At 65.4% G+C, this 113456-nt stretch carries 102 protein-coding genes and 3 rRNA genes (2 of these 105 running past the window's edge); 54 read left to right on the top strand and 51 right to left on the bottom strand.

Annotation, left to right across the window (positions count from 1 at the left end):
- The 3 genes in view from NGK62_RS27280 to kce are tightly spaced (each overlapping or abutting the next) and all read left to right on the top strand, a layout consistent with a single transcriptional unit that may run on beyond the window.
- On the top strand, positions 1-37 hold the final stretch of the coding sequence (locus NGK62_RS27280; RefSeq protein WP_054457818.1) for an SDR family oxidoreductase. 746 nt of this gene lie to the left of the window's left edge; the window shows 37 of its 783 coding nt (coding positions 747-783); its start codon lies beyond the left edge, outside the window; the stop codon is at positions 35-37.
- Complete coding sequence (locus NGK62_RS27285) at positions 37-993, top strand: 3-hydroxyacyl-CoA dehydrogenase (protein ID WP_251881228.1); 957 nt, start codon at positions 37-39, stop codon at positions 991-993. Before NGK62_RS27280 ends, NGK62_RS27285 begins: the two co-directional genes overlap by 1 nt.
- The gene (kce, locus tag NGK62_RS27290) at positions 986-1921 is read left to right on the top strand and encodes a 3,5-dioxohexanoate:acetyl-CoA acetone transferase (protein ID WP_251881230.1); all 936 of its coding nucleotides are present in this window, start codon (positions 986-988) and stop codon (positions 1919-1921) included. The genes NGK62_RS27285 and kce overlap by 8 nt, the downstream gene beginning before the upstream one ends.
- Positions 1922-1960: 39 nt before the next feature.
- Here the strand turns inward: kce and NGK62_RS27295 are convergent, their stop codons facing one another.
- Both NGK62_RS27295 and NGK62_RS27300 read right to left on the bottom strand, forming a co-directional pair.
- Positions 1961-3031, bottom strand: coding sequence for a glycerol dehydrogenase (locus tag NGK62_RS27295; RefSeq protein WP_251881232.1), 1071 nt, complete (start codon positions 3029-3031; stop codon positions 1961-1963).
- A gap of 21 nt (positions 3032-3052) precedes the next feature.
- On the bottom strand, positions 3053-3757 hold the full coding sequence (locus NGK62_RS27300; RefSeq protein WP_059379533.1) for a GntR family transcriptional regulator: 705 nt from the start codon (positions 3755-3757) through the stop codon (positions 3053-3055).
- Between the two features lie 127 nt (positions 3758-3884).
- Here NGK62_RS27300 and NGK62_RS27305 point away from each other — a divergent pair, with 127 nt between their 5' ends.
- The 4 genes from NGK62_RS27305 to NGK62_RS27320 are packed head-to-tail and all read left to right on the top strand — an operon-like array spanning position 3885 to position 8170.
- The gene (locus NGK62_RS27305) at positions 3885-4742 is read left to right on the top strand and encodes a transketolase (RefSeq protein ID WP_118934490.1); all 858 of its coding nucleotides are present in this window, start codon (positions 3885-3887) and stop codon (positions 4740-4742) included.
- Positions 4743-5729 (top strand): transketolase family protein, encoded by a 987-nt coding sequence (locus NGK62_RS27310; RefSeq protein ID WP_059379531.1) that lies wholly within the window; start codon positions 4743-4745, stop codon positions 5727-5729. It begins immediately after the preceding gene.
- A 15-nt stretch (positions 5730-5744) separates the two neighbouring features.
- A complete protein-coding gene (locus NGK62_RS27315) occupies positions 5745-6566 on the top strand; it encodes a shikimate dehydrogenase family protein (RefSeq protein ID WP_251881234.1) in 822 nt (273 codons plus the stop codon).
- Positions 6567-6571: 5 nt separating this feature from the next.
- Positions 6572-8170, top strand: coding sequence for a GMC family oxidoreductase (locus NGK62_RS27320; protein WP_251881235.1), 1599 nt, complete (start codon positions 6572-6574; stop codon positions 8168-8170).
- A 57-nt stretch (positions 8171-8227) separates the two neighbouring features.
- On the opposite strand, the gene NGK62_RS27325 is transcribed toward NGK62_RS27320, so the two are convergent.
- Genes NGK62_RS27325 through NGK62_RS27345 form a run of 5 tightly spaced genes read right to left on the bottom strand, consistent with a single transcriptional unit; the run spans position 8228 to position 13026 of the window.
- A complete protein-coding gene (locus NGK62_RS27325) occupies positions 8228-9241 on the bottom strand; it encodes a proline racemase family protein (RefSeq protein ID WP_059379528.1) in 1014 nt (337 codons plus the stop codon).
- A gap of 36 nt (positions 9242-9277) precedes the next feature.
- Positions 9278-10069: an ABC transporter permease gene (locus tag NGK62_RS27330; RefSeq protein WP_054457808.1), complete on the bottom strand. Its 792-nt coding sequence runs from the start codon at positions 10067-10069 to the stop codon at positions 9278-9280.
- Positions 10066-10914 carry an ABC transporter permease gene (locus NGK62_RS27335; protein ID WP_251881237.1) on the bottom strand — a complete coding sequence of 283 codons (849 nt, stop codon included), beginning with the start codon at positions 10912-10914 and terminating at the stop codon, positions 10066-10068. Before NGK62_RS27335 ends, NGK62_RS27330 begins: the two co-directional genes overlap by 4 nt.
- Positions 10911-11960 carry an ABC transporter ATP-binding protein gene (locus NGK62_RS27340; protein WP_251881239.1) on the bottom strand — a complete coding sequence of 350 codons (1050 nt, stop codon included), beginning with the start codon at positions 11958-11960 and terminating at the stop codon, positions 10911-10913. The genes NGK62_RS27335 and NGK62_RS27340 overlap by 4 nt, the downstream gene beginning before the upstream one ends.
- A 13-nt stretch (positions 11961-11973) precedes the next feature.
- On the bottom strand, positions 11974-13026 hold the full coding sequence (locus NGK62_RS27345) for an ABC transporter substrate-binding protein (protein ID WP_251881241.1): 1053 nt from the start codon (positions 13024-13026) through the stop codon (positions 11974-11976).
- Between the two features lie 140 nt (positions 13027-13166).
- Here NGK62_RS27345 and NGK62_RS27350 point away from each other — a divergent pair, with 140 nt between their 5' ends.
- The 6 genes from NGK62_RS27350 to NGK62_RS27375 all read left to right on the top strand — a co-directional run bounded on the left by NGK62_RS27350 (position 13167) and on the right by NGK62_RS27375 (position 17948).
- Complete coding sequence (locus tag NGK62_RS27350; protein ID WP_118934479.1) at positions 13167-14234, top strand: GlxA family transcriptional regulator; 1068 nt, start codon at positions 13167-13169, stop codon at positions 14232-14234.
- Between the two features lie 62 nt (positions 14235-14296).
- Positions 14297-15007 (top strand): glutathione S-transferase, encoded by a 711-nt coding sequence (locus NGK62_RS27355; protein WP_059379523.1) that lies wholly within the window; start codon positions 14297-14299, stop codon positions 15005-15007.
- Between the two features lie 182 nt (positions 15008-15189).
- Positions 15190-16629 (top strand): methyl-accepting chemotaxis protein, encoded by a 1440-nt coding sequence (locus NGK62_RS27360; RefSeq protein ID WP_251881243.1) that lies wholly within the window; start codon positions 15190-15192, stop codon positions 16627-16629.
- A gap of 104 nt (positions 16630-16733) precedes the next feature.
- Positions 16734-16958 carry a DUF1653 domain-containing protein gene (locus tag NGK62_RS27365; protein ID WP_059379521.1) on the top strand — a complete coding sequence of 75 codons (225 nt, stop codon included), beginning with the start codon at positions 16734-16736 and terminating at the stop codon, positions 16956-16958.
- A gap of 4 nt (positions 16959-16962) precedes the next feature.
- A complete protein-coding gene (locus NGK62_RS27370) occupies positions 16963-17580 on the top strand; it encodes a 3'-5' exonuclease (RefSeq protein WP_118935259.1) in 618 nt (205 codons plus the stop codon).
- Positions 17581-17588: 8 nt separating this feature from the next.
- Positions 17589-17948 carry a nucleotide pyrophosphohydrolase gene (locus NGK62_RS27375; protein WP_251881244.1) on the top strand — a complete coding sequence of 120 codons (360 nt, stop codon included), beginning with the start codon at positions 17589-17591 and terminating at the stop codon, positions 17946-17948.
- Positions 17949-17978: 30 nt separating this feature from the next.
- On the opposite strand, the gene NGK62_RS27380 is transcribed toward NGK62_RS27375, so the two are convergent.
- On the bottom strand, positions 17979-18269 hold the full coding sequence (locus NGK62_RS27380) for an antibiotic biosynthesis monooxygenase family protein (protein ID WP_059379519.1): 291 nt from the start codon (positions 18267-18269) through the stop codon (positions 17979-17981).
- A gap of 454 nt (positions 18270-18723) precedes the next feature.
- Between NGK62_RS27380 and NGK62_RS27385 the strand changes: the two genes are divergently transcribed.
- The gene (locus NGK62_RS27385) at positions 18724-19188 is read left to right on the top strand and encodes a hypothetical protein (RefSeq protein WP_059379518.1); all 465 of its coding nucleotides are present in this window, start codon (positions 18724-18726) and stop codon (positions 19186-19188) included.
- A 44-nt stretch (positions 19189-19232) separates the two neighbouring features.
- The gene (locus NGK62_RS27390; protein WP_059379517.1) at positions 19233-19907 is read left to right on the top strand and encodes a hypothetical protein; all 675 of its coding nucleotides are present in this window, start codon (positions 19233-19235) and stop codon (positions 19905-19907) included.
- Positions 19908-19962: 55 nt separating this feature from the next.
- On the opposite strand, the gene NGK62_RS27395 is transcribed toward NGK62_RS27390, so the two are convergent.
- Positions 19963-22371: a DUF3772 domain-containing protein gene (locus NGK62_RS27395; RefSeq protein ID WP_251881246.1), complete on the bottom strand. Its 2409-nt coding sequence runs from the start codon at positions 22369-22371 to the stop codon at positions 19963-19965.
- Positions 22372-22604: 233 nt separating this feature from the next.
- Positions 22605-23525 (bottom strand): LysR family transcriptional regulator, encoded by a 921-nt coding sequence (locus NGK62_RS27400; RefSeq protein WP_059379515.1) that lies wholly within the window; start codon positions 23523-23525, stop codon positions 22605-22607.
- Between the two features lie 240 nt (positions 23526-23765).
- On the opposite strand from NGK62_RS27400, the gene scpC reads away from it, so the two are divergent.
- Complete coding sequence (scpC, locus tag NGK62_RS27405; RefSeq protein ID WP_125472970.1) at positions 23766-25283, top strand: succinyl-CoA:acetate CoA-transferase ScpC; 1518 nt, start codon at positions 23766-23768, stop codon at positions 25281-25283.
- Between the two features lie 130 nt (positions 25284-25413).
- On the opposite strand, the gene NGK62_RS27410 is transcribed toward scpC, so the two are convergent.
- Positions 25414-26358: a LysR substrate-binding domain-containing protein gene (locus NGK62_RS27410; RefSeq protein ID WP_118935206.1), complete on the bottom strand. Its 945-nt coding sequence runs from the start codon at positions 26356-26358 to the stop codon at positions 25414-25416.
- Between the two features lie 120 nt (positions 26359-26478).
- On the opposite strand from NGK62_RS27410, the gene NGK62_RS27415 reads away from it, so the two are divergent.
- The 4 genes from NGK62_RS27415 to rrf all read left to right on the top strand — a co-directional run bounded on the left by NGK62_RS27415 (position 26479) and on the right by rrf (position 32722).
- Positions 26479-26784: a hypothetical protein gene (locus NGK62_RS27415; protein ID WP_223283520.1), complete on the top strand. Its 306-nt coding sequence runs from the start codon at positions 26479-26481 to the stop codon at positions 26782-26784.
- Positions 26785-27655: 871 nt separating this feature from the next.
- Positions 27656-29186 (top strand): 16S ribosomal RNA (locus NGK62_RS27420).
- Positions 29187-29528: 342 nt separating this feature from the next.
- Positions 29529-32411 (top strand): 23S ribosomal RNA (locus tag NGK62_RS27425).
- Positions 32412-32609: 198 nt separating this feature from the next.
- Positions 32610-32722, top strand: a 5S ribosomal RNA gene (gene rrf / locus NGK62_RS27430).
- Together the 16S, 23S and 5S rRNA genes form the textbook arrangement of a ribosomal RNA operon.
- 155 nt (positions 32723-32877) lie before the next feature.
- Here the strand turns inward: rrf and NGK62_RS27435 are convergent.
- The 4 genes from NGK62_RS27435 to NGK62_RS27450 form a co-directional block, all read right to left on the bottom strand.
- Positions 32878-33618 carry an aldolase gene (locus NGK62_RS27435; protein ID WP_059371735.1) on the bottom strand — a complete coding sequence of 247 codons (741 nt, stop codon included), beginning with the start codon at positions 33616-33618 and terminating at the stop codon, positions 32878-32880.
- 59 nt (positions 33619-33677) lie between these two features.
- Positions 33678-34082: a YchJ family protein gene (locus NGK62_RS27440; protein WP_251881247.1), complete on the bottom strand. Its 405-nt coding sequence runs from the start codon at positions 34080-34082 to the stop codon at positions 33678-33680.
- 21 nt (positions 34083-34103) lie between these two features.
- Positions 34104-34376: a GNAT family N-acetyltransferase gene (locus tag NGK62_RS27445; protein WP_059371737.1), complete on the bottom strand. Its 273-nt coding sequence runs from the start codon at positions 34374-34376 to the stop codon at positions 34104-34106.
- A 95-nt stretch (positions 34377-34471) separates the two neighbouring features.
- The gene (locus tag NGK62_RS27450) at positions 34472-35422 is read right to left on the bottom strand and encodes a 3-hydroxyacyl-CoA dehydrogenase NAD-binding domain-containing protein (RefSeq protein ID WP_251881248.1); all 951 of its coding nucleotides are present in this window, start codon (positions 35420-35422) and stop codon (positions 34472-34474) included.
- 119 nt (positions 35423-35541) lie between these two features.
- On the opposite strand from NGK62_RS27450, the gene NGK62_RS27455 reads away from it, so the two are divergent.
- Entirely contained in the window at positions 35542-36174 is a 633-nt protein-coding gene (locus tag NGK62_RS27455) for a hypothetical protein (protein ID WP_251881249.1), read from the top strand.
- A gap of 46 nt (positions 36175-36220) precedes the next feature.
- On the opposite strand, the gene NGK62_RS27460 is transcribed toward NGK62_RS27455, so the two are convergent.
- Entirely contained in the window at positions 36221-37621 is a 1401-nt protein-coding gene (locus NGK62_RS27460; protein WP_251881250.1) for an MFS transporter, read from the bottom strand.
- A gap of 114 nt (positions 37622-37735) precedes the next feature.
- On the opposite strand from NGK62_RS27460, the gene NGK62_RS27465 reads away from it, so the two are divergent.
- Positions 37736-38605: a LysR family transcriptional regulator gene (locus tag NGK62_RS27465; RefSeq protein WP_059371741.1), complete on the top strand. Its 870-nt coding sequence runs from the start codon at positions 37736-37738 to the stop codon at positions 38603-38605.
- Between the two features lie 90 nt (positions 38606-38695).
- On the top strand, positions 38696-40111 hold the full coding sequence (locus NGK62_RS27470) for an amidase family protein (RefSeq protein WP_251881255.1): 1416 nt from the start codon (positions 38696-38698) through the stop codon (positions 40109-40111).
- Between the two features lie 53 nt (positions 40112-40164).
- Here the strand turns inward: NGK62_RS27470 and NGK62_RS27475 are convergent, their stop codons facing one another.
- The 9 genes from NGK62_RS27475 to NGK62_RS27515 all read right to left on the bottom strand — a co-directional run bounded on the left by NGK62_RS27475 (position 40165) and on the right by NGK62_RS27515 (position 49742).
- Complete coding sequence (locus tag NGK62_RS27475) at positions 40165-40953, bottom strand: 2-keto-4-pentenoate hydratase (RefSeq protein ID WP_251881261.1); 789 nt, start codon at positions 40951-40953, stop codon at positions 40165-40167.
- Between the two features lie 4 nt (positions 40954-40957).
- Positions 40958-41335, bottom strand: coding sequence for a hypothetical protein (locus tag NGK62_RS27480; protein WP_251881262.1), 378 nt, complete (start codon positions 41333-41335; stop codon positions 40958-40960).
- A gap of 139 nt (positions 41336-41474) precedes the next feature.
- Positions 41475-42755 (bottom strand): glutamate-5-semialdehyde dehydrogenase, encoded by a 1281-nt coding sequence (locus tag NGK62_RS27485; RefSeq protein WP_059371744.1) that lies wholly within the window; start codon positions 42753-42755, stop codon positions 41475-41477.
- Positions 42756-42870: 115 nt separating this feature from the next.
- Positions 42871-43926 (bottom strand): DNA polymerase III subunit delta, encoded by a 1056-nt coding sequence (gene holA / locus NGK62_RS27490; protein WP_251881263.1) that lies wholly within the window; start codon positions 43924-43926, stop codon positions 42871-42873.
- Positions 43927-44589, bottom strand: a complete 663-nt coding sequence (locus NGK62_RS27495; protein ID WP_059371746.1) for an LPS-assembly lipoprotein LptE — start codon at positions 44587-44589, stop codon at positions 43927-43929. It lies immediately after the preceding gene.
- A gap of 11 nt (positions 44590-44600) precedes the next feature.
- Positions 44601-47258, bottom strand: a complete 2658-nt coding sequence (gene leuS, locus NGK62_RS27500) for a leucine--tRNA ligase (protein ID WP_251881264.1) — start codon at positions 47256-47258, stop codon at positions 44601-44603.
- A gap of 84 nt (positions 47259-47342) precedes the next feature.
- Positions 47343-48563, bottom strand: a complete 1221-nt coding sequence (locus NGK62_RS27505) for an MFS transporter (RefSeq protein WP_059371748.1) — start codon at positions 48561-48563, stop codon at positions 47343-47345.
- Between the two features lie 41 nt (positions 48564-48604).
- Positions 48605-49117 (bottom strand): MarR family winged helix-turn-helix transcriptional regulator, encoded by a 513-nt coding sequence (locus NGK62_RS27510; RefSeq protein WP_054451205.1) that lies wholly within the window; start codon positions 49115-49117, stop codon positions 48605-48607.
- Between the two features lie 154 nt (positions 49118-49271).
- Entirely contained in the window at positions 49272-49742 is a 471-nt protein-coding gene (locus NGK62_RS27515; protein ID WP_054451206.1) for an HU family DNA-binding protein, read from the bottom strand.
- A 304-nt stretch (positions 49743-50046) separates the two neighbouring features.
- Here NGK62_RS27515 and NGK62_RS27520 point away from each other — a divergent pair, with 304 nt between their 5' ends.
- From NGK62_RS27520 to NGK62_RS27535, 4 genes are all read left to right on the top strand, one after another.
- The gene (locus tag NGK62_RS27520; RefSeq protein WP_118934668.1) at positions 50047-51207 is read left to right on the top strand and encodes a D-alanyl-D-alanine carboxypeptidase family protein; all 1161 of its coding nucleotides are present in this window, start codon (positions 50047-50049) and stop codon (positions 51205-51207) included.
- 12 nt (positions 51208-51219) lie between these two features.
- Positions 51220-51768 carry a hemerythrin domain-containing protein gene (locus tag NGK62_RS27525; RefSeq protein ID WP_118934666.1) on the top strand — a complete coding sequence of 183 codons (549 nt, stop codon included), beginning with the start codon at positions 51220-51222 and terminating at the stop codon, positions 51766-51768.
- A gap of 81 nt (positions 51769-51849) precedes the next feature.
- Positions 51850-52722 (top strand): phosphonopyruvate hydrolase, encoded by an 873-nt coding sequence (locus NGK62_RS27530; protein ID WP_251881266.1) that lies wholly within the window; start codon positions 51850-51852, stop codon positions 52720-52722.
- A gap of 128 nt (positions 52723-52850) precedes the next feature.
- Positions 52851-54608 (top strand): SulP family inorganic anion transporter, encoded by a 1758-nt coding sequence (locus NGK62_RS27535; RefSeq protein WP_059371751.1) that lies wholly within the window; start codon positions 52851-52853, stop codon positions 54606-54608.
- Between the two features lie 19 nt (positions 54609-54627).
- Here the strand turns inward: NGK62_RS27535 and NGK62_RS27540 are convergent, their stop codons facing one another.
- The 6 genes from NGK62_RS27540 to NGK62_RS27565 form a co-directional block, all read right to left on the bottom strand.
- Positions 54628-55392, bottom strand: a complete 765-nt coding sequence (locus NGK62_RS27540; RefSeq protein ID WP_251881268.1) for an ABC transporter ATP-binding protein — start codon at positions 55390-55392, stop codon at positions 54628-54630.
- A complete protein-coding gene (locus NGK62_RS27545) occupies positions 55389-57278 on the bottom strand; it encodes an ABC transporter permease (protein WP_251881269.1) in 1890 nt (629 codons plus the stop codon). The genes NGK62_RS27540 and NGK62_RS27545 overlap by 4 nt, the downstream gene beginning before the upstream one ends.
- Positions 57278-58501 (bottom strand): ABC transporter substrate-binding protein, encoded by a 1224-nt coding sequence (locus NGK62_RS27550; protein WP_251881271.1) that lies wholly within the window; start codon positions 58499-58501, stop codon positions 57278-57280. The genes NGK62_RS27545 and NGK62_RS27550 overlap by 1 nt, the downstream gene beginning before the upstream one ends.
- A 180-nt stretch (positions 58502-58681) precedes the next feature.
- Entirely contained in the window at positions 58682-58849 is a 168-nt protein-coding gene (gene rpmG, locus NGK62_RS27555; protein ID WP_003810296.1) for a 50S ribosomal protein L33, read from the bottom strand.
- A 37-nt stretch (positions 58850-58886) separates the two neighbouring features.
- Positions 58887-59123: a 50S ribosomal protein L28 gene (gene rpmB, locus NGK62_RS27560; RefSeq protein ID WP_006385639.1), complete on the bottom strand. Its 237-nt coding sequence runs from the start codon at positions 59121-59123 to the stop codon at positions 58887-58889.
- Between the two features lie 368 nt (positions 59124-59491).
- Positions 59492-60691: a Bcr/CflA family multidrug efflux MFS transporter gene (locus NGK62_RS27565; RefSeq protein ID WP_262480430.1), complete on the bottom strand. Its 1200-nt coding sequence runs from the start codon at positions 60689-60691 to the stop codon at positions 59492-59494.
- 155 nt (positions 60692-60846) lie between these two features.
- Between NGK62_RS27565 and NGK62_RS27570 the strand changes: the two genes are divergently transcribed.
- The 5 genes from NGK62_RS27570 to NGK62_RS27590 all read left to right on the top strand — a co-directional run bounded on the left by NGK62_RS27570 (position 60847) and on the right by NGK62_RS27590 (position 66471).
- Positions 60847-62109 (top strand): class I SAM-dependent methyltransferase, encoded by a 1263-nt coding sequence (locus tag NGK62_RS27570; RefSeq protein WP_118934512.1) that lies wholly within the window; start codon positions 60847-60849, stop codon positions 62107-62109.
- 516 nt (positions 62110-62625) lie between these two features.
- Positions 62626-63627 (top strand): ABC transporter substrate-binding protein, encoded by a 1002-nt coding sequence (locus NGK62_RS27575; protein WP_054451214.1) that lies wholly within the window; start codon positions 62626-62628, stop codon positions 63625-63627.
- Positions 63628-63862: 235 nt separating this feature from the next.
- Complete coding sequence (locus NGK62_RS27580; protein WP_054451215.1) at positions 63863-64720, top strand: ABC transporter permease; 858 nt, start codon at positions 63863-63865, stop codon at positions 64718-64720.
- Positions 64717-65976, top strand: a complete 1260-nt coding sequence (locus NGK62_RS27585) for a quaternary amine ABC transporter ATP-binding protein (RefSeq protein ID WP_251881273.1) — start codon at positions 64717-64719, stop codon at positions 65974-65976. The genes NGK62_RS27580 and NGK62_RS27585 overlap by 4 nt, the downstream gene beginning before the upstream one ends.
- Before the next feature lie 120 nt (positions 65977-66096).
- Positions 66097-66471, top strand: a complete 375-nt coding sequence (locus NGK62_RS27590; protein WP_054451217.1) for a tautomerase family protein — start codon at positions 66097-66099, stop codon at positions 66469-66471.
- 77 nt (positions 66472-66548) lie between these two features.
- Here NGK62_RS27590 and NGK62_RS27595 read toward each other — a convergent pair whose 3' ends face one another.
- The 3 genes from NGK62_RS27595 to NGK62_RS27605 all read right to left on the bottom strand — a co-directional run bounded on the left by NGK62_RS27595 (position 66549) and on the right by NGK62_RS27605 (position 69322).
- Positions 66549-67514, bottom strand: coding sequence for a Bug family tripartite tricarboxylate transporter substrate binding protein (locus tag NGK62_RS27595; RefSeq protein ID WP_059371757.1), 966 nt, complete (start codon positions 67512-67514; stop codon positions 66549-66551).
- Between the two features lie 87 nt (positions 67515-67601).
- Complete coding sequence (locus NGK62_RS27600; RefSeq protein ID WP_118934516.1) at positions 67602-68078, bottom strand: MaoC family dehydratase; 477 nt, start codon at positions 68076-68078, stop codon at positions 67602-67604.
- Positions 68075-69322, bottom strand: coding sequence for a CaiB/BaiF CoA transferase family protein (locus tag NGK62_RS27605; RefSeq protein WP_251881275.1), 1248 nt, complete (start codon positions 69320-69322; stop codon positions 68075-68077). Before NGK62_RS27605 ends, NGK62_RS27600 begins: the two co-directional genes overlap by 4 nt.
- 71 nt (positions 69323-69393) lie before the next feature.
- On the opposite strand from NGK62_RS27605, the gene NGK62_RS27610 reads away from it, so the two are divergent.
- A complete protein-coding gene (locus tag NGK62_RS27610; protein ID WP_251881277.1) occupies positions 69394-70290 on the top strand; it encodes a LysR family transcriptional regulator in 897 nt (298 codons plus the stop codon).
- A gap of 8 nt (positions 70291-70298) precedes the next feature.
- Here the strand turns inward: NGK62_RS27610 and NGK62_RS27615 are convergent, their stop codons facing one another.
- Both NGK62_RS27615 and NGK62_RS27620 read right to left on the bottom strand, forming a co-directional pair.
- Positions 70299-71291 carry a Bug family tripartite tricarboxylate transporter substrate binding protein gene (locus NGK62_RS27615; RefSeq protein ID WP_059371760.1) on the bottom strand — a complete coding sequence of 331 codons (993 nt, stop codon included), beginning with the start codon at positions 71289-71291 and terminating at the stop codon, positions 70299-70301.
- Positions 71292-71349: 58 nt separating this feature from the next.
- Positions 71350-72519, bottom strand: a complete 1170-nt coding sequence (locus NGK62_RS27620; protein ID WP_251881279.1) for a CaiB/BaiF CoA transferase family protein — start codon at positions 72517-72519, stop codon at positions 71350-71352.
- A 190-nt stretch (positions 72520-72709) separates the two neighbouring features.
- Here NGK62_RS27620 and NGK62_RS27625 point away from each other — a divergent pair, with 190 nt between their 5' ends.
- The 8 genes from NGK62_RS27625 (at position 72710) to NGK62_RS27660 (ending at position 81178) form a co-directional block, all read left to right on the top strand.
- On the top strand, positions 72710-73759 hold the full coding sequence (locus tag NGK62_RS27625) for an AraC family transcriptional regulator (protein WP_059371761.1): 1050 nt from the start codon (positions 72710-72712) through the stop codon (positions 73757-73759).
- Between the two features lie 107 nt (positions 73760-73866).
- Positions 73867-75399, top strand: a complete 1533-nt coding sequence (locus NGK62_RS27630) for a class I adenylate-forming enzyme family protein (protein ID WP_251881281.1) — start codon at positions 73867-73869, stop codon at positions 75397-75399.
- On the top strand, positions 75396-76580 hold the full coding sequence (locus tag NGK62_RS27635) for a lipid-transfer protein (RefSeq protein WP_251881283.1): 1185 nt from the start codon (positions 75396-75398) through the stop codon (positions 76578-76580). Before NGK62_RS27630 ends, NGK62_RS27635 begins: the two co-directional genes overlap by 4 nt.
- A gap of 10 nt (positions 76581-76590) precedes the next feature.
- Entirely contained in the window at positions 76591-77034 is a 444-nt protein-coding gene (locus NGK62_RS27640) for a MaoC family dehydratase N-terminal domain-containing protein (RefSeq protein WP_118934526.1), read from the top strand.
- A 9-nt stretch (positions 77035-77043) separates the two neighbouring features.
- Positions 77044-77463, top strand: a complete 420-nt coding sequence (locus NGK62_RS27645) for a MaoC family dehydratase (protein WP_059371765.1) — start codon at positions 77044-77046, stop codon at positions 77461-77463.
- A 19-nt stretch (positions 77464-77482) separates the two neighbouring features.
- Positions 77483-78307, top strand: a complete 825-nt coding sequence (locus NGK62_RS27650; RefSeq protein WP_059372763.1) for an SDR family NAD(P)-dependent oxidoreductase — start codon at positions 77483-77485, stop codon at positions 78305-78307.
- 14 nt (positions 78308-78321) lie between these two features.
- On the top strand, positions 78322-79476 hold the full coding sequence (locus NGK62_RS27655) for an acyl-CoA dehydrogenase family protein (RefSeq protein ID WP_059371766.1): 1155 nt from the start codon (positions 78322-78324) through the stop codon (positions 79474-79476).
- A gap of 40 nt (positions 79477-79516) precedes the next feature.
- Positions 79517-81178 carry a long-chain fatty acid--CoA ligase gene (locus NGK62_RS27660; RefSeq protein ID WP_251881285.1) on the top strand — a complete coding sequence of 554 codons (1662 nt, stop codon included), beginning with the start codon at positions 79517-79519 and terminating at the stop codon, positions 81176-81178.
- Here the strand turns inward: NGK62_RS27660 and NGK62_RS27665 are convergent.
- Positions 81175-81984 carry a slipin family protein gene (locus NGK62_RS27665; RefSeq protein ID WP_059371768.1) on the bottom strand — a complete coding sequence of 270 codons (810 nt, stop codon included), beginning with the start codon at positions 81982-81984 and terminating at the stop codon, positions 81175-81177. The genes NGK62_RS27660 and NGK62_RS27665 overlap by 4 nt on opposite strands.
- Positions 81985-82030: 46 nt before the next feature.
- Positions 82031-83455, bottom strand: coding sequence for an NfeD family protein (locus NGK62_RS27670; protein ID WP_251881287.1), 1425 nt, complete (start codon positions 83453-83455; stop codon positions 82031-82033).
- A 198-nt stretch (positions 83456-83653) separates the two neighbouring features.
- Here NGK62_RS27670 and NGK62_RS27675 point away from each other — a divergent pair, with 198 nt between their 5' ends.
- The 5 genes from NGK62_RS27675 to NGK62_RS27695 all read left to right on the top strand — a co-directional run bounded on the left by NGK62_RS27675 (position 83654) and on the right by NGK62_RS27695 (position 93719).
- The gene (locus NGK62_RS27675) at positions 83654-84574 is read left to right on the top strand and encodes a LysR family transcriptional regulator (protein WP_251881288.1); all 921 of its coding nucleotides are present in this window, start codon (positions 83654-83656) and stop codon (positions 84572-84574) included.
- Positions 84575-84670: 96 nt separating this feature from the next.
- A complete protein-coding gene (locus NGK62_RS27680; protein ID WP_251881290.1) occupies positions 84671-86959 on the top strand; it encodes an FdhF/YdeP family oxidoreductase in 2289 nt (762 codons plus the stop codon).
- Between the two features lie 6 nt (positions 86960-86965).
- Positions 86966-87886: a bestrophin family protein gene (locus NGK62_RS27685; RefSeq protein ID WP_118934985.1), complete on the top strand. Its 921-nt coding sequence runs from the start codon at positions 86966-86968 to the stop codon at positions 87884-87886.
- Between the two features lie 458 nt (positions 87887-88344).
- Positions 88345-90828, top strand: a complete 2484-nt coding sequence (locus NGK62_RS27690; RefSeq protein WP_251881291.1) for a hypothetical protein — start codon at positions 88345-88347, stop codon at positions 90826-90828.
- A gap of 119 nt (positions 90829-90947) precedes the next feature.
- The gene (locus tag NGK62_RS27695; protein ID WP_251881292.1) at positions 90948-93719 is read left to right on the top strand and encodes an autotransporter family protein; all 2772 of its coding nucleotides are present in this window, start codon (positions 90948-90950) and stop codon (positions 93717-93719) included.
- A 64-nt stretch (positions 93720-93783) separates the two neighbouring features.
- Here the strand turns inward: NGK62_RS27695 and NGK62_RS27700 are convergent, their stop codons facing one another.
- The 10 genes from NGK62_RS27700 to NGK62_RS27745 all read right to left on the bottom strand — a co-directional run bounded on the left by NGK62_RS27700 (position 93784) and on the right by NGK62_RS27745 (position 103291).
- Positions 93784-94197: a hypothetical protein gene (locus NGK62_RS27700; RefSeq protein ID WP_124260416.1), complete on the bottom strand. Its 414-nt coding sequence runs from the start codon at positions 94195-94197 to the stop codon at positions 93784-93786.
- Positions 94197-95810, bottom strand: a complete 1614-nt coding sequence (locus NGK62_RS27705) for a GMC family oxidoreductase (RefSeq protein WP_251881293.1) — start codon at positions 95808-95810, stop codon at positions 94197-94199. Before NGK62_RS27705 ends, NGK62_RS27700 begins: the two co-directional genes overlap by 1 nt.
- Positions 95807-97303, bottom strand: a complete 1497-nt coding sequence (locus tag NGK62_RS27710; RefSeq protein ID WP_251881294.1) for an aldehyde dehydrogenase family protein — start codon at positions 97301-97303, stop codon at positions 95807-95809. The genes NGK62_RS27705 and NGK62_RS27710 overlap by 4 nt, the downstream gene beginning before the upstream one ends.
- A 9-nt stretch (positions 97304-97312) precedes the next feature.
- Positions 97313-98326, bottom strand: coding sequence for an ABC transporter substrate-binding protein (locus NGK62_RS27715; RefSeq protein ID WP_251881295.1), 1014 nt, complete (start codon positions 98324-98326; stop codon positions 97313-97315).
- A 23-nt stretch (positions 98327-98349) separates the two neighbouring features.
- The gene (locus NGK62_RS27720) at positions 98350-99078 is read right to left on the bottom strand and encodes an ABC transporter permease (protein ID WP_223283454.1); all 729 of its coding nucleotides are present in this window, start codon (positions 99076-99078) and stop codon (positions 98350-98352) included.
- 92 nt (positions 99079-99170) lie between these two features.
- Positions 99171-99974 carry an ABC transporter ATP-binding protein gene (locus NGK62_RS27725; RefSeq protein WP_251881297.1) on the bottom strand — a complete coding sequence of 268 codons (804 nt, stop codon included), beginning with the start codon at positions 99972-99974 and terminating at the stop codon, positions 99171-99173.
- A 20-nt stretch (positions 99975-99994) separates the two neighbouring features.
- Positions 99995-100597, bottom strand: a complete 603-nt coding sequence (locus NGK62_RS27730) for a glutathione S-transferase family protein (protein WP_059371779.1) — start codon at positions 100595-100597, stop codon at positions 99995-99997.
- A 39-nt stretch (positions 100598-100636) separates the two neighbouring features.
- Positions 100637-101014 (bottom strand): RidA family protein, encoded by a 378-nt coding sequence (locus tag NGK62_RS27735; RefSeq protein ID WP_059371780.1) that lies wholly within the window; start codon positions 101012-101014, stop codon positions 100637-100639.
- A 1-nt stretch (position 101015) separates the two neighbouring features.
- The gene (locus NGK62_RS27740) at positions 101016-102152 is read right to left on the bottom strand and encodes an LVIVD repeat-containing protein (RefSeq protein ID WP_059371781.1); all 1137 of its coding nucleotides are present in this window, start codon (positions 102150-102152) and stop codon (positions 101016-101018) included.
- An 11-nt stretch (positions 102153-102163) separates the two neighbouring features.
- Complete coding sequence (locus NGK62_RS27745) at positions 102164-103291, bottom strand: cupin domain-containing protein (protein ID WP_059371782.1); 1128 nt, start codon at positions 103289-103291, stop codon at positions 102164-102166.
- Positions 103292-103560: 269 nt separating this feature from the next.
- Here NGK62_RS27745 and NGK62_RS27750 point away from each other — a divergent pair, with 269 nt between their 5' ends.
- A complete protein-coding gene (locus NGK62_RS27750) occupies positions 103561-104256 on the top strand; it encodes a FadR/GntR family transcriptional regulator (RefSeq protein ID WP_059371783.1) in 696 nt (231 codons plus the stop codon).
- On the opposite strand, the gene NGK62_RS27755 is transcribed toward NGK62_RS27750, so the two are convergent.
- Positions 104253-105146: a LysR family transcriptional regulator gene (locus tag NGK62_RS27755; RefSeq protein ID WP_059371784.1), complete on the bottom strand. Its 894-nt coding sequence runs from the start codon at positions 105144-105146 to the stop codon at positions 104253-104255. The two genes, NGK62_RS27750 and NGK62_RS27755, sit on opposite strands and share 4 nt — an antisense overlap.
- Before the next feature lie 110 nt (positions 105147-105256).
- On the opposite strand from NGK62_RS27755, the gene NGK62_RS27760 reads away from it, so the two are divergent.
- The 5 genes from NGK62_RS27760 to NGK62_RS27780 are packed head-to-tail and all read left to right on the top strand — an operon-like array spanning position 105257 to position 110016.
- Positions 105257-106615 carry an acyclic terpene utilization AtuA family protein gene (locus NGK62_RS27760; protein WP_118933802.1) on the top strand — a complete coding sequence of 453 codons (1359 nt, stop codon included), beginning with the start codon at positions 105257-105259 and terminating at the stop codon, positions 106613-106615.
- Positions 106616-106617: 2 nt separating this feature from the next.
- The gene (locus tag NGK62_RS27765) at positions 106618-106944 is read left to right on the top strand and encodes an AtuA-related protein (protein WP_059371786.1); all 327 of its coding nucleotides are present in this window, start codon (positions 106618-106620) and stop codon (positions 106942-106944) included.
- 11 nt (positions 106945-106955) lie between these two features.
- Complete coding sequence (locus tag NGK62_RS27770; protein ID WP_251881299.1) at positions 106956-107873, top strand: SMP-30/gluconolactonase/LRE family protein; 918 nt, start codon at positions 106956-106958, stop codon at positions 107871-107873.
- 57 nt (positions 107874-107930) lie between these two features.
- A complete protein-coding gene (locus NGK62_RS27775; RefSeq protein WP_118933829.1) occupies positions 107931-108902 on the top strand; it encodes a Bug family tripartite tricarboxylate transporter substrate binding protein in 972 nt (323 codons plus the stop codon).
- 7 nt (positions 108903-108909) lie between these two features.
- Positions 108910-110016, top strand: a complete 1107-nt coding sequence (locus tag NGK62_RS27780) for an SDR family oxidoreductase (RefSeq protein ID WP_251881301.1) — start codon at positions 108910-108912, stop codon at positions 110014-110016.
- Positions 110017-110138: 122 nt separating this feature from the next.
- On the opposite strand, the gene NGK62_RS27785 is transcribed toward NGK62_RS27780, so the two are convergent.
- A complete protein-coding gene (locus tag NGK62_RS27785) occupies positions 110139-111935 on the bottom strand; it encodes an adenosylcobalamin-dependent ribonucleoside-diphosphate reductase (protein WP_353506930.1) in 1797 nt (598 codons plus the stop codon).
- 15 nt (positions 111936-111950) lie between these two features.
- Positions 111951-112409, bottom strand: a complete 459-nt coding sequence (locus NGK62_RS27790) for a universal stress protein (RefSeq protein WP_118933806.1) — start codon at positions 112407-112409, stop codon at positions 111951-111953.
- Positions 112410-112702: 293 nt separating this feature from the next.
- On the opposite strand from NGK62_RS27790, the gene NGK62_RS27795 reads away from it, so the two are divergent.
- Together NGK62_RS27795 and NGK62_RS27800 are read left to right on the top strand one after the other, a co-directional pair.
- Entirely contained in the window at positions 112703-113350 is a 648-nt protein-coding gene (locus NGK62_RS27795) for a BON domain-containing protein (protein WP_251881305.1), read from the top strand.
- Positions 113351-113381: 31 nt separating this feature from the next.
- Positions 113382-113456 carry the 5' end (the start) of a zinc-dependent alcohol dehydrogenase family protein gene (locus NGK62_RS27800; RefSeq protein ID WP_251881307.1) on the top strand. 909 nt of this gene lie beyond the right edge of the window, so the window shows 75 of its 984 coding nt (coding positions 1-75); it begins with the start codon at positions 113382-113384; the stop codon falls past the right edge of the window.

Consider the following 113456-nt stretch of genomic DNA (forward strand, 5'->3'; position numbering starts at 1 on the left):
CATCGTGGTGGACGGCTTCACGCAGAAGCTCTACTGATGGACGCCGGGTCCAAGGCGCAGCGCGCCGCCATCATCGGAACCGGCCTGATAGGCCAGGGTTGGGCCATCGTGTTCGCCCGCATGGGCTGGGAAGTGCGCCTGTATGACGTCAACGCCGCCATGCTGGCCGAAGCCCGCGGCCTGATCTTGCAGCAGCTGCGGGAACTTGAAGCCCAAGGCTTGTTGAAGGACGCCGAGGCCATAGGTGGGCGTGTCCATGTGGCCGGCAGCCTGGCGGATGCCCTGAAGGGCGCCCGCTACATCCAGGAAAACTCGCCCGAAAACGTCGAGATCAAGCGGGCGCTGTTTGCTGAACTGGACGCGGCGGCCGAACCCGACGCCATCATCGGCAGCTCCACATCCAGCATCCCCGCCAGCGAATTCACCGGGCATCTGGCCGGACGCCACCGCTGCCTGGTGGCGCACCCGGTGAATCCGCCGTACCTGATCCCGGTGGTGGAACTGTGCCCCGCGCCCTGGACCAGCCCGCAGGCCGTCGATTCCGCCCGCGCCGTCATGGCCGGCATCGGCCAGAAGCCCGTGCTGGTGCGGCGCGAAATCGAAGGTTTCATCCTGAACCGCCTGCAGGGCGCGCTGCTGCATGAGGCGTTCCGCCTGGCCAGCGCGGGCGTCGCCAGCGCCGAGGACATCGACGCCACGGTGAAGGACGGCCTGGGCCTGCGCTGGTCGTTCATGGGACCGTTCGAAACCATAGACCTCAACGCACCCGGCGGCATTGCCGACTATTGCGCGCGCTACGGCGGGCTGTACCAGTCCATCGGCGCGACCCAGGGCGAACCCGTCGCCTGGGACGGCGCGCTGGTCGACGCGCTGTCGGAGGAACGCCGCGGCCTGCTGCCGCAGGAAGATCTTGCCAAGCGCCGCTTCTGGCGCGATGAAAAACTGATGCGCCTCATGCGCCATAAACAGGACAACGGAGACAACAATGGCTAAGCCCAAGCAGAAAGTCATCATCACTTGCGCCGTGACGGGCGCCATCCATACGCCCAGCATGTCGCCGCACCTGCCGGTGACGGCCGACGAGATCGCCGAAGCGGCCATCGGCGCGGCCAAGGCGGGCGCGGCGGTGCTGCATCTGCATGCGCGCGATCCGCAGACCGGCAAGCCGTCGCAGGACCCGGCGCTGTTCAAGCCCTTTCTGGAGCGGATCAAGCGGGAAACGGACGCCATCATCAACATCACCACCGGCGGCAGCCCGCATATGACGGTGGAAGAGCGCATGCGTCCGGCCACCACCTTCAAGCCGGAGCTGGCGTCCCTGAACATGGGATCCATGAACTTCGGCCTGTACCCGATGCTGGGCCGCTTCAAGGAGTTCAAGCACGACTGGGAACGCGAACATCTGGAAAACAGCCGCTCGCTGGTGTTCCGCAATACCTACCAGGACATCGAGTCCATCCTCGCGCTGGGCAACGCCAACGGCACCCGCTTCGAGTTCGAGTGCTACGACATCAGCCATCTGTACAACCTGGCGCATTTCGTGGACCGCGGCCTGGTCAAGTCGCCGCCTTTCATCCAATCGGTGTTTGGCATCCTGGGCGGCATCGGCCCGCACCCGGAAGACCTGATGCACATGAAGCGCACGGCCGACCGCCTGTTCGGCAACGACTATGAATGGTCGATCCTGGGCGCCGGCCGCGGCCAGATCCCGCTGGCCACCATAGGCGCGGCCATGGGCTCGAACGTGCGGGTGGGGCTGGAGGATTCGTTGTGGATCGGGCCGGGCGAGATGGCGCAATCCAATCAGGTCCAGGTGGAGCGCATCCGCACCATCCTGGAGGCGATGAACCTGGAAATCGCCACGCCCGAAGAGGCGCGCGCCAAGCTCGACTTGAAGGGCAAGGACAACGTGGCGTTCTGATGCGGCCAGGGGCCGGCAGCTATCCGGCCCCTTGTCGCGTCAGGCGCGGCGGCGCAGCGCGGCGGCCAGCGTGTCGGTATCGAGCGCGCGGTCGAAGTTGGCGGCGTGGCGGGCCTTCAGGCTCAGCTCCGCAGCCAGCCGCAGTTCCGTGTCGTCCGGCATGTCGGCCGCACCCAGTTCGCGCAAGGTGGTGGGCAGGCCCACCTGGGCATACCAGCGGGTCAGCTCGGCCAGCATGCCGTCCGTCCGGTTTTCCAGGTCCAGCTGCACCAGCAGTCCGACCGCCACCTGCAGGCCATGCGGGGCGCTCGCCAGGCCGCTGATCCTGGGCAGCCCGCGCGTCAGCGCGTGGGCGATGGACAGGCCGCCGCTTTCGAAACCGAGGCCGCTCATGAGGATCATCGCTTCCACTACGCGTTCGAAGGCCGGCGTGGGCTGGCCGCTGCCGGCAACCGCCACGGCATCCGCGCCGTCGGCCAGCAGGGTGCGCAGGCAGCCGTCGGCGATGAACTGGGCGGTGAGGGGCGGCGCGCCGTCATACATGTTGCGGCCGCCGTTGCGGCTGCATTGCTCGGCTTCGAATTTCTTCGAGACCGCATCGCCCAGCCCGGCGAGAAAGAAATTCGCCGGCGCGGTGGCGATGACGGCGGTATCGACCAGCACGATGGTGGGGTTGAACAGCATGTGCTCCACCGCCAGGAGGTTGTGATGGGCGTCGTACAGGACGTAGTTCTTGCTGGTGGGCGCGTCGTTGGAGGCGACGGTCGGCACGGTGATGAGATGGCAGTGCGAGGACTTGGCCACGGCCTTGCCCGCGTCCAGCGCCTTGCCGCCGCCCACCGCGATCACCATGTCGATGCCGGCAGGCGCGGCCTGCGCGCGCAATTGCGTGATCGCCGCGGGCGTCAGGTCGCCTTCGACGATCAGCGGCGCGAGCGACACGTTATGCGCCGCGCACAAGGCTTCGATTCTTGGCCCCAGCACGCCATGCACATAGCTGTCTATGACCAGGGCGGCGCGGCGGCCGAACAGGGCTGCGTACTGTCCCAGGGTGTCCAGGGCGCCGGCGCCCTGGATGTAGCGGCTGGGCGCGCCAAAAATCTTCAGCATGGGGGATTCCTTCGGGTTTGCCTACTTGCGGGCAGCGGGGGGGCGGTAGTCGAGTTCCTTTTCGCGCTCGACCAGCCAGTCGATCATGATCTTGCCGCCCCAGACCAGATCGGCCTGGATGGCCTGCCTGGCGGCTTCGGAGTCGCGCGCTTCCAGGGCTTCCAATACCGCTTCGTGGCGGTGCTCGTTCTGCGAATAGTCCAGCCCAGAGGTCTTGACGTGGAACACCTTGAGGATGGGGCCGGTGATCACCCAGAACGATTCCACCGTGGCGCGCAGGATGGGCTTGTTGCTGGCTTCCAGGATGCCGAAGTGGAACTTGCGGTTGAGGTAGCTGGCGCGCTTGGGATCGCTGGATGTGCAGGAGATGAAATCCCGCTGCAGCGCGATCAGGTTGTCCAGCTGTTTGCGCGTGATGTTCTGTGCGGCTTCGGCCGCGCCCATGCCTTCCAGGTGGAAGCGGATCTGCTGGATTTCACGCAGCTTTTCCGAATTGACGTAAGGCACGTAGACCGCGGTGGCCGCCTGCATTTCCAGTCCCTGCTCGCTGATCAGCCGGAAGATGGCCTCGCGTACAGGTGTGATGGAGACGCCCATTTCCTGGGCCAGTTCGCCAATGATCAGGCGTTCGCCGGGTTCGTACTGCCCGTTGATCAGGGCATTGCGGATTTCGTTGTAGACCCTGACGGAGAGGTTCTCTTTCTTTACCGGTTTAAGGCTGGACATGACAGGCTCAGGCTTGCTGTATTGATGGGGGCGGGTGGATTCGGGATGAATTCTATCCCGCCATGGCAAATTCGAGCGCGATGGGTATATTATATATCATATATCCTAACAGCGAAAAGGAAGCGCCATGAGGAGTGACAGGGAGGTCCCCACCGAAGGGGAGGTCGGGCTGCTGCGGGAAAAGGCCCGCCATATCCGGCTGGAGACCATCAGGTTGATCGAGATCGCCAAGGTCGGGCACTACAGCTCGGTGTTCTCGTGCGCGGAAATCTTCGCCGCGCTGTACTACGACGTGATGCGGCTGCGTCCGGGCGAGCCGCAGTGGCCCGACCGCGACCGCTTCCTGATGGGCAAGGGCCATGCCGCCGTGGGTCTCTTCCCGGTGCTGGCGGACCATGGCTTCATAGCCCGCGAGCTGCTGGACGGCTACACCCGCCTGGGCAGCCCGCTGGGCGATCATCCCGACATGAGCAAGGTGCCGGGCGTGGACTTCAGCTCGGGTTCGATCGGCCACGCGTTGTCCAACGGCGTGGGCATGGCGGTGGGCGGGCGCATGAGCGGGCGCGACTTCAACGTCTTCGTGCTGCTGGGCGACGGCGAGATGCAGGAAGGCCAGGTCTGGGAGGCGGCGCTCTTCGCCGCCCACAACCGCCTGTCGCGCCTGGTTGCGATCGTCGACCGCAACGGCTACCAGCTCGACGGCAAGGTCGACGAGGTCATGGGCGTGGAATCGCTGAAGGAAAAATGGCTGGCCTTCGGCTGGGAAGTGCATGAGGTGGACGGCCACAACCTGGTGGAACTGACCGCTTTGCTACGCCGCCTGCGCGCGGACGAGTCGCGCGCCAGGCCGGCCTGCGTGATCGCAAAGACCATCAAGGGCAAGGGCGTGTCCTATATGGAAACCGAGCCGGGGTGGCATCTGGGCTACCTGGCGCCGCAAGACGCGCAAAGCGCCGTTGAAGAAATCCTTTCCCGCGAGATCTGAATGGCACAGGCACAAGTCCTCTCTCCCGATTCCTGGCAGTACCGCGCGCTGAATGCGGTGAACCCCGGGCTGTCCTATCTTTCCGACGCGCTGATCGAGCTGGCTGCGGCCGGCCATCCGGTGGTCGCCGGTTCGGCCGACCTGCAGTACTCCAACGGCTTGAACCGCTTTGCCCAGGCCTATCCCGACCGCTATGTCCAGTTCGGCATTTCCGAGCAGAACATGGTGTCGGCCGCGGCAGGCCTGGCGACCACCGGCATGATGCCCTTCGTCGCAACCTTCGCGTCCTTCCTGGGCCTGCTGTGCTGCGAACAGATCCGCATGGACGTGGCCTATACCAAGCTGCCCGTGCGCCTGATCGGCCACCACACCGGCATCAGCCTGGGCTTCTACGGCACCTCGCACCACGCCACCGAAGATATCTCGACGATGCGGGCGCTGGCCGGCCTGACGGTGGTCTCGCCCGCCGACGGCCCGCAGCTGGCATCCGCCATCAAGGCCTCGGTGGACTGGCCCGAGCCGATCTACTTCCGGATCGGCCGCGGCCGCGACCCGCAGGTCTATGAAGACGGCGCGCCTTTCCAGTTCGGCCGCGCCATTGTCCATTCCAGCGGCTCGGACCTGAACATCATCGCCTGCGGCATCACTGTGCACGCGGCCCTGGCGGCCGCCGAACAACTGCGCGGCGAAGGATTGTCGGTGGGCGTGATCGACATGCCCACCATCAAGCCCCTGGACCGCGACGCCGTGCTGGCTGCGGCAGGCAAGTCCCGCGTGCTGATGACGGTGGAAGAGCACAACGTGCTGGGCGGGCTGGGTTCGGCCGTGGCCGAGGTGCTGGCCGACGCGGGCACAGGCACGCGCTTGCGCCGCCATGGCATCTACGACGAATACAGCCTGATCGCGCCGCCCACCACCCTGTATGCGCACTACAAGCTGGACGCGGACGGCATCGCCGACGTCGCGCGCGCTACGCTCCAGCCCTGAGACACGGAGACAGACATGAAGGAAATCACCGGCACCACGCGCCTGTTCGGCATCCTGGCCGATCCCATTCACCACGTGAAGACGCCGCAGCGCATGAATGAGCATTTTGCCGCCATCGGCTTCGACGGCGTGTGCGTGCCGTTCCACGCCCGGCCGGATGACTTGGCCGAGGTGGTCGCTGGACTGCGGCGGCTGGAAAACCTGGGCGGCGTCATCGTCACGGTGCCGCACAAGACCGCGATACTGGAGCTGGTCGACGACGCCACTCCGGTGGCGCGTAAGATCGGCGCGGCCAACGTGGTGCGCCGCGAGGCGGACGGCAAGCTGGTGGCGCACATGCTGGACGGCGAAGGCTTTGTCCGCGGGCTGCAAAGCGCAGGCGTGTCGCCGCAGGGCAAGAGCGCCTATCTGGCGGGGGCGGGCGGCGCGGCCAATGCAATCGGCTTCGCGCTGGTCCAGGCCGGCGTGTCGCGGCTGACCATCGCCAACCGCACCACGGCCAAGGCCGAGGATCTGAAGGCGCGCATCCTGTCGCTGCACCCCGGCGCCCGGATCGACGTGGGCACGGCCGACCCCTCGGGGCACGACCTGGTGGTCAACGGCACCTCGCTGGGCATGAAGCCGGACGACGCCTTGCCGCTGGACGCCAGCCGCCTGACGCCGGACCAACTGGTCTGTGAAGTCATCATGCAGCCCAAGGACACGGCCTTGCTGCTGGCGGCGCAGGCCCGCGGCTGCAAGGTGCACTATGGCGCGCCGATGCTGGCCTGCCAGATCGAACTGATGGCGCAAATGCTGGGCGTGGCGGCGGACAAGCCGGCCGACGCGGGACGCTGACCCGTATGAGAGACTACGACTTCATCATTGCCGGGGGCGGCACGGCGGGCTGCATCCTGGCCAACCGCCTGAGCGCCGACGGCAAGTATCGCGTGCTGATGCTGGAGGCCGGACATGAGGCCCGCAGCATGTGGATCTCGATCCCGGCGGGCTTTTCCAAACTGCTGGTCAACCCGGAATACAACTGGCGCTTCGCCACCGAGCCGGAAGACAACGTCCACGGCAGGACCATTGCCGTGCCGCGCGGCAAGGGCGTGGGCGGGTCGACGCTCATCAACGGCATGATCTACGTCCGTGGCCAGCCGCAGGACTACGACGGCTGGGAGGCGGCGGGCGCGACCGGCTGGGGCTACAGCCAGGCCGAGCGCATCTTCCGCAAGATCGAATGCTACGAACCCGGCGACGCCAGCCGCGGCAAGAGCGGCCCGATGCATCTGGAAGAAGTGTCCGAACGCTTTCCCATATCGGATGCCTTCCTGAAGGCGGCGCAAGAGGACGGCCAGCCCTTGAATCCCGACTACAACGGCGGCAGCCAGGAGGGCGTGGGCTACTACCAGGTGCTGCAGCACCGGGGCAGGCGTTGGAGCGTGGTGGACGGCTACCTGAAACCCGCTTCCGGCCGCAAGAATCTCACGGTGGAATGCGGCGCGCACGTGACGCGGCTGGTGTTCGAGGGCAAGCGCTGCGTGGGCGTGGCCTATCGCAAGAACGGACAGGAGCACATCGTGCGCGCGCGGCGCGAGACGCTGCTGTGCATGGGCGCGGTGCAGTCGCCGCAGTTGCTGGAACTGTCCGGCGTCGGCAATCCCGCCTTGCTGCAAGCGTTCGGCATCGCGCCGGTGCTGGCGCAGCCGCAGGTCGGCGAAAACTACATCGACCACTTCGCGACCCGCATGAACTGGCGGGTGAAAGGCACGGTGACGCTCAACGAGATGTCGCGCGGTTGGCGCCTGGCGCAGCAGGTGGCGCGCTACTACGCCAGCCACAAGGGCATCCTGACCCTGGGCACGGGACTGGTGCACGGCTTCGTGAAAAGCGCGCCGGACCTGCCGGCGCCCGACGTGCAGTACTTCTTCGTGCACGCCAGCTACGCCAATGCGGCCGAACGTATCCTCGACCGGCAGCCGGGCATGACGATAGGCGTGGCGCAACTGCGTCCTGAGTCGGTCGGATCCATCCACATCAAGTCCGCGGATCCGCAGGCGGGGCCTGCGATCCGGCCCAACTTCCTGTCCGCCCAGGTGGACCGCGACAGCCTGGTGGGCGGCATGCAGGCGGCGCGGCGCATCGTCGGCCAGCCGGCCATGCGGCGCTATGTCGAATCGGAGATCAGCCCCGGCGCGGCGGTGGACAGCTACGACGAATGGCTGGACTTCGCGCGGCGCAACGGCCAGACCATCTACCACCCCATAGGTACCTGCCGCATGGGTTCCGATGCCGCCGCCGTCACCGACGTGCGCTTGCGGGTGAACGGCCTGTCCGGCCTGCGCGTGGTGGATGCGTCGGTGATGCCGAAGATGGTGTCCGGCAATACGCAGGGTGCCGTCATGATGGTGGCCGAGCGGGGGGCCGAGATGATTCTGGAGGATGCGGCGCAGGCCTAGCCGTATCCGTCACGGAAAAAGGCGCACGTGGCCAATCGGCCCGTGCGCCTTTGCACTTCAGCGGATGAGGAAGCCGGCGCCTACGGGGTCGTTCTTGTCGATCACCCAGCGCGCCGTGCCCAGGATGCTGGCCGTGCCCTTGACCGTGGGACGCACAGCGCGGGTGCCGTTCAGGTCCACCTCGCCCAGCAGGCAGCCTTCGAACACGCCGCTGCCCAACAGGCCTTCCGACTTGATCGGCTGGTTCAAGCCCATCTTGCCGCGCGCTTCGAACATGGCCATCATCGCGCTGGTGCCGGTGCCGCCAGGCGAACGGTCCAGCTGGCCGGCGCTGAACACGTGGACGTTCTTGTAGAACGCGCCTTCGATGGTCGGCTGGTGCCAGAAGGTGATGAAGTTCAGGTTGTTGATGTGGGCCTCGGTCGGGTGCTGGATGCGGTGACGGGCATTGAGCTGTTCGCGCACGATCAGGCCCATGCGCGACAGCTCGGTGCCGTTGTCCGGCGAGATGCGCAGGTCGCAGCCCGACAGGTCGACGATGCCGAAGTAGTTTCCGCCCCAGACGATGTCGGCGGACAGCTTGCCGTAGCCGGGCAGTTCCACCGGAATGTCTTGCGCGGCCACGTAGGCCGGCACGTTCTCGAAGCGCGTCCACAGCACGTTGTCGCCCTCGGACGCCACTTCCGACACCACCAGGCCGGCGGTGGTTTCAAAGCGGATCTTGGTGATGCCGTCCTTGCCGCGCGGCACCAGGCCATTGGCCACCATGGCCATGCTGACCGCGATGGTGCCGTGGCCGCACATGTGCGAGTACTCGGTGCCGTCGATGTAGATCAGGCCGGCGTCGTACTCGGGGCTGGACGGCGGCGTGAGGAACACGCCGAACATGTCCTTGTGGCCGCGCGGCTCGCGCATCAGCGCCTTGCGCAGCCAGTCGTAGTTCTGCTCCAGGAAGGCGCGCTTCTCCAGGATGGTGGAGCCGGCGGGGTACGGGATGCCGCTGTGCACGATGCACAGGGGCTCGCCTTCGGTATGGGTATAGATGACATCGAACGCGTCTTGCTTGCGCATGACTGTGGCTCCAGACAGTAAGGTAGGGAAGAAAGGTTATTTGCCGCGTTCGGACAGCATGTCCAGCCCGACGGTCAAATCCAGGATGACGATGGCGATCACCGCAACCACGATCGTGGCGCCCGATACGGCTGCGATGGTCGGATCTATCGTGTATTGCACGTAGTTGAAGAGCTTCACGGGGATGGTGTTCAGGTCCGCCGTGGTGTTGAAAATCGACAGCTCCACGTTGATCCACGAAGAGATGAACGCGAAGATCGAACCGGTGACGATGCCTGGCCGGATCTGAGGCAGCACCACCAGGAAGAAGGTCGTCCAGGGATTCGCGCCCAGGTCGGCCGATGCCTCCTCCAGCGCGCGCTGTTCGGGCGTCAGCAGGGTCAGCGTGGACCGCAGCACGAAGGGCGCGATGATTACGATGTGCCCGATCAGCAGGGACAGGAAGCTGCGCGTCAGGCCGAAGTAGGCGCCGTACTGCAACAGCGCCGCGCCCAGCACGATGTGCGGCAGCACCAGCGGCGACATCAACACCGAAGTCAGCGCGGCCTTGCCCGGGAACTCGTAGCGCGCCACCGCCAGCGCGGCCGGCACCGTCAGCAGCACGGCCGCGGCCGTCGCCGCCAGGGCCAGCACCGTGCTGGTCGTGAACGCGGCGACGTAGCCGGCCTCGATCAGCAGCGTGCGGTACCACTCCAGCGTAAAGCCCTTGGGCGGAAACGCCAGGTAGGGCGTGGACGTGAACGAGGAACCCAGGATCACCACCAGCGGCAGGGCCAGGTAGGCCAGCACTCCCAGGGCGACCAGGCGGATCAGGTTGCGGGCGATCATCGCGCGGCTCCCGGCAGGACGGCGGCGCGGTTGGCAAGCGCCACCAGGATCAGGGTGAACACCAGCAGCACCATGCTCAGCGCGCCGCCGTAATGGAAGTCGAACACCGTGCTGTACTGCTGGAAGATCAGCATCGACAGCACCGACACGCGCCCGCCGGACAGCAGCGCAGGCGTCACGTAGGCGCTGACGGCCAGGGTGAAGACCATGATGGCGCCCGACACCACGCCGGGCAGCGTCAACGGCCAGGTGATGTGGAAGAAGGTGGCAGCGGGGCTGGCGCCCAGGTCGGCAGATGCCTGTTCGCAGGCCGGATCGACCCGCGCCAGCGCATTGCCGACCGCCAGCACCACGAAAGGCAGCAGCACGTAGACCATGCCGATCAGGATGCCCAGCTCGGTGCCGATGAAACGCATCGGACGGTCGGCGATGCCCGCACCCACCAGGGCCTGGTTGACCAGCCCGTTGCGGCCCAGCAGCACCATCCAGCCAAAGGCGCGCACGATATTGCTGGTGAACAGCGGCACCACCAGCAGGATCACGCAGAAGCGCCGCCAGGCCTGCCAGCGCACCACGCGCACCAGGTACCAGGCCAGCGGATAGCCCAGGATCACGCAGACCACCGTGGTGAAGAACGCCAGCCGGAAGGTCACCAGGATCACGTCCCAGTGGTATTGGTCGCCCAGCACGCGCAGGTACTGCTGCGGGGTAAGGGTCAAACCATCGGGGCCGCCGGTGATGCTGGCTAGCGCCACCACCGCCAGCGGGGCCAGGAAGAAGGCCGCGAAGAACAGTACGGGAGCCGCCAGCAGCAGGCAGGGCGAACGCCAGGCGCGCGCGTTCATGGCTGTTCACCGATCAGGTGCAGGTGCTCCGGCGCGAAGGCCAGGCGCGCCGCGGCGCCCGGGCCCAGCCCCGACGGCGCAATGCCGCCGTGGCGCGCCACCAGGATCTGTCCGCCGATGTCCACGTGGATCATGCAGTGGCTGCCCACGTTGATGACGTCGGTGACCGTGCCGTTCAACCCATGCGCCGCCGATTCATCGGTCAGGCGCAAATCCTCGGGCCGCAGCACCGCCACGCCGCGCGCGGGCGCGGCCTTGCCGGGGGACGGCACGCGCAGTCCCTGGGCATCCAGCTGCAGCGCATCGCCGCTGGCCGTGTAGGGCATGAAGTTGGCGTCGCCGATGAACTCGGCCACGAAGCGGGTGGCGGGATGCCGGTAGATCTCGGTCCCGCCGCCCACCTGTTCGATCTTGCCCGCATGCATGACCACCACCCGGTCGGCCATGGTCATGGCTTCTTCCTGGTCGTGCGTGACGAAGATGAAGGCGATGCCCAGCTTGGCCTGCAGGTGCTTGAGTTCCAGCTGCATGCGCTTGCGCAGCTTGAGGTCCAGCGCCGACAGCGGCTCGTCCAGCAACAGCAGCTTGGGCTGGTTCACGATGGCGCGCGCCAGCGCCACGCGCTGCTGCTGTCCGCCGGACATTTCGCGGGGATAGCGCGCACCGAAGTCCGCCAGGCCCACCATGTCCAGCGCCGACCGGGCGCGTTCGGCGGCTGCCTGCTTCGATGCGCCTTGTCGCCGCGGGCCGTAGGCCACGTTTTCCAGCACGCTCATGTGCGGAAACAGCGCATAGTTCTGGAACACCGTGTTCAGCGGCCGGTGGTGCGCGGCCAGGCGGCTGATGTCCTGGCCTTCAATCAGGATGCGGCCCGATTCGGGCCTGAGAAATCCGGCGATCGAGCGCAGCAGGGTGGTCTTGCCGCAGCCGCTGGGACCAAGCAGGGCCACGAACTCTCCCTGTTGGATCTCCAGGTCGATGCGGTCCAGCGCCTGGTAGGCGCCAAAGCGCATCGACACGCCTTCGATGGTAAGCAAAGCGGACATGTTCGATCCCGGTCTAGCGCTTGCGGGCAACCTGGCGGTTCCAGGCGTCCGTGACCTCGGCGCGGCGGCTGTTGATGAGGTTCCAGTCGAACAGGCTCAGGTTCTTGACTGAACCCTCCGCGCCCCAGGGCAGCTTGCGCGCCACGTCCTTCGGCACCTGCACATCCTTGACGGCGGGGCCCAGGTACAGGCGCGTGGCCAGGCAGGCGGCGGCATCCGGCGTGAGCGCGGTGTCGATGAACTTCTGCGCGGCGGCCTTGTTCGGCGCGTTCTTCACCAGATGCAGGCGGGCATCCGTGGCCCAGGCGCCTTCCTTGGGCACGGCGAAGCCGATGGGCAGTCCCTTGTCGATCAGATCCCAGGCGCCCACGTTGAAGTGCGCGCCGATGATGGCCTCGCCGCTCTGGTAGGCGTTGGTGGCGGCGCCCGAGCTGTCGAAGAACAGCGCGGTGTCCAGCGATGCCAGCTTGGCGTACAGCGGCTCCAGGTTCGACGGGTCGACCGCGAACACCCGCGCCAGGAAGAAGATGAACGGCACGCCCGACGAGTTCGCCGGCGAGGGTATGGCCACGGCGCCGGCGTACTCGGGTTTCCACAAGTCCTTCCAGCTGGTCGGCGGCTGGGGCACTTCCTTGGTGTTGTAGGCGATGCCCAGCGAGTAGTAGCCGGTGCTGACCGCGTAGGCGCTGTCGCCATTGCGGTACACGCCCTGGTCGATGACGTTCTTCAGATTGGGTATGCCGGCGGGATCCAGCGCGTCCAGCACGCCGGCTGCGGCGGCCAGTTCGCTGATGCCGCCGTCCATCCAGGCCACGTCCATGGTGGGCGCGTCCTTCTGCTGCTGCAGCTTGGCCAGCGTGGTGGTGGAGGTGCCCACTTCCGGCACCACGGTCACGCCGGTGGCCTTGGTGTAGGGCTCGGCCACGCAGGCGCGGAACGCGTCGCCCCAGTTGCCGCCGTACCAGGCGACGGTGATCTTCTGCTGCTGGGCCAGCGCCTGGCCGGCGCTCAGCAGTCCGGCTGCCAGCAATGCGGCGCGCAGGGCGCAGCGGGTAGGTGTTGCCATGTCGGATTCCCCTTGTCGATTTATCGGCTCCGATCGGCCTGCGCCGGCGGGCGCTGCGGGACGGTGCCATAGGTGCATCTTGGGCGATCCCCGGGAAAACCAGCTTGAAGGCCTGGGACAAAAACTTGAATAATTGCGACATGGAAACCGCTACGTCCGCCGCTGCACCGTCTTTCTCCTATGACGATGAGTACAGCGGCCTGCCTCAGGGGAAACCCGCACTGACCGTAGGCATCGTGCTGCTGGACCAGTTCACGCTGGCCGCCTTTGCCGGATTGGTGGACGTCTTGCGGCTGGCGGGCGACCACGGCGGACGCAGCCGCCAGATCCATACCGCCTGGCGCGTCATGAGCTGGGACGGCAAGCCGCGCTGCTCCAGTGCGGGCCTGACCATAGACGTGGCCGACGGCCTGCCCGAAGACCCGACCCAGTTCGACTACGTGGCGGTTTGCGGCGGCAACGACTACTTCAATGGCCGCCTGCCCGAGCCCCTGCGCGACTGGCTGCGGCTGGCGGCGGCGCAGCGCGTGCGGCTCTTGGGCATCTGTACGGGCACCTTCGCGCTGGCGCAGGCCGACGTCATCGGGCCGCGCACGGTCTGCGTGCACTGGAACGTGCTGGATACTTTCCGCGAACGCTTTCCGCAGGCCCGGGCGGTGGTGGACCGGCTGTTCGTGGATGAAGGCGACCTGATTTCCTGCGCGGGCTCCACCGCCGCAATCGACCTGGCGCTGTACCTGGTGGCCCGGCACTGCGGGCGCGACAAGGCCCAGCAGGCGATGCGGCACATGATGCTGCAAGGCGTGCGCCCGGGGCGCGTGCCGCAGGCACATTTCCACACGGACCTGTCGGGCATCCAGGATCTGCGCGTGCGCCAGGCCGCGCACTTCATCGAGCAGCGCATCGACAATCCGCCACCGCTGGATGCGATCGCGCGCTACGTCGGCGTCGGGCGCAGGCAGCTGGAACGCGCCTTCCGCATGGCCACGGGCATGTCGCCGATGGCGTTCCAGCGGCAGTTGCGGCTGGAATACGGCAGCTGGCTGCTTTTGAACAATCCCAGCAGCATCACGCAGATCGCGCTGGACTGCGGGTTTGCAGATGGCGCGCATTTCTCGCGCGATTTCCGCGCGCATTTCGGCCAGTCGCCGCGCCAGTATCAGCAGGCCGCCGGCCGCGACGGCGGAGTCAGCGTGTTTCCCGCCTGAGGCTTCTGCACGGCTCGTTCCGGCGCCGGCAAGCCATGGGCTTATCAACGGAAGGAGACGACATGACCTATGACCTTTGGTACTGGGACGGCATCCCCGGGCGCGGCGAGTTCGTGCGCCTGGCCCTGGAGGCCGGCGGCATTCCCTACCGCGAATGCGCGCGCGAGCCCGGCGCGGATGAAGGCACGCTGGCCGCGGACCTGAGTTCGGCGCGCAAGCATCCGCCGTTCGCGCCGCCGTATCTGGTCGCGGGCAAAATGACGCTGGGGCAGACCGCCAACATCCTGCTGTTCCTGGGCGAAAAGCACGGCCTGGCGCCGGACTCGCTGGAAGGGCGGCTGTGGGTGAACCAGCTGCAGCTCACCATCGCCGACATGGTGGCCGAAGCGCACGACACGCATCATCCGATATCCGCCAGCGAGTACTACGAAGACCAGAAGGTCGAGGCCGCGCGCCGAGCGCGCAGCTTTCGCGAGGAGCGCATGCCCAAGTTCCTGGGCTATTTCGAACGCGTGCTGGGCGGGCCGCAGGCCTGGCTGGCGGGCGGCAAGCGCTGGACCTACGTGGACCTGTCGCTGTTCCACCTCGTGGATGGCCTGCTCTACGCCTTTCCGAAACGCATGGCGACCCTGGCCGTGCGTTATCCGAACGTCATGGCGCTGCATGCGCGCGTGGCGGCGCTGGCGGAATTGCAGCCTTACTTTGACAGCGGCAGGCGCTTGCCTTTCGGGGAAGGGATCTTTCGCCAATATCGCGAATTGGACGCGGCTTGAGTCCGGACAAACCCTGGTGTTGCTGAATCCCGATTTTTTTGATCGGTCTCTTGAAAATCTTGAGGCCCGCTCATTTTTAAGATTAAATATTTGCAAATTGTTTAATAAATATTTCCATTTGTCTCGCGGCAGATAGGTCGAACGGCATCAAACCACCCGGACTCCGGGCAGGAGACGTCAAGATGAAATGGATCACTCTCAGCCAACTGCTGCGCATGGACCGTGGCATACAGAAGGCCGACATGCTTGGGCAGGTCGCGGCAATCCACAACGCCCAGGCCGTCATCGAGTTCGACCTGGACGGGCACGTCCTGGCGGCGAACCCGAACTTCCTGTACACCATGGGTTATGCGCTGGACGAGATCGCGGGGCAGCACCACCGCATGTTCGTCGATCCGGCAGAGCGTGCATCGGCCGCCTATGCGGAATTCTGGAGCCGCCTGCGGCAAGGCGGGCGCGATGCGGGGCGTTACCGCCGCATCCGCAAGGACGGCAGCGACGTCTGGCTGCAAGCGTCCTACAACCCGATTCACGACCGCCGCGGCCGGCTGGTGAAAGTGGTCAAGTACGCCGTGGACATCACCGCGCAGCAACAGCGGCAGGCGGACGTGGAAGGCCAGCTGGCCGCGATCTCCAAGGTGCAGGCCATCATCGAGTTCGAACTCGACGGCACCATCATCCGCGCCAACGATCTGTTCCTGGGCGCGGTGGGCTATCGCGCGGACGAGATCCAGGGGCGCCACCACAGCATGTTCGTCCCGCCTGAAGAGGCGCGCGGCGAGGCATACAAGGAATTCTGGCGCAGGCTGCGCAACGGCGAACATGACACCGGGCAGTACCTGCGCATCGGCAAGGGCGGTCGCCAGGTCTGGATCGAAGCCAGCTACAACCCGATCTTCGATGCCGAGGGCCGCCCGGTCAAAGTCGTCAAATACGCGACCGACATCACGCGGCGTTTCACCGCCGCGCAGACCTTGCGCGTCGCGGTCCAGGGCCTGACCGAAAACGCCGAGCGCGCGGGCCAGGCCAATACGCTGGCGCTGGACGCCTGCAGGGTGGCCGAGCAGGGCGGCCATACCGTGCAGGAAGTGGTGCAGACCATGGGCGGCATCACCCAGAGCTCGCGCCGCATCTCGGAAATCATCGGAGTCATGGACGGCATCGCCTTCCAGACCAACATCCTGGCGCTGAACGCCGCGGTCGAGGCCGCGCGCGCCGGCTCGCACGGCAAGGGGTTCGCCGTGGTCGCGGCCGAGGTCCGCAGCCTGGCGCAGAACAGCGCGGCGGCAGCCAAGGAGATCAAGGACCTGATCACTTCCTCGGTGCAGCAGGTCGAAAGCGGCGCGCGCCAGGTCCAGTCGGCAGGCTCTACCATGGACGATATCGTGGCATCGTCGCGCCGCGTGACTGAAATCATGGCGGAGGTGGTGGAAGTGTCGCTGGCCCAGTCCGCCAGGCTCGGCGAAGTCACCGAGGACATCACGCAGCGGGCGGGAGAGGCTGCGCGCGGCGCGGCGCCGGCGGCCGCCGCGGTCAGGCCCGTGGCGCCAGCGCTGCGGGCCAGGCCGGCCGCCAATGGACCGCTGCAGCCGCAGGCCGAGCGGCAGTACGTGCGCTACTGAGCCGGCGCCGCCGGTCCGATGCGCTATAAAGACGGTATTGATCTGAACCCGCAGGCCCGGGCAGGGACCCTCTGCCCGGGCCGCGTCATTTGCAGCCACCGTCCATGACCGAATCCGAAGCACTGGCTCTCGCCTCGCACCGCCATTACAAGGGCGGCCTCTACCTCTATGTGGGCACCGCCCGCCACTCCGAAACCGAGGAATCCCTGGTGGTCTATGAACACCTCTGGCCTCACGAGCGGGGCTTGTGGGTGCGGCCGGCCGATATGTTCTTCGGTCAGCTGCCCGACGGCACGCCCCGCTTCGCGCCCTTGCGGCCGGCGGAGTAAGGCCGTGGCGTTCTACTACCGGCGGCCGCGCGCAAGCGGCGCTGCGCCTGCCCGCGCGACGGGCGGCAAGGCGGGCGGCGAGGCGTTGGCCGCCGCGTTACAGGCATTGCGCGGTCCGTTCATCGTGGCCGACCTGGAAACCACCGGCCTGTCCACCGCCACTTGCGAGATCCTGGAGTTCGCGGCGGTGCGCGTGGGCGCGGCAGGCGCGCTTGAGCGGGAGTACACGCAGGTCGTGCGCACGCGCGGGCCGGTGCCGCCCTTCATCAGCCGTCTGACGGGCATCACGCAGGCCGAGGTCGACCGCGACGGCGTGCCGGTGGCGCAGGCGTTTTCCTCCTTCCTGGATTTCGTCGAAGACCTGCCGGTGTTCTTCCATAATGCCTCGTTCGACCGGCGTTTCCTGGGCGCGGCGGCGGATCTGACCGGCCTGCCGTTTGCCAACTCGACCCATTGCACGCTGGCGCTGGCGCGGCGCGCATGGCCGGAGCTACCCTCGCACAAGCTGGAGATCCTGGCGCGCCATGTGGGCGCTTCGGATCCCACCCACCGCGCGCTGGCCGACGTGCGCACCACCGTGGCCGTGGCGTTGGCGGCGAGTTCCCGCCTGGCCGCGGGCTAGGAGTTTCGATGTCCGACCTGGAACAGATCCGGCTGGCCGTGCGCCGGTTTACCGAAGAGCGGGAGTGGCAGCCCTTTCATACGCCCAAGAACCTGGCGATGGCGCTGGCCGGAGAGACGGGCGAACTCGTGTCCCTGTTCCAGTGGCTGAGCGAGGCCGAGTCGCGCCAGATGCCGCCGGAGAAACTGGCGGATGCCGCGGACGAAATCGCGGATGTGCAGATGTACCTGGTGGCCCTGGCCGACCAGCTCGGCATCGATATCGCCGACGCGGTCGCAGGCAAGATGGTCAAGAATGCGCGGAAGTATCCGGCGGATCGTTTTCGCGGCAGCGCGCGCAAGTACGACGATCCGCCCGAACAGCCCTGACTCGCGCGCGACGCGGCCAGGCCGGCCGCCTCAGAGCACTTTTTGCTCGTGATGCACCTGCGGCGGTTCAACGAAAAAGCCCGCCACCAGCTTGCGCCATTCCTGGAAATCGCTGGATTCGCGGAAATCCACCATGTGGTTCTCGACGGTTTCCCAGTCCACCACCAGCGTATAGCGCTGCGGTTGTTCGATGCTGCGGTATAGCTCCATGCCGTGGCAGCCGCGGGCCCGCAAGAACAGCGGCTTCGCCTGCGCGACGCCTGCTTCGAACAGCGCTTCCTGCCCTTCGCGGACATGGATGCTGGCAATCTCCTGGATCATGGTCTGGTCTCCAAACAGATGAGGCCGGGTAGCGCCCGGCCGGCCGCCGTAGTATCGCTGAAATTCCCGGACCGGGCGCGCCCAGGACCCTGCCGCTTCAGTTGTGCGCGTTAGGGAAATTGCCCGAGGCGGCGACGCTCATTCCCATCCATAGAGTTGAACCCGCATGCGCGCGCGGCGCGGCAGGCGCGGTTTCCCTCGTCCATACGCACGGGCGCCGCGCAAGATTGCCGCAAATCTGGCCGATTGTTTTACAGCCAGGCGTCGTCCATCGGGACCCGGTCGCCCGTTTAGGCGATATCGACTTGCCTAGGACGGCGCAATCATTCCGTACCAATACGAAAGTCCCACGCCTTTCGTCATTGTCCAGGCGTGGCGCTGAGCGGTAACGGTCCGCGCCGGTCGGTCGCCGGTAATCGTGAATCCGTGCATGCACGGAGCAGGAGGAGCTGAAATGAAAAAGCTCATGGCAGTCGCCGCGTTGTCCTTGTTCGCTGTCTCGGCCTATGCGGACCCTGGTGGCTCAATCACGGGTCACGCGGGGGCAATCAATGGCACCGCGTCATCCATCTCCACGGGCAGTTCCGTGGCCGCCACCCAGATCAATGGCTACGGTTCATCCACCCAGGTGTCGTTCGGCATGACGGGCGGCGTTGCGGAGGTGGGGGGTACCTTCAGCCGCGATGGCACGCAAGTGGTCACCAGCACGCGACAGTACGCCAATAGCGATTCGTACGGCCATGTCTCGGGCAATGCGCCCATCATGGTGGGCGACAGCATCGCCAATGGCGGCGCCACGTTCGCCAAGACGGATACCAGCGCTTCGGCGACGGGCTCCTTCCATGCGGTGAATGTGGGTGCGTTCGGGTCGATACACGGCATCGGCCCGGTGGGCCATGTCGGCGGTTTCAATCACTGACCCAGTTATCCGGACGGCTTCGGCCGTCCGGGCGAGGGGACATCATGAAGACCATAGTGCTTGCCATTTCCCTGTCGCTGGCGGCGGTGTCCGCCGGCGCCCAGACCAGCAGTTCCAGCGCGACGACATCGGCGTCCTCGGGATCGACCAACGCCGGCAACAATCAGGGCATCACGCTCAACTCCAGCAACAGCGGGACCAGCACGCTGCGCAGCGTGCCGCCGCTGGGCGGACAGAGTTTCTACGGTTCATTCTCGTCCGACAGCTGCATGGTTTCGGCGGGCGGGGGCGGCGCCGTGGTTGGCTTCGGCATGAACGTTGCGATTCCGATCGAGGACCAGAAGTGCAGCCTGCGGCGCAACTTCGAGCGGACCATGCAGGCGGCCGCCTCGACCAAGGATGCGGACCGTTCGCGCCGTCTGGAGACCGCGGCCATCGACATCCTGTGCCAGACCGACGACCGCACCAAGGCGGCGCTGGTGGCGCAGGGGCTGTGCACCAATCCCGCATTGACGACGGCGGATCACCGTTTCGACAGCAACGCGGTGGCGCAGGCGGCGCCGCCCGCAGGCGGCCCGGTGCTGGCCGACCGGCCTGCGCCGCCCGCGCCTCCCGCGCCCGAGGCGCAGGCCTATCCGGTGCGCAGCGTGCAGAGCGCCGCGCTGGCGTCTCCGCCGCTGCGCAACCGCACCTATACCGATCTGTATACGCCGGGCTGAGGCGGGAGTCCTGTGCGTCCCGCGCGGGGCGGGACGAAGCCAGGATGTGTGGACGCTAGGATTGCGCGGGCGGCGGGACGGCGAGAGGGGCCGACGCCGGCGGCGGGGCCGAGGCCAGCAGCATGGTGGGCGGCGACGACACCTCCAGGCCCGCGTCATGCAGGCGCTTGAGCAGGGTGAACAGCAAGGCGCTGCGCACGCCGTAGGCCGCCCGGGGCGAGGACACGTAGCCCTTGGCGTTGAAGATCAGGTTGCCGCCTTCGATGCCGTCCAGGAAGACGTTGGGAGCGGGCGTGTCCAGCACGTCCTCGTGGTCCGAGAAGGCTCGTAGAATCAACTCGCGCACCTGCTCGGCATCGGTGGATAGCGGCAAGGGCAGCTTGATCTGCACCAGCCCCAACGGATTCGAACGGGTCACGTTGCGCACGGTCTTGGTGACGAACTCCGAGTTCGGCACGATCACCGTGGAGCGGTCGCCCATCTGGATTTCCGTGGCGCGCACGTTGATGCGCAGGATGTCGCCCTCGACCCCGCCCAGCGACACCCAGTCGCCCACCTTGACCGGGCGCTCGGCCAGCAGGATCAGGCCGGACACGAAGTTCTGCACCACCGCCTGCAAGCCAAAGCCGATACCCACCGACAGTGCGCTCGCGATCCACGCCACGCGTTCCAGTCCTATGCCCGCGGCCGACAGCGACAGCGCCACGGCGATCACGAAGCCGGCATAGCCGAACAGCGTGGCGGCCGACAACTGCATGCCCGGATCCAGCTCGGTCGTGGGCAGGTAGCGGTTGGACAGCCAGCGCTTGAGCATCTTCACGGCCAGCAGCGACAGCCCCAGCACCATCAGCGCCTGCAGCACCGCGCCGGGGCGGATCTGGGCTTCGCCGATGGCGAGCCCCTTGCGCAACTGATCGAAGCGCTGCAGCAGGTCCATTGGCGCTTCGCCGAAGGGCGCCAGCAGCAGGATCACGGCCAGCAGGCCGACCGCCACGCGGCCCACGCCCGACAGCAGCACGGCAGCCTGGTCGCGCATGCTGGGCGCTTCGTGCTCGCCGCCGTCGCGGTGCGAGGTGCCCAGCAGCGTGCTGAAGCCGTCCTCGATCAAGGTGGACAGCAGATAGGCCGAGGCCAGCACGATCAGCACCCACAGCACCTGCTTGACCATGAAGCTGCCGAACGCCACATAGCCCGCCAGCAGGCTGGCCAGGCTCAGGATCAGCACGGTCCAGACCGCGCCCAGCAGCAGCGACACCCAGAAGGGGATCGGCGCCTCGTTTTCCTGCATGGCCTGGCGCCGCAACCGGCGGCTGATGGCCAGCACCGCGCCCAGCGTCGCCATGGTCAGGACCGCGACGATGCCGGTCAGCGTGATGGTGGTGGTCAGGCTGGCGTTCAACAGCACTGGCAGGCGTTCGGCCAGCCAGATCATCACCACCAGCACGCCCAGCACGCCGGGCAGCCAGCGCAGCCGCGTCGCCACAATGTCGCTGACGGGCGGCAGGCGCCACGACGGCCGGTTCGCGGACAGCAGCGCATAGCCCAGGCCGGACACGTAGCCGCCGAAGCACACCGTTCCCACCAGGTTGGCCAGCAGCGACGAGGTGTTGTCGCTCAGCTGCGAATTCCAGTCCAGCCCCATATGGATCAACAGCGCGACCACACCCGGCGTGGCGACGGCCAGGACCACATGCGTAACCGCTAGAAAGGAGCGGCGCAGACGCCCCGGCGGCACGCGTGTGGCGGTTATCCGCAGCAGCACCCGGCCGATGGCGACACGCAGGGCGATCGTCAGCGCGATCGCCGCGCCCAAAAGCAGCCAGCCCCATTTCGGCGTCTGTCCGACCGCGGTCGCGAGGTCGTCGCGTAGCGCTTCCAGGCGTTCCAGGTCGCGCGGGAACTCCTCCCGGAACTCGGTCCAGAATTGGTCGGACAGGAAGGAATCGCGCCGCTCGCCCAAGCGCGCCTGGAACTGCTTGCGCCGCTGCGCCGAGATCTGCTCGGCCGTTTGCCCGGCGTCCACGGACAGCAGCCTGGCCAGCTTGATCTGCGCGTCCAGCGCCCGGCTGGTCTTGTCCAGCTGCATGCGCTGGGCGGCGACGTCGGAGGCTTCCTTGACGCCTTCGGGCGGCGTGCCCAGCTCGCTCAGCCGGGCCGTCACGCTGGCCAGCTGAGGCGTAAGGGCCTCGGCGGCGGCGTCGGCCTTGGACTGGATGTCCAACGCGTCGCTGCGCTGTTTCACCAGGGTGGCGTCATCGGTTTCGTCGGCGACGCGCTTGCGGATGTCGTCGATCTGCTTGCGCGCGGTCGCCAGCGCCGCTTCCGTGTCCGCCGGCGTGGGCGGCGCCGCGGCATGGGCCGGCAGCAGGACAAGCACTAGCAGCAGCGCCGCGATCAGCGCAGTGAAAATGGAGGCGCGGGCGCGGCGAGGTTGCGCGCGCAGGGTTAGGGAAGTCTGTGTCATGTTCTGGGGCGAGTCGCTCGCATTCGAGGCGGGAGCATAGCAAGCCGCCGCCTCATCCGTTGCAACAAAAACGAGCGCTGCGGCCCTATTTTTTTTGGTGCGCCCGACGGCCGTTGTGGCGGCGCGGACCCAGGGTAGAAATAGGGCCGGATAGGCGATCGGACGCCGCAGGCAGGCTCTGCTGCGGGCGGCGTCCGCAAACCCTATTTACGCGGCCAACGTTTGGATTCAACTCAAACAGGACGGGCGCTCGGCGCGGCGCGCTTTTTCGGCTTGCCCAGCACCGCGTCGCATACCTCCAGCCAGGCGTGGGCGGCATACGACAGATAGCCGGACCGCTGCCAGATATGGCCGACCTCCCATTGCATGCCGGACTTGGCCAGCTTGGCGGTGCTCAGGCCGCGCGTCTTCATGCGCTGCATCAGGGGTTCCGGCAGCAGCGCCACGCCCAGGCCCGCCGAGGCCATCGCCACCAGAAAGTCCCAGTGCGCGCTCTGGGCCGCGATGCCGGGCTGGAAGCCGGCATCGGCAAACGCCTGACGCAAGCGCCGGGTGATGGCGAAGTCGTCCGTGGGTATCAAGAGGCGCGCATCGCGCAGGGCGGAGAGCGGCAGCGAGGTCTTGCCGGCCCAGGGCGCGTCGGGCGGGCCGATCACCCAGATCGGGTAGCTGCCGAAGGGCTGGGCGGCCAGGCCGCCGTCTGGCGCAATGGGAAGAATGGTCGCGCCCACCTCCAGTTCGCCGCTGGCGACCAGGCCTTCCACGGCCTGGCCGGTGCCTTCGCGCAGGGTCAGGTGGATGCCCGGATGCAGTTCACGGAAGCGCTTGACCACAGGCGTGAACAGCAAGTTGATCATGGGCGGAATTCCGACCTCGAGCGCGCCGCGGCGCAGGTCCGCGGTCTGGCGCAATTCTTCGGACAGCTGGCGCATCGTTTCCAGCACCTGCAGGCCGCGCTGGTACATGACCCGGCCGGTGTCGGTGGGGCGGGCGGTGTGGCCGTCGCGGATCAAGAGCGGCGTGCCGGCCTCTTCCTCCAGCTGGCGGATCATCTTGCTTACCGTCGACTGCGTCACGAACAGCGTCTTGGCCGCCTGCGTGAAGCTGGCGTGCTTGACGGTTTCGACGAAGTACCGCAATGCGCGCACGTCCATGGACCGGGACTCCCTCGCGCGTTATGCGCAAAACTCTCAAACGATGAAAAAAATGACTTATTTGGATGATTTTAAGTCATTACGAGATTTGAGCCGGCCTTCCTATACTGCCGAAAATTCGTTCCCGGACCGCTTCGAGTCGGCCCGGGAACCTCGGGAAACGCCGCGTCAGACGGCGCCTGGGCGCACAGCGGCAACGCCGCGCCCCGCCGCACGTAGGCCCTTGAATCTGGAGACACCATGCATCTCGACCGTATCCGCCACCCTGGGCTGCGCGCCAAGATCACTTCCGCCGATCAGGCGGCTTTGCTGGTTCAGGACGGCATGACCGTCGGAATGAGCGGCTTCACCCGCGCAGGCGACTGTAAGTCGGTGCCGGCGGCGTTGGCGGCCCGCGCCGAGCGCGAGCCGCTCTCCATCACCCTGATCACCGGCGCATCACTGGGCCATGACACGGACAAGATGCTGGCGCAGGCCAACGCGCTGGCGCGCCGCATGCCGTTCCAGGTCGACACGACCCTGCGCCGCAAGATCAACCAAGGTGAAATCGCCTTCATCGACCAGCACCTGTCGGAAACGGTCGAACAGCTGCGCGCGGGCCACATCGGCCCCATCAACGTCGCCATCATCGAGGCCGCCGCCATCACCGAGACCGGCGCCATCGTGCCGACCATGTCGGTAGGCAACTCCGCCTCTTTTGCGCAGCAGGCGGACGTCATCATCATTGAATTGAACATGGGCGTGCCCGCCGCCATCGAGGGCCTGCACGATATCTACGTGCCCGAAGCCCGTCCGGCGCGCCAGCCCATCGGCCTGGTTTCCCCCGACCAGCGTATCGGCCAGTCCTGCATCGAAGTGGATCCGGCCAAGATCGCCGCCATCGTCATCACGCAAGAGCCGGACAGCCCGTCCAACGCCTTGCCGCCCGACGAGGAAACCAATGCCATCGCCGGCCACATCAATGACTTCCTGCGCCGCGAGGTCGACGCCGGCCGCCTGACCAACGAGCTGCTGCCCTTGCAGGCCGGCATCGGCACCATTGCCAACGCGGTGCTGCACGGCTTCGAGTCGTCCAGCTTCGAGAACCTGACGATGTATTCGGAAGTGCTGCAGGACAGCGCCATCGAACTGCTGGACCAGGGCAAGCTCGCGTTCGCGTCGGCCTCTTCGATCACGGTGTCCAAGCCCGTGTACGAAAAGATCCTGGCCAACATGGAGCACTACCGCGAGCGCATCGTGCTGCGCCCGCAAGAGATCAGCAACGCGCCCGAGATCGTGCGCCGTCTGGGCATCATCGCCATCAATACGGCGCTGGAGTTCGACATCTACGGCAACGTCAATTCCACCCACGTGGGCGGCACGCACATGATGAATGGCATCGGCGGTTCGGGCGACTTCGCGCGCAACGCGCACCTGGCGATCTTCGTGTCCAAGTCCATGGCCAAGAACGGCGACATCTCCAGCGTGGTGCCCATGGTGTCCCATGTCGACCACACCGAGCACGATGTCGATGTGCTGGTCACGGAATGCGGCCTGGCGGACCTGCGCGGCCTGGCGCCGCGCGAACGCGCGCGCGCGGTGATCCAGAACTGCGTGCATCCGTCCTACCGCGACGCCCTGCAGGATTATTTCGACCGTGCCTGCGAACGCGGCGGCCAGACGCCGCATCTGCTGGAGGAAGCGTTCTCCTGGCACCAGCGCTTCAATGAAACCGACACGATGCGGCCGGCCAGCCCGGCTGCGCGCAAGGTAGCCTGAGGTCCGCCGCGACGCGAGCCTGCCGCCGCCGCGACGCCTGCCGGGTTTGCGTGCGTAGCGCATCCCGGCTTGCGGATCGTGGTTTTCGCTGGCGTCGCGATTTGGTAGAGGTAAGGCAGCGGAGGCTGTCTTACCTTTTTTTTGCCTGGGTTTTCTTGCCGGGGCCGGACTTGGGGATGGTCAGGTTTTCGCGCGACATCTCCAGCTCGTCGCGCAGCCACTGCTTCAGTTCCACCAGCGGCGCCCAGTCGCGCAGGCTGGGCCGGTAGACCAGGTGATAGGTCTGCGCCTGTTCGTACTCGATGCTGATCGGAGAAATCTGCACCAGCCGGCCTGAGCACAGCGCGTCCGCGGCCAGCAGTTGGCGTCCCAGCGTGATGCCCAGCCCTTGCTCGGCGGCCTGCATCATCATGCCGGCATCGTTGAAGGAAGCCACCGGCGTGACGGGTGTGTCCAACCCGGCGGCGCTGAACCACGATTGCCAGAGCTCGCGCTCGCCCAGCAACGGTTGGCGCGCCAGCGTCTGGGGCGAGTAGTCTGGAAGCGCCGCCGCGGTTTCGGGCGACGCCAGGACGATCAGGGGCAGCGGCGTGTTGAACAAAGGTTCCGATTCCACGCCCGCCCAGGGGCCGCGCCCAAAACGCAGCGCGGCGTGAAAACCGTCGCGCAACAGATCCACCACCTGCTGCGACGTTTCGATTTCCAGCGTCAGACCCGGATTGCGCTCGCGCCAGCGCGCCATGCGCGGCAACAGCCAGCGTTGCGCGAAAGAGGGCAGCACCGACACGCGCAAGCGCTGCTCGCTGCCAGAGGCTGCGGCCGACGCCGCCATCGTCCCTTCATCCAGCAGCGCCATGGCGCCCTGCACGCTGCACAAGAGCGCGGCGCCGGCCGAATTCAGGACGATGCCCCGGCCGCTGCGCTCGAACAGGGGAAAGCCCAGTTGGGTTTCCAGCACCTTGATCTGCTGGCTGACGGCGCTGTGGGTCAGATGCAGCCGTTCGGCGGCCGCGCGCAGATTCTGCAGCTCGGCCACGGCACGGAAGGCGGGGAGGGTACTGAGCGGCAGGCGCATGATGGGGACCCAGGGAGAGATTGGTCATCATAGCTTACCGATACCCCCAAAACAATTCGATTTTCAGCGGGGTATTGGGCGACTACGCTTACCAAAGTGCATAAATACCTGGAGCCCATCATGTCTGCACAGCTTTGCACCCCGTCTTCTTCCGCCCTGGCCGCCATTGCCAGGGATCGCCAACAGTCCCCCGCACAGCCGGTCGCGGCGCAGCCCGCCCAGCTGGCGGCGCCGCGCGCGGGATTCATCGCGATGCTTGCGGCCGCCTATCGCAAGCGCCGCAATGAAGCGCGCCTGCGCCAACTGGCTGCCGATCTGGATGAGCATATGCTGCAGGATCTGGGCGCGCCCGGATGGCTGATGAACGAGGTCGCGGTCAAGCGCGACCTGGCGCGCTTGCGCGACGTGGACTACCTGCGCTGGTAGGTGGGGCTTTGGCCTCTGGTAAGCGGCCCGGCGTCCTTGCCGATTCCCCTTCGCGGCGCCGTCTCCTATATCAGGCAGCAGCGGGGCCGCGCGCTTGCCAGGAAGATGGCCTGTCTCTAGCTCTCTATATATAGCGAGGCGGAGGGTGTTAGAGCGCGCGGCTGGCGAGGCGTCGCAGATGGTGGATGCATCTGGAACAAATATTTGGCCGCATGGCATGACAGACGGAAAACTTGTGCTATAGTCTCGCTCCTTCGCAGTTCGGACAGTTCTGAAGCGCGAAGCCAAGCAAGCACAACAGGTCGGGCAAGAAGATTCGAGCCAAGCCTGCCGCAAAGCAGTCAGAAATGAACGCCGCGCGGTTATTGCAAGGATTGCAGCAAGTTAGGCAAAAGCCAGTTGCACAATCTGCAAAAATCGTGTTATAGTCTTGGGCTTGGCAGTTGCCGAAAACTTAGGGTTAACCCTGATATTTCGATAGCTGCTAAGAGAGGCGGACCTGAAGAGGTCGCAAGCAAGAAAGCGAAACGCAGTATGTGACGCCGACTTGACAAGCGAAAAAAACTTCTTCATAATCTCGTTTCTCTGCTGCAAACAACGCGGCGCCAGCGAAAGCGGCGTAGCGAAGCGAGCAGGCAGTAAGTAGTACAGAATTTAGCAGTACCGCTCTTTAACAATTAAACAACCGATAAGTGTGGGCGCTTGATGCGAGTGCAATGTGACTTCGGTCACAGGCACAATGAAATCAAGTGCTCACTAGAAGTGAAGTACCTTAGACGTCAAGTTTAAGAACATACCTCACTTCCTTTGAGTAGCGACGTATGACTCGACCCTTTCGGGGGTTAAGAAATACGAAACAAATACAGAGATTAAACTGAAGAGTTTGATCCTGGCTCAGATTGAACGCTAGCGGGATGCCTTACACATGCAAGTCGAACGGCAGCACGGACTTCGGTCTGGTGGCGAGTGGCGAACGGGTGAGTAATGTATCGGAACGTGCCCAGTAGCGGGGGATAACTACGCGAAAGCGTAGCTAATACCGCATACGCCCTACGGGGGAAAGCAGGGGATCGCAAGACCTTGCACTATTGGAGCGGCCGATATCGGATTAGCTAGTTGGTGGGGTAACGGCTCACCAAGGCGACGATCCGTAGCTGGTTTGAGAGGACGACCAGCCACACTGGGACTGAGACACGGCCCAGACTCCTACGGGAGGCAGCAGTGGGGAATTTTGGACAATGGGGGAAACCCTGATCCAGCCATCCCGCGTGTGCGATGAAGGCCTTCGGGTTGTAAAGCACTTTTGGCAGGAAAGAAACGTCATGGGTTAATACCCCGTGAAACTGACGGTACCTGCAGAATAAGCACCGGCTAACTACGTGCCAGCAGCCGCGGTAATACGTAGGGTGCAAGCGTTAATCGGAATTACTGGGCGTAAAGCGTGCGCAGGCGGTTCGGAAAGAAAGATGTGAAATCCCAGAGCTTAACTTTGGAACTGCATTTTTAACTACCGGGCTAGAGTGTGTCAGAGGGAGGTGGAATTCCGCGTGTAGCAGTGAAATGCGTAGATATGCGGAGGAACACCGATGGCGAAGGCAGCCTCCTGGGATAACACTGACGCTCATGCACGAAAGCGTGGGGAGCAAACAGGATTAGATACCCTGGTAGTCCACGCCCTAAACGATGTCAACTAGCTGTTGGGGTCTTCGGACCTTGGTAGCGCAGCTAACGCGTGAAGTTGACCGCCTGGGGAGTACGGTCGCAAGATTAAAACTCAAAGGAATTGACGGGGACCCGCACAAGCGGTGGATGATGTGGATTAATTCGATGCAACGCGAAAAACCTTACCTACCCTTGACATGTCTGGAATTCCGAAGAGATTTGGAAGTGCTCGCAAGAGAACCGGAACACAGGTGCTGCATGGCTGTCGTCAGCTCGTGTCGTGAGATGTTGGGTTAAGTCCCGCAACGAGCGCAACCCTTGTCATTAGTTGCTACGAAAGGGCACTCTAATGAGACTGCCGGTGACAAACCGGAGGAAGGTGGGGATGACGTCAAGTCCTCATGGCCCTTATGGGTAGGGCTTCACACGTCATACAATGGTCGGGACAGAGGGTCGCCAACCCGCGAGGGGGAGCCAATCCCAGAAACCCGATCGTAGTCCGGATCGCAGTCTGCAACTCGACTGCGTGAAGTCGGAATCGCTAGTAATCGCGGATCAGCATGTCGCGGTGAATACGTTCCCGGGTCTTGTACACACCGCCCGTCACACCATGGGAGTGGGTTTTACCAGAAGTAGTTAGCCTAACCGTAAGGGGGGCGATTACCACGGTAGGATTCATGACTGGGGTGAAGTCGTAACAAGGTAGCCGTATCGGAAGGTGCGGCTGGATCACCTCCTTTCAGAGCTTAGTGCTCGTGTTAAGCGTCCACACTTATCGGTTGTTTGATGTAGCTGGTGTCAATGTTTTGATGCCGTGTAGAGGCTAACTCATAGCGCTGCTCGCAGTGTTATGAGTTGGGTTTTACTCAACAGCTATATTTGTTCTTTAACAATCTGGAAGAAGCACAACGAAAATGTACTTATCAAGTACTCGACGCAAGTCGATGAAGATAAGTACGGGTTGTGATTGCATTAATTTTGTTCCAAGTTCTCAAGACTGGGGTGAATAACCTCAGACTGCTTTGAAACTTATGAACGGCACAAACGCTAATACTCAGGTCCTATAGCCTACAGCGTTATAGGATCAAGCGACTAAGTGCATATGGTGGATGCCTTGGCGATCACAGGCGATGAAGGACGTAGTAGCCTGCGAAAAGCTACGGGGAGCTGGCAAACAAGCTTTGATCCGTAGATGTCCGAATGGGGAAACCCACCGCAGCAATGCGGTATCCCTGGCTGAATACATAGGCCAGTGGAAGCGAACCGGGTGAACTGAAACATCTCAGTAGCTCGAGGAAAAGAAATCAACCGAGATTCCGAAAGTAGTGGCGAGCGAAATCGGAAGAGCCTTTACGTTTTAGCACGCAAGATAGTCGAACGGAATGGAAAGTCCGGCCGTAGCAGGTGATAGCCCTGTAGGCGAAATCTTGTGTGTGGAACTAAGCGTAAGAAAAGTAGGGCGGGACACGTGAAATCCTGTTTGAAGATGGGGGGACCATCCTCCAAGGCTAAATACTCGTGATCGACCGATAGTGAACCAGTACCGTGAGGGAAAGGCGAAAAGAACCCCGGAAGGGGAGTGAAATAGATCCTGAAACCGTATGCATACAAACAGTAGGAGCCTCCTTGTGGGGTGACTGCGTACCTTTTGTATAATGGGTCAGCGACTTACATTCAGTGGCAAGGTTAACCGAATAGGGAAGCCGTAGCGAAAGCGAGTCCGAATAGGGCGATTCAGTCGCTGGGTGTAGACCCGAAACCAGATGATCTATCCATGGCCAGGTTGAAGGCACGGTAACACGTGCTGGAGGACCGAACCCACTAATGTTGAAAAATTAGGGGATGAGCTGTGGATAGGGGTGAAAGGCTAAACAAATCTGGAAATAGCTGGTTCTCTCCGAAAACTATTTAGGTAGTGCCTCAAGTATTACTGCGGGGGGTAGAGCACTGTTATAGCTAGGGGGTCATGGCGACTTACCAAACTATGGCAAACTCCGAATACCCGCAAGTACAGCTTGGGAGACAGAGCACCGGGTGCTAACGTCCGGACTCAAGAGGGAAACAACCCAGACCGCCAGCTAAGGTCCCAAATTATCGCTAAGTGGGAAACGAAGTGGGAAGGCATAGACAGTCAGGAGGTTGGCTTAGAAGCAGCCATCCTTTAAAGAAAGCGTAATAGCTCACTGATCGAGTCGTCCTGCGCGGAAGATGTAACGGGGCTAAGCGATAAACCGAAGCTGCGGGTGTGCACTTTGTGCACGCGGTAGGAGAGCGTTCTGTAAGCCTGCGAAGGTGGCTTGTAAAGGCTGCTGGAGGTATCAGAAGTGCGAATGCTGACATGAGTAGCGATAAAGGGGGTGAAAAGCCCCCTCGCCGTAAGTCCAAGGTTTCCTGCGCAACGTTCATCGGCGCAGGGTGAGTCGGCCCCTAAGGCGAGGCAGAGATGCGTAGCTGATGGGAAACTGGTTAATATTCCAGTACCGTCGTACAGTGCGATGGGGGGACGGATCGCGGAAGATCATCAGGGTGTTGGATGTCCCTGTTGCTGCATCGAAGATGGCGCTTAGGCAAATCCGGGCGCGTAAATCAAGGGTGTGGCACGAGCGAGCATTGCTTGCGAAGTGATTGGAAGTGGTTCCAAGAAAAGCCTCTAAGCTTCAGCTGTACGAGACCGTACCGCAAACCGACACAGGTGGACGGGATGAATATTCCAAGGCGCTTGAGAGAACTCAGGAGAAGGAACTCGGCAAATTGATACCGTAACTTCGGGAGAAGGTATACCCCGGTAGTGTGAAGCGCCTGCGCGCTTAGCATGATGGGGTCGCAGAGAATCGGTGGCTGCGACTGTTTATTAAAAACACAGCACTCTGCAAAGACGAAAGTCGACGTATAGGGTGTGACGCCTGCCCGGTGCCGGAAGGTTAAGTGATGGGGTGCAAGCTCTTGATCGAAGCCCCGGTAAACGGCGGCCGTAACTATAACGGTCCTAAGGTAGCGAAATTCCTTGTCGGGTAAGTTCCGACCTGCACGAATGGCGTAACGATGGCCACACTGTCTCCTCCTGAGACTCAGCGAAGTTGAAGTGTTTGTGATGATGCAATCTACCCGCGGCTAGACGGAAAGACCCCATGAACCTTTACTGTAGCTTTGCATTGATCTGTGAACCGGCCTGTGTAGGATAGGTGGGAGGCTTTGAAGCGTAGTCGCTAGATTACGTGGAGCCATCCTTGAAATACCACCCTGGTTTGTTTGCGGTTCTAACCTTGGTCCGTTATCCGGATCGGGGACAGTGCATGGTGGGCAGTTTGACTGGGGCGGTCTCCTCCCAAAGTGTAACGGAGGAGTTCGAAGGTACGCTAGGTACGGTCGGAAATCGTGCTGATAGTGCAATGGCATAAGCGTGCTTGACTGTGAGACTGACAAGTCGAACAGGTGCGAAAGCAGGACATAGTGATCCGGTGGTTCTGAATGGAAGGGCCATCGCTCAACGGATAAAAGGTACTCTGGGGATAACAGGCTGATACCGCCCAAGAGTTCATATCGACGGCGGTGTTTGGCACCTCGATGTCGGCTCATCTCATCCTGGGGCTGTAGCCGGTCCCAAGGGTATGGCTGTTCGCCATTTAAAGAGGTACGTGAGCTGGGTTTAAAACGTCGTGAGACAGTTTGGTCCCTATCTGCCGTGGGCGTTGGATACTTGACGGAGCCTGCTCCTAGTACGAGAGGACCGGAGTGGACGTACCTCTGGTGTACCGGTTGTCATGCCAATGGCATTGCCGGGTAGCTAAGTACGGAAGAGATAACCGCTGAAGGCATCTAAGCGGGAAACTCGTCTGAAGATAAGGTATCCCGGGGACTTGATCCCCCTGAAGGGTCGTTCGAGACCAGGACGTTGATAGGTCGGGTGTGGAAGCGCAGTAATGCGTTAAGCTAACCGATACTAATTGCCCGTGAGGCTTGATCCTATAACACTGATGGTTATGACCTGGTGATGTAGCGTTCCAAGTGTCGTTCAATACAAAATCTGGCTGCGCCGTCAGCAGCCAGCCAACACCAATTACACCCCATCGTGCGTGATCATCGAGTCTGACTCTGATCGCCACGCGTTGTGTTTCTTCCAAGATTGGAGCAGTTGCCTAACCGCAGCCGCTCAACCAGTTACGCTTGACGACCATAGCGAGTTGGTCCCACTCCTTCCCATCCCGAACAGGACAGTGAAACGACTTTGCGCCGATGATAGTGGACGGACGTCTGTGAAAGTAGGTCATCGTCAAGCTTTTATTCCGCAGAACCCCACAGGTAACCCCTGTGGGGTTTTGTCTTTGTGGCGCCGCGTCGATGATTAGACTCATGCGGTCCGCAACCTCCAATGAAAAAGCCCTCGCAGGATGCGCCTGCGAGGGCTTTTGTTTTTCCCGTCAAAGACAGCGGTTAAGGCAATTGACGGCGCAAGGCGGCGAAGAACAGCTCGGATTGCAGGCGTTCGCTCTGGACCTGAGCGGCAACCTTGGCAGCCAGATCAGGATCGACCGGCACTAGCGGGCGTCCCGTCGATTGCGCAAGCACCTGGGCGGTACAGGCGCGTTCCAGGAAGAACAGGTCGTCATAGGCATAGTCCAGCCGTTCCCCGCAGACCACGACGCCGTGGTTGCCGAGGAAGACCACGTCCGCGCCCTGCATTGCATGGGCGATGCGTTCGCCTTCGCTGACGTCCAGCGCCAGGCCGTTGTAGCGTTCGTCGATCGCCAGGCGGCCGTGAAAGCGCATGGCGTTCTGCGACAGCGTGGTGTCGAGCGCGCGATCCGAGGTGAGTGTCAGGGCCGTGGCGTAGGGCATGTGCGTGTGCAGCACACAGGCCTTGCCGGCGATGCGGTGAATGGCGGCATGGATGAACATGGCCGTGGGCTCGACTGCATGGCGGCCCGCGAGCTTGTTGCCTTGGGCATCGATCAGCACGATGTCGTCCGCTTGCACTTCATGCCACATCAGTCCGCGAGGATTGAGGAGGAAATGCTCCGAGTCGCCCGGCAAGGCCACGCTGAAGTGATTGCAGACGCCTTCGCCCAGACCATGCGCTGCGGCGGCTCGCAATGCGAGCGCAAGATCGGCGCGCAGTGCCGCGACAGATTCTGCGTGAAAGAGCGCTTCGGCGTGGCGAGAATCCTGGTTCATGTCTGCCTTTTTCTGGTGTGTGGGTTGGGAAGGGCCAGGTCCGAAAGTGCCGGACCTGGTCAGTGCAGGTCGCCGTCCACGTAGAACCACTGGCCGCCTTCGCGGACGAAGCGGCTGAGTTCGTGCAGACGGTGGGCGCGGCCGGCCTGGCGGCTGCGGGCGACGAATTCCACGGTGGCGTGTTCAGAGTCCTGGCTAGCTGTTTGCTTGATCGCCAGACCCAGCCACTTCAGGTCGGGCGGATTGGGCTCGAGCGCGCTGGGGCGGGTGCTGGGGTGCCAGGTCGCCAACAGATAGGGCAGCTTGTCCAGCACGAAGGCGCTATAGCGCGAGCGCATCAGCGCCTCGGCGCTGGGCGCCTGCAGCGCTTGCGGGCCTTCATGCCAGCGGCCGCAGCATTCGGAGTAGGGCTTGGGATTGCCGCAAGGACAGGCCGAGGCCGGGAGCTTGGAGGGTTTGGTCACGATGCGAAAAGCCCAGGACGCTCAGGCCAGCAGATCGTTGTATTCAGGGTGCCGGCGGATATACGCGTCGGCGTACGAGCACAAGGGCCGCACCTTCCAACCCCGGGCGCGCGCATCGTCCAGCGCGTACTGGGTCAACGCCGCGGCGATGCCGCGGCCGCCTACCTGGCTAGGCACGCCGGTGTGCGTGATCGCCATGGTGTTGTCTTGCAACTGGTAGTCGAGCACGCATAGAACGCCATCGACGGTGGCGGTGTAGCGGGAAAGCGAACTGTCGTGTGTGACGGAGATCATTCGGAGGAGTCCTGCTATGGAAGTGGGCAGGCGGCGTTGCCTGCCGGTTGCGGAGGATGCCGGCCTTTTGGCCTGAACCGGGCTGCAGCCCGGGTTCAGCGTTGCAGCACTTTCAGCAGCGCGGTCAATTGCGCATCGCGCGTCTGCACCAAGTCGGCGATGCTGCGCTCGCCGGCTTCGGCGTTGACGCCTGCGATCAGGCGCTGCTGCAGGTCTGGGGTGACTTCAGGTGCGCCAAGATCGTCCCACCAGGTTTGGACTGGGCCCAGCAAGTGATCCATGAAGTTTGCCAGCCCGCCCGTCCCGCCGCCCAGGTTGAAGGTCATGTGCGGGCCGAACAGCGCCCAGCGCAGGCCGGGGCCTTGCGACACGGCGGCGTCGATGTCGGCCACGCTGGCGACGTTCTCGGCCGCCAGGTGTATCGCTTCGCGCCACAGGGCCGCCTGCAGCCGGTTGGCGATGTGGCCGGGGACTTCCTTGTTCAAGCGGATGGGGTACTTGCCCAGGCCGCGGTAGAAGGCGATGCAACGATCGATGGTGTCGGCCGAGGTCAGTTCGCCGCCTACCACTTCGACCAGCGGAATCAGGTGCGGCGGATTGAACGGATGCCCGATGACGAAGCGCGAGGCATGGCGGCACTGCGATTGCAGGCGGCTCATGATGAGGCCGGACGAGCTGGATGCGACGATGACCTGCGGCGGCAGCACGGCGTCCATGCGCGCAAAGAGCGTGGTCTTGAAGTCTTCGCGCTCGGGCGCGTTTTCCTGCACGAAGTCTGCGCCGGCCAGCGCAGCCTCCAGGTCCGGTTCGAAGCGCAGCGCCTCGGCAGAGGCGCCGGGCAGCACGTGTCCGAGTTCCGCCAGCACGGGCCATGCCGCTTGCACGCGGGCGCGCGTCAGCGCTTCGGCGTCGGCGGCGGGATCGCTGACGACGACCTCAAGGCCGCGAGCGAGGAACAGCGCAGCCCAACTGGCGCCTATGGTGCCTGCGCCGACAATGGCGACGCGGCGGATGGCGGGCGGGTTGGACGTGGCAGGGCTGGACATGCGGGTCTCCTGTGAGCACGGATAGGAGCATTGTGAAGCAAACGCCGACTGGTTGCCACGCACAGGGCGCGCGGGCAAGATAGCGGCTCTCTTCGACCTGCAGAATCCAGGAGTTCAGCATGAACGCGACGCCAGCCTCCCGATCCGCCGTGCCGTATTTTTGCCAATGGGAGTCGGCGCATTTGGCCAGCGAGATCATCCAGGGCAAGCTGGCCCTGGCCGATGATCCGGCCTGGCGGGGCTCGGGCGCGCGCGACGTGGATGAGTACGCGCGCTGGGCCAGCCACGTCTGCGGCATGGCCTGCCTGAAGATGGTGCTGGCGGCGCGCGACGGGCGGCATTATCCGACGCTGGAGCTGGCGCGGGGCAGCGTGCCTTACGGCGCCTATACCGTGGAAGGCGAACAGATCAAGGGCATGATCTACGCGCCGTTCGTACGCTACGTGGACGAGGCATTCGGCCTGGCGGCGCGGGTGCATGTCGATCTGCGCGCGGAAGAACTGCCTGGCTTGATGGCGCAGGCCGCCTACTTCATGGCGTCCGTGCATCCCTGGATACGCTGGCCCGAGCGGAAGCCGCCCAGGAAGGGCGGGCACCTGGTGCTGGTGACGCGTGCAACGGCGGACTCGGTGACCTTCCACAATCCTTCGGGCGAGCCGGGCACGCAGGCCGATGTCGAATTGCCGCTGGCCGTCTTCGACGAATTCTTCGCGGGGCGCGGCGTGGCGATACTCCCGGCCGCGCACGCTTGAGCGCTGCGGCCTTCATGGCCTGTGACGGCCGCCGCCTTGCCCGCGTTCAGGCGTTGCGCGCGCGTTGCAGGTAGCGCCATGCCAGCACGGCAGCGAGCAGATAGCCTGAGGTGATGACGACGTAGGCGGCGGGCAGGCTGGCGCTCCACTGCGGCAGCAGATGCAGGATGGTACCCATCAGCGCGACGCCTACCAGCGCGCCCGATTGGCGGTTGGCATTCAGGGCGGCGGCGGCGCTGTTGGCGTGGCCCTTGCCCGATACCTGCATGACCACGCTGGTCATGGTGGGGACGGCGACGCCCACGCCCAGATTGGCCACTGCGACGATGATGGCGAACGGCCAGTAGGCCATGTCTGGCGAGAACATGACGATCCCCGCGGCGCTCATGGCCGCGGCCAGCGACACGCCGCCCAGCAGCGCTGTCGACACGTTCCAGCGCGCCGACACCCGGCTGGACAGCAGATTTCCCAAGGAAAATACGGCCAGCATGGGTACCAGCTGCAGGCCGGTCTCCAGGGCATCCGCGCCGCGCGCATGCTGCAGAAACAGGCTGAGCAAGAACAGCTGGCCGTAGGCTGCCAGATTGATCAGAAAGCCGACGCCGTTGGCGGCCGCGAATTGCGGGGTTGCGAACAGGACGCGCGGGATGATGGGGTCGGCATGGCGGCGCTCGCGCCGCACCAGCAACAGGGCAGCGGCCGCGCACAGGGCAATCGTGACCAGGATGGGGTTGGAGGACCAGCCATAGGCATTGCCCTGGATCAGCACGAAGCACAGCGAGGACAAGGCGATCACGCCCAGCAGGTGGCTCAGCGGATTGAGTGCGCGCGGGCGGCGTGGGGCCGCCTGGATGCGGCGGCGCGCCAGCCACAAGCCGCCCAGCCCCAACGGGATGTTGATGAGGAAGATCCCGCGCCAGCCGAATTGGTGGATCAGCACGCCGCCCAGGAGCGGGCCGGCGGCGCCCGCCACCGCCACGATGGCGGACCAGGCGGCCAGCATGCGGTTGCGCACCTGATCGTCGTCGTAGGCATGGGTCAGCAGGCTGAGGGAGCTGGGCATGAACAGGGCAGCGCCCAGCCCTTGCAGCATGCGGGCCAGGATCAGCATGTCGGCGTTGGGCGCCAGGCCGCAGAGCAGGGACGCCAGGGTGAAGACGCCCAAGCCGGCCAGATAGATCGTCTTGGCGCCATAGCGGTCGGCCAGCGCGCCGGCCACCAGCAGCAGGGCCGCGAAAGTGAGGGTGTAGCCATCCACGATCCAGACCAGGTCCGTCAGGGGGACGGTGAACTGCACCGCGATGCTGGGCAAGGCGACGTTGACGACGGTGACGTCCAGCATGGCCATGACGAATCCGATGGCCAGCGTGACAAGCGGCAGCAGGCCGGCCGCGGCGGGTTTGGCGGCCAGCGAGGGCGCGGAGAGGTTGGGGCAGGCGGAGCTCATGGCTGGTGGTGTGGCAGGGCTGTCGAGGACTGAAGCTTAGACCTGCGCTTTGATGCAAAAAAGCCGAATAATTGCTTTACAGTGATGCAAAAATGCATAGATGGAGAGATCGCCATGGACTGGGACAATGCCAGGATCTTCCTGGCCATCTACCGGGTAGGAACCTTGCGGGGCGCCGCCGCGCTGCTGCAAATCGACCAGGCCACCGCCGGGCGCAGACTGGCGGCGCTGGAGTCCTCGCTGGACGCGCGTCTGTTCCTGCGCACGCCGGGCGGATACGTGCCCACGGCGGCCGGCGAACTGGCGTTCGCGGCTGCGGAACGCATGGAGCAGGCGGCGGACCAATTGCAGCGCCAGATGCAGGGGCTGGATCATCGCCTGTCCGGCGTGGTGCGCGTGGCGACCTCGGAAACCGTGGCCAGCTACTACATCATGGAAGCGGTGCGGCGCGTGCATGCCCAACACCCCGACATCCGCGTGGTGCTGTCCACGGCCATCCAGATCAGCAACCTGACGCGCCGCGAAGCCGACCTGGCGATACGGAACATCAAGCCGGACAATCCGGATCTGATCCACCGCCACCTGACGCGCAAGGAGGTCGGCCTGTACGCTTCGCGGGCCTACCTGGCCGCGCATGGCGAGCCGCGGCCGGGCACGGCGTTCGCGGGCCACACGCTGGTGACGTACCAGCAGGCGGTGCTGCCGGGATGGTCCGATACCTTCTGCGGCGAACCCACGGGCAACGGCCGCATCGGCATGGAGCTGAACTCCGGTCTGATGATTCTCGAAGCGGTCGCGGCCGGGCTGGGCATCGGCGAGGTGCCTACGCACATGGCGCCCGGATATCCGGAGCTGGTACGCATCTGGCCGACGCGCAGCGAACCCTACGACCTGTGGCTGGTGATGCACGGCGACCTGAACCGCACGGCCCGCGTGCGCGCCGTGGCCGACGCGATAGTCGAGGTCTTCGAAGAAGACGAGTAGCGTTCCTGGCCGGGGGCGGCTTGTGGGCAGGCGCGGCAGGCGCTAATGTTTGCCTGATCTTTCAAAGCAACCATGATTCAGGAGTCGCGCGTGTCCGATCTTTGGCGTTTGTCCGCAGTTGAGCTTGCCGCCCGCATCCGCAAGCGCGAGGTGTCCGCCCGCGAGGCCGCGCAAAGCGCGCTGGGCCGGTTGGATGCCGTCAATCCCGCGATCAATGCCGTGGTGGACCACCGCCCGGACGATGTGCTGGCCCAAGCGGCGCAAGTGGATGCGATGCTTGCGCGTGGCGAAGACCCGGGGCCGTTGGCTGGCGTGCCTGTCACGGTGAAGATCAACGTGGACCAGGCGGGTTACGCCACGACCAATGGCGTGAAGCTGCAGAAGGATTTGATCGCGGCGCAGAACAGCCCTGTCGTGGACAATCTGCTGCGCGCGGGGGCCGTGATCCTGGGCCGCACCAACACGCCCGCGTTTTCCTTGCGCTGGTTCACCGGCAATGCGCTGCATGGCGATACCTTGAACCCGCGCAATCCTGCGCTGACGCCCGGCGGCTCGTCGGGAGGCGCGGCAGCCGCGGTGGCGGCCGGCATCGGGCATCTGGCGCATGGCACGGATATCGCCGGCTCCATCCGCTATCCGGCCTATGCCTGCGGCGTGCACGGCCTGCGGCCGTCCCTGGGACGCGTGGCGGCCTACAACGCCGCGCTGCCGGAACGCTCGATCGGCGGCCAGTTGACCGCGGTGTCCGGGCCCCTGGGGCGCAGCATCGCCGACCTGAGGCTGGGCCTGGCCGCGCTGGCGGCGCGGGATGCGCGCGATCCTTGGTGGGTGCCTGCTCCCCTGGTGGGAGCCGAGGCGCCGCGACGGGCCGCGCTGTGCCTGAATCCGGACGGCATGGACACCCAGCCCGCCGTGGTCAAGGCCTTGCAGGAAGCCGCGCGCCGGCTCAGCGAGGCAGGCTGGACGGTGGACACGCTGGATGCGGTACCGCCGATGCAGGAGGCGGCGGACCTGCAGATCCGCATGTGGCTGGCCGATGGTTACAACGCCATGGTGGCCGCCGCCGAGAAAGAAGGGGATCGCGGCGCGCTGGTGGCGCTTGCCGGCCAGCGCGACAAGGCGGCCGGGGCCGACCTTGCCAGTTTTTCGGCCACGCTGACGCGGCGCGCCACGCTGACCCGCCTGTGGGAACAGTTCTTCGCCGAGTATCCCGTATTGTTGCTGCCCGTGTCGGCCGAGCTGCCGTTCCCGGACAAGCTCGACCTGCAAGGCGATGCCGCGTATGCGCGCGTCTGGCGCGCGCAGATGACGCAGATCGGCGTGCCGTTCATGGGTTTGCCGGGCCTGTCGGTGGCGATGGGGAGCGCGATGAGCGAGGCGGGCGCGAGCCCGGTCGGCGTGCAGGTGCTGGCGGGACGCTACCGCGAGGACCTGCGTCTGGATGTGGGGGCAATCATCGAGGCGGGCGCAGCGCCCATCGATATCGCGCAGCCAGCGGCCCGCTAGTCCGCGAGAGCGGACAAGGCGGGCATGGGACGCAAGCTCGGCGTACGGCCGGGCTAGGGCTTGCTGAACCGCAGGCGCAGGACGCCGAGGTCGCCGTAGGCGAGTTCCAGGTCGCGGTTGGCGGGCACGTCCAGGAAGCCGGCGTAGGAGCCGGTGATGACGTGCTGGCCGGCGCGCAGTCCCAGGCCCTGTTCACGCAGGAAATTGGCCAGCCAGTAGAGCCCGGCCTTGGGGTGATCGTTCGGGTGGATGCCCGCGTGCTGCTCGGTTTCGACTCCGTCCACGGACAGCGTGATGCTCAAGGCGCCGGGCGCATCGTGCGGCGATGCGATGCGCGGACCCAGCACCAGGCCCTGATTGAACATATGGTCGGCCAGGAGCTCGGGCAGGCTGGCATGTTCCGGGGCTGCATAGCGGCAGCCCAGCACTTCCAGGGCCAGGCGCGCGCCGCCGATGGCCGCGTCCACATCCGCTTCGGTGTAGGGCTCGGGGCGGGCGGGCAGATCCCGCGCAATTTCGAACGCGATCTCGGGTTCGATGCGCACGGTCTCGGTCTGGGCCGCAACAGGGCCGGCGTCGGCGTAGGCGACGGTCGAGGCGTAGATCGGCGCGACCACGCTTTTCTCGGGCGTGGGCAACGCGCTCTTCCAGGCGCCGATGTCGTCCCGATGCTTCTCAAGCAGCAGCTGCGCGGTGCGTTGCTGCACGGCGAAGGCCTGGTTCAGCGATTGGGGGCGGCAGTCGGCGGGCAAGCGCGGGCCGGCGACGCCGGATTCGCGCGCGGCGACCAGATAGCGGGCCGCCTCGAGGCTGCCGGGATAGTCTTCGATTCTGATCTGCATGGGTTCAAGCTCCCAGGAACAGCATGATCCAAAGGACGATCATGGCGATCAGGCCGAGCCAGCACGAACCCCAGAAGCCGACGATCGGCCATTTCAGCGACAGCGGCGTCTTCTTCGGATCGACGTGGGTAAGCAGGTCGTTGGCGTTGCCGATCAGCCAGAAGCGCGTGCCGGGAAACATCAGGCGGAAGAAATAATCCAGCATGATGGACGCCTGGATCGCCAGCGGATACTGATTGAACGGGCGGTGCTGCAGATACGGGTGCTTCAGCGCGGCGTTGATCTGCTTGCTCTTGATGAACAGCACGATGCCGCTGAGCGTGCACGTGATGAAGCACAGCAGGAAGAGGCTGAAGGCCATGGCCATCGCGGGTGAGTACATGGGGATCTCAGGAAGACGCGGCGCGCCGCGTTCGGATGAAAAGAAAGCCTGCGGAAAATCGCTGACCGTATTGTAGAAGGCTTGCCGCGGCCCCGTGTTCAGGGCCGCGTCAGTCTGCGCGCAGCGCGGCGCCTTGGGGTCAGCCGCGCACCTGGCCTTCGCCGCTGAGCACCCATTTCAGCGTGGTCAGGCCTTCCAGGCCGACCGGGCCGCGCGCGTGCAGGCGGTTCGTGGAGATGCCGATCTCGGCGCCCAGGCCGTATTCGAAGCCGTCCGCAAAGCAGGTCGGCAGGTTGACGTATACCGAGCTGGAGTCGACCTCGCGCTGGAAGCGCTGCGCGGCGGACAGGTCCTCGGTGACGATCGCGTCGGTATGGCCGGAGCCCCAGCGCGCGATGTGTTCGATGGCGTCGTCCAGCGTGTCGACGATGCGCACCGCCAGGATGGGACCCAGGTATTCCGTGGCCCAGTCTTCTTCCGTGGCCGGCTTGGCGTGCGGCAGCAGGGCCAGCGTGCGCGGGCAGCCGCGCAATTCGACGCCATGTTCGGTGAGGGCCGCGGCCAGGCTGGGCAGGATGGAAACGGCGGCGACCGCGTCGACCAGCAGCGTCTCCATGGCGCCGCAGATGCCGTAGCGATAGGTCTTGGCATTGAAGGCGATGGCGTGCGCCTTGTCCGGATCGGCCGCCGCGTCGATATAGACGTGGCAGTTGCCGTCCAGGTGCTTGATGAGCGGCACGCGGGCCTCCTGCGACAGGCGGGCGATCAGGCCCTTGCCGCCGCGCGGCACGATGACGTCGATGTGCTCGGTCATGGTGATGAGCTTGCCGACGGCGGCCCGGTCGGCCGTGGCGACGACCTGCACCGCGTCTTGCGGCAGGCCCGCGGCGGCCAGGCCGGTCTGCACGATGCGCCCCAGCGCGATGTTGGAATGCAGGGCTTCGCTGCCGCCGCGCAGGATGGCGGCGTTGCCGGATTTCAGGCACAGCGCGGCCGCGTCGATGGTCACGTTGGGACGCGATTCGTAGATGATGCCGATCACGCCCAGCGGCACGCGCATCTGCGCCACGCGCATGCCGTTGGGGCGCACGCTGGTGGCGGTGATGCTGCCGATGGGATCAGGCAGGGCGGCGATCTGGCGCAGGCCCTCGGCCATGTGCGCCAGCGTCTTGTCCGACAGCGTCAGGCGGTCCAGCAGCGCCGGCTCCAGGCCGTTGCTGCGGGCTGCGGCCAGGTCTTTCTCGTTGGCGGCCTTGAGTTCGTCGTGGCTGGCGGCCAGGGCGTCGGCCATGGCCAGCAGGGCCTGGTTCTTGGCGGCGCCGGTGGCGCGCATCATGGCGCGCGAGGCGCGGCGGGCGTTTTCGCCCAGGGTGAGCATGGCTTGTTCGATGGAGGACGTGGACATGGCAGCGTCGATCATGAGAATGGGGCGGCGCGGACGCCGCCTGGAGATTCAGTGTATATCCGGCCGCTAGGCCGGGCGAACTCCAGCCGCGGGGCCGGAGGGAGAGGCGAAGGCGGCGGCTATGCCGCCTTCACGGTCGTCCGCCCGCGGCGGCGACGCGCAGCGCGAGCCGCGTCATTTCTTCCCAGGGATCGGACAGGCGTCCCGGCACCGACAGGCCCTTGATCAGGCGGTCGACCTCATGGGCATGCTGCACGGCGGCCGGCCACACGTTCGGCTGTACCCGGTTCAGCGCCTGCAGCGCCAGCCGTTCGTGCGCGCCGAAAATGCGCAGACGGCGCATCAGGCCGTTGACGTCCTGGCGCAGGGCGCGCGCTTCGGCGATGCGGGCCAGCAGGCGGATTTCCTCGCCGACCGCCCACAGCACCAGCGGCAGGGCTTCGCCTTCGGCGCGCAGGCCGTCGATCATGCGAATGGTGCGGCCGGTGTCGCCGGCGAGCATGGCGTCGCGCAAGCCGAAGACGTCGTAGCGCGCGACGTTCAGCACCGCGCGCTCCACGTCCTCCGCGGCCAGTTGGCCTTCGGGGTAGAGCAGGCCCAGCTTCTGGATTTCCTGGTGCGCGGCCAGCAGATTGCCTTCCACCTTGTCGGCCATCCATTGCAGGGTGGCGCCGTCGGCGCGCTGGTTCTGGCGCGCCAGCCGCATGCCGACCCAGGCGGGCAGGCGGCCGCGTTCGATGTTGGCGATATCGACCATCATGCCGCCGCGGCTCAGGGCTTGCACCCAGCGGCTTTCGCGGGTGGCCTTGTCCAGGCGGGGCAGGGCGATCAGCACGAGCGTGTCGGGATCCGCCTGCTTCTCGGCCTGTTCGGCCAGCTTGGCCAGGGTGTCGGCGCCGGATTTGCCGGGCTTGCCCGTCGGGATCTTGATTTCAAGGATGCGGCGGTCGCCGAACAGCGACACGCTTTGCGTGGCGGCGGTGACCGAACTCCAGTCGCTGCGCGCGTCCATCACCATGGACAGGCGGTCGGTGTAGCCCGCGTTGCGGGCCGCCGCGCGCAGGGCGTCCACGGCCTCGGTCACGAGCAGGGGTTCGTCGCCCGAAACCGTATAGAGCGGCGCCAGGCGGTTGCCTGGCCGCTGCAGGTGCTCGGCCAGGCGATCCGCGTCCAGGGGCTGTGCCATTTAACGCAGGATGGCCGGGTCGGTGGTGGACGGCGTCTGCCACGGCGTGGGCGTGCGCTTTTGATCCGGCGTGGTCGGGTCGTACAGCGGGGTCTCGCCGTCTTCCGCGCGCTCTTCGGCATTTTCGAATGCGTGGCGCACTTCCGGCGCGGTCATGCGGCGCAGCAGGCGGGATACGAGGTCGCGCTGCATGGCCCGGTACAGCGTTTCGATCTGGCCTTGCTTGGCCTGCACGACCTGGTCGTCATAGGGCATTTCGCGGTAGATCGACAGCGTGGTGTCCGGGATCAGGGCGCGGCCCTTGGCGTCGATGAGGCGGAACGTGTAGTTGATGCCGAGTTCGTATTCCTCGACGCGGCCCTGGGCGTTCAGCGACACCTCCCGCAGAGTGCGGGTGTCGGCCACTTGCTGCAGGATGGCCTGCGCCTCCTTGGGCGTGGACACGATCTTGGTGTCCGGCGAGGCCGCGCGCAGCGCACGGCGCACGTCGGCGCCGAACTGCGTGGTGTCGGGAATGCCGACATACAAGGTGTCGAATGGCATCGGCGTGACGCCCCGCAAGGCGAAGCCGCAAGCGGAGAGCAGCATGAACAGCGCCAGGCAGGCGCCGCGCAGCAGCCAGGACTGGCGGGGGGAATGCGTTTGTTGCCCGGCGAAGTGCATGCTTGACCTCATCAGCCTACGACGTTGACCAGTTTGCCCGGAACCACGATGACGCGCTTGGGCGGACGGCCTTCCAGGAAGCGGGCGACCTCTTCCTGGGATGCCGCGAGCTTTTCGATGTCTTCCTTGGCGGCCTTGGCGGCCACGCGGATGGAGCCGCGCAGCTTGCCGTTGACCTGGAGCATCAGCTCGATCTCGTCGGCGACCAGCGCCGCCTCGTCCACGTGCGGCCAGGGCGCGTCGAGCAGGTCGCCCAGCTCGTGGGCGTAGCCCAGGTCGCGCCACAGGTGCCAGGTGATGTGCGGCACCACGGGATACAGCACGCGCAGCAGCACGCCCAGCGTTTCGGCGTAGGCGGCGTCCGCGGCCGCGCCTTCAGGCAGCTTGGCGTCGTCGATGGCGTTGAGCATCTTCATGCACGCCGACACGACGGTGTTGTACTGGATGCGCTGGTAGTCGTAGTCGGCTTGCTTGAGCAGGCCGTAGACTTCGCGGCGCAGATCCTTGACCGGAGCCGGCGCCTGCGCCCAATCGGCGCCATGGGCCAGGCCGCGCGCGATGGCCTCGCGCTGGCCGTAACTGATGGACCAGAGACGGCGCAGGAAGCGGTTGGAGCCTTCGACGCCGGAGTCCGACCATTCGAGGGTCTGTTCCGGGGGGCTGGCGAACATGACGAACAGGCGAGCCGTGTCCGCGCCCAGCGTGTCGATCAGCGATTGCGGATCGACGCCGTTGTTCTTGGACTTGGACATCGTGCCCACGCCGCCGTAGGTGATGGCGGAGCCGTCCGACTTCAGCTTGGCGCCGACGATGGCGCCGCGGTCGTCGTAGACGTTTTCGACGTCTTCCGGCCAGAAGTACTCGATGCCGCCCTGCGGCGTCTTGCGCGAGTAGATATGGTTCAGCACCATGCCCTGGCACAGCAGCTTGGTGAAGGGCTCGTCGAAGTTGAGCAAGCCCATGTCGCGCATGACCTTGGTCCAGAAACGGGCGTACAGCAGGTGAAGCACCGCGTGCTCGATGCCGCCGATGTACTGGTCCATCGGCATCCAGTAGTCATTGCGCGCGTCGACCATGGCCTGCTCGTTGCCCGGCGAGGTATAGCGCATGAAATACCAGGACGAGTCCACGAAGGTGTCCATCGTGTCCGTTTCACGGCGCGCCGGCTTGCCGCATTTGGGGCAGGAGCAGGACAGGAAAGCCTCGTTCTTGGCCAGCGGGTTGCCGCTGCCGTCCGGGATGAGGTCGTCGGGCAGGACCACCGGCAGGTCTTTTTCCGGCACCGGGACCGGGCCGCAATCCGCGCAGTGGATGATGGGGATGGGGGTGCCCCAATAGCGTTGGCGCGAGATGCCCCAGTCGCGCAGGCGCCAGGTGGTCTGCTTTTCGCCCAGCCCTTGCGCGCCCAGGTCGACGGCGATGGCGTCGACCGCTTCCTTGTGGGAGAGGCCGTCGTACTTGCCGGAATTGATGGTGCGGCCGGCCTGCTTGTCGCCGTACCACTCCTGCCAGGCGTTGGTGGAGTATTCCTTGCCAGCCACGTCCACGACCTGCACGATGGGCAGGTCATATTTCTTGGCGAAGGCGAAGTCGCGCTCGTCATGCGCCGGCACGCCCATCACGGCGCCATCGCCGTAGGTCATGAGCACGTAGTTGCCGACCCAGACCTGGACTTCGGCGCCCGTGACCGGATGCGTGACGTACAGGCCCGTGGGCATGCCTTCCTTTTCGCGCGTGGCCATTTCGGCCTCGGTCGTGCCGCCCAGCTTGCATTGCTCGATGAACGCGGCCAGCTGCGGATTGGAGAGGGCGGCCTGCGTGGCCAGGGGGTGTTCCGGCGCCACGGCGCAGAAGGTCACGCCCATGATGGTGTCGGCGCGGGTGGTGAAGACGTACAGCTTGCCGTCCTGGATCAACTGGCCGTCCTGGCCGGCGATCTGGTGCGGGAAGGCGAAGCGCAGCCCCTCGGACTTGCCGATCCAGTTTTCCTGCATCAGGCGCACGCGCTCGGGCCAGCCGGGCAGGTCGTTCTGGACGGCGCCCAGCAGTTCGTCGGCGTAATCGGTGATGCGCAGGTAGTAGCCGGGGATCTCGCGCTTTTCGACCAGCGCGCCCGAGCGCCAGCCGCGGCCGTCGATGACCTGTTCGTTGGCCAGCACGGTCTGGTCCACCGGGTCCCAGTTGACGACCTGGGTCTTGCGGTAGGCGACGCCCTTTTCCAGCATCTTGAGGAACAGCCACTGGTTCCACTTGTAATACTGGGGATCGCAGGCGCACATTTCGCGCGACCAGTCGATCGCCAAGCCCATCGCCTTCATCTGCTTCTTCATGTAGGCGATGTTGTCGTACGTCCACTTCGCCGGCGGCACCTTGGACTTGATGGCGGCGTTTTCCGCCGGCATGCCGAAGGCGTCCCAGCCCATGGGCATCAGAACGTTATAGCCGCGCATGCGCAGCTGGCGGGCCATCATGTCGTTGATGGTGTAGTTGCGCACGTGGCCCATGTGCAGCTTGCCGCTGGGGTAGGGCAGCATGGAGCAGGCGTAGAACTTCGGCTTTTCGGAGCCGTCGGCGTTCTTGGCGTGTTCGTGGACCAGGTAGACGTCGCGGGCCTGCCAGTCTTGGTGGGCGGCTGCTTCGACGGTATTGGGGAGGTAACGTTCCTGCATGGGCTCGTGCACGATGGCAAAAAAGGGTGAGCCGCCTCGCCGCGCGGGCGCGGAGGCGGCCAAAACCCCTGATTATAGGAGGTGCTAGGCGCGGGCAGGGGACGGAGCCGTTTCGGGGATGCGCGCGCTGGGCGCAAGGGCGCCATAAGCCAGCGTAATCACCCCGAGAACGGCGCCCGCCGTGACCACGCCGGGCCAGCCAAAATGGGCGTACAGCCAGGACGATACCAGCGAACCGGATGCGCCGCCGATGAAGTAGCTGGTCATATAGCCGGCGGTCAGCCGGCTGCGCGCCTCGGGGCGCAGCCGGTAGAGGGCGCTGCTGTTGGTGACGTGCACGCCCTGGATCGCCAAGTCCTGCACCAGGATGCCGGCCAGCAAGGCCAGCACCGACACCTGGCCGAATGCGATCAGTCCCCAGGAACCCAGCAGCAACAGCAGTCCGACGCGGGTGGCCAGGTTGCCCAGGCCGCGGTCGGCCAGGCGGCCGAAGCGATTGGCGGCGTAGGCGCCGGCGGCGCCCGCCAGGCCGAACAGGCCGATGGTGGTGTTGCTGTATTGATAGGGCGGGCTGGCCAGCAGGAAGGTCAGCGGAGTCCACAGCATGCTGAAGGCCGCGAACAGCAGGCCGCCCAGCAGCGAACGGGCGCGGAACAGCGGTTCCTCGACGAACATGCGCAGGATGGAGCCCAGCAGGCGCGGATAGCTCAGCCCGGCTGGACTCTGGTGGCGCGGCAGCAGGCGCCACAGGGCCGCGGACATGATCAGCATCAGGATGGCGGCCACCCAGTACACGGTGCGCCAACTGCCCACGTCGGCGAGCGCGCCGGCGACGGTGCGGGCCAGCAGGATGCCCAGCAGCAGTCCGCTCATGACGGTGCCCACGGCCTTGCCCCGCTCGTGCGGCGCGGCCAGCGTCGCGGCGAAAGGCACCAGGATCTGGGCCACCACGGACAGCATGCCCGTCAGCGCCGTGCCCAGGATCAGCACGCCGATATTCGGGGCGAAGGCGGAAATCAGCAGTCCGCCCGAGGACAGCAGGTTCATCAGCACGATCAGGCTGCGCCGCTCGAACATGTCGCCCAGGGGCACGAGCAGCATCAGGCCCACCGCATAGCTCAGCTGCGCGGTGGTGACGATGCTGCCCGCCGTGGCGCTGGACAGCGAGAATTGCTCGCTGATCGTATGCAGCAGCGGCTGCGCGTAATAGTTGCTGGCGACGGCGAGGCCGGTGGCGACCGACATCAGCAGGAGGATGGGCGCGGTCAGGGCTGGCGTCTGGGAGGACTGGGTAGCGGAAGTCATGGATCTGGATCGGGGATGATGGCTGCGGAAGAAGGCCCGGCTCAGGCGCCGATGCCGCCAGGCGTTTCCTGGTCCTGCTTGATCAGCAGCTTCCTGAGGAGGCCGGCCAGTTGCTTGCGCTCGGCTGCGGACAGCGGTTCAAGCAGTTCGTTGAGGTCCTTCAGATAGTCCTTCAGCACCAGCTTGATGGTGCGCAAGCCCTCGGCCGTGAGCGACACGATGACGCCGCGCCGGTCTTCCGGATTGGGGCTGCGCGTGAGCAGGCCGGCCTGCTCCAGGCGGTCGAGCCGGTTGGTCATCGCGCCGGAGGTCAGCAGCAGGGCCTCCACCAGCTTCTGCGGATTCAGCGCGTAGGGCGAGCCGCTGCGGTACAGCGTGGCCAGCACGTCGAATTCGCCCTGGTGCAGGTCATAGTTGCGGAAGCTGCGGTTCACGTTGCGTGCCGCCAGCGCGTTCAGGCGGAATACGCGGGTGACGACGGACATGGCGGCGAAGTCCTGGGCGGGACATTCGGCGGTCCATTGCGAGATCACCAGATCGACGAGGTCATTCATGGGCTTGGGGATTTATTTTTACGTGAAGTATCTTAACATGAAGATAAATTGAGAGGGCAGGCCCATGCGCCGCGCGCGCCGGCCGCAGCCTAAAAAAGAAGGGCCCGCCTCTTGCGAGGCGGGCCCTTCCGGCTTGACCGGAACTACGCGCGAATTACTGCGCGGCGTCCTTCAGCTTCTTGAGCGGGCGAACCTTCACCTTGACCGAAGCCGGCTTGGCGGGGAACCAGCGCTCTTCACCGGTGAACGGATCCTTGCCGAAGCGCTTGGCCTTGGCGGGAACCTTCTGCACGGCAACCTTGAACAGGCCGGGCAGCGTGAATTCGCCGGCGCCCTTCTTGTCCACGGAACCCAGCACCGAGGTTTCCAGGCTGGCCAGGACGGCCTTGACCGACTTGGCTTCAACGCCGGATTGCTCAACGATGTAGGCGATGAGCTGGGTCTTGTTCAGAGCAGCCTTGATGGCCTTGGGGGCAGCAGCGACCTTCTTGGCGGCGACGACCTTCTTGACGGCCGGCTTTGCAGCGGGCTTCACAGCGGGTTTGGCAGCAGTTGCCTTCTTTGCGGGCGCCTTGGCGGCGGGCTTGGTGACTTTCTTGGCAGGAGCTTTTGCTTTCGTGGCCATGGTCAAAATCCGTATGTTGAGGTCATGGAGCAGCGCGTGCCGGGTATCGGCGTTTGACGCTACGCGGCCGATGATAGCGGAAGAGTGGCGATTAATGCGGTTTTCTAGCGGGTTTTTGGCCCTTGTTTGTTGTTTTCGACACAGAAAGTGCTTTGTAGAAGGGCTCCAGCAAGATGTCGTGACATTCATCGCGCATCTTTTCAAATGCCTGCGGCACTGAACCAACTGCGTCGAGCGTGTTCCAATTGCGTGCCCTGCGCGAGACCCGCGCGGGAAAAACCAAGCATGGAAGCGAAGCAGTTATATGTTGATGAAGAAGTTGGCGGCGAGCCTGATCGTCGCGGCCGCGTGCATGTCGGGCGCCGTGGCGCAAACGGTGCCCGCGCCGGCCTTGTCGGCCAAGGCCTGGCTCTTGCTGGACGAGACCAGCGGACAGGTGATCGCGTCGCATGCGGCGACGACCCGCATCGAGCCCGCGTCCCTGACCAAGATCATGACGGCCTACGTGGTGTTCGAGGCGCTCAGCAAGAAAGAGCTGTCCGCGGCGCAAATGGTCACGGTGTCGACCCGCGCCTGGAAGGTGCCGGCGGGCAGCTCGAAGATGTTCCTGGAGCCGGGCTCGAAAGTGTCGGTGGACGATCTGTTGCGCGGCCTGATGATCCAATCGGGCAACGACGCGGCCATCGCGCTGGCCGAGGCCGTGTCGGGCAGCGTCGAGGCCTTCGTGGCGCGCATGAACGAAACCGCCGCCAGGCTCGGCCTGCACGCCACGCATTTCGCCAGCCCGCACGGCCTGCCGGATCCCGGGACCTACTCCACCGCCAGCGACCTGTCCGTGCTGGCCACGCGCTACATCCGCGACTTTCCCCAGCTCTACAAGACCTACGATTCGGCCAAGCATTTCACGTACAACAAGATCACGCAGCCGAACCGCAACCGCTTGCTGTGGCTGGATCCCAGCGTGGACGGCCTGAAGACCGGGCACACTGAATCGGCCGGCTTTTGCATTGTCGCCACCGCGCAGCGGCCCAACGGCGCTGACCAGCGCCGCCTCATCACGGTGGTGGTGGGCACGGCGTCGGACAAGCTGCGCACGCAGGAAAGCCGCGAGTTGCTGGAGTGGGGCTTTCAGGGGTTCAATACCATCAAGCTGTACGCGCGCGGCCAGGCGGTCGCCACGCCCGAGGTCTGGAAGGGCGAGCAGGACAGCCTGAAGGCCGGATTCGCGCGCGATGCGTACGTGACGGTACCCGCGGGCGCCAAGGTCGAACCGGTCTGGACGCCGCAGGATCCGCTGATTGCGCCGATCGCGGCCCAGTCCGCAGTCGGCGCGGTGCGTGTGCTGGTGGACGGCAAGCCCGCCATGCAGTTTCCGGTGGTGGCGCTGGAACCGGTGGCCGAGGCCGGATTCGCGGGACGCGCGTGGGATTCCATCCGCTTGTGGTGGCGTGGCCACGCCGGATAACGGAGGTGTGCGATGGCGGTGAGCTTTCCTGGAGGTCCGGCCCCGGCGCCGGGCGCGGATGATCCCTTGGCATTGCTGTCGGCCTGCCACGGCCGCATTTCCCGCCAGTGCGCGACCTTGGGACGCCTTGCCGCGCACCTGCCGGTGCATGGCAGCGACGCCGCGGCGCAAACCGCGGCGGCCAGCGTCATGCGCTACTTCGATACCGCGGCCGCGCACCACCACGAGGACGAGGAAGAGGACCTCTTCCCGGCCCTGATCGAGTCCATGGCCGGCTCCGACGCCGTCTGTCTGCACGCGCTGGTGGACGGTCTGGTGGCCGAGCACCGGCAGCTGGCACAGCGTTGGGAGCCCTTGCGCCGGGTGCTCGCCGAGATCGCGGCGGGCCGCCAGGCCGATCTGCCCCCGGGGCAGGTGCAGGACTTCACCGATGCCTACGCCGCGCATATCCAGCGTGAAGAAAGCGAACTGCTGCCGATGGCGGCGCGGCTGATCCCGGACGATGCGCTGGCAGGCATCGGGCAGGCCATGAAGGCGCGACGCGGCGGCGAGGCCGGCTGAAGTTTCGGGCAACGCGGGAATTGGCGCTACGATGGCCGCAGCCGGCGCGCGGCGCGCCGGGTTTTCGCCTACCTGCCCGCCATGAACAGAAACGCCCGTTTCCGCCAGAAATTGCAGGATCCCAGCCTGATGCACGCCATGTCGGCGCACAACCCGCTGTCCGCCAGGCTGGCGGCGGAAGCCGGGTTCGATGCCATCTGGGGCAGCGGCTTCGAGCTGTCGGCCAGCTATGCCGTGCCCGACGCCAACATACTCTCGCCCTCGCAGCATCTGGACATGATGCGGGCGATCGCCGCCGCGGTGGACGTGCCCGTCATCGCCGACATCGACACCGGATTCGGCAACGCGATCAATGTCGCGTACATGGTGCCGCAGTATGAAGCCGCGGGTGTGTCGGCGGTGGTGATGGAGGACAAGACCTTTCCCAAGGACACCAGCCTGCGCGCGGCCGGCAGGCAGGAACTGGTGCGGGTCGAGGAATTCCAGGGCAAGATCGAAGCCGCCCGTGGCGCCCGCCGCGATGCGGATTTCTGCCTGATCGCCCGGACCGAGGCCCTGATCGCGGGCGCTGGCGAGCAGGAGGCGCTGGCCCGCGCCCGCGCGTATGAGGCCGCCGGCGCGGATGCCATCCTGATCCATTCCAAGCAGAACACGCCCGACGAGATCCTGTCGTTCGTGGCCGCATGGCAAGGGCGCGCGCCGCTGGTGCTGGTGCCTACCGCCTATCCCCAATTGCGCGAAGCCGATATCCAGGCGCTGGGCAAGGTGGGCCTGGTCATCTATGGCAACCACGCCATCCGCGCCGCGGTGGGGGCGATGCGGGATGTGTTCGCCCGCATCCGCCGCGATGGCGGCATCCACCAGGTGGACGCGGCGCTGCCGGCGGTCAAGGAGATCATCGCGCTGCAGGGCGACGCCCATATGCGGGAGCTGGAACGCCGTTACCTGAAGTAAGCGGGACGCGTTGCGCGCAAGGGGCGCTAGCGATTACGCTAGGCGACCCGCCGCCAGCCCTGTGCGCCGCAGGCGGAACCAATCAGAAAGCAGATGCCGAGGGACAAGAAAGAATGATGCAGGGGGGGATGAGCGTCGCGCGCCGGTTGTTCGGCTCGTGGGTGGACGAGGTCAATGCGCGGACCTTGCGCGCGGATGCGACGGCGGGCCTGCTGGGCGCGCTGCTGGTGCTGCCGCAAGGCGTGGCGTTCGCCATGCTGGCGGGCCTGCCGCCCGAGTACGGCCTGTATTCCGCCATCGTGCCCTGTATCGTCGCGGCGCTCTTTGGGTCCAGCCGCCATGTCATGTCGGGCCCGACCAATGCCAACTCGCTGGCGCTCTATGCGGTGTTGACGCCGCTGGCGGTCGCCGGCAGCCAGGGCTACATCCAGCTGGCGCTGGCCGTGACCGTGCTGGTCGGGCTGATGCAATGGCTGGTGGGCACGCTCAGGCTGGGCTCGCTGGCGCATTTCATCTCGCCATCGGCGCTGTTCGGCTTCACCAGCGGCGCGGCCCTGCTGATCGCCGTGCATGCGCTGAAGGACGCGCTGGGCATGCCGGCGCCGGACGCGCACGGCGCGGGCGCCTTGCTGGCCAGCCTGGCCGCGAATCTGGCGCAGGTGCACTGGGGCGCCTTGCTGGTGACGCTGACCACCCTGGCCGTGGCGCTGCTGGTGCGGCGGCTGGACAAGCGCAAGCCCTACATGCTGGCGGGCCTGGCGGCGGGGGCGCTGGCGGCCGCCGCCTTCAACGCGCTGACCGATGGCGCGCCGGTGTCCGTGCTGGGCGCGCTGGCCCAGCCCTGGCCGCCTTTCCATATTCCCAGCGTCGATTGGCGCGCCTTGCCCGAATTGCTGAGCGTGGCCTTCGCGCTGACCATCGTGGCGTTGGCGCAATCCATCTCCATCGCCAAGGCCGTGGCGACGCGTTCGGGCCAGCGCATCGACGCCAACCGCGAGTTCGTGGGGCAGGGGCTGTCCAATATCGTGGGCGGATTCTTCTCCTGCTACCTGTCCTGCGGGTCGCTCAACCGGTCCATTCCCAACTACGAGGCTGGCGCCAAGACGCCGCTGGCGTCCGTGTTCTCGGCCCTGCTGCTGGTGGCGCTGGTGGCCTTGTCGGCGCCGCTTCTGGCCATGATCCCGCACGCCGCGATTTCCGGGCTGCTGCTGCTGGTGGCCTGGACCCTGTTCGATATCCCGCGCTGGCGGCAACTGATCCGGACCCAGCGCGGCGAAGCGGTCATCGCCGCCGCCACGCTGACCGCCACCATCACCATACGCATGGAAGTGGCGATCCTGCTGGGCACGGTGTTGTCGCTGATGGTCTACCTGCACCGCACCTCGCGGCCCGCGATGCGCACCATGGGCTTCGATACGCGCGGACTGGAGCGGCGCTTCGTGGTGCTGGAGCATGCGCAGGACGCCTTGCCAGAATGCCCGCAGTTGAAGCTGCTGCGCATGGAGGGCTCGGTCTATTTCGGCGCCGCCACGCATGTGGCGCAGCGTTTGCACGAACTGCGCGCGGCGCCCGGCGCGCCGCGCCATCTGCTGGTGATGGCCAAGAGCATGAACTTCATCGACATGGCCGGCGCGCAGGTCTGGGAAGACGAGCTCGCCGCCAGGCGGGCCATGGGTGGGGACTTGTATTTCCACCGCCCGCGGCCGGAAGTGCTGGACATGTGGCGCCGCACGGGCTTTCTGCAGCGCCTGGGCGAGGACCATGTCTTTCCCGACAAGGCGACGGCGCTGCATACGATCTACGCCAAGCTGGACCGTGGCATCTGCGAGGGATGCCAGGCCAAGATCTTCTGGGAATGCCAGCCCAACGGGCTGAGGAACGACTGAGGCCGCGTGCGCGGCCGGCTCAGGCCGGCTGCGGCGCTTCCGTGCCCAGATAGGCCGCGCGGACCCGCTCGTCGGCCGCAATCTGCGCGGGCTCGCCCTCGGCCAGCAGGCTGCCGCGCACCAGCACCGCGATGCGGTCGGCATGCTTGAAGACCACGTCCAGGCTGTGCTCGGTGAACAGGACCGCAATGCGCTGGGTGTCCGCCAGCGTGCGCGTCAGCCGCATCAGCGCATGGCGTTCATTGGTGGCCATGCCCGCCGTGGGTTCGTCCATCAGCAAGAGGCGCGGCTGGTGCGCCAGGGCCATCGCCAGTTCCACCCGCTTGACGTCACCGTAGGCCAGCGTGCCGCAGTGCTCCTGCGCCTTGTCCGCCATCTGCACCTGCGACAGCAGCGCCATGGCCTCCTCGGCCGCGTGCCGGGTGGCCCGGCGCCAGGGGTTCAGCAGCAGCCGGTCGCGCGACAGCAGCGCCGTCTGCACGTTTTCGCGCACCGTCATGGAGCGGAAGGTGGCGGCGGTCTGGAAGGTGCGCCCCACGCCCAGCCGGCAGATCTTGCCCGCCGACAAGCCCACCAGTTCGCGGCCGTCCAGCAGCACCGAGCCCGAGTCGGGCCGCAGTTGCCCGCCCAGCGCGTTGAAGCAGGTGGACTTGCCGGCGCCGTTGGGGCCGATCAGGGCGAGCATCCGGCCGGCTTCCAGCGTGAATGACACGCCAGCCAACGCGTCGATGCCGCCGAACGATTTGCGCAGTTCGCGGACTTGCAGCAAGGGGGCGGTATTCATGCGCGCCCCCTGTTCCAGCGCGCGGCCAGGCGCGCGGCGGCGCCGGCCAGCCCCTCGGGAAAGGCCATGACCAGGGCCAGGATGGCCAGCCCCAGCACCGCGTGCCAGTACTCGGTGCTGCGCGCGGCGGCATCCTGCAGCCAGGTGTAGGACGCCGCGCCTACGAGCGGGCCGGCCAGCGTCTGCAATCCCCCCAGCAGCACCATGACCAGTCCGTCCACGGAGCGGCTCACGGCCAGCGTGTCGGGCGCGATGCTGCCCTTGGAAAACGCGTAGAGCGAGCCCGCCAGGCCGGCGGCAAAGGACGCAGCCACGAAGCCCGCCCATTGCACGCGCCGGGTATCCATGCCCAGCGCCTCGGCGCGCAGCGCCGAATCGCGCACGCCCCGCAGCGCATAGCCCAGCGGCGAGAACGCCAGGCGGCGCAGCCAGGCGATGCCGGCCACGCACAGCGCCAGCGTCAGGTAATAGAACCATGGGCCCTGGGCGAGCCTGGCCGACGGCCACAGCCCGATCATGCCGTTGCTGCCGCCCGTCACGTCATCCCATTGATAGGCCAGCGCCCAGAGGATCTGCGCCACCGCCAGGGTCAGCATCGCCAGGTACACGCCGGACAGGCGCACGCAGAACCAGCCGAACAGCAGGGCGCCGAATGCGGCGGCGAAGGGGCCCAGCAGCAGCGCCGCTTCCATCGGCACGGCCGCCAGCTTCAGGAGCAGCGCGGCGCCATAGGCGCCCAGGCCGAACCAGGCAGCATGGCCGAACGAGGTCATGCCGGCCAGTCCGGTGAGGAAATGCAGGCTGGCGGCAAACAGCGCGGCGATCAGGATTTCGGTCAGCAGGATGCCCAGATAGGGGCTGTGCGCGGCCGCCACCGGCGCCAGCAGCAGGAGCGCCAGCAGCGCGCCATAGGCCAGCCGCAGCCCGCGGCCGGCCGGGGCGATCGGGCGCTCGGGCGCGGCGGCGTGCGCCGCGGGTTCGGGCGGCTTGCCCAGCAGGCCCCAGGGGCGCACGACCAGCACCACGGCCATCACGGCGAATTCCGCCAGCAGCGTGAGTTTGGACAGATTGAAGAGCCAGGGGCCGATCTGCACCTGCCCCAGGAACACGAACAATGCCTTGACCGAGCAGATCAGCAGGGCGGCGAGGAAGGCGCCGGGAATCGAACCCAGGCCGCCCACCACCACCACCACGAAGGCGCTGGCGATGATTTCCAGGTCCAGGCCCAGGGTGGCGGGCACGCGCGGCGCCGCCAGCGCCCCGCCCAGGCCGGCCAGGAACGCGCCCAGGGTGAATGCCGAGGTGAACAGCCAGGCCTGGTTCACGCCCAGCGCGGCCAGCATCTTGCGGTTCTCCGCCGCGGCCCGCAGCAGCCGGCCCCAGCGGGTGCGCATCAGCAGCAGCCACAGCAGGCCCAGCACCACGGGGCCGGCGGCGATCAGCAGCAGGTCGTACTCGGGATAGCGCCGGCCCAGGATCTGGACTGCGCCGGACAGGCCGGGGGCGCGCGCCGCGAACAGGTCTTCCGGCCCCCAGATGGCCAGCGCGGCGTCGCCGATGATGAGCACCAGCGCAAAAGTCGCTAGCAGCTGGAATAGTTCGGGCGCCTGGTACAGGCGCCGCAGCACCAGCCATTCAGCGGCCGCGCCGATGAGGCCCGTGGCCAGCGCCGCCAGCAGCAGCCCGGCCCAATAGCCCGCGCCGTCGCCGAAGTAGTTGGTGAAGGTCCACGCCAGGTAGACCCCTAGCATGTAGAAAGAGCCGTGCGCGAAGTTCACCACGCGCGTGACGCCGAAGATCAGCGACAGGCCGGCGGCGACCAGGAACAGCGCGCTGGCGTCCGCCAGCCCATTGAGCAGCTGCAGCAGCAGCCCGGACAGGCTCATCAGTGCGCCGGACGCATCTTGCGCACTTGCTCGTCAGGCGGCTGCAGGCGGGCGCCGTCGATGTAGGCGAAGTCCTTCATGATGCCCTTGCCGTCTTCCAGCGCGGTCACGCCCACGTACACGCCCATGGTCGACTGGTGGTCGATCTTGCGGTACTGGATGGGGCCGTAGGGCGTGTCCACCTTCAGGCCGGCAAACGCGTCGACCAGTTTTTCCGTGTCCACTTCGCCCGCCGCCTTCAGGCCCTGGGCGATCGACATGAGGGACGCGTAGCCCACGACCGAGCCGACCTTGGGCGTTTCGTTGTAGCGCTTCTTGTAGGCTTCGACGAAGGCGTTATTGGCCGGGGTGTCGATGGCGTACCAGGGGTAGCCGGTGACGATCCAGCCGGTGGGCGTGTCGGCGCCCAGCGGCTCCAGGTATTCGGGTTCGCCGGACAGCACCGACACCACGGCGCGGTTCTCGAACAGGCCGCGGGTATTGCCTTCGCGCACGAAGCGCGTCAGGTCGGCGGCGAACAGCACGTTGAAGATCGCGTCGGGCTTGGCGTCGGCCAGGGCCTGCACCACGGCGCCGGCATCGACCTTGCCCAGCGGCACGGCCTGCTCGGCGACGAATTCCACGTCGGACTGGAACGAAGTCATCATGGCCTTGAAGGTGGCCACGGCGGACTGACCATATTCATAGTTGGGATAGACGATGGCCCAGCGCTTCTTGCGCAAGGCCAGCGCCTTGGGGGCCAGCGCCGCCACGTGCATCCAGGTGGAGGGGCGCAGGCGGTAGGTGTAGCGGTTGCCGTCCTGCCAGGTGATCTTGTCGGTGAGGGGTTCGGCCGCCAGGAAGAACACCTGCTGCTGCTTGGCGAAATCCGTCAGCGCCAGGCCGGTATTTGAAAGAAAGCCGCCGAACAGCAGCTCGACCTTTTCGCGGGCCAGCAATTCCTGGGCCGCGCGCACCGAATCGCCGGGGTTGCCGTTGTCGTCGCGCGAGATCACTTCCAGCTTTCGGCCCAGCACGCCGCCGCTTGCATTGACCTCTTCCAGCGCCAGCTGCCAACCCTTCTTGTAGGGGCCGAGGAAGGCGGGGATGGCCTTGTAGCTGTTGATCTCGCCGATGCGGATGGGCGGCTCCTTGTCCTTGGCCGAGGCGGCGGAAGTCAGCGCCAGGGCCAGGAGTGCCGGCGCCACGGCGCGGCGCAACAGAGTGAGGCAGGGACGGAACATGTCAGGTATCGCGTGGAGAAGGAATCTGGCGCCAGCAGGCGCGGCGGATGACAGCGGCCCAATTGGAACATGGGCCTTCGCCCCGGGGCAATAGACAGGCGCGGCGCGCAGCGCCCGCCCGGAAACGAAAAAAGGCCCTGCGGTGCAGGGCCTTTTCGTCTTGCGGGAAAACCGGCTGAATTACTTCAGCTTGGTTTCCTTGTAGTCAACGTGCTTGCGAGCGACCGGATCAAATTTCTTGATCAGCATCTTCTCGGGCATGTTGCGCTTGTTCTTGGTGGTCGTGTAGAAATGACCCGTGCCGGCAGTCGACTCGAGCTTGATCTTTTCGCGGATACCTTTGGCCATGTCGTGCTCCTAGTATGTAGATTGGCGGGGAGGCTGATTAAGCCAGTTCGCCGCGGGCACGCATTTCGGCCAGCACGGCGTCGATGCCGTTCTTGTCGATCGTGCGGATGGCCTTGGCCGAAACACGCAGGCGGACCCAGCGGTTTTCGCTTTCAACCCAGAACCGGCGCGATTGCAGGTTGGGCAGGAAGCGACGCTTGGTCTTGTTGTTCGCGTGCGAAACATTGTTGCCCACCATCGGGCCTTTGCCGGTCACTTGGCATACGCGTGCCATGGATGCACCTCTTTAGGTCGTTCTTTTGCGCGCATCGCTTGGGGGGTAGACAGGGTTTTAGCCGCCGGGCTGTAGAGGCTTCGTACGCTGCTGCTGTACCTTGCCTACGCCGGCCACCCAGTCTTAGTGGATGAGGGGGGATCGGAATGGCCATCAAAGCCCAGTCTGGTCCGCCCCAGTGCTTATACCCGCTGCCTGCCACCCGCTGAATTCTTGTAAGAATTTCTGGAAATCCCGGAGGGAATCGCCAGACATCGCGCGGTTGGGGTCAGAGTGCTGAACTACAAAGCATAGTAGTTCGGCACGGGAAACTTCATGTGAAGACTTAGATTCTAATATGAAAAGCCTAATTAAATCAAGCGGCGACGCTATGTGGTGTGCGATTGCGCCACGCGGCCCGAGATCCAGGACAGGCAGGCGCAGGCCGCCAGCGTGGTCGTCAGGGGCAGGGCGCTGTCGGTCTGCCAGGCGCTGACCGCAAAACCGGCCAGCGCGCCGCAGGACAATTGCAGCGTCCCCAATAGTGCGGAAGCCGCGCCCAGCCGCTTGCCCTGGTCCGCCAGCGCCAGCGCCGCCGAGTTGGGATTGACGAAGCCCTGGCTGCCCATGTAGCAGATGAGGCACAGCATCAGCAGGGGCAGGCTCATCCAGCCGGCCAGCGTCAGCGCGACCGCCGCCAGGCTGGCGCAGGCCAGCGAGGTCAGCGCGCGGCGCTGCAATTGGCGCGGCGTGTAGGCGCGCAGCAGGCGCGCGCTGATCTGCGAGCAGATGATGAGCGACAGCGCGTTGGTGCCGAACAGCAGGCCGTAGTACTGGGGCGGCACGCCGTAGAGTTCGATGAAGACGCGCGGCGAGCCGATGATGTAGGCGAACATGCCAGCCTGGCCGAAGCCGCCAGCCAGGCTGTGCGCCATGAAGCCACGGTGCGCGAACAGGTCGCGGTAGTTGCGCAGTATGGTGTGCCAGCGCAGCGGCACCACGCGTTCAGGCGCCAGCGATTCCTTCATGATCAGGATGACGGCGGCCATCAGCATCGCACCGCCGGCCAGCATGACCCAGAACAGGCTGCGCCACGAGGTGATGGCCAGCAACTGGCCGCCGGCCAAGGGCGCGAGGATGGGGGCGAGGCCCATGATGAGCATCAGCAGCGACATCGCGCGGGCGGCTTCATGGGTTTCGTAATGGTCGCGGATGACCGCACGCGGGATCACGATGCCGGCGGCGCCGCCCATGGCCTGCACCACGCGCCAGCCGGTCAACGCTTCCACCGATCCGGACAGCGCGCACCCCAGGGAACCGATCATGAACAGCGTCAGGCCGACGAGCAACGGCGGCTTGCGGCCGTAGCGGTCGGCCATGGGGCCATAGAACACTTGCACCATCGCCAGGCCGATCAGGTAGGCGGCCAGCGTGCGTTCGACGTCGCCGCGGGACACGCCCAGGTTTGCCGCGATCGTGGGGAAGGCGGGCAGGTACATGTCGATGGCGAACGGACCGATAGCGGTCAGCGCGCCCATGAGTATCAGCCAGCCAGGCAGGCTGCTGCGGAAAGACTGTGAAGGGGGCATGTCGATTGCGGGGTAGCGCAGTGGCAGGGCCCGGATGCGGTTTGTTGCACGGTTTGGGCCAAGTAAACGACTGTATCACGGGCAACCTTACAAGCAAATTGCAAGTTTTTTCCGATAAAGTCATTGCGGTCCGTACGTATTCCAGAGGAGAAGTCGTGAATCCTTTGTTGTCTGTTGTGGAACGCAAACTCCAGGCCCTGCCGGTCCCGGTCCAGCTGGTTCTGCCCGACGGCGCCGTGCTGGGGCCGCCCGAACCCCGTGTCCGTTTCGTCACGCACGACAAGACTGCCCTGGCGCATCTGGCCGAAGGCGCGGTGGGCGTGCTGGGGCAGGATTATGTGGAAGGCCGCATCGACATCGAGGGCAATATGCGCGATGTGATGGCCGCGGCTTCGGCGCTGCTGCCGGGGTCGCCGGTGGACGCGGCTCGCGGCGGCTGGCTGACCGAGCTGGTGCGCAAGGTGGTGTCGGTCTGGCGCCATTCGGTAGAGCGCGACGCCAAGCAGATCGAATTTCACTACGACCTGTCGGATGACTTCTACGCTCTCTGGCTGGACCCGCGCCGGGTCTATTCCTGCGCCTACTACCGCGAACCGGGCATGACGCTGGCCCAGGCCCAGGAGGCCAAGCTGGACCACATCTGCCGCAAGCTGCGCCTGCGTGCGGGCGAACGGTTCCTGGACGTGGGGGCGGGCTGGGGCGGCCTGCTGCTGTGGGCCGCCGAGCATTATGGCGTGGACGCCACCGGCATCACCCTGTCGCGCAACCAGCATGCCCATGTCAGCAAACTGATCCAGGAGAAGGGGCTTGCAGGTCGGGTCCGCATGGAGCTGCTGGACTACCGCAAGCTGGACGAATCCGCGCCCTACGACAAGATCGCGTCGGTCGGCATGTTCGAGCACGTGGGCCGGGCCCAGCTCGAAGGCTATTTCGCCAAGCTGCGCCGCCTGCTCAAGCCGGGCGGACTGATCATGAACCATGGCATTACCGCGGCCGGCGTCTACAACGCCGAGCTGGGCAACGGCATGGGCGAATTCATCGAGAAATACATCTTCCCGGGCGGCGAGCTGACCCACGTCAGCGTGGTGATGGAAACCCTGACCAACGGCGGCCTGGAAGAGGTGGACGTGGAAAACCTGCGGCCGCATTACGCGCGCACCCTGTGGGCCTGGAGCGATGCGCTGGAGGCGCGCCTGCCTGAAGCGGCGCGCATCCTGGGCGGCGAGCAGGGCGAGCGTTCGCTGCGCGCCTACCGGCTGTACCTGGCTGGCTGCGCCATGGCGTTCGAGCACGGCTGGATTGCGCTGCACCAGATCCTGGGACAGCACCCGGCGACAGGACGCTCCGACGAGCTGGACAATCCGCCGGACCTTGCCTACCCCTGGCGCCGGGATTACATGTACGCCAAGAACGAGTAGCGGCCGGCAGATGTCCGCAGGATGGTCGATTTCAATGGAATTGGCGACGGAAAACTGTCCGAAACGCGTCCATCCACTGGCCGGAACCGCGATTTCCGGCCCGTTTGAAGCGGCTAAAGCGTATGGATATGAATTTATTATTTACTAAATGTATCTGTTCGTCTGAATCAAAATCCCCTAGGTAAAGTCGCTGTTTCACTCCTTGCGCTTGCGGGTAATCCCGGACCATTTTTTCGGGAAATGTATCTGATTCATTCCGGGGTGGGGTTGGGTTGAGCATCAATTTCGTTTAAGATGCTGGCTTCTTCGTTCAGTTTGTTCACTTTCTGTGGGTTTTCAAAAACTGCGTTTTTGAAGCTCCTGTCTTGCAAGATGCCGCACCCTCGCGGACCGTCTTGTTGCTAGTGTCGGTTTGTATTGGCGGTTCTGCCCGTCTTCCGCACAACCCCCTTAGCTCCATGGCACCTCCGGGCCCAAGCCTGGCGTGTGTCCCTGAACCTATGGAGGCAAAAGCCAATGCGTTTTACCCCTGTCAAGACCCTGGCCGCCGCGGCTGTGTTCTTCGCCTTCGCCGGCGCGGCCCAAGCCGCCGATGCCGTCCAGTGCGAAATCAAGCGCCCGGTCAATTTCGGCGCGATGAACTGGGAATCCAATCTGGTCCTGGTTGACGTCGAACGTTTCATCATGGAAAAGGGCTACGGTTGCAAAACCGAGACCCTGCCGACCGAAACCCTGCCCGCCCTGGCTGCGCTGGAGCGCGGCGACCTGGATATCAATACCGAGATCTGGCTGAACAGCGTTGCCGATCCCTGGGACCGCGCCGAGAAGACCGGCAAGGTCAAGCGCATCGGCGATCTCTACATGGGCGCCGAAGGCTGGTACATCCCGCGTTACACGGCGGAACGCCTGCCCGAATTGAAGTCCGCGGCCGATCTGCCGAAATTCAAGGACAAGTTCAAGGATCCGGAAGAGCCCGGCAAAGGCCGCTTCTACGGCTGCCCGGCGGGCTGGGGCTGCGAGATCACCAGCAATAACCTGTTCCACGCCCTGAAGCTGGACGACAGCTACACCCTGTATTCGCCCGGCACGGGCGCGGCGCAGAAGGCGGCCCTGATGTCGGCCTACAAGCGCAAGCAGAACGTGGTCTTCTACTACTGGTCGCCCACGCCGCTGGTGGGTTCGATGGACCTGGTCAAGCTGGACATGCCGCCCTACGACGCCGAAAAGCACAAGTGCCTGACGTCGCCCAAGTGCGCCAAGCCCGAACCCAGCGCCTATCCCGACAACCCCGTCTTCACGGCGGTGAACACCAAGTTCTCCGAGGAAGCGCCCAAGCTCACCGAATTCCTGTCCAAGGTCTCGGTGCCGCTGCCGGTGATCAACGAAACCCTGGCCCACATGGAAGAGTCCGGCGACGAAGCCAACGCCGTGGCCAAGTGGTTCCTGAAGAACAAACCCGACGTCTGGACCAAGTGGGTCCCCGCCGATGTCGCCGGGCGCGTCCAAAGCGCGCTGTAACCCGCCATGTGCCTGGCTGCGCGCCGTCGCGGCGCGCTCCGGCCCTTCATGGGGCCGGTTTCCTTTGCCAGGATGGCCGCCGGCCGGGCGCTCGCGCCCGGACCGAGATGCGCTGGCGCTGCCGGGATGGCCGGCCGTTTTCTAGCTGGAAGCCGCAAGCTTGCGCCGCATCGCCCGATTCCTGGGCATGCGGGCGCGGTCCGGGCGGTGAGTGCGCCAGAATGGAGTAGAACGAATGTTTCCTGAAATTATTCCCGCCCGGCAGGTCCGGGGGGCGATCGACGGCTTTGTCGATCACTTGGTCACCAACTATGCCGACACGCTGGAGACCCTGTCCCAGCCCGTCCTGCATGCCTTGGTGTGGCTGGAGCAGCTGCTGCGCAATTCGCCCTGGTGGGCGGTGGTCGCGGTGACGATCGCGATCGCCTGGGGCGTCAGCCGCCGTATCGGCCTGAGCCTGGCGATGGGCGCGCTGCTGTGCGTGATCGGCGTGCTGGGCCTGTGGGACGCCGGCATGCAGACGCTGGCGCTCATGATCATGGCGGCCGGCCTGTCGGTGATCATCGGCATCCCGCTGGGCGTGCTGATGGCGCGGGTCAACTGGCTGCGCTCCATCATGCTGCCGGTGCTGGACGTGATGCAGACCATGCCCAGCTTCGTGTACCTGATTCCCGTGGTCATGCTGTTCGGCCTGGGCAAGATCCCGGCCATCATCGCCACCGTGATCTATGCCGTGCCGCCGCTGATCCGCCTGACCGACCTGGGCATCCGCCTGGTCGACCGGGAGGTGCTGGAAGCCTCGCGCGCCTTCGGCGCCAATCCGCGCCAGCAGCTGTTCGGCGTGCAGCTGCCGCTGGCGCTGCCCAACATCATGGCCGGCATCAACCAGACCACGATGATGGCCCTGTCGATGGTGGTGATCGCCTCGATGATCGGCGCGCGCGGCCTGGGCTATGAAGTGTTGCTCGGCATCAACCGTCTTGAAGTAGGCCGCGGCCTGCTGGCGGGCTTGGGTATCGTGGTGCTGGCCGTGCTGTTCGACCGGATCACGCAATCGTATGGACAGCGCATGCGCATGGGAGGCCAGCGATGAGCAAGATCGAGGTCAAGAACATCTACAAGGTCTTCGGCCCGCATCCGAAGAAATGGCTGGAAGCCGCCCAGGGCGGCATGAGCAAGGAACAACTGCTGGCCGAGAGCGGCCACACGCTGGGCCTGCGCGACATCAGCCTGTCGATCGAAGAAGGCAGCATCTACGTCATCATGGGCCTGTCGGGTTCCGGCAAGTCCACGCTGATCCGCCACTTCAACCGCCTGATCGAACCCAGCGCCGGCCACATCCTGGTCGATGGCGTGGATGTGGTCAGCCTGAATAAGCGCGACCTGGAGGTCTTCCGCCAAAAGAAGATGAGCATGGTGTTCCAGCGCTTTGGCCTGTTCCCGCACCGCACCGTGCTGGACAACGCCGCCTACGGCCTGACCGTGCAGGGCGTGGGCCGCGCCGAACGCGAAAAGCGCGCCCGCGAATGGCTGGACCAGGTGGGCCTGTCGGGCTTTGAAAACCAGTACCCGCACCAGTTGTCGGGCGGCATGCAACAGCGTGTCGGCCTGGCCCGGGCGCTGGCCACCGATGCCGAAATCCTGTTGATGGACGAAGCCTTCTCGGCGCTGGATCCGCTCATCCGCCGCGAGATGCAGGACCAGTTGCTGCAGCTGCAGGCCAAGCTCAACAAGACCATCGTCTTCATCACCCATGACCTGGACGAAGCCCTGCGCCTGGGCAACCGCATCGCCATCCTCAAGGACGGCGAACTGGTGCAGGAAGGCACGCCGGAGGACATCCTGCTGAACCCGGCCAACGACTACGTGCAGTCGTTCCTGCAGGACGTGAACCGCACCAAGGTGCTCAACGCCACGCACGCCGTGAACCCGGCGCGCCTGACCCTGACCATGCGTTCGCGTCCCGCCCATGCCATGGACCGCATGCGCGCCCTGAGCTACGAATATGCGCCGGTGCTGGACGGCAAGCGGCTGGCCGGCGTGCTGACCGCCGAGGCCGCCACGCGCGCCATCGAGGAAGGCGCGCGCGATATCTCGCGCTACGTCGAGGATCTGGCTTCCGTGCCGGCCACGGCCGGCCTGGGCGAAGTGCTGGCCCAGCTGGTGCACAGCGACCAGCCGGTCGCGGTGACCGGCGAAGACGATGAGTTTATCGGCATGCTGTCGCGCAAGAAGGTCGTGGAGCTGGTGACGCCGGCCCTGGCCGAAACGGCGCCCGCGGCGGAAGCCGCCGCTGCCACCGACGCGCAGGAGCAGTCCGAACCCGAGCGCCGCGACCAGGCGGCCTGACAGGGAGAAACCCTAATCCGGATTGGGGCCGCGCGGCCGTCCGCGGCGCTCCGATCCGGATATGATGGTTTGCCGGCCGCCTGGGCCGGTTTCTCCTTTTTCGGAACATCGGAATCAGTCATGCCAATTTTGAATGTCCAGATCATGGAAGGCCACACGGCCGCCCAGAAGGCTGCGTTGCTGCAGGCCGCATCCAACGCGGTGGTTGAAAGCATCGCTGCGCCGCTGCCCAGCGTGCGCATCGTGCTGCAGGAAGTGCCGGCGGCGCATGTGATCGTGGGCGGTGAAATCGGCAAGGCCATGGCGCGTGTCGACGTCGCGCTGATCTCGGGCCGCGACGAAGCCAAGAAGGCCGCGCTGATCGCGGCGCTGAACCAGGCGGTGTGCGCCAGCATCGGCATCTCCGGCCAGGACGTGCGCGTGCTGCTGCGCGACGTGCCCAATACCGACATGGGCGCGGCCAACGGCATCACGGCCAAGGCCAACGGCCGCTGAGTTTTGCCGTCCGCCTGGCAGCTTAGAAAGAAGCGCCCGCGATTCGCGGGCGTTTTTGCACCTGCCTTCAGCAACCGTCAGTCCAGCTTCACATTGGCCGCCTTAACCACCTCTCCCCAGCGCGCGATTTCGCTCTTGATGTAGGCAGCGTATTCCTGCGGCGTGGAACCCAGCGCCTGCGCGCCTTGTGCCTTGAGCTGCCTGGTCATTTCAGGCGATTGCAGCGCGCGGCGGATTTCGGCGTTCAGTTTGTCGATGACCGGCGCTGGCGTGCCTGCCGGTACCACCACGCCTTGCCAGGCGCCCATCTCGAATCCGGGCGCCACCGTTTCCGCCACCGTCGGCACGTCGGGCAATTGCTCGCTGCGCGTGCCGCTGGTCACGGCCAGCGCGCGCAGCTTGCCTTCGCGGATGAAGCCCAGCGAATCGTTCAGCGTATTGGTCATGAGCTGCACCTGCCCGCCGACCAGATCCGTCATGGCCGGGGCGCTGCCGCGATAGGGGACGTGCACCGCGTCGATCTCGAGCGAGCGCAACAGCAGCAGGGCGCCCAGGTGCGTGACGTTGCCGGCGCCGGCCGACCCATACGACAGCTTGCCGGGATGCTCGCGCGCATACTGCACGAAGGTCCGCGTGTCCGGCGCCGGCACGGAAGGATGCACCAGCAGCACCAGCGGGATCACCGCCGTGGAGGACACCGGCGCGAAGTCCTTGACCGGGTCGAAGGCCAGCGACCGGTACAGATTGGGGCTGAGCGCGATGGAGGAGGTGTTGTACAGCACGGTGTAGCCATCGGGCTTGGCGGCAGCCGCGTACTGCATGCCGATGTTGCCGTTGGCGCCGCCCTTGTTTTCGACCACGACGGTCTGGCCCAACTGGTCGGTCAGCTGCTTGGCCAGCACCCGGGCGACCAGATCGGTCGGCCCTCCAGGCGGGAAGGGCACCACCATGGTGATGGGGCGTTCGGGCCAGGCGGCGTGGGCGCTTGCGGCGGCGCCCAGCGCGAGAATGGCGAGGCTGCCTGCCAGCAGTGCTTTCTTCATTGCTTGTCTCCTTGTGCTGTTCTTGTGACGCGGATGGCGTCCCGGCGCCAGCGCCCTCTATGGGGCGCTTGATCGCCTGATGGAAGTTCAGGGCCTGCCGGCCAGCATGCGCGTGGCCGTGTAGGCCATTACCGGCTTGCCGTGCTGGTTGCGTACTTCGATCACCGAGGCGACCACTGCCCGGTTGTGCTGCGAGGTGGGGCGTATGCTCGTGACTTCGATCTCCGCCCAGATGGTGTCGCCCGCGACCACGGGCGCCAGCATTTTCTTGTGGACTTCCAGTAGCGCCAGCCCGGTGCCTTGCACCATGCCCTGCATGATCAGCCCCTCGATCAGGCCGTAGGTCAGGCCGCCGGGGGCGGGGCGTCCCTGGATCGCGCCATGGGCATAGGTGGCGTCGATGAAGATCGTCTCCAGCATGCCGGTCACGCTGATGAAGTTGACGATGTCGGTTTCGGTCACCGTGCGGCGGAACGTCTGAAAGCGCTGGCCCACGGCCAGGTCCTGCCAGTAATAGCCCTGGCCAAGCTGCTTGATGTCGGCGGCGTTGTGGTCGGCGGTCATGCGGGGTCCTTGCGGTTGTTCGGGGTTGAGGGATGCGCGTCGCGGGCTGCGCCCGATTCCAGAAGCCCGGCGATTTGCGTGTCGTCCAGGCCGGCCTGGCGCAGCACGTCCAGCGTGTGCTCGCCCAGGCGCGGCGGCATCGCGGCCGGCACATGGGAATGCTGCAGACGTACCGGGTTGCGGGGAAAGCGGTAGCGGCTGCCGGAAGCGCTTGCTAGCGGCGCGAAGAAATCCACGCTTTGCAGGTGCGGGTCGGCCTCCAGGTCCTGCAGGCGGTTGATGGGCGCGGCGGGGATTTCCAGGCGCGCGCACAGCGCCAGCCAGTAGGCGGTATCGCGCCCGGCCACGATGCCTGCTTGCAGTTCGTAGAGCGTTTCGATGTGCCGCGTGCGCGATGCGATGTCGGCAAAGCGCGCGTCCTGCGCCAGATCGGGGCGGTCCGCGGCGATGAAGAAGTCGCGCCAGTGGACGTCGGTATACGGCATCAGGCAGACATGGCCGTCGGCGGTTTTGCACGGTTTGCGCCAGGGCGTGAGCACGCGCGGATAACCGGCCTCGCCGGGTTCGTCGGCCAGGTGCCTGCCGTAGTAATGCTCGACCAGCGCGTAGGACGCCATGCTTTCGAACATGGGCACTTCCAGCTGTTGGCCCGCGCCGGTGCGCTCGCGCTGGAACAGCGCGGCCAGGATGGCGTGCGCCGCGATCAGCCCGCAAGTCTTGTCGGCGGCCACGGTGGGCAGGTAGCGCGGCGCGCCGGTCTGGCGGTCCACCAGGTCGGCCAGGCCCGAGAGGCCCTGGATGATGTCGTCGTACGCCGGCAGGCCGTCATAGGCGCCGCCCGCGCCGAAGCCGTACAGGCCGGCGTAGACCAGCCGCGGGTTGCGCGCGCACAGCGTGTCCGGATCCAGTCCCAGTGCGGCCATCTTGGCCGGGCGCATGCTGTGCATCAGCACGTCGGCCTGGTCCACCATCGTCAACAGCGTCTGGCGCGCCGCGGCCTGCTTCAGATCCAGCACGATGCTGCGCTTGTTGCGGTTCAGGCCCAGGAAGATGGCGGCCAGCCCGGGCTCCTGGGCGGGGCCGGTATGCCGCGTCGAATCGCCCGCGGGCGATTCCACCTTGATCACGTCGGCGCCGTAGTCGGCGAGTATCTGCGAGGCGTAGGGGCCGAACACCACGGACGTCAGGTCCAGGATGCGCACGCCGCCCAATGCGCTGGCTTGGGATAGGGGAGCGGCTGTCATGGCGGAAATCCTATCGGCCGTCGGCATACACGTCTAATATGGCGTCGGTATTGGGCGATATGGAATTTATTATGGCTATCGATTTGCGGCAGCTCCGGCAGTTCGTCACCATCGCGGAGCTGGGCAGCTATCGGCGCGCCGCGGACACGCTGCATATTGCGCAGCCGGCGCTGTCGGTCTCGATCCAGAAACTGGAACACGCGGTGGGCGCGCCGCTGCTGGTGCGCGGCCCCAAGGGCGTGACGCCGACGCCTGCGGGCCAGGCGCTGATGGCGGACGCCCGCCGAGCGCTGTTCCACGCCGACCAGGCGCGCCAGGCTGCCCGCCGCGTGGCGCTGGGCGAGTGGGGTACGCTGCGGCTGGGATTCGTGGGCTCGGCTACCTACATGCTGCTGCCGCGCTGCCTGCCGGTCTTTCGCGCGCAGTATCCGGACGTGCAGCTGGACCTGCGCGAGGACAGCACGGTCGGCCTGGTCGCGATGCTGCGCGCCAACGATATCGATGCAGGCCTGGTGCGCGGTCCGCTGGCGGAAGACGCGGCGCTGGACTCCTGGGTGGTGGAGCGCGACGACCTCATCCTGGCCGTGCCGGCGGGGCATCCGCTGGCCGCGGGCGGGCCGGTCAGCCTGGAGCGCGCCCGCGCCGAGAACTTCGTGCTGTATTCGCCCCTGAAAGTGCCGGGCCTGCACGGCGTGGCGCAGGCGCTATGCCTCAAGGCCGGGTTTTCGCCGCGCATCAGCCAGGAGGCGATACAGGTGCAGACGCTGATCAGCCTGGTCGCCAGCGGCATGGGCCTGGCGCTGGTGCCGGGCGTGACGCGCGCGTATTCCACCCCGCACGTGGCCTTCGTGCCGCTGACCGACGCCGACGCGCACGATGCGCTGTCCCTGTCGCTGGTGACGCATCGCGACACGTCTTGCGCGTCGGTGCTGCGCCTGCGCGACTCCATGCTGAGTCCCGCAGGCTGAGGGCGCGGCTAGTTCTTCAGGCCCAGCTCGGCAACGAATTTCCTTTCTTCCGCGACTTGGCGGACTGCGAAGTCGGTATAGGCGGCGCTGTCCATCAGCATGTGGGGCTGGTCGGCGGTTTCCAGCGCGCGGTTGTACTCCGGGTCGCGGGACGCGCGGTGGAAGGCTTGCTGCAGGATGCGTGTGACCTCGGGATCCATGCCCTTCGGTCCGGCGATGCCGACCGGATTGGCCGCGACGATGGGATAGCCCAGTTCCGTCAGCGTGGGCGCGTCCGGCACGCGCTTGGCGCGGGCTTCGCCCAGCACCGCCAGCAAGCGGGCTTTGCCGGTGTCTATCATCGGCCCCCAACCCGCGTCCGAGATCATCTGGATATGGCCACCCAGCAGCGCGGTGGTCTCTTCGGCCGCGCCCTTGTATGGGATGAAATTGAAGCGCGTGTTCGTCAGCCGCGACAGGCGTTCGATCGCGATGCGACCGGAGCCGCCGGTGCCGGTGCCGCCGTAGCTGATCTTGTCGGGATGGGCGCGCGCGTCCGCGATCAGCTCGTCCAGCGTGCGCCAGGGCGCGTCCTCGCGCACCACGATGGCGTAGGAGTAGGCGGTCATGCAGGCGACGTAGGTGAAGTCCTTGAGCGGGTCGTAATTGACCTGCTGCAGAAATGGGTAGCGGAACAAGGTGCCGACCACCACCGACACCGTATAGCCGTCGGGTGCGGCGGTCTGCGCCATGGCTGCCGGGCCCAGCGTGCCGCCCGCGCCCGGCCGGTTGGCGATGACGACCGTCTGGCCCAGTTCGCGCGAGGCCGCGATCGCCAGCGCGCGCATCTGCGTATCGGTCGCGCCGCCAGCCGGAAATGGCACGATGAGCGTGACAGGGCGGGCCGGAAAGCCCGTGGCGCTGGCCGGGCGCGGCAAGGCCAGCGTGGCGGGCAGGGCCGCGCCCAGCTTGAGCAGGCTGCGGCGCAGGGGCGAGGGAAGGCTGCGATGAGGATCGTTCATGATTGTCTCCGTCCTGGTTATGGTCGCTTGGGGGGCGGGCGGGGCTGGCCGTATGTGCCTACAGCGCAATGCCGCGCCCGATCAGGCTGGCGACGTCCGGCTCGCTGTAGCCGGCCTCGCGCAGGATCTGATCGGTGTGTTCGCCGGGCAGCGGGGCCTGGCGATGTATGGCGAACTGGAAGCCCGACATCTTCACCGGGCTGGCCACATGGGTGTTGCTGCCGTAGACCGGGTGCTCGGTCTGCAGCGACATGCCGCGGGCGACGAACTGCGGATGCGTCAGGCCTTCCGCCAGTTTGAGCACGGGCGACACGCAGCAGTCGGCGCCTTCAAACAGTTCCAGCCAATGCGCCAGCGGGCGCGATCCGAAGATCTGCTGCAATTCGCGGCGCACGCGCGCCTGCTGCGCCGCGTCGCCGTTGCGGTGCAGCGGCGCCAAATCGGGACGATCCAGCCGCCGGCACAGCGTTTCCCAGAATTTCAGCTCCAGCGCGGCGACCGCCAAATAGCGTCCGTCCGCGGCGCGGTACTGGCCATAGCAGGCCAGCCCGCCGGACAGGGTGTCGGCGCCCGCCGGCCGCGTGTCGCCGCGGGCATTGAGCGTGGCCAGCGGCACGACGGCGCCAGCCAGCAGGCCGTCGGCAATGGCGATATCGATGTACCGTCCGCGCCCGCTGCGCTGGGCGTCGTACAGCGCGGCCAGGATGCCCATTACCGCCGTAAGCGAGCCTCCAAGGATGTCGGCCACGGGCAGGTTCGACAGCGCCGGCAGATCGGGCCCGCAGCCCATCTGATCGGCGACTCCGGCGCAGGCCGCGTAGTTCAGATCGTGGCCCGCGGCGTCGCGCTGCGGGCCATCCTGGCCGTAGCCGGTGATGCTGCAGTAGACCAGCCGGGGATTGTGGCGCGCCAGGGTGGCGTAGTCGGCCTGCAGCCGCGCGGCCACGCCCGGACGGAAACTCTCGATCACCACGTCCGCGCCGCGCGCCAGCGCCGCCAGCGCTGCCTGTCCCTCGGGATGTTTGAGATCCAGCCGCAGCCCGCGCTTGTTGCGGTTGCAGATGGCGCGCAGGGGCGGCGGCGCATAATCGCCCGCCTGCGTATCCTCGATCTTGATGACGTCGGCTCCCAGGTCGGCCAGGTATTGCGCGCCCAGCGGACCGGGCAGCAGCCGCGAAAGGTCCAGGATCCTGACGCCCGCGAGCGGAGCGGTGTTCGGTGTATCCAAAGAGGGACTCCTGTAAATACGAAGTGGCATGCCCGCCTGGGGCTCGCGCCAGTCTAGGCGCGGCTTTCCGGCCGACCAATGGCGGATTCGCTGATTGCGCTTGGCGAGAATGCTCACGCCAGGCATTCCTGCGCGCGCAGGCTTTGGCTACCATCGATCCATCGGCGTACGCCAGCCGCTGGATATCCTCATGACCCATCACACCATTGCCGTGGGACATATCGCCCAAATCCTGCAAGGCGCGCGCAGCCGGGGGGTGGACGTGGACCGGGTCCTGACGCGCGCCGGCGTGCCGCCGTCCCTGTTGCAGGCGCCGATGGCGCGGGTATCGCAGGCGCAGCTCGCACAGATAATGCGGACGCTGCGCCGGGCCACCCGCGATGACTTCCTGGGCATGGGCCAGCATCCGGTTCCCATGGGGGCGTTCGACCATGCCTGCCGGCTTGCCTTGCAGGAAGACAAGGTCGGGCAGGCGCTGCGCGCGGCGTTCCGCTACTACCACGGCGTGCTGCGGGATTTCACCGCCCGCCTGTGCGTGAGCGGCGAGCGCGCGCGCATCGTGCTCGACTCGCGCGCGCCCAGCAGCTGTGCGCGCTGGTATGGTGAACGCTCCTTTCTGTTCTTCACGCTTGGCGTGGCCAATTGGCTGGCGGCGCGGCGCATTCCCATTCTGGGCGTGGACTACAGCAGCGGCGCGCGCAGCGCCGATGCGCACAGGCTGTTCTATGCACCGGTGCGCTATGGCCAGCCGGTGACGGGCCTGTGGCTGGAGTCGCGTTGGCTGGCCTTGCCGGTGGTGCAGAACGAACAGACGCTAAAGCCGTTTCTGGCCAATGCGCCGTTCGACCTGTTGGTGAAGTACCAGGACCGCACCACCCTGACCGATCGCATCCGCCGCCTGTTGCGCAACGATCTGTCCAAGGAGTTGCCGTCGCTTATTCAGGTCAGCGCGCAACTGGCAATGACGCCGCAGACGCTGCGGCGGCACTTGCGTGAAGAGGGGCAGGGCTTCCAGGCCCTGAAGGATGATTTGCGGCGCGATGCCGCGGTCGAATACCTGGGCCGCCACGATCTATCCCTGATGGACATCGCCGAGCGTCTGGGTTTTTCCGAACCCAGCACCTTCCACCGCGCCTTCAAGAAATGGACCGGCGTGTCGCCGGGAGAATACCGCCGCAACCGCCTGGTCTGCGGCCCCGAAGGCCGGCAAGCCGCTGACACTTTTGGCCTATCGGTTTGACGCCTGCGGCCATTGCCGCGATCCTGCCCCAAGGGGGAAGCTAGGGGCTCGAGGACGAACGCACGCTGCTCCGCGCAAGGAGCACGGCGCCGCAGGAGACGAGCACCATGTATCTGACACAAGGCCTGCATCGCGCAGGCCGGCTGCACCCCGGCAAGATCGCGCTATGCGAAGACGTACGGCGCTGGACTTACGCGGCGCTGATCGATTGGACCGCACGCAAGGCCGCCGTGCTGCGCGGCCATGGCGTACTGCAGGGCGATCGCGTGGCGTTCTGGGGCGCCAACGGCGCAGACTATGTGTCGTGGATCCTGGCGTGCTGGTGGCTGGGAGCGGCCGTGCTGCCTTTGAACACACGCTGGAGCAGCCCAGAGCTTGCGCAGGCACTGGCCGACTGCAGTCCGCGCCTGCTGTTGGTGGACGAGACCATGGCGCCACGCATGGCCGATGTGGACGTTCCCGCCAGCACGGCGCCGCTGTCCGCCGACGTGCTGGAAGCGTACGCCGCCGCGGCTGCGCCGCTGGAGGATGTCCGTGCGGGCGGCGACGCGCTGGCCGCGATTCTCTTTACCGGCGGCACGACCGGCGCGCCCAAGGGCGCCATGCTGACACACGCGAATCTCTGGAGCGCTGCGGTGGCCAGGATGGCTACGGTCCCCACGCCGCCCGACAGCCGCACCTTGCTGGTCGCACCGCTGTTTCATGTTGCCGGCTTGGGACGATTGATCGGACAGTTTGTCGCGGGCGCATCGGTGGCGGTCCAGCGCGGCTTCCAGCCCCGCGCGGTATTGCAGGCCCTGCAGGACGACGGCGTAACCGAAGTACTGCTGGTGCCCAGCATGATCCAGATGCTGCTGGACGAACCCGGGTTCGCGCAGTACAGGCTGGACGGCGTGAGGCGCGTGATCTGGGGCGCCTCGCCGATTTCCCGGGCTTTGCTCGACCGGGCGCTGGCGGCCTTTCCGCAAGCGGAGTTCGTCCATGCCTACGGCATGACCGAAACCGCCGCCACGGTCGCCATCAATGCAGACGTGCGCCAGGGCGGCGCGCGCACCGAATCGGCGGGACCGCCTGCGGTAGGCGTGGAGACGCGCATTCTCGCGCCCGACGGCAGCGAGGCGGCGCCCGGCGCGGTTGGCGAGTTGTTGGTGCGCGGACCCATGGTGATGCAGGGTTACTGGAACCGGCCCGAAGAAACGCGCCGTGCATTCGACCGGGGCTGGCTGCGGACAGGCGACGCGGCCCGCCAGGACGAGGACGGATACCTGTATATCGTTGACCGCCTCAAGGACATGATCGTCAGCGGTGGCGAAAACGTTTACGGCGCTGAAGTGGAAGGCGTGTTAGCCCGCCACGCGCTAGTGGCGCGCTGCGCGGTCATCGGCGTGACGCATGCGCGGTGGGGCGAGGCGGTGCACGCGGTAGTCGTACCGCGTCCGGGCATGGCCGCCGACGCCGACGCTCTGGACAGGCATTGCCGCCTGCGGCTTGCCGCCTACAAGTGCCCCAAGACCTACGAGTTCCTCAGCGAATTGCCCATGTCCGCCGCCGGCAAGGTGCTGAAGTCCGTGCTGAGGCAAGACCATGAATCCAGGCGCGCGGCTGTCGCCGCGCCCGCTCATCAGGAGAGTCAGACATGAATCGGAAAGTATGGGTGGCAGGAGTCGGCATGATTCCCTTCAGCAAGCCCGGCGCCAGCGAGGCATATACCGTGATGGGCGCCAGCGCCGTGCGCCAGGCTCTGCGGGACGCCGGACTGCAATACGACGCGGTCCAGCAGGCCTACGCGGGCTATGTCTACGGCGATTCGACCGCTGGCCAGGCGGTGGTCTACGGCGTGGGGCTCAGCGGCATTCCGGTGTTCAACGTCAACAACAATTGCGCAAGCGGTTCGTCGGCCCTGTTCCTGGCGCGGCAGGCGGTGGAAAGCGGGGCCGTGGAGTGCGCGCTGGCGGTGGGCTTCGAACAGATGGTGCCTGGCGCGCTGAAAGGCGTGTACGAAGACCGCCCGTCGCCTCTGCAGGATTTCGTCTCGGCGATGAGCGAAATGCAGGGCTATGACACGGCCAAGCCGCGCGCAGCCCAGTTCTTCGGCGGCGCGGGCCGCGACTACATGAAGGAGCACGGCGTCGGCGCCGACCTCTTCGCCCGCATCGCGGTCAAGGCGCGCCAGCATGCCGCGCGCAATCCTTACGCGGTGTTCCGCCAGCCGGTCACGCTGGACGAGGTGCTGGCCGCGCCCATGATCTTCGATCCGCTGACGCGCCTGCAATGCTGCCCGCCGACCTGCGGCGCGGCGGCCGCCATCCTGTGCTCGGACGAGTTTGCGCGCCGCCACCGTCTGGCGCCCGCCGTCAGCATTGCCGCGCAGGCCATGACGACGGACACGCCGTCCACCTTCGGTGCTGGCGACATGCGCAAAGTAGTGGGCTTTGACATGACGCGAGCCGCGGCCGACCAAGTCTATGAGGCCGCCGGTATCGGCCCTGACGACGTGGACGTGGTCGAACTGCACGACTGCTTCACCGCCAACGAGCTGATCACCTACGAAGGCCTGCGCCTGACGCCCGAGGGCGGCGCCGAGAAGTTCATCCTGGAAGGCGACAACACCTACGGCGGCAAGGTCGTGACCAATCCGTCCGGCGGGCTGCTGTCCAAGGGCCACCCTCTGGGCGCGACCGGTTTGGCGCAATGCACCGAGCTGGTGTGGCAGCTGCGAGGCCAGGCGGACTTGCGCCAGGTCGAAGGCGCCAGGCTGGCGCTGCAGCACAACCTGGGACTGGGCGGCGCCTGCGTGGTGACGCTGTACCAGGCCGTCTGAGGGGAACGCAATGCTCGACACCAGCCATATCGGCGCCGCCCTGCCGGCGTTCAGCGCTAGCGTGGAGGCGGGCCGCCTGCGCTTCTTTGCCAAGGCCACCGGCCAGGACGACCCGGTCTATACCGACGAGGCCGCCGCGCTGGCGGCCGGCTACCCGGGACTGCCGGTGCCGCCGACCTTCTTCTTCTGCCTGGAAATGGACAGCCCACGGCCCGCCGCCATGCGTGAACTGCTGGGCATAGACATCGCGCGGGTGCTGCACGGCGAACAGGGCTTCGTCTACCACGCCATGGCGTACGCAGGCGACGAATTGCGCTTCGAGCCGCGCATCGCCGACATCTACGCCAAGAAAGGCGGCGCGCTGGAGTTCGTCGTCCGTGAAACCCGGGTGACCGACGCCGCCGGGCGCCTGGTCGCCGAACTGCGCGCGACGACCGTCGTGCGCAACACCTAGGAGACGGGAATGACTGCGGCCATGAATCATGACGCCAAGGCCGGCGACCAGCTGCCCGGTTTTACCGCGGGGCCGGTCAGCCGATTGGGGCTGGCGCTGTATTGCGGCGCTTCGGGTGACCACAACCCGATACACGTGGACCTGGATTTCGCGCGAGCCGCGGGCATGGACGACGTCTTCGCCCACGGCATGCTGTCGGCCGCCTATCTGGCCCGGCTGCTGACGAACTGGGCGCCGCAATCGGCGCTGCGCGAGTATGCCGTGCGCTTCGTGGCGATCACGCACGTGGGCGATGAGGTCCGCTGTTCCGGCAGCGTCGTGGAACGCTTTGAAGCGCAGGGAGAAACCCGCTTGCGGGTGGAACTGCATGCGCGCAGCCAGACCGGCGAACTGCGCCTGAGCGGCGTGGCGGTGCTGGCAATTCAGTAACCCAGGAAAGGAGATGACGATGGGCACATTGGAAGGCAAGGTCGCGCTGGTCTCGGGCGCGGGGCGCGGCATCGGGCAGGAGATCGCGCTGAAGCTTGCGCGCGAAGGCGCCAGCGTGGTGGTGAACGATTTGGACGCGGGGCCGGCGGAAGAAACCGTGGCGCTGATCCGCAGGGCGGGAGGCCAGGCGCAGGCCTGCGCGGGCAGCGTGATCGAGGCGGGCTTCGCCGAACGTTTCGTCGGCACCGCCGTGAATACCTATGGCGGCCTGGACATCATCGTCAACAATGCCGGCTACACCTGGGACAACGTGATCCAGAAGATGACGGACGAACAATGGGACGCCATCCTGGCGGTGCACCTGTCCGCGCCGTTCCGCATCCTGCGGGCGGCCTCCGGTTTCATCCGGGTGGCGGCCAAGGCCGAGGCGGAGCAAGGCAGGGAAGTGTTTCGCAAGGTCGTGAACATCTCGTCGACTTCCGGCGTCATGGGCAACGCCGGGCAGGCCAACTATTCGGCGGCCAAGGCGGGCATCAACGGCCTGACGCGCGCATTGGCCAAGGAATGGGGCCGCTACAAGGTAAACGTCAACAGCGTGGCCTTCGGGCTGATCAAGACGCGCCTGACCGAAGCGCCGGCCGACGGCGATGCCACGCTGGACATCGAAGGCCGGCAGATCAAGGTGGGCGTCAATCCGCAAGTGCTGAAGAACGCCGAAAGCCTGATCCCCATCGGCCGAGCCGGCACGCCGGCGGAAGCCGCAGGTGCGGTGTACCTTTTCTGCCTGCCCGAGTCCAACTACGTCAGCGGCCAGGTCCTGGTCGTCGGCGGCGGCCGTCCTTGAAAGGGGGGAGCGCAATGGACACGCCACGGCAAGGCTGGATGGACGCAGACCTGACGCTGTTCCAGGATTCGACGCGGCGTCTTTTCGAAAAGGAGTTTGTGCCCGACGAAGAACGCTGGCGCAAGCAGCAGCACGCGGACCGCGAGGTCTGGAACAAGGCCGGCCGTCTGGGCCTGTTATGCGTGAGCATGCCCGAAGCCTATGGCGGAGGCGGAGGCAGCTTCGCCCACGAGGCCATCGTGGCGGCGGAGCAGGCGCGCGCCATGGTGCATGGCTTCAGCAACAACGTGCACAGCGCCATTCTGGCGCATTACATCCTGAACTACGGCACGGAAGAGCAGAAGCGTCGCTGGCTGCCGCGCATGGCCACGGGTGAACTGGTGGGCGCCATCGCCATGAGTGAACCGGGAGCGGGGTCCGACCTGAAGAGCGTGCGCACCACCGCCGCCAAGGAAGGTGGTGAATACGTGCTCAACGGATCCAAGACCTTCATCACCAACGGCCTGCACGCGGACCTGGTCTGCGTGGTCGCCAAGACCGATACCCAGGCCGGAGCCAGGGGCGTGTCGCTGATCATGGTGGAAACGCAGGGCCTGCCGGGCTTCAGGCGCGGGCGGCTGCTGGAGAAGCTGGGTCAGAAAAGCCTGGACACGGCGGAGCTGTTCTTCGACGGCGCGCGCGTGGGCGAGGACTGCCTCCTGGGCGGCGTCGAGGGCTGTGGCTTCGCCCAGCTCATGCAGCAGCTGCCGCGCGAACGGCTGCTGATCGCGGTGGGCGCCGTGGCCACCATGCGTCGCGCCATCGAGGAAACCGTGGCCTACGCCAGCGCCCGGCAGGTCTTCGGCCAGGCGCTCATCGAACTCCAGAACACGCGCTTCACGCTGGCCGAGTGCGAGACGGTCGCCACCATTGCGGCGCGTTTCGTTGACGATTGCATCGAACGCCAGCTGGCCGGCACGCTGGATCTGTCCACCGCAGCCATGGCCAAGTGGTGGACCACGCAGATGAACTGCCAGGTGATCGACGAGTGCCTGCAATTGCACGGTGGCTACGGCTACATGCTTGAATACCCGATAGCCAGGATGTACGCGGATGCGCGGGTCGGCAAGATCTACGGCGGCTCCAACGAGATCATGAAGGAAATCATCGCGCGCGCCATGACCGCCTGAAGCGCATGGCAGACAGTCAGAACAACGATGAGGAGACAAGATGCACCAAGCGCATTATCGGTACTGGCCCAAGGGGTTGCCGAAGGAGATCAGCCCGCCGCAGTCCAGCCTGTACTTCAACCTGGAGGCGTCCGCCGCGCGCTATCCGGGCAAGGCCGCCATCGTGTTCTACGACACCGTGCTCGACTACGCGCGCTTAAAGCGCGAGGTCGATGCCATGGCCGGCTACCTGCAGCACAGCGCGGGCGTGAAGGCGGGCGACCGCGTCCTGTTGCTGAGCCAGAACTGTCCGCAGTTCGTCATCGCGTACTACGCGATCCTGCGCGCCGATGCGGTGGTGGTGCCGGTCAACGCGATGAGCACGCCGGACGAGCTGGCGCATTACCTGGCGGACAGCGGCGCACGAGTGGCCTTCGCGGCCCAGGAACTGTGCGCGCGGCTGGACGGCTTCGCCGCTGACGGACGCCTGGAGCGCGTCATCGTCCACACCTATTCGGACTATTTGCAGGCCCCGGCTCCTGACGCGCCCGACTGGGTCGCCGCGCCCCGGCGCGCACCTGATGTGCGCGGCGGCGTGCCTTGGTACGGCGCGCTGGCGGTCAACGCTCAGCCGTCGCCGCACCGGGCGGGGGCGAAGGACCTCTGCCTGTTGCCCTACACCTCGGGCACCACCGGCCGGCCCAAGGGCTGCCGCCACACCCACGGCACCATGAACGCATCCCTGGCCGGCTCGCAGCTATGGCGCGGCCTGACCTCCGAGGCGGTCATCATGGGCGTGGCGCCGATGTTCCATCTGCTGGGCATGCAGAGCGGCATGAACACGCCCATCTTGCTGGGCGCCACGGTGGTGGTGCTGCCGCGCTGGGACCGCGAAGCGGCCGGGCGGCTGATGGCGCGTCATCGCGTCAGCGTCTGGGCCGCGCCGCCGGCGATGGTCGTGGATTTCTTTGCGCAACCGGGCATCGAGAGGCTGGACCTTTCCAGCCTGGCGCAGCTGTGCGGCGGCGGAGCTCCCATGCCCGAGGCGGTCGCGGGCATGCTGGCCAGCCGCTACGGCATTACCTACAACGAGGCATACGGCCTGACGGAAACCGCATCGTTCCTGCACTGCAATCCGCTGGACCGCAACAAGCGCCAATGCATTGGCGTCCCCACCTTCGGCGTGGACACGCGGATCGTGGACCCGGCCACGCTGGCTGAACTTCCCCAAGGCGAAACCGGCGAACTCGTGACGCGCGGCGCGCAGGTCATGCTGGGGTACTGGAACAATCCGCAAGCCGACGACGAAGCCTTCTTCATGCTGGACGGGCAGCGCTACTTCCGTACCGGCGACCTGGGCCGGGTGGACGACGAAGGCTACTTCTACGTGACCGACCGCTTGAAGCGCATGATCAATGTGTCCGGCTACAAGGTCTGGCCGGCGGAGGTGGAGAACACGCTGTACGGGCACCCCGCGGTGCACGAGGCTTGCGTGATCGGCGTGCCGGACGCCAGCCGCGGTGAAACGGTGAAGGCCCTGCTGGTCTTGCGCGACGAGGCGCGCGGCAGCGTGCGCGAAGAAGACGTGATCGCCTGGGCGCGGACGCGCATGGCCGCCTACAAGGCGCCGCGCATCGTCGAGTTCGTGAACGCCTTGCCCAAATCCAGCACCGGCAAAATCTTGTGGCGGCAGTTGCAGGAAGAGGGCAAGGCGGCGGCCTAGCGCGTCCCCGGGTCCGCTTGGCTGGCGGCGGCCGCAGGCGGTTCCTGGCCCTTGCCCGCCAGGCCCTGGAGCAGGCGGCCCAGTTCCACGGGGAAGGGGAAGACGATGGTCGAGCTGTTCTGCGCGCCTATCATGGCCAGCGTGCTCAGGTAGCGCAGCTGCATCGCCTCGGGCTGCTCCGACAGGGTGCGCGCCGCGTTCAGCAGCATCTGCGCGGCCTGCTGTTCGCCTTCGGCATGGATGATCTTGGCGCGCCGCTCGCGTTCCGCCTCGGCCTGCCGCGCGATGACGCGCACCATGCCTTCATTCAGATCGATGTGCTTGATCTCGACGTTCGCCACCTTGATGCCCCAGGCGTCGGTCTGCGCGTCAAGGATTTCCTGCACCGCGCTGTTCACCTTGTCGCGCTCCGAGAGCAGTTCATCCAGGTCGTGTTTGCCCAGCACGGAGCGCAGCGTCGTCTGCGCCAGTTCGCTGGTTGCCTGGCGGAAGTTTTCGACCTGGATCACGGAACGCTCGGGATCGATCACGCGGAAGTAGATGACCGCGTTTACCTTGACGGACACGTTGTCCCGGGAGATGGCATCCTGGCTGGGAACATCGAAGACCTCGGTGCGCTGGTCCACTCTTACCATCTGCTGGACCAGCGGGATCAGCAGGATCAATCCGGGACCCTTGACGCCGGTAAAACGTCCCAGTGTAAAGATCACGCCGCGCTCATACTCGCGCAAGATTCGGACCGACAGGGCGAACAGCGCGACGGCCAGCGCCAGGATGGGGGCGTAAAAGGCGAGGTTCATCAACATGGCAGGCTCCGCATGGAGGGTTCGAGAGCGCAGGTTGCGGACGCCGTCATCCCGACGGCGGCGGGCCGGCGTCCGCCCGTACCTGCAAGGTCACGCCGCGGACGGCGGTGATGACGACTGCATCGCCGGCAGCCAGGCCCGCCGGACCCGTCGCCCGCCAGCGTTCGCCCGCGGCCGCCACGTAGCCCTGCCGGTCCGCCCAGCTCAACACCTTGATGCGCTGGCCGATCAGCGACTCGGCGCCGCTGACGATGGGAGCCTGGCGCGAACGCAGGGCCAGCCGGCCGACCAGGAAGGTCATTCCCAGGCTGGCCGCGGCGATGCCAGCAATCAGCGGAATGGAAACGCCAAAGGCGGGCGTATCGGTGTCGATGAGCAGGAGGGCGCCCAAGATGAAGGACACCGCGCCTCCAATGCCCAGGACGCCCAGCGTTGGCGCGAATATCTCCGCCACCATCAGCGAAATGCCCAGCAGGACCAGCGCGATCCCGGCATAGGTCAGCGGCAGCGCCGACAAGGCGTAGAGTCCGACCAACAGGCAGATGGCGCCGAAGATGCCCGGAAACAGGGCGCCGGGAGTCATGAATTCGAAGATCAGTCCATAGATGCCGGCCATCAGCAGCAGCAGCGCCAGATTGGGATTCGTGATGACGCTGAGCACCTGGGTGCGCCAGTCGGGGTCTCTGGCCAGCACTCGCAGGTCTTTGGTGTGCAAGGTCACCATGCCGTTGCCGACACGGACGCTGCGTCCTTCCGCCTTGGCCATCAGGTCCGGCAGGTCATCGGCGATCAGGTCGATCACGTTACGCGCGTGCGCTTCGCCGGCCGTGAGGCTGGCCGCGCCGCGCACCGCCTGTTCCGCCCAGTCGGCATTGCGGCCGCGCAGCGCGGCCAGCGCGCGGATGTAGGCCACGGCGTCGTTGATCGCCTTGGCTTCGGCCGGATCTTGCCCGGTTCGTCCAGGACTGCCCTCGTGACCTGGGGGCGGCTGCTTGTCTGGCGGCTCTGCCGGCTTGGAGGAGCCGCCCAGCGAAATCGGGGTCGCCGCGCCCAGGTTCGTCGCGGGCGCCATGGCCGCGACATGGCTGGCGTAAAGAATATAGGTGCCGGCGCTGGCGGCGCGCGCACCGTTGGGCGCCACATAGGAAATCACGGGAATGGGCGAGGCCAGGATCGCGCGGATGATGTCGCGCATGGAAGCGTCGAGTCCGCCCGGCGTATCGATGCGCAGCACCACCGCCGCGGCATTCTGTTCACGCGCGGCGGCCAGGCCGCGGATCACGTAGTCCGCCGTGGCGGGGCCGACGATGCCGTCCAGGGTCAGCAAGAGGGCGGCCGGCTGGCCCCCGGCCGGCTGCGCGCCTGCGCCGCCCGCGACGAACGCCGCTGCCGCCAACAGCGCCGCCGCGCGGCGCAGCTTGCGCAGCATTGAACAGGTTCCGGACATCAGGCTCAGGATCGGGGCGGTCATGAGCTGCTTTCCTCCGACACGCAACGCGTGGCGGCGGGCCGCCGGCGCTGCTGAATCCAGCGTACTACTTTTGCCGCGGCATTCAGAGACCTGCCGGCGCGGCGGCTCGGGCGTCAAGGCGGCGGCGTGCGCGATGTCTTTGAGATGGCCCGGATTTTCTGCAAAATAGATCGTTACCGTGGACGATGAAATGCAGGAATGTCTATGTTTATCCGTCAGCTCTCCTATCTCCTGGCCCTGGACAAGTACCGGCATTTCGGACGGGCGGCGGAAAGCTGCCATGTCTCGCAACCGGCGTTGTCCAATGGCATCCGCGAACTGGAGCGCGAACTCGGAATCACCATCGTCAAGCGCAACCGGACCTTCGAAGGCATTACCCCTGAAGGCGAACGGGTGATCCAGTGGGTGCGGCAGGTGATGGCTTCGCTGGAGGGGCTGCGGCAGGAGGCCAACCTGGTGCGCAGCGTGCCGCAAGGCCACCTGGCGATAGGCGCGATTCCCACTGCCAACCATGCGGCGACGCTGCTCAGCGCCCAGTACCGGGAGATCCTTCCGCAGCTGACGCTGGAAGTCACCTCGCTCAGCACGCCGGAAATCCTGCGCCGGCTGAAGGCCCAGGAAATCCAGTTGGGCATCCTCTATGAGCGGTCGGTGCTCGATAGCGCCGATTTCGACGTGATGCCGCTGTACGCAGAGCGCTACGTGCTGGTGGCGAACGAGCAGGCCTCCTTGCCGCGCCAGCTGGATTGGTCGGAAGTGGGCGAGCTTCCGCTCTGCCTGCTCAGCCCGGACATGCAGAACCGCCAGACCTTGAACAAATGTTTCGAGAGCGTGGAAGCCAAGCCGCGCGTGGTGCTGCAAAGCAACGACATCCGCGTGCTGCTGGCGGAATGCCAGAGCGGGCGGGCGTTCTCCATCATGCCCCTGAGCGCCTTGCCCGCCCAGTACGAAGGGGCCGGGCTGCTGGCGCACCCCATCACTCCGGAGCACGCCGAGGACGTCTGCCTGGTCAGGCTGCGGCGCGACACGCCGCCTGCCTTGTCGAACGCCGCCTGGCAGATCGCCGGCCAGCTGGACCTGGAAGCCGTCCTCAACCAATCGCTGGCGACGAAGCCTTGATAACCATGGATTATCAAAAGGTTCACAGGAAAAATTAGATCAATTCTTGTCGTTGCCGCATGCTGGCGGGAATTGGGCGCTTGAAGGAGACCAGCCATGAAACAACGACGTGAAGTACCTGGCATCCGTCCCTATGACGGGCCGGCGGGCGGCTGGGGGGCGTTGAAGGCGACGGCCCAGGCCGTGCGGCAACAGATGGAAGTGGTGGAGGCGCCCGTCGTCCTGCTGCGCACCAATCAGCCCGCGGGGTTCGATTGTCCAGGCTGTGCGTGGCCGGACAAGGAACACCGCTCCACGTTCCAGTTCTGCGAGAACGGCGCCAAGGCGGTCACCTGGGAGGCAACCAGCAAGCGCGTGACGCCGGATTTCTTCGCCCAGCGCACGGTGTCTTCATTGCTGGCGCTGTCGGACTATGAACTGGAGGACTTCGGCCGCCTGACTCACCCGATGGCCTACGACGCGGCCACCGACAAATTCGTTCCCGTGTCGTGGGATGCCGCGTTCGAACGCATCGGCGAGGCGCTGCGCAGCCTGGACGCGCCTGACCAGGCCGAGTTCTATACCTCGGGACGGGCCTCCAACGAGGCGGCCTATCTGTTTCAGCTATTTGCGCGCGAGTTCGGCACCAATAATTTCCCGGACTGTTCCAACATGTGCCACGAGGCGACCAGCGTGGGCTTGCCACAGTCCATCGGCATCGGCAAGGGCACGGTCTCGCTGGAGGACTTCGACCATGCGGAGCTCATTCTCTCCATTGGCCACAATCCCGGCACCAATCACCCGCGCATGATGGGCACGCTGCACGAACTGGCGCGCCGCAAGGTTCCCATCATCGTCTTCAATCCCTTGCGCGAACGCGCGCTGGAACGCTTCGCGGATCCGCAGAGCATCGTGGAAATGGCGACCTTCAGCTCGACCAATATCGCCTCGACCTATTATCAGGTCCGGGCGGGCGGCGACGCGGCCGCGCTCAAGGGCATCATGAAAGCGCTGCTGGCGCTGGAAGCGCAGCGCGGGAACGTCCTGGACAGCCAGTTCATCGCGCAACACACATTGGGCTTTGACGCGCTGGCCGCGGACCTGGAGGCAACCTCCTGGGCCGACATCGAAACCGAAAGCGGGCTGCACCGCGCGGACCTGGAGCACGTGGCCGAGGCCTACGCCAAGTCCAACGCCACCATCGTCACCTACGGCATGGGGATCACCCAGCACAACACGGGCACGGCCAACGTCAAGCTGATCGCCGACCTGCTGCTCATGCGCGGCAACTTCGGCAAGCCCGGCGCCGGCATCTGCCCGCTGCGCGGTCACTCCAATGTGCAGGGCAACCGCACGGTCGGCATCACGGAAAAGCCCAGCCCGGAGTTCCTGGCAAAGCTGGAAGCGGAGTTCGGCTTCACGCCGCCGCAGGGCCATGGCCATGACGCGGTGCAGGCCATGGAAGCGATGGTCGACGGCTCGGCCCGGGCGCTCATCTGCCTGGGCGGAAACTTCGCCGTGGCCTTGCCCGATCCCGAACTCTGTTTCGAGGCCATGAAGGAACTGACGCTGAGCGTGCATCTGGGCACCAAGCTCAACCGCTCGCACCTGCTGGTGGGGCGCGAGACCTTCCTGTTGCCGGTGCTGGGGCGCACCGAGCTGGACGTCCAGGCCGACGGCCCGCAATCAGTGACGGTGGAGGACTCGATGTCCATGGTCCACGCCTCGGCGGGCAAGCTGAAGCCGGCATCCGCCGAGCTGCGCTCGGAACCGGCCATCGTCGCCGCCATGGCCCGGGCGACCTTGCCCCACAGCAAGGTGGACTGGTTGGGGCTGGTGCAAAACTACGATCGCATCCGCGACCTGATCGAGCGCACGATTCCGGGCTTCGACGATTACAACGCGCGCATCCGCGTGCCCGGCGGCTTTCGCATGCCCTTGCCGCCGACCGAGCGCAAGTGGAACACGCCCACCGGCAAGGCCATGTTCTCGGTGTTCCCCGGCGTGCGCGAGCGCTATGAGCCCTGGCCGGACGAGGTGTTGCGGCTGGTGACCATACGCAGCCACGACCAGTACAACACCACGATCTACGGCTTGGACGACCGCTACCGCGGCGTCTTCGGCCGCCGCGACGTGCTCTTCATGCATCCGGAAGACCTGGCCGCGCAGGGCTTGGAACACGGTGATCTGGTGGACATAGAAACCGTGTCGCGGAACCGGACGCTGCGGCTGGCAGGCATTACCGCGATTGAATACAGCATCGCGCGAGGTTCGGTCGCGGCCTATTATCCCGAGGCCAATGTCCTGGTTCCGCTGGACTATATCGACAAGGAATGCGGCACGCCTTCCTACAAGTCGATACCGGTGCGCATCCGCAAAGCCGCGCAGGGGGGCGCCCAAGCGTAAGCCGTCATGATCGTCCGCCCCGCCTCGCGCTCTCCCTGGCTGCTGCTGTTCACGCTGAAGGGATCCATTGTCTCCATCATCTGGAAGCGTGTCGTCGCCATGATGCTGCTGGCCACCGCCGTGGTGCTGGCGGAGCACCGGCTGCCCTTGAGCGGGGTCGGGTTGGGCGCCGTGCCCTTGACGCTGGTCGGGCTGACCCTGGCCATCTTCCTGGGGTTCCGCAACAGCGTGGCCTACGAGCGCTGGTGGGAGGCGCGCAAGCTCTGGGGCGAGCTGCTCATCGTCATCCGCAACCTGACGCGGCAGACGCTGAGTTTTCCCGACGGCCTGCCCGCCGCGCGCCAGCGTGAATTGGCGCATGGCCTCATCGCCTATGCCCATGCCTTGCGGCACATGCTGAGGCAGAGCGATCCCAAGGAAGACCTGCAGCGCTGGTTGCCCGCCGCTACTGCGGCCCGCATCATGCATGCGGCGAATCCGCCCAGCGTGCTTCTGGGCGACTTGAGCCAGGCCTATGCCCAGTTGCGGCGGGAAGGGCGGCTGGACAGCATCCTGCTCGCGGACATCGATGGCCAGATCACACGGCTGTCATACATAGGCGGCGGCTGCGAGCGGATACGCAGCACGCCGATTCCCTTTGCCTACATCCTGCTGCTGCACCGGACCGTCTACATCTATTGCCTGCTGCTGCCGTTCTGCCTGGTCGGCAGCATAGGCTGGGTGACGCCCTTCATGGTGGGCGTGCTGTCCTACACGTTCTTCGGGCTGGACGCCCTGGGCGAACAGATCGAGGAACCCTTCGACCGCCTGCCCAACAACCTGCCCCTGGATGCCCTGTGCCGCGGCATCGAGATCAACGTCGGGGAGTTGCTGGGCGACAAGAATCTGCTGCCGCCGTTGTCGCCGCAGGATGGCGTGCTGTTCTAGCTGTCATCTTTTCCGATCTGGTACGGGGTGCGGCGCTGGCCGCGCAACAGCTGAACAGGCATGAAAAGAATCCGTCGTGGCCAGCTGACAGTCCCCTTGCCCAAGGCCCTCCGTGGATGCCACGCCGCGGTCAACGGTGCTTGCGCGCGACTAGCGATAATTGCAGCTGCGAGGCTGGCGTGGTTTCCCGTATCCCTATAATTTCCCGCGGGCAACCGCGCCGCCTGGCGGCGTATCAGCAGCTCCAACAGTCATGCATTCGTTCAGCACCGAAAGCACTTTCGACAGTCCCTTTGCCGCGAAAAAAAATGCCGGAAAGTATCGAGCGCACGAGATGTACATCGAAAAAGCCGCGCCTGCTTCGTTCAGGCCCCGCCAACTGGGATGCTTGGCGAGACGCTAGAAACCGGGTCCTCGCCGCACTCGATGGCAAGCCAGGCAGATCCGGACGACTTCGCTTGCATGACCGTGAACCTGCGGAACGCGGATCGAAGCGCAGGTTGTCGGTAGAGTGCTTGGATTGCGGAGCGGGCCAGGACGGTAGCTGGATTACTTATTACGACAACGTGCGCCTGTCGCCGCAAGGCTGCCCAGTCTGCAAAAGCGTCGGCCGTCTGATCGACCAATTCAAATCGGCGTTCTCCGACCACACGCTGACGTTGTGCACGCCTGAAAGCGGTTCTCCCAACCCCGCTGGATTGAGGTTCAACGTGCGGCCCTTGATATGGGCCTTGCCTGAAGATTTCGAATGGACCATGCCCTCAATCGGTATCGCGGCCGTCAGGAGCGCGCTGCGGCGACATCGTCTGCCGAATGAGGCGGTGCAGGGTCGTTATCAGGACTTCGTGGAACTGCAGTCAGAATTCACGCGTGCCTTCCCTTTGGGGACACTTCGGTTCGCCCATCGTCAACATCCAGAGAACACGTCGCCAGGTCCATTCTTCAGCATGAAGTCCGGGCCGCGGCTACTGCGTGCACCTCTTGAGGATAGCTGCATGTCGCGTGCAGCAGTACGCAAGGCAGTGCTTCAAGAGGACAAGGATTCGATACTCCGCGCCCACCTCCTCGAACGAGCAAAGCAGCACATGGCAACAGAGGTCTCGTTCGAATGGAGTCCAGGAAAAGGTGGCGGATTTTTGATTTTCTACCGTAGCCGCACGGGTTTCTATCATCTCGACACGCGATGGCGCGCCGAGGAGAAGGCATGGGGGCAATCTGGGTTTCGGCGCGGCGAGTCACTCGCTCTCATCGTCATTTCCCACTTGTTCCCCGCCCATGACTGGCGGCGCACCTCTCGCCCGGCTTTTCTCCTGAGAGATAACGGGCATCGACTTGAACTTGACGCCTACAGCCCCAGTCAGCAGCTGGCTCTCGAATATCACGGCATGCACCACTACAAGCCGCGCTCTCAGAGCGCCGAGGACCTGGCAGCCCACGTCGCGCAGGTTCAGCGGGACGCCGAGAAGCGGACGCGGTGCGTAGAGGCAGGCGTAACGCTGATCGAGATGAAAGATAGACCGTTGGCTCCAGCAGCCTTCCTTTCCTGTATCCAGGAGCTCGTCGGCCAGGCAGGACTCGTGCCCACGGTTCCCAATCCAAGCCTGGAGCTGATCACTAGCCGTTGGAATGAGATTTGCGCGAATCCTCTCGAAGAATTTCAGCAGGCGTTGCTAAGGAATCTTGGCCATCACAAGCTGGTTTCGCACGAAATTGCAAAGGTGAACAAGGATTGCATGGTCGTATATCAATGCGGCCATTGCAACGAACTGAACACTGCTCAGGCGAAGGGCCTGGTTGCGGGAAGGGTGCGCAAGTACTGTCCCCTATGCAAGGACGCGGTCACTTCCCAAAAACGCCGGGCTGAGGCGCTCAGCGCGTGGGTTGCTCAAGGCCTGCCCCCTTCGGTGATTGGCCGGATGGAGTTCGATGATTCAAACCGCTACCTGTATCGCTGCGAGGCCGATCACTTGACCATCCTGCATAGTTGCACGTCCGCCCTGCGGCATGTCAGCGCCGGCGTCTTCAATTGCCCGGCATGCATCAGTGCCCGTTCTGGCGTCGCAGTCAACCATGCGACGTTGTTTCCTGAGTATGTCAAGGATTTTTCCGACGCGCTCGCGGGGTTCAAGTTTGCCGTGCTCGGTTCACCCAGGTACGAAGCGGGCCAGCTCACAGCTCAAGTGCGCTGTCCCGCTGGCCACGAGCGATTGATTGACCGTTCCTTGTTGCACCGGATACGCAAGAACACGAGCTTGACGGATATGAGCGTAGTACCCTCGGCTTGCCCGGACTGCGCATATCCCGGCGTCGATGTCACCGAAGCGCTCAAGCTCATGGGAACCCTGCACCATCGTCTGTACGTACTGGAGGGCATGTACCCGGAGATCTCCTACCTCGCAGGCTTCGACGCAACGGGCTGGAACAGGGAAACATACTCTTGTGGACGAAACGGTCCTGATGGAACGCCCCACTCGCCCTTCTCTATCTCTTTTCGCAATCTCCTCAGGTACGCGAAAAAACTGGGCGATCGGCACCTCTGCCTGTCTTGCAAACTGGAGGCTGGTACAACCAACCATCGCGGGAAAACCTTGGCAGATACGGTTTCGCGGATGGAAATCCTGCGCGCGACGGTATTGGCGATCACTCCGCCACACCTGAAGCCGGCCGCCATGAAGCCGCCAACCGCAACACTCGTCACCGAAGGCTTTGGAGGGCGTGGCGAATTCTCGACCACGAAGGCGCGCATTCGCTTTACTTGCGGCATACCCGGCCATGCGCCGATGGAAGCGTCCTACAGCAACTATTTTCATCGGTCCGAGTCGCGAAGCTACGGGTTCTGCCCCGTGTGTGTCCGCAATGCCGGACTGACTCAAGCGCCGATGCCGGAGCCAGTCCGCACCGCGGCCGGCAAGCTGAGAGCCATCACTTTGCGGATCGACTGAAGATGGACGTTCGCGAACGACCGCCGGAACCCCATGGATAGGTGAAATAACCTATTAAGAAATCCAGGCTGCATGCCGTACCGAAAGTAGGTCGCGTCTACTCAAAAAAAGGATTCTTCATGGTCGCCAGGAGTTGCCCACGCACGGGATGGCTGAAATCGGCTGCCCTCGTTTTCTACGCGGCAAACGTCGCCAATCCCGCCAATGCCCAATCGGTTTCCGTCACTGGCCAGGTCCTGCCGGGTTCCGTCCAGACGCCGCATTGGACGGTGGGGGGCGATCTGACGGTCGGAGATACCCTTGCCGGGGAGTTGGTCATCGATGCGGGCGGTTCGGTAAACAACGACTGGGCCTACGTTGGAAGTTTCAATGGCGCTCCAGGCGCCGTGACGGTGAAGGGCCGTGACGGCAATGGCACGGCGTCCACCTGGACCAGCGTCGGCCCGGTGCTGATCGGGGGCGAGTCCGGCAGCAGCGGCACGCTAAGCATCCTGGACGGCGGCGTGGCGAATAGCGATTCGGCCAGAATCGGCGTCGACAATGGCAGCGTCGGGAACGTTCTTGTTTCCGGGGTGGGGTCGACCTGGAATCTCAACACCGTCGGCGCGTTCGAGATCGGCACGGGCGGCAAGGGCACGCTGCGGATCGACAACGGCGTCGTGCACAGCGGCCAGGCGATCATCGGCTGGGTCGCCGGCGCCGAGGGGAGCGTCACGGTATCAGGCCCGAAGGCGGTCTGGGATCCGCTGAACAACATATACGTGGGTTTTGAAGGAACCGGCGAATTGCACGTTCTCGATGGCGCCAGCGTGAGCACGGTCGGATCGACCGGGCCTGGCGCCGCAGCAGCGGTTTACATCGGGAAGAGCGTGGGCAGCGTCGGCACGGTGACCGTATCGAGCGCGACGGCCGATATCTCGACGCTCACCGCGAGCGACCGCATCGAAATCGGTTCGGAAGGCACGGGCACGCTGACCATAACCAAGGGCGGGGTTGCGGTCGCCGTCCGCGACACGTGGCTTGCCCCTGCCGGCACTTCCACCGGCACGCTGAACCTGACCGGCGATGCCAGCGGCCGCGGCGTGCTGGAGACCGGCTCGGTCATCAAGGGCGCGGGCAACGGCACCTTCAACCTGGACGGCGGCATCCTGCGGGCCAATCGTGACGAGAATAATTTCCTGAATGGCTTCGTCACGCAGGCCGTGGGCAGCGGCGGCGCCTGGTTCGACACGAACGGCCACGACGTGGGCGTGTCCACCGCGTTCTCGGGAACGTCGCGCTTGAACAAACAGGGCGCGGGCACGCTGACCTTGTCAGGCAACAGCGCGGCGTTCACGGGAACCACCGATATCCAGGCAGGAACGCTGCAGGTGGATGGCATCCTCGGCGGGCCGGTGAATGTGCTTGCGGCGGCACGGCTGAGCGGCACGGGACGCGTCGGCGCGACGGTCAACCAGGGCGCCATCGCACCGGGGCCGCGCAGCGGCTTCGGCACCCTCACGATCGCCGGCAACTATGCGGCGCAGGGCGGCAGCCTGGAGATCCGCACGCAGCTTGGCGCCGATGACTCGCCGACGGACAAGCTGGTGATCACGGGCGACAGCGCTGGCACGACACCGGTCACGGTGAAGAACATGGGAGGCGCCGGCGCGCAGACCCAACGGGGCATACAGGTCGTGCAGGTCCATGGCCTGTCGGCGGGAAGATTCGATTTGGCCAATGGCGACTACGTCATCGGGGGGCGTCCGGCCTTGGTGGCTGGCGCCTATGGCTATGTGTTGCAACAGGACTCGGCCGTTGGCGGCTGGTACTTGCGATCCTCCTTGACCAATCCCGGCACCACTCCAACCGACCCAGGCACGACTCCAACCGATCCAGGCACGACTCCGACCGATCCCGGCACACCCTCGCCCGGCGGCGGTACGCCGGGCGCCGAACCGCCCTTGCTCTATCAACCCGGCGTGCCTGTCTACGAAGCCTATGCCAATACGCTGCTGCACCTGAGCCAGCTGCCTACCCTGCGCCAGCGAGTCGGCAATCGCCTCTATGATCCGGCGGACGCCGGCCGCAACGGCGTATGGAGCCGCGTGGAGGGCTCGACCGCCCGGCTCGACCCTGCGTCGTCCACAACGGGCGTGAGCCAGAAAGTCGATAGCTGGAAGGCGCAATTCGGCGTTGACCGCGTCCTGGCGGGCCAGAAAGAGGGCTCCCGTCTGGTGGGCGGCCTGGCCTTTCACTATGGCAAGGCCGACACGCGTCTGTCGTCGGTGTATGGCGACGGCACCATCGACACCACTGCCTATGGCCTGACGCCGACTTTGACCTGGTACGGCAAGAATGGCGTCTATATCGATGCCCAGGCCCAGGCGACCTGGTTCGACAGCGACCTGAACTCACGGTTGGCCGGCAAGTTGAAGGGCGGCCAGAAGGCCCAGAGCTATGGGCTGGGTATCGAAGCGGGCAAGGCATTCGGGTTGACCGAGGGGTTGGCCCTGATCCCGCAGGCGCAGCTGACATACGTATCGACCCGCTTCGACAGCTTCAACGACAAATTCGGCGCGCGCGTCGCCAGCGACAAGGGCGACAGCCTGCTGGGCCGTTTGGGTATCGCGCTGGACTACAAAAGCAATTGGCAAACGGCCGGCGTGAAGCGGGAATCGAGCGTCTATGGCGTCGTCAACGTGAAACATGAATTCCTGGACGGAACGCGTGTACGCGTGGCTGACACGCAGGTCGCCAGTCGCATGGCTCGAACCTGGGGCAGCGTGGGGGCGGGCCTGAATTACGGCTGGGGCGAGCGCTATGCGATCTACGGTCAGGTCGACGCGGACACGGATTTTTCCGGCAGCCATATCGTCACCGCGACCGCGGGTTTCAGGATGTCTTTCTAGGGGGATGATGGCGGCCGGCAGACTCCCCTTCTGCCGGCGCCAGGGCCGTCACGCGGGTACTCAGTCAACAGCAATCGCAAAGCAAGACATCGTTGACGACGTTGCGAGGCCGCGACCCCATGCGGCCGAATCCGAATGCCGCCATCACGTCGTGACATATCTCCATTGCTTCCCGCTCGTCTTCGGCGCCGGCGACCCGCGGCCAGGTCACCAGCACACGCTTGGCTTTCATCTGTTCCACGAATTGCGGCGGCACTGCATCGCTGCCCACCACGGTCACGGACTGAATCCGAGCCGGCAGCCCCACTTGCAGGGATGCCAGGCTTGCCCCGCCGACGATCAGCGCGGCCGTGTCGGGGGGGAGCTCGTCGGCAGGGTTGCAGTACTCGACGGAAAAGAAATCGTCCAGCCGCTGGTGGGCGGTGTGTGCCAGCGGCAGCAGGCTGACGCAGCGATGACGCTGCAATGAAAGTCGCATCAACGCGCCTCCTCCAGTATCCAGTCCGAGGCGCGCTCCGCCAGCATGAGCACGGGCGCGTTGATGTTGCCCGAGGTCAGGTCCGGCATGACCGAGGCATCGACGATGCGCAGGCCTGGAACGCCGATGCAGCGCATACGGCTGTCGACGACTGCCATTGGGTCGTTTTCGCCTCCCATCCTGCAAGTGCCGCCGGGATGGTGAACCGTGATGGCAGTCTTGCGGACGAATGCGTCGATCGCTGCATCATCGATTACGCCGCCGCCCGGCGCAAGCTCGGTGGCGACGTAATCACCAAGCGCAGGCTGGTCCAGCAAGGTCCGCGCGATACGCACCGACTCGCGTACCCTGATCCGGTCTGCGTCGTTCGCCAGAAAGTTCTGGTTGATCCGAGGCGGTGCCAACGGGTCCGCGCTGGCGACGGTGATCTTGCCGCGGCTATGGGGGTGCAGCAGCACCGTTCGGACGGCAAACCCGTCGGCGAAAGGCTTGCGTACCGGATTGAGCCAGGGATGAGCGTTGAAAGGCGCCGCTGTCAGGAGAAATTGCAGGTCCGGCGTATCCGCGCCGTCTGGCTGCACAAATCCCACTATGCCGCCTGGAACGTCGCCGGCAAAGCCCTCGCCGCCGAGATAGGCGCGCGCCATGGAGACGCCGATGCGGTCCAGGCGCATGCCGTGCACGAATGGGCCCGGCTCTCGGCGGCGTGCTGTGACGATGACGGAGATATGGTCCTGCAGGTTTTCACCCACTCCGGCGCGCTCCAGCCTGACGCCTATACCGGCATCGCGCAATGTCTGAGCGGGGCCGATCCCCGAGTGCATCAGGATCGCGGGCGTGTTGATGGCCCCTGCGGCAAGAATCACCTCATGGTGAGCCCTGACGGCCGTGGTGCGGCCCTGTCTGGCAAAGCGCAAGCCGACCGCGCGGCTGCCGTCGAAGTCCACCCCAAGGACATGCGCCAGCGTGACCACGGTCAGGTTGGGGCGGCGCAATGCGGGGCGCAAATAGGCCGTGGCGGCACTGCATCGGCGTCCGCGCCGGATCGACATCTGCAGGCGCGAGAAGCCGCCTGCCGGCGAGGCGTTGTAATCGTCGAGCCAGGGGTGCCCGGCCTGGCGGGCGGCCGTGGAGAAGGCGTCGAGCAACGGATCCTGGTAGCGGCAGCGCTGCACCCGCAGGGGGCCGTCAGCGCCGCGGTCACCGGTCTGTCCGTCCTCCCAGTCCTCCAGGCGGCGGAAATAGGGCAGGACTTCCTCGAAACTCCACTCGGGCAGATCGTAATGCCGCGCCCAGCGTGCGTAATCCTTGGGATGGCCGCGCACGAACGCCATTGCATTGGTCGAGGAACTTCCGCCTACAACCTTGCCGCGCGCGCATTCGATGGCCCGGCCGTCGGCGTGCGGGGCAGGCTCGGCGTCGTAACCCCAGTCATGCAGGCGTTGCTGCAGAATCTTGCCCCATCCCAGTGGAATGTGGATGAGCGGGTCTCGGTCCCAGGGACCCGCTTCGATGACCAGCACCGAGACCGCTGGGTCCTTGCTCAAACGATTGGCCAGCACGCAGCCTGCGGAGCCTGCGCCGACGATGATGTAGTCGTATTCCGCCTTCATGTCGGGGTCACTGGCCTGAAGTTGATGTGGACATTTTTTTCCCGGGTAAATGAGATCATCTCGCCGATGCACTCGTCGCGGCCGATCCCTGACTGCTTGACCCCGCCATACGGCGCGCCAAGAAAGTGCTTGCCGACTTCGTTGATCCAGACGAATCCTGCATCGATCTCACGCGCCAGCCGGTGGGCGCGCGCCAGGTCCGCCGTCCAGATCGCGGCGGTCAGGCCGACGTCCAGGCTGTGCACTGCTGAAAGCATCTCTTGCTCGTCGTCCCACGGAATGAGCGCCAGCACAGGACCGAAGAACTCCTCGGTGGCCAATGGCGAGGCGGCGGCCACGTCCGCAAAGACGGTCGGTTCCAGATAGAAGCCGCCTGCGGGGACGCCGTCCCGGGGAATGCCGCCGCCCGCGATCAGGCGGGCGCCTTGCGCCACGGCGGCATCGATCGCCTGCTTGACGCGGTCGCGGTGTTCGCGGCTGATCATCGCGCCCATGGTCGTGGCGGGGTCGGTCGGGTCTCCCGGTACGAACGCGGCGCAAGCCAGCGCCACCTTGGCGCAGACTTCGTCATAGATGGATCGGTGCACGAAGGCCCGGCTGGTGGACCCGCAGGACTGCCCGCACCACGTAAAGTTCATGCCATCGACGATCGCGCGCGCCGCCAGCGCGGGGTCGACGTCCGGGCAGGCGATGAACGGGTTCTTGCCGCCCAGTTCCAGCGCCACGGGTTTGAGCCGCGACGCCGCGGCCTGCATGACCCTGCGCCCGGTGGGAATGCTGCCCACCAGGCCGATCATGTCGACGTCGGGACTGGCGGCCAGCGCCGCTCCGGCGTCGGCGCCGCCCGGGATCAGCGAAAAGACGCCCGGAGGCAAGAGATCTCCGATCAGCTCCGCGCAACGCAAGGCAGACAAGGGAGCCTGCACCGGCGGCTTGATGATCACGGCATTTCCCGCCGCCAGCGGGGCGGCCAGCTTGCCCATGGCGAACAGCAGCGGATGGTTGTACGCAACGATGCGCGCCACGACGCCGACGGGCTCCCGCTCGGTGTAATCCAGCGCGTCGTGTCCCATCGGGATGGTGTCGCCCTTGAGTTCCGTCACGAGGCCAGCGAAGAAATCCAGCAGCGCCGCGGCGACCATGACGTCGGACCCCATCTCCGATACCGGATTGCCGCAGTCCAGCGCGTCCAGGAGCGCCAGCTCCCTTGCGTTGTCCCGCAAGCGCTGAGCCATTTTGCGCAAGGTGGCGGCCCGGGCCAGCGGGGCCGTGCGGCGCCATGCGCGGGCTCCGGCGCGCGCCGCCCGGGCCGCGCGCGCCACGTCTTCGGCGCCCGCATCGGCCACGGCCATCAGCCGTTCGCCGGTTCCTGGCGCCGTGATGTCGGTCCAGCGTTCGTTGACGGGAGCGTGCCAGCCGCCGTCATAGTAGACGCCGTTGTTGGCGGGCAGCTGGACATCGCCCGAGGCGGTCTTATGAGTTTTTCCTGCCATGATCTCGCCTCACTGCTTCAGAGCTTGCGCTTTTTCGAGGAAGCGCGTGTCGAAGCCCTGGGTTTCGTCGAAGGAAGGCGACAGCGCACCTTGTTCCTTGAAGAGCGTCGCGGATGAGCGCCACAGGGCTGGATCGATCCAGCCGATGCCATGCGTCCGGGTGTGCTCGCTGAAGAACGTGAAGTCCAGATCTGCGCGCAACTGCGCCACCAGCATTTCCTTCTTGCCCTTGTACTCGGGGTTGTTCTTGATCAGCGTGTCGGCGGCCGCTTCCGGGTTCTGGATCACGTCGGCGAAGGCCTTGGCATAGGCCGTCACGAACCTCTGGACGAGATCCGGGCGCTGAGCAATGTTCTTGTCCGACGTGAATACGCCCGAGCCATAGCTCTGGATGCCCAGGTCCTCGCCGTGCAGGATGGACAGGGAACCCGGCCCTCCCGCCTTGTGCTCGAGCTCGGGAACCTCGGCGTCGATGTAGCCCGGCACCACGTTTACCCGGTTCAGCAGCAACAGGTTTTCGTAAGGCGGCGATACGGTCGACTGCTTGATGTCCGCCAGCGCCAGGCCGTTCTTGGCCAGTGCGGCCTTCAGGAAGATGTAGGTCGAACCGCTGGGATGCACGCCAATGTTGGCGTCCTTCAGCTGCTTGGCGTTCTGCAGATCGAAGTTCTTCTTCAGCGAAATGATCGCCAGCGGCGTTTTCTGGTTTACCGCCAGCAGCGCCGAATTGGCCACTCCTTGCGATCGTCCCACCATCAGGGTCGGCAGATCGGAAAAGCCGAAGTCGGCGTTCCCGTTGGCCACCAGCCGCAAAGCGTCGGTGGAGCCCGTTCCCTTGCGGATCGCCGTCACATCGATGCCTTGGTCCGCGAAGTAGCCTTTCTCCCTGGCGACGAAGAAGGGCGCGTGATTGCCGCGCACGACCCAGTCCAGTTGCACGGTGACTGCGTCCTTGGCGTGGACGGCGCCGCTGAACAGTGCCAGCACTCCGAAGAGCGCGCTGAATCTCCAACTCGATCTCATGTTTTTCCCCTTGTTGATTCGACTTAGTGAGTGGCCCAACCCAGAAACCTGTGCTCGATCAATTCGATGACGTAGTAGAAAAAGACGCCGAGCACCGAAATCTGGACCAGGGCGGCAAATACCAACGCTGTTTCCATCTGGCTCGATGCGAACTGGATCATGTAGCCCAGCCCGGCCGAAGCGCCCACGAATTCGCCCACGATCGCTCCGATGACGCTCAGCGTGATGGCCACCTTCATTCCCGCCATCAGGGCGGGAAGCGAAGCTGGGATCTTCACCTGGCGCAGTATCTGGTTCGGCGTCGCGCCGATGGACCTGAGCAGCGCGACCAGGTTGGCATCGGCCGACCGCAGGCCGACCAGCATGTTGAGCGTGACCGGGAAGAAGGCCATGATCACGATCAGGGCGATCTTCGGAAGCAGGTCGTACCCGAACCACAGAATCAGCAGCGGCGCCAGGGCGATCTTCGGCACGTTCTGGAACAGCACGATCAGCGGGTAGCTTGCGCGGCCAAACCAGGCGTAGCGGTCGACCAGCAGCGCAATCGCGATGCCCACCAGGCACGAGTACAGGAAGCCGTACAGGATCTCCGCGCCCGTGACGAGCGAGGCCTGGAAGAGCTCCGCCTGCCGTTCCACCAGGACGGCCGCGATGTCCGTCGGCGCGGGCACGACGAACGCGGGCACCTGCAGAATGCGGACACAGGCCTCCCAGGCCGCCAGGACGATCAGCACGAGCACGATGCTGGGCATGGCCGCGCCGAGCGCTTGGCGGATCTTTCCCGGCAACCGGGGAACGGCTGGGACTTGCGGCTGTGTTTTGGCTTTCATGGTGCTACCCGCCGTCATGATGCGCTCCCCTGGGCGTGGCCCGTCTTGAGCAGCTGGCGAAGCTGATAGGACTTCTCATGGAATTCGGGCTTGGCGAACGTGGCCTCGTTGCGCGGGCCCGGCAGCGCGACCGGCAGACAGTCGACGATGCGAGCGGGATTGGTGGCCATGACATAGACCCGATCCGAGAGGTAAACGGCTTCATCGATGGAATGGGTGACGAAGACGATGGTCTTGCCGGTGCGCTGCCAGATTTCCAGCAGGAAGTCGCTCATGGTTTCGCGGGTGATGGCGTCCAGTGCGCCGAACGGCTCGTCCATCATCAGTACCTCGGGATCCAGGGCCAAGGCCCGCGCGATGGAAACCCGCTGGCGCATGCCGCCGGACAGCTGCTTGGGATAGCGGTCGGCCGCATACTCCAGCCCGACGAGTCGCAGCATTTCGCGTCCGCGCTGGAGAATTTCCTGCCTGGGCCGAGCATGCACCAGGTGCATCAGCGAGCAGACGTTCTCCAGCGCCGTGCGCCAGGGCATGAGCGCGGCTTCCTGGAAGACCATGCCCACGCGGCGCTGGCGCACCGCTTCCGTGGGCGCGACGCCGGCCACGCGGACGTCGCCGCCGGTGGGCGGCACCAATCCGGCAAAGACCTTCAACAGGGTGCTCTTGCCGCAGCCGGATGGGCCGATGATGGAGGTGAAGGATCCCTTCGCGATGTCGACGTCAATGTCGTTGAGCACCCGCACACGTCCGGCGCGGGTGTCGAAGTCGACAGTCAGTCCGCGCGCGCGGATCTGAGAGGCGTCTGGCGGTTTGTGCATGCCGGTCTCCATGGCCGACCTCAACCGGCCGCGACGGCCGTGGCAAAGGCCGGTCTGTCCTCGACCCGTTTCATCCATGCCTTCAGGTTGGGCAATTCGGGTTTGGCGTGCGGGAACTTCAGGCAGCGCCGGACCAGCGGGGCCAGGCAGATATCGGCCAGGGAGATCGCGTCGCCCGCCACCCAGGTCTTGCCCGCCAGGTGGCCATCGAGCAGGGTTAGTTCCGCGCTCAACAGTTTCGCCGCGGCCTCGGTCAGCTCTTCGGGAGGCAGCTTGGCTTCCTTGAAACCCGCCAGGTACGCGACGTTCAGCGATGCCAAAGTCCAGTCCATCCAGCGCTCGACCTGGCTGCGGGCCGCCGGGTCGGCGGGGTACAGGGTTTCGCCCTCGTGCGTGTTGGCGATGTAGCGCAGGATCGTGTGCGATTCCCAGATGTGGAGGTCACCGTCGCGCAGCGTTGGCACTTTCTGCGTGGGGTTGATGGCCTTGTATTCCCCGGTGAGCGTCGTGCCTTCGAATGTCTTGCCGTAGTCTTTGCGCACGTAGGGAACCTTCAGCTCCTCGAGCAGGAACAGTACTTTCTGAACATTGCCGGACGTGGCGCGGCCGAGAACTTCCAACATGATGCAACTCCCTTGAGTGTGTTTGTTGTCCGATTGCGGTCAAAGCGGCTTGTAGGCCATGCATTCGATCTCTATCTTGGTGTCGATGACGGCGCGCGCTTCCACCGTGGTGCGCGCCAGCATGCCGTCTGGGAAGTACTCCTTGAAGACGCCGTTGTAGCGGCCGAAGTCGCGCGCATCCTCCAGGTAGGTCGTGACCTTGACGACGTCCGCCAGGTCGCAGCCGGCGCTCTGCAAGGCGCGGCGCATTGCTTCGATCGTGCTGCGAGTCAGCTGTTCGATGGTCCCTTCCTGCATGACTCCGTTCTCATCCTTGGCGACCTGGCCGGACACGAAGACGAAGTCACCCGCACGCACGGCTGGATGGAAGGGGAGGTTGGGATTCTTCTTGCCGAAGGCTTGCTGTAGATATGTCATGTCAGTTTCCGTAGACGGAGCTTTCGATGATGTCCAGCCCGCGCTGCCTGTCCAGCAGATAGAGCAGGCCGCGCGAGTCGGTCGTAACGTCGTTCGACGAGACCCGCTCGAACCCGGCGGGCGTGTCAGGCTCGTAATAGCCGACCTCCCTGGGCCTGAAGGGATCGCTGATGTCGACCAGCCGCAAGCCGCGCGCGAACCACGCAAAGGGCAGGACGCTGCCCGTGAAGCGTTCGGCGGGCTGGTGACAGCCCGACATGGGTTCTTTGGGTGTGCCGTCCGGATCGACGCCATCGACCTGGAACGTCGAGACCGGAATGGGCTGGCGTTCGTCGGTGATGTCGAACAGCCAGGTGAAGGCTGGTGGAGACGGGCGCAGCTTGGCGACGTCTTCATCGGCGACGACCAGGATCTGCCGGCCTTTCAACAGCATGGGAATCGGCAGGGCCGTGTGCGTCGGATGAGGATGCGCCGGGCCGGTGTTGAATTGCGATACCAGCTTGGGGCGCGACAAGTCCTCGATATCCAGGATGAACATGCCGTGGTGCCAATAGGACACGTACAGCCGGTTCCCCATGCGCAGCGGGTGGTGGCAGCGGGGCGGAACATAGTTGTCCCACGGATAGTCCTCGCCGGCCTGCATGTTCTGGCCAGGGATCCACCAGCTTCCCACTTCTTCGGGACGCGATGGTTCCTGCAGGTCCAGTATCTTCACGATATTGCCGACGAAGCCGGGAGCCGTGGGCGAAATGTAGGCATAGCGGCCATCGAAGTCGTAGCGATGCACGCCTCCGCCCTCCGTTCCCGTCTTCCAGTGCTTGATGAGGCGGGGGCGGTCCGGACGGCTGACGTCGTAGATGCCCAGTCCGCCGCCAAAATCGTCCGCGCCGGCGCGGAACTTTTCATAGTTGACGATCATCAGGCCGTCCTTGGCCCGGACCTTGTGCGAATGCCATCCCATCGGCACCTCGAGCGAGGCCAGCAGCCGGGGCCGCCGCGGATCCGCCACGTCATAGATGGAGGTGCCATAGGGTGGCCGCATATGGGACACGAACATCGTGTTCCCTTCCACCCAGACCTGCCCGCCGCCCTCGCAGTCCACATGGGCCACCAACGAGGTATTCCAAGCTTTAGCCAAGACGGGTCTCCTCAGACCAACTCAATGAGGTCGCCCTGCGCGGTGCGGCCCCACTGATGGAAAAGCCCCATTGCGCGCAGCGCCGGCTCGTCGCTGGCGATGAAGAGGATCAATGGTTCGGTGTGGTCGTTGCGGTACTGGACCCAGGTGTCGCTGGGCACGGCCACGGTATCGAAGGGCTCGAGCGGGAAGCTCTCGTCGCCGATCGTCATCGCGCCTTGTCCGGAAAACGGAGCGACCAGGAGATTGGCCGTCTGCTTCAGCGGCAGGGTCTGCTCTCCGGGGCGGACCATTTGCATGAAGAAGGTCATCGTCCGGTACACCGGGCCGCCCCGCAACGGATGCGTATATTCAATGAGCAAGCCTTCGTGCGGCGATTCGTCCCAGTCCCGGAAGCGGTAGAGCAGCTCGCGCATGGCGTCGTAGCGATATACGAACATGGGCGATGAGTCGCCGCCGCCGCGCCGATGGTCGATAAAGCGGGGCGTCAGGCCTCCCACGCCATAGACCGTGCGCGAATACTCGGTCTGGAAGCGGGCGCTCTGCTTGCGCACGACTGCGCCGTTCTCCTGGTAGTCGTGCTTGAAGCTCAGCGCGTTGAGGTTTTCGACCAGCGGGTAGTCAAGCACCGATAGATTGATGGCGGACTCGTTGCCGAGATTGCCATGGTTGTGCCAGGTGTCGCGCGGCGTGAGCACCATGTCGCCCGGCAGGAAAGTGATGTCTTCACCCTCTACGCCGGTAAAGTTCTGCTGGCCTGTCAGTCCAAAGCGGATGGCGCTCGCGGTGTGCGAGTGCGGGGGCATGATCTCGTTGGGATCGTTCTGACGGTACGCGGTGTAGAGGGTCGACACAGTCGCGCGGCGTGGGGCCAGGCCCGGATTGACCAGGATCAGTGAGCGCCGGTCGGTGTTTTCTGTCGAGATCAGCCGCGCCGATTCGGCAAGCAGGGGCTGGATGTCTTCCTTGTACGACCAGCGGAAGGGCACGGCCTTGGGGCCGCTGACGAGCTGTTTGATGTCGTCGTGCGCCTCGTTCTCGCGCGCCCAGAACGGAAACATCGATCTCCGCTCGATCTGCTCATACATGGCCAACAAATCCGCTTCGCGAGTGCCGCTGACGGGACGGGTTCCGTGCATACATGTTCCCCTTGAAAGTTATTGATTAACCACATGGCGGAACAAATCTAATAACAACCAATGGTTGTGTAAACGGTATTTGTGGTTCGATATGGAAAACCCCTAAGGTCTCCGCTTGTCGTGCTTTTTATTTATAAAAAGACGATATAAAACAATTGGTTATGTGGAAAAATTCGATTTATCAAAATTATCAACCGGTTGTTTATTTTTATTGCGATTCAACCGTTTTCGAATCTAAGATGGTTGCGAAAACATGACGCGAGGGAACAATGGCACGCACCCGCCAACCCGAGGTTTCCAATGACATACGCAGGTTGATCACGCAGATTCGAGCGCTGTTGGGCAAGGGGGAGGAACTGCCTTCCGAGCGGGTTCTCGCCGGGCAACTGGACGTCAATCGTCATCGTTTGCGCCTTGCCCTGGACAAGATGCGCGAGGCGTCCGAACTGCCGCGGCCGGCCATTCGTCGCAACGATCCGCCCATCCTCAAAGGCGATGTCGTGGTCCAGGAGACGAATGCGCTTGAGGTGATCGAACTGCGCATGGTGCTGGAGCCGGCGATCGCGCGATTGGCCGCAATCCGGGCCTCGCCGGTACAGATCGCCAAAATCCTGGAAGCCGCCACAACGCCGTCAGGGGTTGCGCGCTCGACCGGGGATATCGCGTTCCACAAATTGCTGGCGGACAGCTCCGGGAACCAACTGGCGGCAAGCCTTTATGCGTTCTTGCGCCACGTCGGCGCGGACCAGCGCCTGCATATTCCCGCCACGACGCAAACCACGCGGGAGCGCATACAGATGCGTGACCAGGAACACCGCGCAATCGCGGAAGCCATTGCGAGTCGATCGCCGGATGCGGCCGAGCAGAGCATGCGTGTCCATCTGTGGCGTGTGCAGCGCGAGATCGCGGATCGTTTGAATCCGGTCGGAACGGGTGTGCAGACCCAGCTGGCGCCGCGCTCCTAGCTCGGATCCGTCCGCCGCAAAGTGTCCAGGAAGCGCAGCGCCGCCGCCGACAGGGACCGTTGGTTCTTGAGCAATATGCCGATGTTGCGCGACGCGGTGGGCGAGTGCAGCGCCACGCTGCACAGCCGCGAGGTGTCCATCAGGCGCAGGGCCAGCTGCGGCACCGCCGCTATGCCCACGCCGGCCGCCACCATTGCGCCCACGACAGAAATATTGTCGGACACGTAGTTCATTTCCGGCAGCCGGCCGGAGGCGGCCAGAATCTGGTCGGTGACTTGGCGGATGCTGCTGGCGGGGCCGCTCGCCACATAAGGCCTGTCGGCGAAAACGCTCCAATCCACGCGCTTGCGTTGCGCCAGCGGGTCGTCTATCGGGCAGATCAGCACGAAGTTCTCTTTCAGTAGTTGCGTGAATTGCACGCTGGCCGGCTGGTCGGGAACCTCGATGGAGATGCCGATGTCGGCATTGCCTTCCGATACGGCTTGCGTGATCTGGCGCGCGGAAACCGCGTGGATGTTCAGGCGCACCTGAGGGTGCGACTTCTGGAAGGCGCGCGTCGCCGCGGGCAGCAGGGCGGAGGCGACGGAGGGGAGCGCCCAGATGTTGATGCTGCCCCGGCGGCCCGCGATGAATTCGGACAGATCGCTAAGCGAATCGCGGAACTCCGACAGCATCCGCATCGCAATCGGTACCAGTTCCGCACCGGCGGAGGTCAGCGCCACGCCATGCTTGTCGCGGTCGAACAGCTTGGCGCCGAGCTTCTGTTCCGCCGCCTGCACGCGCCGGCTGAGCGCCGGCTGGGAAATAGGCACGCGTTCGGCGGCCATGCGGAAGTTGAGCGTTTCCGCCACCAACAGCACCGCCTCCAGTTCGGAAATGGTCAGGGTCATGGCCGGCGTGATGCGTTTAAGTTATTACGAAGATATAAATATATCAATTTTCAGATCAGACTGGCCGCAGCATACTAAGCCGCAAAGTAGCAATACGGATGGAGACAGACATGAATGAACCGCGCAAGCGGCTGCGCATCGGCGTAGGGGCCGGCATGGCGGACGACCGCATCGGTCCGGCCATGCCGCTGCTGGAAGACTGCGATATCGACTACCTGGTGTGCGAATGCCTGGCCGAACGGACCATCGCGCGCGAAACGCTGTCGCGCAAGCATGACGGCGCTCACGGCTACAACCCGATGCTGGAGGAGCGCATGCGCGCCTTCCTGCCGGCGTGCCGGGAGAAAGGCGTCCGGCTGGTGTCCAATATGGGCGCGGCCAACCCGGCCGGCGCCGCGCAGGCCGCGCTGGACATCGGTCAGGCCTTGGGATGGCAGGATCTCAAGTGTGCCGCCGTAGTCGGCGACGACGTGGCCGACCGCGTGCGCCTGCATCCCGAACTGCGCCTGCTGGATCGCGATCTGCCGCTGGAGGCGATCCTGCCGCAACTGGCGTCGGCGAATGCCTACCTGGGCGCCGACGTGGTCCGCGATGCGCTCGCCACCGGCGCGCACGTGGTGTTGACGGGCCGGGTCGCAGATCCCTCGCTGTTTCTGGGCGTGGCCTTGCATCATCACGGCTGGAGCTACCAGGACCTGCCCAAGCTGGCGGCGGGCACCATCATGGGCCATCTGCTGGAGTGCTCGGCGCAGATCACCGGCGGCTACTTCGCCGACCCAGGCAAGAAAGACGTTCCCCGCCTGGCCGAACTGGCTTATCCCTATGCCGATCTTTACGGCGACGGCGAGTTGTACATAGGCAAGCCGGCTGGCTCGGGCGGCCGCCTCGACCGCATGACCTGCACCGAGCAGGCGCTGTACGAAATCCATGATCCCGCGGCCTACGTGACGCCAGACTGCGTACTGAGCCTGGAAGGCCTGCATTTTGAGGAGCAGCACGCGGACCGGGTGGCCGTGCGCGGCATACGCGCCGCGCCGCGGACCGATCGCTACAAGGTCGTGGTCGGCTACTTCGATGGGTGGATAGGCACCGGCGAGGTGGCCTATGCGGGCGTGAACGCGATTGCGCGGGCGCGGTTGGCGGCCGACACGGTGAAAGAGCGGTTCCGGCTTGACGGCGGCGCGGCCAGCGAGATCCAGGTAGACCTGATCGGCATCAGCAGCCTGCATGGCGATCATCCGGAGGCCGTCGCCGGCCACCCCTACGAAGTCCGGTTGCGCGTGTCGGCGCGCTGTCCAGATAAAAAGAGCGCCCACCTGTTGGGGGACCACGTGCGGCAGTTGAACATGCAAGGGCCTTATGGCGCGGGCGGTCCCGTCAACCTGGGCGCCAAGGAGGTCATAGCCGTGGATGCCCTGTTGATTCCGCGCGACTGGGTCACGCCCGAAGTCATTACGGTGGGAGCTTGAGCATGGGCATTCTGGTTCATGACCTGGCGCATGCGCGCGCCGGCGACAAGGGCAATACCTCGAGCATCGCCGTCATTGCCTACGACGAGGACGCCTGGCGCCTGCTGCGCCAGGCGCTCACGGCCGAACGCGTAGAGCAGGCCTTTGCCCATTTGGGAGCAGGGAAGGTGAGGCGCTATGAGGTCGAAAGCCTGAGGGCGCTGAACTTCGTCATTCCGAACGTACTGTCGGGCGGCGTCACGCGCTCGCTGCGCCTGGATCCCCATGGCAAGTCGCTTAGTTCGTTGATGCTGGGGATCGAACTTCCGGCCTGCCCACCGCAATCCTGAAAGGAACCGCAATGTACCCTCCCGCTGAACCCATGGGCACCGAGGTCTACGCCCGGCTGCCCGAATCCCTGCACCTGACCGATCAGGCCTCGACCTGGCTCGCCGCGCGCCACGTGAAGATGCACTCTTTTCTGGAGGGGCCTTCTTTCGATCGCTCGGGCAATCTCTGGTGCGTCGATCTGGCGCATGGGCGCATCCTGCGCGTGGATCCGGCAGGCAATTTCGAGGTCGTCGTCACCTACGACGGCGAACCCAATGGTCTGAAGATCCATCGCGACGGCCGCATCTTCGTCGCTGACCATCTGCATGGCCTGATGCTCCTGGATCCCGAGACCCGCAGCATCCGGCCCTACCTGCAGCATGTGCGGCGGGAAGGCTTGAAGGGCCTGAACGATCTGTTCTTCGCCTCCAACGGCGACCTGTACTTCACCGATCAAGGTGAAAGCGCCTTGGAAAACCCCACCGGCCGCGTGTTCCGCCTGCGCGCCGACGGCAAGACGGTGGACCTCATCATGGATGGTCTGGCGGGCCCCAACGGTCTGGTCATGAACAAGGCCGAGAACGTGCTCTACGTGGCCATCACGCACGACAACGCCATCTACGCGCTGCGGCTGGAACCGGACGGCCAGATGAAGAAGGCCAGCCGTTTCATCCAGCTATCGGGCAGCACGGCCGGGCCGGACGGCATGGCCCTGGATGAGGCCGGCAACCTGGCCATCGTCCACGCACAGGCGGGCACTGTGTGGCTGTTCAGCCCGCTGGGCGAACCCCTTTACCGCATCCGTTCCTGCGCGGGCCTGCGCACCACCAACGTTGCTTTCGGCGGCGAGGACGGGCGTTCCCTGTTCATCACCGAAGCGGAGCAGGGCGTCATTCTGCGCGCCCGGCTGCCGCATCCCGGCAAGCGGATGTACTCGCACAGAGACTGAGCCGCGCGCCACGAATTCGATCCACATAAAAAACCACCATCCATGGGAGACAACATCATGATTCCTTTCCGATTGATCGCCGGCCTGGCCCTGAGCCTGGCCGCCGTCACGGGCGCGCAGGCCGCCGATGCCTACCCCGCGCGCCCCATACGCCTGATCGCCACCTTCGGCCCCGGCAGTTCCATCGACATCATCGCGCGCCTGGTGGCCAAACCCCTGGCCGAGCAGCTGGGCCAGCCGGTGATCGTCGAGAACAAGCCGGGCGCCGGCGGCGACCTGGCCACCGACATCGTCGCCAAGTCCGGCAAGGACGGCTACACCATCGGCTTCGCTTCCGCGGGGCCGATCACGGTCAATCCCAATGCCCGCAGCAAAATGCCCTATGACCCGCTCAAGGATCTGGCGCCGGTAGCCCTGGTGGCCACGGGACCGAACGTCATCCTGGTCAACCCGTCGATTCCGGTGACGAACCTGCAGGAGCTGATTGCCTACATCAAGGCCAATCCGAACAAGGTCAACTACGCCTCGGCTGGCGTCGGGACCAGCGGTCATATCGCCGGCGAGCTGTTCCAGCACCTGTCCAAGACCGAAATCCTGCACGTGCCATACAAGGGCAACAGCGATGCGATCACCGACACCCTGGGCGGGCGCACCCAGATGGTCATCAGCGGCGTGCCGCCCATCCTGTCGTTCGTGAAGTCCGGCCAGTTGCGCGCCCTGGCCGTGGCCGATGCCAAGCGTTCGCCCTTGCTGCCGGACGTCCCCACCGTCGCCGAAGCCGGACTGCCAGGCGCGGAAAGCGTCGCCTGGTACGGCATCGTCGCGCCCGCCGGTACGCCGCAAGCGATCCTGGACCGTCTCCACGATGAGATCGTCAAGGCCGTGAACAACCCGGAAACGCAGGAGAAATTCGCCGGCCTGGGTATCGTTCCTTCAGCGGACAGCCGGGCGGACTTCGGCAAGCGCATGGCGGACGAGTACGTCCGTTTCAAGGAATTGTTCAAGCAGATCAACCTGGTCATGGATTGACGGAATCATGTCACGCACCGTTATCGTTACTGGCGCCAGCGGGCTGGTCGGCTCCGCTGCCGTCGACTCATTCCTGAACGCGGGCTGGGACGTCGTCGCGGTTTCCCGCCGGCGTCCGGAGATCATCAGCCAACGGCCGTACACCTATCTGCCGGTCGATCTGCAGGACGCGCAGGACGCGCAGGCGTGCCGTCGCGCCTTTGGGGACATGCCAGAAGCCACGCACGTGTTTTATGCGGCGGTCTATGAGAAGCCTGGCCTCATCGCCGGCTGGCGGGACCCGGAGCAGATGGCCACCAACCTGAGCATGATCAGGAACGTCATCGAGCCGCTGGCCGCCAGCGGCAGGCTGCGGCATGTCAGCGTGCTGCAGGGCACCAAGGCCTATGGCGTGCACCTGCATCCCATCCGCACGCCGGCGCGTGAACGCCAGCCCCGCGACGATCATCCGAACTCATACTGGTTCCAGGAAGATTACATCCGGGAAAAGGCCGCACAGAGCGGCTTTGGCTGGACGATCTTCCGACCCACCATCGTGCTGGGCCCCAATGTGGGCGTGGCGATGAATACCGTGCCGGTCATCGGCGTCTACGCGGCGGTATGCCGCGCCGAAGGAAAGCCGTTCTGCTATCCCGGCCACATTTCCTATCCGCGTGAAGCCGTGGATGCGCGTCTGATCGGCGATGCGGGCGTCTGGGCGGCGGAGCATCCGACGTCCTGGAACGAGCATTACAACCTTACCAACGGCGAAGTGTTCAGCTGGCACGACCTGTGGCCGTCCCTGGCGGAGTTCCTGGGCGTCGAAGCCGGCCCGGACCAGCCTGTCCGCCTGGCCGAATACCTGCCCAGCCGGGCAACCCTGTGGGATGAGATCGTCAAGCAGCATGGCTTGCGGCCCCTGAGCATGGCGCAGATCCTTGGCGAATCCCATTACTCGGCCGACGCCCGTTTCGGCTATGGCCTGAAGACCCCACCCGCGCCCGCATTTGTCAGTACGGTCAAGATCAAGCAGGCGGGCTTCACGCAGACCTATGACACCGAGGCATGCGTGAAGCACTGGCTGGGGGTGCTGATGGAGCGCAAGATCATTCCATCCTCCCTGGCGGGAACGTAGCGAAAAGGGCGGGTTGCGCGGGGGAGGGCGCGCGCGCCCTCCTGTTGCATGCGCCGATCAATACCGGCAGCGCACGGTTCGAGCTTGACCGAGACCGTGGTCTACGGAGCCATGTGACTGCGCTAGCCGCAGGTATCGGGACTACGCGTTGGACATTCAGATGCTGATACGTTGACCGAGGAGGTCATTACCGCGGCCAAATGCGCATCTGGCCGGAACACTGTCAGGCCCTTCAACCCCATTCTCCAAGCCAGCATGAACAATTCTTGCGCGTCCTCCGTACGATAATTGCCGGGTACTGGGACGGTCTTTGAGATGGCGGCATCTACGAATGGTTGCATGCCCGCCAACATGAGCAGGTGGTCTGCCGGCGCGATATCCGCGCTTTTTCGGAAGTACTCGGGAATTGGCGAGCCGGGAGGCTGGGAGTGTTTCCAAAGCCGCCATGCATGGTTCTCCACGATCATTTCCGCTGTGTTGTCGTCTTGCAATTGAAGGCGCCGCCGATATGCCCAGTCGAAGGCGGGTTCTATGCCGCTGGAGCAGCCATCCGCGAAGGCAAGGCTGACGCTGCCGGCAGGTGCGAATGAAACCAGGTGGCTGTTGCGCAAGCCATGCGCGGCAATCGCTTGCCGGACCGCCACAGGGAGTGCGCTGCCGATCGCGTCCGCGGCCAGGTAATCGTTGGGGCGATACAGGGGAAATGGTCCTCGTTGCGCGGCCAGCGCGGCAGATGCCGCGTAGGCATGGTCACGAATACAGCGTGCGACGGCTCTCGCTGCCGATCGTCCGGGTTCGCCGTCGTAACGCAGTTTCATCATGGCGAGCATATCCGCCAGGCCGGTCACTCCTATCCCAATCCGACGCTTGGAATGCGCTTGCGCCGCCTGAGCGGGAAGCGGCCATTCGGTCAAATCAATCACATTGTCCAGCATGCGTACCTGTGTCCGAACCATCTGACCCAATCGTTTCAGGTCGACCGTCGGCTGCCCGCCCAGGCCGAACGGATGCCTGACCAGGCGGGTGAGATTGATCGGACCCAGCACGCAGCCGCCATAGTCCGGCAGAGGCTGTTCACCACAGGGGTTGGTGGCCCGTAGGGTTTCGATTGCACGCAGATTGTTGGCGCGGTTGATGGTGTCGATGTACAGGATGCCGGGCTCCGAACTGTGCACGGCCTGACCGGCGATGGCGCGCCAGAGCGTGCGGGCGGGTACCTGGCCATACCGCCATAGCCCGCAGACCAGCTTGGCTGCACCCAAGGAAATGCTGCGCGCATCGGGTAGCGCAGGGTGCAGCAAGGACCATGCCTCGTCTTGCTGGACGGCGGTCATGAACGCATCGGTCACCGCGACCGAAATATTGAATGTCGACCATCGTGTGCGGCCATGCTTGGCGCGCACGAATTCGAAAATATCGGGGTGATTGCAGGCCAGCACCGCCATTTGCGCGCCCCGCCTGCTGCCTTGAAACGTCAGGCCAGCGCAGGCCGCGTCGTACCTGTCGATCGCGGCGCAGACGCCGGGCATGGAGTCCCGGGCCTTTGGATCGGCCGATGCTGGCGGCAACGCCGAAAAGTCATAGCCGACTCCGCCGCCCATGGCGAGTGTCTTGCAGGCCTCATCCAGACCGGCCTCGAAGGACAGGCCGGGTGCGCCGACGCCGACCGGTTGCACAAAACAGTTGACCATGGTCGCGTGGATGTCCCGGCCGGCGTTGGCCATGATGCGGCCGGCGCCGATCGCGCCCAGCGTCATGTTCCGCAGAAAGGCTTGCGCGATGGCGGCGCGCTGCTCCGCAGGCTCGGCCTTGGACAATGCGCGAGCCACCCGCCGGTAGATCTGCCGCGCCGAGACCTCGTCCGGCCCGGCATAACGGTCGGCCATCACTCGCGCACAGATTTCCTGCGGCAAGCGCACAGGAGCCCCTGGGACCTACGCGCCGCCTTCGGGGGCGCGCACCAGCAGCACAGGTACGGCGGCGCCGCGCATGATGCCCTCGGCGCTGCTTCCCAGCACCAGGCGGCTCGGTCCCCGGCGTCCATGCGTGCCGATGACGATCAAGTCCGCCTTCCACGCCAAGGCTTCGTCCAGCACCCTTTGCTTAACGGTCCTGTCGAGGTTTTCATATAGCACCGTGTCTGCTTCCACCTCCGCTGCCTTGGCTTTCTCCAGCGCCGCTTCGAGCACCTTTGCGCCGTTCTTTCGGACCAGGTCCAACAGCTCGCCCGCGCGATAGCTGTACGCGTCGGCCGTAAAGGCGAACGAGAGTTCATCGATGACATGAATCAAGCGTAGGCTGGCGCCCGTGGCGCGCGCGATTCGTATGGCTTCCTTCAGGCCCAGCTCGGACGTCGGACTGCCGTCTATGGGCACAAGAATTTTCTGATACATGCTGGAGCTCCGCGTAGTGGGGGAACGGATACTCAGTATCGGAGGGTGCGCGTCCGGAATATTGACCGTTGTCAAGAATGGCGCGAGGCGAGGCGTCTTGACCCGGGACGGGCAGCCGCCGCGGTTTTGCCCCCATATTTGCATGACAAAAATCAACGAGAGCCCGCGGGCATGGATCAATATGTCTGGGAGGCCCAGGCCAAGAATGGGGAATCATCATATGGCCGCAACCGGGCTCGGCGATTCCGAATTGGGCTGGGCTTGGTTCAACCGCGAGCATTCAGGAGAGCACCATGATCGATGCGGAACTGCGGGACAGGGTGCAGAGGGCGCTGGAATTCGAGCCCAGCGTCAATAATCTGCACATAGGCGTGGTGGCGGAGAACGGCGTAGTGACGTTGACGGGGCATGTCAGCACTTTCGCGCAGAAACTGGCCGCCGAGGAAACGGTTCAACGCGTCAAGGGAGTCCGCGGAATCGCTCAGGAGATCGAGGTGCGGATGGCTGCGGACAAGCAGCTTGCGGACGACCAGATCGCCTCGCGGGCGCTCAGCATCATTGCCTGGGATTCGACGATTCCCGATGGCAAGGTCCAGGTGTCCGTGCACAAGGGCTGGGTGACGTTGAATGGCTCCGTCGAGTGGTTCTATCAACGCGAAGCGGCGGCGCACGCGGTCCACAAGCTTTCAGGCGTGACTGGCATATCGAACCTGATCGAAGTGGCGCCGTCCGTGCACGCGGGCGACGTCAAGCGGAAGATCGAGGAAGCGCTGCTGAACAGTGCGCTGGTCGAGGCCAACCGCGTGGAAGTCAGCGTGCATGACCATAAGGTCGTACTGAGCGGCCGGGTCAATAGCTGGGTCGAACGTGGCGCCGCGGAGCGGGCGGCCTGGGCGGTGCCCGGTGTGGTCGAAGTGCAGGACAAGCTGGCGGTCGGCTAGGCCGACGCCGCGGCCGACCAGGGCGCCCGCCATGAAAAGCATGGTGCAACGGGCCGCGGGCGAGCCTCTGACCCTGGAGCACGGCGCCACGCCCGAGCCGGGCGGC

This window comes from Achromobacter sp. Marseille-Q4954 (assembly GCF_943737025.1).
Taxonomy (GTDB): Bacteria; Pseudomonadota; Gammaproteobacteria; order Burkholderiales; family Burkholderiaceae_B; genus Achromobacter; species Achromobacter bronchisepticus_A.

Excerpts from the sequence above, each read along its gene's own strand:
- NGK62_RS27285 (WP_251881228.1), top strand. The coding sequence starts at position 37 with ATGGACGCCGGGTCCAAGGCGCAGCGCGCCGCCATCATCGGAACCGGC.
- kce (WP_251881230.1), top strand. The coding sequence starts at position 986 with ATGGCTAAGCCCAAGCAGAAAGTCATCATCACTTGCGCCGTGACGGGC.
- NGK62_RS27295 (WP_251881232.1), bottom strand. The coding sequence starts at position 3,031 with ATGCTGAAGATTTTTGGCGCGCCCAGCCGCTACATCCAGGGCGCCGGC.
- NGK62_RS27300 (WP_059379533.1), bottom strand. The coding sequence starts at position 3,757 with ATGTCCAGCCTTAAACCGGTAAAGAAAGAGAACCTCTCCGTCAGGGTC.
- NGK62_RS27305 (WP_118934490.1), top strand. The coding sequence starts at position 3,885 with ATGAGGAGTGACAGGGAGGTCCCCACCGAAGGGGAGGTCGGGCTGCTG.
- NGK62_RS27310 (WP_059379531.1), top strand. The coding sequence starts at position 4,743 with ATGGCACAGGCACAAGTCCTCTCTCCCGATTCCTGGCAGTACCGCGCG.
- NGK62_RS27315 (WP_251881234.1), top strand. The coding sequence starts at position 5,745 with ATGAAGGAAATCACCGGCACCACGCGCCTGTTCGGCATCCTGGCCGAT.
- NGK62_RS27320 (WP_251881235.1), top strand. The coding sequence starts at position 6,572 with ATGAGAGACTACGACTTCATCATTGCCGGGGGCGGCACGGCGGGCTGC.
- NGK62_RS27325 (WP_059379528.1), bottom strand. The coding sequence starts at position 9,241 with ATGCGCAAGCAAGACGCGTTCGATGTCATCTATACCCATACCGAAGGC.
- NGK62_RS27330 (WP_054457808.1), bottom strand. The coding sequence starts at position 10,069 with ATGATCGCCCGCAACCTGATCCGCCTGGTCGCCCTGGGAGTGCTGGCC.
- NGK62_RS27335 (WP_251881237.1), bottom strand. The coding sequence starts at position 10,914 with ATGAACGCGCGCGCCTGGCGTTCGCCCTGCCTGCTGCTGGCGGCTCCC.
- NGK62_RS27340 (WP_251881239.1), bottom strand. The coding sequence starts at position 11,960 with ATGTCCGCTTTGCTTACCATCGAAGGCGTGTCGATGCGCTTTGGCGCC.
- NGK62_RS27345 (WP_251881241.1), bottom strand. The coding sequence starts at position 13,026 with ATGGCAACACCTACCCGCTGCGCCCTGCGCGCCGCATTGCTGGCAGCC.
- NGK62_RS27350 (WP_118934479.1), top strand. The coding sequence starts at position 13,167 with ATGGAAACCGCTACGTCCGCCGCTGCACCGTCTTTCTCCTATGACGAT.
- NGK62_RS27355 (WP_059379523.1), top strand. The coding sequence starts at position 14,297 with ATGACCTATGACCTTTGGTACTGGGACGGCATCCCCGGGCGCGGCGAG.
- NGK62_RS27360 (WP_251881243.1), top strand. The coding sequence starts at position 15,190 with ATGAAATGGATCACTCTCAGCCAACTGCTGCGCATGGACCGTGGCATA.
- NGK62_RS27365 (WP_059379521.1), top strand. The coding sequence starts at position 16,734 with ATGACCGAATCCGAAGCACTGGCTCTCGCCTCGCACCGCCATTACAAG.
- NGK62_RS27375 (WP_251881244.1), top strand. The coding sequence starts at position 17,589 with ATGTCCGACCTGGAACAGATCCGGCTGGCCGTGCGCCGGTTTACCGAA.
- NGK62_RS27380 (WP_059379519.1), bottom strand. The coding sequence starts at position 18,269 with ATGATCCAGGAGATTGCCAGCATCCATGTCCGCGAAGGGCAGGAAGCG.
- NGK62_RS27385 (WP_059379518.1), top strand. The coding sequence starts at position 18,724 with ATGAAAAAGCTCATGGCAGTCGCCGCGTTGTCCTTGTTCGCTGTCTCG.
- NGK62_RS27390 (WP_059379517.1), top strand. The coding sequence starts at position 19,233 with ATGAAGACCATAGTGCTTGCCATTTCCCTGTCGCTGGCGGCGGTGTCC.
- NGK62_RS27395 (WP_251881246.1), bottom strand. The coding sequence starts at position 22,371 with ATGACACAGACTTCCCTAACCCTGCGCGCGCAACCTCGCCGCGCCCGC.
- NGK62_RS27400 (WP_059379515.1), bottom strand. The coding sequence starts at position 23,525 with ATGGACGTGCGCGCATTGCGGTACTTCGTCGAAACCGTCAAGCACGCC.
- scpC (WP_125472970.1), top strand. The coding sequence starts at position 23,766 with ATGCATCTCGACCGTATCCGCCACCCTGGGCTGCGCGCCAAGATCACT.
- NGK62_RS27410 (WP_118935206.1), bottom strand. The coding sequence starts at position 26,358 with ATGCGCCTGCCGCTCAGTACCCTCCCCGCCTTCCGTGCCGTGGCCGAG.
- NGK62_RS27415 (WP_223283520.1), top strand. The coding sequence starts at position 26,479 with ATGTCTGCACAGCTTTGCACCCCGTCTTCTTCCGCCCTGGCCGCCATT.
- NGK62_RS27435 (WP_059371735.1), bottom strand. The coding sequence starts at position 33,618 with ATGAACCAGGATTCTCGCCACGCCGAAGCGCTCTTTCACGCAGAATCT.
- NGK62_RS27445 (WP_059371737.1), bottom strand. The coding sequence starts at position 34,376 with ATGATCTCCGTCACACACGACAGTTCGCTTTCCCGCTACACCGCCACC.
- NGK62_RS27450 (WP_251881248.1), bottom strand. The coding sequence starts at position 35,422 with ATGTCCAGCCCTGCCACGTCCAACCCGCCCGCCATCCGCCGCGTCGCC.
- NGK62_RS27455 (WP_251881249.1), top strand. The coding sequence starts at position 35,542 with ATGAACGCGACGCCAGCCTCCCGATCCGCCGTGCCGTATTTTTGCCAA.
- NGK62_RS27460 (WP_251881250.1), bottom strand. The coding sequence starts at position 37,621 with ATGAGCTCCGCCTGCCCCAACCTCTCCGCGCCCTCGCTGGCCGCCAAA.
- NGK62_RS27465 (WP_059371741.1), top strand. The coding sequence starts at position 37,736 with ATGGACTGGGACAATGCCAGGATCTTCCTGGCCATCTACCGGGTAGGA.
- NGK62_RS27475 (WP_251881261.1), bottom strand. The coding sequence starts at position 40,953 with ATGCAGATCAGAATCGAAGACTATCCCGGCAGCCTCGAGGCGGCCCGC.
- NGK62_RS27480 (WP_251881262.1), bottom strand. The coding sequence starts at position 41,335 with ATGTACTCACCCGCGATGGCCATGGCCTTCAGCCTCTTCCTGCTGTGC.
- NGK62_RS27485 (WP_059371744.1), bottom strand. The coding sequence starts at position 42,755 with ATGATCGACGCTGCCATGTCCACGTCCTCCATCGAACAAGCCATGCTC.
- holA (WP_251881263.1), bottom strand. The coding sequence starts at position 43,926 with ATGGCACAGCCCCTGGACGCGGATCGCCTGGCCGAGCACCTGCAGCGG.
- NGK62_RS27495 (WP_059371746.1), bottom strand. The coding sequence starts at position 44,589 with ATGCACTTCGCCGGGCAACAAACGCATTCCCCCCGCCAGTCCTGGCTG.
- leuS (WP_251881264.1), bottom strand. The coding sequence starts at position 47,258 with ATGCAGGAACGTTACCTCCCCAATACCGTCGAAGCAGCCGCCCACCAA.
- NGK62_RS27505 (WP_059371748.1), bottom strand. The coding sequence starts at position 48,563 with ATGACTTCCGCTACCCAGTCCTCCCAGACGCCAGCCCTGACCGCGCCC.
- NGK62_RS27510 (WP_054451205.1), bottom strand. The coding sequence starts at position 49,117 with ATGAATGACCTCGTCGATCTGGTGATCTCGCAATGGACCGCCGAATGT.
- NGK62_RS27515 (WP_054451206.1), bottom strand. The coding sequence starts at position 49,742 with ATGGCCACGAAAGCAAAAGCTCCTGCCAAGAAAGTCACCAAGCCCGCC.
- NGK62_RS27520 (WP_118934668.1), top strand. The coding sequence starts at position 50,047 with ATGTTGATGAAGAAGTTGGCGGCGAGCCTGATCGTCGCGGCCGCGTGC.
- NGK62_RS27525 (WP_118934666.1), top strand. The coding sequence starts at position 51,220 with ATGGCGGTGAGCTTTCCTGGAGGTCCGGCCCCGGCGCCGGGCGCGGAT.
- NGK62_RS27530 (WP_251881266.1), top strand. The coding sequence starts at position 51,850 with ATGAACAGAAACGCCCGTTTCCGCCAGAAATTGCAGGATCCCAGCCTG.
- NGK62_RS27535 (WP_059371751.1), top strand. The coding sequence starts at position 52,851 with ATGAGCGTCGCGCGCCGGTTGTTCGGCTCGTGGGTGGACGAGGTCAAT.
- NGK62_RS27540 (WP_251881268.1), bottom strand. The coding sequence starts at position 55,392 with ATGAATACCGCCCCCTTGCTGCAAGTCCGCGAACTGCGCAAATCGTTC.
- NGK62_RS27545 (WP_251881269.1), bottom strand. The coding sequence starts at position 57,278 with ATGAGCCTGTCCGGGCTGCTGCTGCAGCTGCTCAATGGGCTGGCGGAC.
- NGK62_RS27550 (WP_251881271.1), bottom strand. The coding sequence starts at position 58,501 with ATGTTCCGTCCCTGCCTCACTCTGTTGCGCCGCGCCGTGGCGCCGGCA.
- rpmG (WP_003810296.1), bottom strand. The coding sequence starts at position 58,849 with ATGGCCAAAGGTATCCGCGAAAAGATCAAGCTCGAGTCGACTGCCGGC.
- rpmB (WP_006385639.1), bottom strand. The coding sequence starts at position 59,123 with ATGGCACGCGTATGCCAAGTGACCGGCAAAGGCCCGATGGTGGGCAAC.
- NGK62_RS27565 (WP_262480430.1), bottom strand. The coding sequence starts at position 60,691 with ATGCCCCCTTCACAGTCTTTCCGCAGCAGCCTGCCTGGCTGGCTGATA.
- NGK62_RS27575 (WP_054451214.1), top strand. The coding sequence starts at position 62,626 with ATGCGTTTTACCCCTGTCAAGACCCTGGCCGCCGCGGCTGTGTTCTTC.
- NGK62_RS27580 (WP_054451215.1), top strand. The coding sequence starts at position 63,863 with ATGTTTCCTGAAATTATTCCCGCCCGGCAGGTCCGGGGGGCGATCGAC.
- NGK62_RS27585 (WP_251881273.1), top strand. The coding sequence starts at position 64,717 with ATGAGCAAGATCGAGGTCAAGAACATCTACAAGGTCTTCGGCCCGCAT.
- NGK62_RS27590 (WP_054451217.1), top strand. The coding sequence starts at position 66,097 with ATGCCAATTTTGAATGTCCAGATCATGGAAGGCCACACGGCCGCCCAG.
- NGK62_RS27595 (WP_059371757.1), bottom strand. The coding sequence starts at position 67,514 with ATGAAGAAAGCACTGCTGGCAGGCAGCCTCGCCATTCTCGCGCTGGGC.
- NGK62_RS27600 (WP_118934516.1), bottom strand. The coding sequence starts at position 68,078 with ATGACCGCCGACCACAACGCCGCCGACATCAAGCAGCTTGGCCAGGGC.
- NGK62_RS27605 (WP_251881275.1), bottom strand. The coding sequence starts at position 69,322 with ATGACAGCCGCTCCCCTATCCCAAGCCAGCGCATTGGGCGGCGTGCGC.
- NGK62_RS27610 (WP_251881277.1), top strand. The coding sequence starts at position 69,394 with ATGGCTATCGATTTGCGGCAGCTCCGGCAGTTCGTCACCATCGCGGAG.
- NGK62_RS27615 (WP_059371760.1), bottom strand. The coding sequence starts at position 71,291 with ATGAACGATCCTCATCGCAGCCTTCCCTCGCCCCTGCGCCGCAGCCTG.
- NGK62_RS27625 (WP_059371761.1), top strand. The coding sequence starts at position 72,710 with ATGACCCATCACACCATTGCCGTGGGACATATCGCCCAAATCCTGCAA.
- NGK62_RS27630 (WP_251881281.1), top strand. The coding sequence starts at position 73,867 with ATGTATCTGACACAAGGCCTGCATCGCGCAGGCCGGCTGCACCCCGGC.
- NGK62_RS27635 (WP_251881283.1), top strand. The coding sequence starts at position 75,396 with ATGAATCGGAAAGTATGGGTGGCAGGAGTCGGCATGATTCCCTTCAGC.
- NGK62_RS27640 (WP_118934526.1), top strand. The coding sequence starts at position 76,591 with ATGCTCGACACCAGCCATATCGGCGCCGCCCTGCCGGCGTTCAGCGCT.
- NGK62_RS27645 (WP_059371765.1), top strand. The coding sequence starts at position 77,044 with ATGACTGCGGCCATGAATCATGACGCCAAGGCCGGCGACCAGCTGCCC.
- NGK62_RS27650 (WP_059372763.1), top strand. The coding sequence starts at position 77,483 with ATGGGCACATTGGAAGGCAAGGTCGCGCTGGTCTCGGGCGCGGGGCGC.
- NGK62_RS27655 (WP_059371766.1), top strand. The coding sequence starts at position 78,322 with ATGGACACGCCACGGCAAGGCTGGATGGACGCAGACCTGACGCTGTTC.
- NGK62_RS27660 (WP_251881285.1), top strand. The coding sequence starts at position 79,517 with ATGCACCAAGCGCATTATCGGTACTGGCCCAAGGGGTTGCCGAAGGAG.
- NGK62_RS27665 (WP_059371768.1), bottom strand. The coding sequence starts at position 81,984 with ATGTTGATGAACCTCGCCTTTTACGCCCCCATCCTGGCGCTGGCCGTC.
- NGK62_RS27670 (WP_251881287.1), bottom strand. The coding sequence starts at position 83,455 with ATGACCGCCCCGATCCTGAGCCTGATGTCCGGAACCTGTTCAATGCTG.
- NGK62_RS27675 (WP_251881288.1), top strand. The coding sequence starts at position 83,654 with ATGTCTATGTTTATCCGTCAGCTCTCCTATCTCCTGGCCCTGGACAAG.
- NGK62_RS27680 (WP_251881290.1), top strand. The coding sequence starts at position 84,671 with ATGAAACAACGACGTGAAGTACCTGGCATCCGTCCCTATGACGGGCCG.
- NGK62_RS27685 (WP_118934985.1), top strand. The coding sequence starts at position 86,966 with ATGATCGTCCGCCCCGCCTCGCGCTCTCCCTGGCTGCTGCTGTTCACG.
- NGK62_RS27695 (WP_251881292.1), top strand. The coding sequence starts at position 90,948 with ATGGTCGCCAGGAGTTGCCCACGCACGGGATGGCTGAAATCGGCTGCC.
- NGK62_RS27700 (WP_124260416.1), bottom strand. The coding sequence starts at position 94,197 with ATGCGACTTTCATTGCAGCGTCATCGCTGCGTCAGCCTGCTGCCGCTG.
- NGK62_RS27705 (WP_251881293.1), bottom strand. The coding sequence starts at position 95,810 with ATGAAGGCGGAATACGACTACATCATCGTCGGCGCAGGCTCCGCAGGC.
- NGK62_RS27710 (WP_251881294.1), bottom strand. The coding sequence starts at position 97,303 with ATGGCAGGAAAAACTCATAAGACCGCCTCGGGCGATGTCCAGCTGCCC.
- NGK62_RS27715 (WP_251881295.1), bottom strand. The coding sequence starts at position 98,326 with ATGAGATCGAGTTGGAGATTCAGCGCGCTCTTCGGAGTGCTGGCACTG.
- NGK62_RS27720 (WP_223283454.1), bottom strand. The coding sequence starts at position 99,078 with ATGCCCAGCATCGTGCTCGTGCTGATCGTCCTGGCGGCCTGGGAGGCC.
- NGK62_RS27725 (WP_251881297.1), bottom strand. The coding sequence starts at position 99,974 with ATGCACAAACCGCCAGACGCCTCTCAGATCCGCGCGCGCGGACTGACT.
- NGK62_RS27730 (WP_059371779.1), bottom strand. The coding sequence starts at position 100,597 with ATGTTGGAAGTTCTCGGCCGCGCCACGTCCGGCAATGTTCAGAAAGTA.
- NGK62_RS27735 (WP_059371780.1), bottom strand. The coding sequence starts at position 101,014 with ATGACATATCTACAGCAAGCCTTCGGCAAGAAGAATCCCAACCTCCCC.
- NGK62_RS27745 (WP_059371782.1), bottom strand. The coding sequence starts at position 103,291 with ATGCACGGAACCCGTCCCGTCAGCGGCACTCGCGAAGCGGATTTGTTG.
- NGK62_RS27750 (WP_059371783.1), top strand. The coding sequence starts at position 103,561 with ATGGCACGCACCCGCCAACCCGAGGTTTCCAATGACATACGCAGGTTG.
- NGK62_RS27755 (WP_059371784.1), bottom strand. The coding sequence starts at position 105,146 with ATGACCCTGACCATTTCCGAACTGGAGGCGGTGCTGTTGGTGGCGGAA.
- NGK62_RS27760 (WP_118933802.1), top strand. The coding sequence starts at position 105,257 with ATGAATGAACCGCGCAAGCGGCTGCGCATCGGCGTAGGGGCCGGCATG.
- NGK62_RS27765 (WP_059371786.1), top strand. The coding sequence starts at position 106,618 with ATGGGCATTCTGGTTCATGACCTGGCGCATGCGCGCGCCGGCGACAAG.
- NGK62_RS27770 (WP_251881299.1), top strand. The coding sequence starts at position 106,956 with ATGTACCCTCCCGCTGAACCCATGGGCACCGAGGTCTACGCCCGGCTG.
- NGK62_RS27775 (WP_118933829.1), top strand. The coding sequence starts at position 107,931 with ATGATTCCTTTCCGATTGATCGCCGGCCTGGCCCTGAGCCTGGCCGCC.
- NGK62_RS27780 (WP_251881301.1), top strand. The coding sequence starts at position 108,910 with ATGTCACGCACCGTTATCGTTACTGGCGCCAGCGGGCTGGTCGGCTCC.
- NGK62_RS27790 (WP_118933806.1), bottom strand. The coding sequence starts at position 112,409 with ATGTATCAGAAAATTCTTGTGCCCATAGACGGCAGTCCGACGTCCGAG.
- NGK62_RS27795 (WP_251881305.1), top strand. The coding sequence starts at position 112,703 with ATGATCGATGCGGAACTGCGGGACAGGGTGCAGAGGGCGCTGGAATTC.